General features: G+C 38.7%; 102 protein-coding genes, 1 tRNA gene and 1 pseudogene (2 of these 104 cut by a window edge). 57 read left to right on the top strand and 47 right to left on the bottom strand.

The window, feature by feature from the left end:
• The 6 genes and pseudogenes from ACZ5QH_RS16995 to ACZ5QH_RS16970 form a co-directional block, all read left to right on the top strand.
• Positions 1–28, top strand: the 3' portion of a protein-coding gene (locus ACZ5QH_RS16995) for a TonB-dependent receptor (protein WP_303576349.1). Its footprint begins 2,585 nt before the window's first position; the window shows 28 of its 2,613 coding nt (coding positions 2,586–2,613); its start codon lies beyond the left edge, outside the window; its stop codon occupies positions 26–28.
• A gap of 269 nt (positions 29–297) precedes the next feature.
• Positions 298–2,624: pseudogene (locus ACZ5QH_RS16990) on the top strand (TonB-dependent receptor).
• Between the two features lie 17 nt (positions 2,625–2,641).
• Positions 2,642–3,835: an LLM class flavin-dependent oxidoreductase gene (locus ACZ5QH_RS16985; protein WP_303576348.1), complete on the top strand. Its 1,194-nt coding sequence runs from the start codon at positions 2,642–2,644 to the stop codon at positions 3,833–3,835.
• Positions 3,836–4,160: 325 nt separating this feature from the next.
• Positions 4,161–4,649, top strand: a complete 489-nt coding sequence (locus tag ACZ5QH_RS16980; protein WP_239045148.1) for an SRPBCC family protein — start codon at positions 4,161–4,163, stop codon at positions 4,647–4,649.
• Between the two features lie 423 nt (positions 4,650–5,072).
• Complete coding sequence (locus tag ACZ5QH_RS16975) at positions 5,073–5,903, top strand: alpha/beta fold hydrolase (RefSeq protein ID WP_004717468.1); 831 nt, start codon at positions 5,073–5,075, stop codon at positions 5,901–5,903.
• A 209-nt stretch (positions 5,904–6,112) separates the two neighbouring features.
• A complete protein-coding gene (locus tag ACZ5QH_RS16970; protein ID WP_303576347.1) occupies positions 6,113–7,351 on the top strand; it encodes an NADH:flavin oxidoreductase/NADH oxidase family protein in 1,239 nt (412 codons plus the stop codon).
• 243 nt (positions 7,352–7,594) lie between these two features.
• Here ACZ5QH_RS16970 and ACZ5QH_RS16965 read toward each other — a convergent pair whose 3' ends face one another.
• The 4 genes from ACZ5QH_RS16965 to folE2 form a co-directional block, all read right to left on the bottom strand.
• Positions 7,595–8,008: a MerR family transcriptional regulator gene (locus tag ACZ5QH_RS16965; RefSeq protein ID WP_239045150.1), complete on the bottom strand. Its 414-nt coding sequence runs from the start codon at positions 8,006–8,008 to the stop codon at positions 7,595–7,597.
• A gap of 252 nt (positions 8,009–8,260) precedes the next feature.
• Positions 8,261–9,616: a dihydroorotase gene (locus tag ACZ5QH_RS16960; protein ID WP_034610714.1), complete on the bottom strand. Its 1,356-nt coding sequence runs from the start codon at positions 9,614–9,616 to the stop codon at positions 8,261–8,263.
• The gene (locus tag ACZ5QH_RS16955) at positions 9,606–10,166 is read right to left on the bottom strand and encodes a gamma carbonic anhydrase family protein (RefSeq protein WP_004717461.1); all 561 of its coding nucleotides are present in this window, start codon (positions 10,164–10,166) and stop codon (positions 9,606–9,608) included. Before ACZ5QH_RS16955 ends, ACZ5QH_RS16960 begins: the two co-directional genes overlap by 11 nt.
• 51 nt (positions 10,167–10,217) lie before the next feature.
• Entirely contained in the window at positions 10,218–11,120 is a 903-nt protein-coding gene (gene folE2 / locus ACZ5QH_RS16950) for a GTP cyclohydrolase FolE2 (protein WP_303576346.1), read from the bottom strand.
• A 110-nt stretch (positions 11,121–11,230) separates the two neighbouring features.
• Here folE2 and ACZ5QH_RS16945 point away from each other — a divergent pair, with 110 nt between their 5' ends.
• Both ACZ5QH_RS16945 and zigA read left to right on the top strand, forming a co-directional pair.
• The gene (locus tag ACZ5QH_RS16945) at positions 11,231–11,989 is read left to right on the top strand and encodes a D-Ala-D-Ala carboxypeptidase family metallohydrolase (protein WP_303576345.1); all 759 of its coding nucleotides are present in this window, start codon (positions 11,231–11,233) and stop codon (positions 11,987–11,989) included.
• A 305-nt stretch (positions 11,990–12,294) separates the two neighbouring features.
• Positions 12,295–13,521 carry a zinc metallochaperone GTPase ZigA gene (gene zigA / locus ACZ5QH_RS16940; protein ID WP_303576344.1) on the top strand — a complete coding sequence of 409 codons (1,227 nt, stop codon included), beginning with the start codon at positions 12,295–12,297 and terminating at the stop codon, positions 13,519–13,521.
• A gap of 97 nt (positions 13,522–13,618) precedes the next feature.
• Here the strand turns inward: zigA and ACZ5QH_RS16935 are convergent, their stop codons facing one another.
• The 3 genes from ACZ5QH_RS16935 to ACZ5QH_RS16925 all read right to left on the bottom strand — a co-directional run bounded on the left by ACZ5QH_RS16935 (position 13,619) and on the right by ACZ5QH_RS16925 (position 17,104).
• Positions 13,619–15,859, bottom strand: coding sequence for a TonB-dependent siderophore receptor (locus tag ACZ5QH_RS16935; protein WP_303576343.1), 2,241 nt, complete (start codon positions 15,857–15,859; stop codon positions 13,619–13,621).
• A gap of 281 nt (positions 15,860–16,140) precedes the next feature.
• Positions 16,141–16,329, bottom strand: coding sequence for a hypothetical protein (locus ACZ5QH_RS16930; RefSeq protein ID WP_004823360.1), 189 nt, complete (start codon positions 16,327–16,329; stop codon positions 16,141–16,143).
• Positions 16,330–16,525: 196 nt separating this feature from the next.
• Entirely contained in the window at positions 16,526–17,104 is a 579-nt protein-coding gene (locus ACZ5QH_RS16925; protein WP_303576342.1) for a DJ-1/PfpI family protein, read from the bottom strand.
• Between the two features lie 149 nt (positions 17,105–17,253).
• Here ACZ5QH_RS16925 and ACZ5QH_RS16920 point away from each other — a divergent pair, with 149 nt between their 5' ends.
• On the top strand, positions 17,254–17,727 hold the full coding sequence (locus tag ACZ5QH_RS16920) for a hypothetical protein (RefSeq protein WP_303576341.1): 474 nt from the start codon (positions 17,254–17,256) through the stop codon (positions 17,725–17,727).
• Positions 17,728–17,887: 160 nt separating this feature from the next.
• On the opposite strand, the gene ACZ5QH_RS16915 is transcribed toward ACZ5QH_RS16920, so the two are convergent.
• Together ACZ5QH_RS16915 and ACZ5QH_RS16910 are read right to left on the bottom strand one after the other, a co-directional pair.
• A complete protein-coding gene (locus tag ACZ5QH_RS16915) occupies positions 17,888–18,406 on the bottom strand; it encodes a chromate transporter (protein ID WP_303576340.1) in 519 nt (172 codons plus the stop codon).
• Between the two features lie 6 nt (positions 18,407–18,412).
• The gene (locus tag ACZ5QH_RS16910; protein WP_004717445.1) at positions 18,413–18,994 is read right to left on the bottom strand and encodes a chromate transporter; all 582 of its coding nucleotides are present in this window, start codon (positions 18,992–18,994) and stop codon (positions 18,413–18,415) included.
• 164 nt (positions 18,995–19,158) lie between these two features.
• Here ACZ5QH_RS16910 and ACZ5QH_RS16905 point away from each other — a divergent pair, with 164 nt between their 5' ends.
• From ACZ5QH_RS16905 to ACZ5QH_RS16895, 3 genes are all read left to right on the top strand, one after another.
• Positions 19,159–20,043: a LysR family transcriptional regulator gene (locus ACZ5QH_RS16905; protein WP_004717443.1), complete on the top strand. Its 885-nt coding sequence runs from the start codon at positions 19,159–19,161 to the stop codon at positions 20,041–20,043.
• A 211-nt stretch (positions 20,044–20,254) separates the two neighbouring features.
• The gene (locus ACZ5QH_RS16900; protein ID WP_034610740.1) at positions 20,255–22,327 is read left to right on the top strand and encodes a M13 family metallopeptidase; all 2,073 of its coding nucleotides are present in this window, start codon (positions 20,255–20,257) and stop codon (positions 22,325–22,327) included.
• Between the two features lie 264 nt (positions 22,328–22,591).
• A complete protein-coding gene (locus ACZ5QH_RS16895) occupies positions 22,592–23,623 on the top strand; it encodes a hypothetical protein (protein ID WP_303576339.1) in 1,032 nt (343 codons plus the stop codon).
• Between the two features lie 54 nt (positions 23,624–23,677).
• Here ACZ5QH_RS16895 and ACZ5QH_RS16890 read toward each other — a convergent pair whose 3' ends face one another.
• The gene (locus ACZ5QH_RS16890) at positions 23,678–24,664 is read right to left on the bottom strand and encodes a putative solute-binding protein (protein ID WP_303576425.1); all 987 of its coding nucleotides are present in this window, start codon (positions 24,662–24,664) and stop codon (positions 23,678–23,680) included.
• A gap of 375 nt (positions 24,665–25,039) precedes the next feature.
• On the opposite strand from ACZ5QH_RS16890, the gene ACZ5QH_RS16885 reads away from it, so the two are divergent.
• The 5 genes from ACZ5QH_RS16885 (at position 25,040) to ACZ5QH_RS16865 (ending at position 28,359) form a co-directional block, all read left to right on the top strand.
• Entirely contained in the window at positions 25,040–25,561 is a 522-nt protein-coding gene (locus tag ACZ5QH_RS16885) for a hypothetical protein (RefSeq protein WP_303576338.1), read from the top strand.
• Positions 25,562–25,851: 290 nt separating this feature from the next.
• A complete protein-coding gene (locus ACZ5QH_RS16880) occupies positions 25,852–26,346 on the top strand; it encodes a DinB family protein (protein ID WP_303576337.1) in 495 nt (164 codons plus the stop codon).
• Positions 26,347–26,498: 152 nt separating this feature from the next.
• The gene (locus ACZ5QH_RS16875; protein WP_303576336.1) at positions 26,499–27,245 is read left to right on the top strand and encodes a hypothetical protein; all 747 of its coding nucleotides are present in this window, start codon (positions 26,499–26,501) and stop codon (positions 27,243–27,245) included.
• Between the two features lie 458 nt (positions 27,246–27,703).
• Positions 27,704–27,955 (top strand): DUF6364 family protein, encoded by a 252-nt coding sequence (locus ACZ5QH_RS16870; RefSeq protein WP_034610758.1) that lies wholly within the window; start codon positions 27,704–27,706, stop codon positions 27,953–27,955.
• The gene (locus ACZ5QH_RS16865; RefSeq protein ID WP_303576335.1) at positions 27,952–28,359 is read left to right on the top strand and encodes a PIN domain-containing protein; all 408 of its coding nucleotides are present in this window, start codon (positions 27,952–27,954) and stop codon (positions 28,357–28,359) included. The genes ACZ5QH_RS16870 and ACZ5QH_RS16865 overlap by 4 nt, the downstream gene beginning before the upstream one ends.
• Before the next feature lie 184 nt (positions 28,360–28,543).
• Here ACZ5QH_RS16865 and ACZ5QH_RS16860 read toward each other — a convergent pair whose 3' ends face one another.
• From ACZ5QH_RS16860 to gatC, 4 genes are all read right to left on the bottom strand, one after another.
• A complete protein-coding gene (locus ACZ5QH_RS16860) occupies positions 28,544–29,014 on the bottom strand; it encodes a hypothetical protein (RefSeq protein WP_303576334.1) in 471 nt (156 codons plus the stop codon).
• Between the two features lie 374 nt (positions 29,015–29,388).
• Positions 29,389–30,870 (bottom strand): Asp-tRNA(Asn)/Glu-tRNA(Gln) amidotransferase subunit GatB, encoded by a 1,482-nt coding sequence (gatB, locus tag ACZ5QH_RS16855; RefSeq protein WP_303576333.1) that lies wholly within the window; start codon positions 30,868–30,870, stop codon positions 29,389–29,391.
• A complete protein-coding gene (gene gatA / locus ACZ5QH_RS16850) occupies positions 30,870–32,348 on the bottom strand; it encodes an Asp-tRNA(Asn)/Glu-tRNA(Gln) amidotransferase subunit GatA (RefSeq protein WP_303576332.1) in 1,479 nt (492 codons plus the stop codon). Before gatA ends, gatB begins: the two co-directional genes overlap by 1 nt.
• Before the next feature lie 52 nt (positions 32,349–32,400).
• On the bottom strand, positions 32,401–32,715 hold the full coding sequence (gene gatC / locus ACZ5QH_RS16845) for an Asp-tRNA(Asn)/Glu-tRNA(Gln) amidotransferase subunit GatC (RefSeq protein WP_004717422.1): 315 nt from the start codon (positions 32,713–32,715) through the stop codon (positions 32,401–32,403).
• 134 nt (positions 32,716–32,849) lie between these two features.
• Here gatC and ACZ5QH_RS16840 point away from each other — a divergent pair, with 134 nt between their 5' ends.
• From ACZ5QH_RS16840 to ACZ5QH_RS16815, 6 genes are all read left to right on the top strand, one after another.
• A complete protein-coding gene (locus ACZ5QH_RS16840) occupies positions 32,850–33,890 on the top strand; it encodes a rod shape-determining protein (protein ID WP_004717418.1) in 1,041 nt (346 codons plus the stop codon).
• Positions 33,891–33,921: 31 nt separating this feature from the next.
• Entirely contained in the window at positions 33,922–34,779 is an 858-nt protein-coding gene (gene mreC / locus ACZ5QH_RS16835; protein ID WP_004717416.1) for a rod shape-determining protein MreC, read from the top strand.
• On the top strand, positions 34,766–35,263 hold the full coding sequence (mreD, locus tag ACZ5QH_RS16830) for a rod shape-determining protein MreD (RefSeq protein WP_004717415.1): 498 nt from the start codon (positions 34,766–34,768) through the stop codon (positions 35,261–35,263). The genes mreC and mreD overlap by 14 nt, the downstream gene beginning before the upstream one ends.
• Positions 35,251–35,817, top strand: coding sequence for a Maf family nucleotide pyrophosphatase (locus ACZ5QH_RS16825; RefSeq protein ID WP_303576331.1), 567 nt, complete (start codon positions 35,251–35,253; stop codon positions 35,815–35,817). The genes mreD and ACZ5QH_RS16825 overlap by 13 nt, the downstream gene beginning before the upstream one ends.
• 51 nt (positions 35,818–35,868) lie before the next feature.
• A complete protein-coding gene (rng, locus tag ACZ5QH_RS16820; RefSeq protein ID WP_004717413.1) occupies positions 35,869–37,323 on the top strand; it encodes a ribonuclease G in 1,455 nt (484 codons plus the stop codon).
• A 132-nt stretch (positions 37,324–37,455) separates the two neighbouring features.
• Entirely contained in the window at positions 37,456–37,629 is a 174-nt protein-coding gene (locus tag ACZ5QH_RS16815; RefSeq protein WP_004717412.1) for a PA1571 family protein, read from the top strand.
• Between the two features lie 80 nt (positions 37,630–37,709).
• On the opposite strand, the gene ACZ5QH_RS16810 is transcribed toward ACZ5QH_RS16815, so the two are convergent.
• Both ACZ5QH_RS16810 and ACZ5QH_RS16805 read right to left on the bottom strand, forming a co-directional pair.
• Complete coding sequence (locus ACZ5QH_RS16810; protein WP_209827326.1) at positions 37,710–39,167, bottom strand: WS/DGAT/MGAT family O-acyltransferase; 1,458 nt, start codon at positions 39,165–39,167, stop codon at positions 37,710–37,712.
• Positions 39,168–39,572: 405 nt separating this feature from the next.
• A complete protein-coding gene (locus tag ACZ5QH_RS16805; RefSeq protein WP_004717410.1) occupies positions 39,573–40,307 on the bottom strand; it encodes a phosphoadenylyl-sulfate reductase in 735 nt (244 codons plus the stop codon).
• Positions 40,308–40,628: 321 nt separating this feature from the next.
• Here ACZ5QH_RS16805 and thrH point away from each other — a divergent pair, with 321 nt between their 5' ends.
• Positions 40,629–41,246, top strand: coding sequence for a bifunctional phosphoserine phosphatase/homoserine phosphotransferase ThrH (gene thrH / locus ACZ5QH_RS16800; RefSeq protein WP_004717409.1), 618 nt, complete (start codon positions 40,629–40,631; stop codon positions 41,244–41,246).
• A gap of 63 nt (positions 41,247–41,309) precedes the next feature.
• Here thrH and ACZ5QH_RS16795 read toward each other — a convergent pair whose 3' ends face one another.
• Positions 41,310–42,515 carry an MFS transporter gene (locus tag ACZ5QH_RS16795; protein ID WP_303576330.1) on the bottom strand — a complete coding sequence of 402 codons (1,206 nt, stop codon included), beginning with the start codon at positions 42,513–42,515 and terminating at the stop codon, positions 41,310–41,312.
• A 152-nt stretch (positions 42,516–42,667) separates the two neighbouring features.
• On the opposite strand from ACZ5QH_RS16795, the gene ACZ5QH_RS16790 reads away from it, so the two are divergent.
• Positions 42,668–43,261 (top strand): TetR/AcrR family transcriptional regulator, encoded by a 594-nt coding sequence (locus tag ACZ5QH_RS16790; protein WP_151957618.1) that lies wholly within the window; start codon positions 42,668–42,670, stop codon positions 43,259–43,261.
• A gap of 37 nt (positions 43,262–43,298) precedes the next feature.
• On the opposite strand, the gene ACZ5QH_RS16785 is transcribed toward ACZ5QH_RS16790, so the two are convergent.
• A complete protein-coding gene (locus tag ACZ5QH_RS16785; RefSeq protein WP_419761918.1) occupies positions 43,299–43,913 on the bottom strand; it encodes an arylesterase in 615 nt (204 codons plus the stop codon).
• Between the two features lie 45 nt (positions 43,914–43,958).
• Between ACZ5QH_RS16785 and ACZ5QH_RS16780 the strand changes: the two genes are divergently transcribed.
• Positions 43,959–44,708, top strand: coding sequence for an ABC transporter ATP-binding protein (locus tag ACZ5QH_RS16780; RefSeq protein WP_303576326.1), 750 nt, complete (start codon positions 43,959–43,961; stop codon positions 44,706–44,708).
• Complete coding sequence (locus ACZ5QH_RS16775; RefSeq protein ID WP_303576325.1) at positions 44,708–47,302, top strand: ABC transporter permease; 2,595 nt, start codon at positions 44,708–44,710, stop codon at positions 47,300–47,302. Before ACZ5QH_RS16780 ends, ACZ5QH_RS16775 begins: the two co-directional genes overlap by 1 nt.
• A 178-nt stretch (positions 47,303–47,480) precedes the next feature.
• On the opposite strand, the gene ACZ5QH_RS16770 is transcribed toward ACZ5QH_RS16775, so the two are convergent.
• Positions 47,481–48,290: a rhomboid family intramembrane serine protease gene (locus ACZ5QH_RS16770; protein ID WP_303576324.1), complete on the bottom strand. Its 810-nt coding sequence runs from the start codon at positions 48,288–48,290 to the stop codon at positions 47,481–47,483.
• A gap of 73 nt (positions 48,291–48,363) precedes the next feature.
• Between ACZ5QH_RS16770 and mtgA the strand changes: the two genes are divergently transcribed.
• Both mtgA and ppk1 read left to right on the top strand, forming a co-directional pair.
• A complete protein-coding gene (mtgA, locus tag ACZ5QH_RS16765; RefSeq protein ID WP_004717400.1) occupies positions 48,364–49,038 on the top strand; it encodes a monofunctional biosynthetic peptidoglycan transglycosylase in 675 nt (224 codons plus the stop codon).
• Positions 49,039–49,169: 131 nt separating this feature from the next.
• Positions 49,170–51,254 (top strand): polyphosphate kinase 1, encoded by a 2,085-nt coding sequence (gene ppk1, locus ACZ5QH_RS16760; protein WP_004823258.1) that lies wholly within the window; start codon positions 49,170–49,172, stop codon positions 51,252–51,254.
• A gap of 159 nt (positions 51,255–51,413) precedes the next feature.
• On the opposite strand, the gene ACZ5QH_RS16755 is transcribed toward ppk1, so the two are convergent.
• From ACZ5QH_RS16755 to rubA, 5 genes are all read right to left on the bottom strand, one after another.
• The gene (locus tag ACZ5QH_RS16755; RefSeq protein ID WP_303576322.1) at positions 51,414–52,628 is read right to left on the bottom strand and encodes a TCR/Tet family MFS transporter; all 1,215 of its coding nucleotides are present in this window, start codon (positions 52,626–52,628) and stop codon (positions 51,414–51,416) included.
• Positions 52,629–52,976: 348 nt separating this feature from the next.
• Positions 52,977–53,882, bottom strand: coding sequence for a LysR family transcriptional regulator OxyR (gene oxyR, locus ACZ5QH_RS16750; RefSeq protein WP_004717396.1), 906 nt, complete (start codon positions 53,880–53,882; stop codon positions 52,977–52,979).
• Between the two features lie 13 nt (positions 53,883–53,895).
• Positions 53,896–54,834 (bottom strand): esterase EstB, encoded by a 939-nt coding sequence (gene estB, locus ACZ5QH_RS16745; protein ID WP_004823254.1) that lies wholly within the window; start codon positions 54,832–54,834, stop codon positions 53,896–53,898.
• Between the two features lie 58 nt (positions 54,835–54,892).
• Positions 54,893–56,083 (bottom strand): NAD(P)/FAD-dependent oxidoreductase, encoded by a 1,191-nt coding sequence (locus ACZ5QH_RS16740; RefSeq protein WP_303576320.1) that lies wholly within the window; start codon positions 56,081–56,083, stop codon positions 54,893–54,895.
• A gap of 105 nt (positions 56,084–56,188) precedes the next feature.
• Positions 56,189–56,353, bottom strand: coding sequence for a rubredoxin RubA (gene rubA, locus ACZ5QH_RS16735; protein WP_004678010.1), 165 nt, complete (start codon positions 56,351–56,353; stop codon positions 56,189–56,191).
• A 496-nt stretch (positions 56,354–56,849) separates the two neighbouring features.
• Here rubA and ACZ5QH_RS16730 point away from each other — a divergent pair, with 496 nt between their 5' ends.
• Positions 56,850–57,395: an adenine phosphoribosyltransferase gene (locus ACZ5QH_RS16730; protein ID WP_303576314.1), complete on the top strand. Its 546-nt coding sequence runs from the start codon at positions 56,850–56,852 to the stop codon at positions 57,393–57,395.
• Positions 57,396–57,541: 146 nt separating this feature from the next.
• On the opposite strand, the gene ACZ5QH_RS16725 is transcribed toward ACZ5QH_RS16730, so the two are convergent.
• Complete coding sequence (locus tag ACZ5QH_RS16725) at positions 57,542–58,045, bottom strand: YqiA/YcfP family alpha/beta fold hydrolase (RefSeq protein ID WP_004717385.1); 504 nt, start codon at positions 58,043–58,045, stop codon at positions 57,542–57,544.
• Between the two features lie 321 nt (positions 58,046–58,366).
• Between ACZ5QH_RS16725 and ACZ5QH_RS16720 the strand changes: the two genes are divergently transcribed.
• Positions 58,367–58,810 carry an SRPBCC family protein gene (locus ACZ5QH_RS16720; protein WP_151802007.1) on the top strand — a complete coding sequence of 148 codons (444 nt, stop codon included), beginning with the start codon at positions 58,367–58,369 and terminating at the stop codon, positions 58,808–58,810.
• Between the two features lie 24 nt (positions 58,811–58,834).
• Here the strand turns inward: ACZ5QH_RS16720 and ACZ5QH_RS16715 are convergent, their stop codons facing one another.
• Positions 58,835–59,551, bottom strand: a complete 717-nt coding sequence (locus ACZ5QH_RS16715) for a hypothetical protein (protein ID WP_303576313.1) — start codon at positions 59,549–59,551, stop codon at positions 58,835–58,837.
• A 103-nt stretch (positions 59,552–59,654) separates the two neighbouring features.
• Between ACZ5QH_RS16715 and lysS the strand changes: the two genes are divergently transcribed.
• A complete protein-coding gene (gene lysS / locus ACZ5QH_RS16710) occupies positions 59,655–61,181 on the top strand; it encodes a lysine--tRNA ligase (protein ID WP_303576312.1) in 1,527 nt (508 codons plus the stop codon).
• Between the two features lie 77 nt (positions 61,182–61,258).
• On the opposite strand, the gene trpS is transcribed toward lysS, so the two are convergent.
• On the bottom strand, positions 61,259–62,272 hold the full coding sequence (gene trpS, locus ACZ5QH_RS16705; RefSeq protein WP_004717376.1) for a tryptophan--tRNA ligase: 1,014 nt from the start codon (positions 62,270–62,272) through the stop codon (positions 61,259–61,261).
• 196 nt (positions 62,273–62,468) lie between these two features.
• Between trpS and ACZ5QH_RS16700 the strand changes: the two genes are divergently transcribed.
• The 3 genes from ACZ5QH_RS16700 to ACZ5QH_RS16690 all read left to right on the top strand — a co-directional run bounded on the left by ACZ5QH_RS16700 (position 62,469) and on the right by ACZ5QH_RS16690 (position 66,067).
• On the top strand, positions 62,469–63,395 hold the full coding sequence (locus ACZ5QH_RS16700) for a DUF808 domain-containing protein (RefSeq protein ID WP_034610816.1): 927 nt from the start codon (positions 62,469–62,471) through the stop codon (positions 63,393–63,395).
• A 52-nt stretch (positions 63,396–63,447) separates the two neighbouring features.
• Complete coding sequence (ypfJ, locus tag ACZ5QH_RS16695) at positions 63,448–64,338, top strand: KPN_02809 family neutral zinc metallopeptidase (protein WP_303576310.1); 891 nt, start codon at positions 63,448–63,450, stop codon at positions 64,336–64,338.
• A gap of 229 nt (positions 64,339–64,567) precedes the next feature.
• A complete protein-coding gene (locus ACZ5QH_RS16690; RefSeq protein WP_151956205.1) occupies positions 64,568–66,067 on the top strand; it encodes a cation:proton antiporter in 1,500 nt (499 codons plus the stop codon).
• Positions 66,068–66,190: 123 nt separating this feature from the next.
• On the opposite strand, the gene ACZ5QH_RS16685 is transcribed toward ACZ5QH_RS16690, so the two are convergent.
• Positions 66,191–67,165 carry an alpha/beta fold hydrolase gene (locus ACZ5QH_RS16685; protein WP_056518092.1) on the bottom strand — a complete coding sequence of 325 codons (975 nt, stop codon included), beginning with the start codon at positions 67,163–67,165 and terminating at the stop codon, positions 66,191–66,193.
• Positions 67,166–67,331: 166 nt separating this feature from the next.
• On the opposite strand from ACZ5QH_RS16685, the gene ACZ5QH_RS16680 reads away from it, so the two are divergent.
• Positions 67,332–67,646, top strand: coding sequence for an MGMT family protein (locus tag ACZ5QH_RS16680; protein WP_096734820.1), 315 nt, complete (start codon positions 67,332–67,334; stop codon positions 67,644–67,646).
• A 48-nt stretch (positions 67,647–67,694) separates the two neighbouring features.
• On the opposite strand, the gene ACZ5QH_RS16675 is transcribed toward ACZ5QH_RS16680, so the two are convergent.
• Positions 67,695–68,132: a universal stress protein gene (locus ACZ5QH_RS16675; protein WP_303576309.1), complete on the bottom strand. Its 438-nt coding sequence runs from the start codon at positions 68,130–68,132 to the stop codon at positions 67,695–67,697.
• Between the two features lie 423 nt (positions 68,133–68,555).
• On the opposite strand from ACZ5QH_RS16675, the gene ACZ5QH_RS16670 reads away from it, so the two are divergent.
• The 3 genes from ACZ5QH_RS16670 to hppD all read left to right on the top strand — a co-directional run bounded on the left by ACZ5QH_RS16670 (position 68,556) and on the right by hppD (position 71,426).
• Positions 68,556–69,341, top strand: a complete 786-nt coding sequence (locus tag ACZ5QH_RS16670) for an enoyl-CoA hydratase-related protein (RefSeq protein WP_303576308.1) — start codon at positions 68,556–68,558, stop codon at positions 69,339–69,341.
• A 155-nt stretch (positions 69,342–69,496) separates the two neighbouring features.
• Positions 69,497–70,048, top strand: coding sequence for a hypothetical protein (locus ACZ5QH_RS16665; protein WP_303576307.1), 552 nt, complete (start codon positions 69,497–69,499; stop codon positions 70,046–70,048).
• A gap of 322 nt (positions 70,049–70,370) precedes the next feature.
• Positions 70,371–71,426, top strand: coding sequence for a 4-hydroxyphenylpyruvate dioxygenase (hppD, locus tag ACZ5QH_RS16660; RefSeq protein ID WP_004717360.1), 1,056 nt, complete (start codon positions 70,371–70,373; stop codon positions 71,424–71,426).
• Between the two features lie 69 nt (positions 71,427–71,495).
• Here the strand turns inward: hppD and ACZ5QH_RS16655 are convergent, their stop codons facing one another.
• The 4 genes from ACZ5QH_RS16655 to fahA form a co-directional block, all read right to left on the bottom strand.
• On the bottom strand, positions 71,496–72,275 hold the full coding sequence (locus ACZ5QH_RS16655; RefSeq protein ID WP_004823239.1) for an IclR family transcriptional regulator: 780 nt from the start codon (positions 72,273–72,275) through the stop codon (positions 71,496–71,498).
• 492 nt (positions 72,276–72,767) lie between these two features.
• Positions 72,768–73,316, bottom strand: coding sequence for a VOC family protein (locus ACZ5QH_RS16650; protein ID WP_004823238.1), 549 nt, complete (start codon positions 73,314–73,316; stop codon positions 72,768–72,770).
• An 18-nt stretch (positions 73,317–73,334) separates the two neighbouring features.
• Positions 73,335–73,967, bottom strand: coding sequence for a maleylacetoacetate isomerase (gene maiA, locus ACZ5QH_RS16645; RefSeq protein ID WP_303576306.1), 633 nt, complete (start codon positions 73,965–73,967; stop codon positions 73,335–73,337).
• Entirely contained in the window at positions 73,954–75,261 is a 1,308-nt protein-coding gene (gene fahA, locus ACZ5QH_RS16640; protein ID WP_303576305.1) for a fumarylacetoacetase, read from the bottom strand. Before fahA ends, maiA begins: the two co-directional genes overlap by 14 nt.
• 353 nt (positions 75,262–75,614) lie before the next feature.
• On the opposite strand from fahA, the gene ACZ5QH_RS16635 reads away from it, so the two are divergent.
• Positions 75,615–77,003, top strand: coding sequence for an amino acid permease (locus tag ACZ5QH_RS16635; RefSeq protein WP_004823234.1), 1,389 nt, complete (start codon positions 75,615–75,617; stop codon positions 77,001–77,003).
• Between the two features lie 85 nt (positions 77,004–77,088).
• Here ACZ5QH_RS16635 and ACZ5QH_RS16630 read toward each other — a convergent pair whose 3' ends face one another.
• The 5 genes from ACZ5QH_RS16630 to carA form a co-directional block, all read right to left on the bottom strand.
• Positions 77,089–77,712, bottom strand: a complete 624-nt coding sequence (locus tag ACZ5QH_RS16630; protein WP_303576304.1) for a CatB-related O-acetyltransferase — start codon at positions 77,710–77,712, stop codon at positions 77,089–77,091.
• 145 nt (positions 77,713–77,857) lie between these two features.
• Entirely contained in the window at positions 77,858–78,742 is an 885-nt protein-coding gene (locus tag ACZ5QH_RS16625) for a class I SAM-dependent methyltransferase (protein ID WP_303576303.1), read from the bottom strand.
• 450 nt (positions 78,743–79,192) lie between these two features.
• Positions 79,193–79,669 (bottom strand): transcription elongation factor GreA, encoded by a 477-nt coding sequence (gene greA / locus ACZ5QH_RS16620; RefSeq protein ID WP_004717337.1) that lies wholly within the window; start codon positions 79,667–79,669, stop codon positions 79,193–79,195.
• 92 nt (positions 79,670–79,761) lie between these two features.
• Positions 79,762–82,995 carry a carbamoyl-phosphate synthase large subunit gene (gene carB, locus ACZ5QH_RS16615; RefSeq protein ID WP_004823231.1) on the bottom strand — a complete coding sequence of 1,078 codons (3,234 nt, stop codon included), beginning with the start codon at positions 82,993–82,995 and terminating at the stop codon, positions 79,762–79,764.
• A gap of 14 nt (positions 82,996–83,009) precedes the next feature.
• Complete coding sequence (carA, locus tag ACZ5QH_RS16610) at positions 83,010–84,149, bottom strand: glutamine-hydrolyzing carbamoyl-phosphate synthase small subunit (protein WP_004823230.1); 1,140 nt, start codon at positions 84,147–84,149, stop codon at positions 83,010–83,012.
• Between the two features lie 319 nt (positions 84,150–84,468).
• Between carA and ACZ5QH_RS16605 the strand changes: the two genes are divergently transcribed.
• A complete protein-coding gene (locus ACZ5QH_RS16605; RefSeq protein WP_004823229.1) occupies positions 84,469–84,933 on the top strand; it encodes a hypothetical protein in 465 nt (154 codons plus the stop codon).
• A 114-nt stretch (positions 84,934–85,047) separates the two neighbouring features.
• On the opposite strand, the gene ACZ5QH_RS16600 is transcribed toward ACZ5QH_RS16605, so the two are convergent.
• Positions 85,048–85,587 (bottom strand): DOMON-like domain-containing protein, encoded by a 540-nt coding sequence (locus ACZ5QH_RS16600; protein ID WP_004717328.1) that lies wholly within the window; start codon positions 85,585–85,587, stop codon positions 85,048–85,050.
• 11 nt (positions 85,588–85,598) lie between these two features.
• A complete protein-coding gene (gene yhbY, locus ACZ5QH_RS16595; protein WP_004717326.1) occupies positions 85,599–85,922 on the bottom strand; it encodes a ribosome assembly RNA-binding protein YhbY in 324 nt (107 codons plus the stop codon).
• A gap of 199 nt (positions 85,923–86,121) precedes the next feature.
• On the opposite strand from yhbY, the gene rlmE reads away from it, so the two are divergent.
• The 5 genes from rlmE (at position 86,122) to ACZ5QH_RS16570 (ending at position 90,597) form a co-directional block, all read left to right on the top strand.
• A complete protein-coding gene (gene rlmE, locus ACZ5QH_RS16590) occupies positions 86,122–86,772 on the top strand; it encodes a 23S rRNA (uridine(2552)-2'-O)-methyltransferase RlmE (RefSeq protein WP_004717323.1) in 651 nt (216 codons plus the stop codon).
• A 179-nt stretch (positions 86,773–86,951) separates the two neighbouring features.
• Complete coding sequence (gene ftsH / locus ACZ5QH_RS16585) at positions 86,952–88,841, top strand: ATP-dependent zinc metalloprotease FtsH (protein ID WP_004823226.1); 1,890 nt, start codon at positions 86,952–86,954, stop codon at positions 88,839–88,841.
• A 131-nt stretch (positions 88,842–88,972) separates the two neighbouring features.
• Complete coding sequence (gene folP / locus ACZ5QH_RS16580) at positions 88,973–89,827, top strand: dihydropteroate synthase (RefSeq protein ID WP_004823224.1); 855 nt, start codon at positions 88,973–88,975, stop codon at positions 89,825–89,827.
• A 158-nt stretch (positions 89,828–89,985) separates the two neighbouring features.
• Complete coding sequence (locus tag ACZ5QH_RS16575) at positions 89,986–90,300, top strand: DUF5713 family protein (RefSeq protein WP_303576302.1); 315 nt, start codon at positions 89,986–89,988, stop codon at positions 90,298–90,300.
• Positions 90,301–90,520: 220 nt separating this feature from the next.
• Positions 90,521–90,597: transfer RNA gene (locus ACZ5QH_RS16570), tRNA-Met, on the top strand.
• Positions 90,598–91,037: 440 nt separating this feature from the next.
• On the opposite strand, the gene ACZ5QH_RS16565 is transcribed toward ACZ5QH_RS16570, so the two are convergent.
• The 3 genes from ACZ5QH_RS16565 to ACZ5QH_RS16555 all read right to left on the bottom strand — a co-directional run bounded on the left by ACZ5QH_RS16565 (position 91,038) and on the right by ACZ5QH_RS16555 (position 94,608).
• Positions 91,038–92,081 carry a hypothetical protein gene (locus ACZ5QH_RS16565; RefSeq protein ID WP_303576301.1) on the bottom strand — a complete coding sequence of 348 codons (1,044 nt, stop codon included), beginning with the start codon at positions 92,079–92,081 and terminating at the stop codon, positions 91,038–91,040.
• 5 nt (positions 92,082–92,086) lie between these two features.
• Entirely contained in the window at positions 92,087–93,712 is a 1,626-nt protein-coding gene (locus ACZ5QH_RS16560; protein ID WP_303576300.1) for an NAD+ synthase, read from the bottom strand.
• 386 nt (positions 93,713–94,098) lie between these two features.
• Positions 94,099–94,608: a hypothetical protein gene (locus ACZ5QH_RS16555; RefSeq protein WP_303576298.1), complete on the bottom strand. Its 510-nt coding sequence runs from the start codon at positions 94,606–94,608 to the stop codon at positions 94,099–94,101.
• 459 nt (positions 94,609–95,067) lie between these two features.
• Between ACZ5QH_RS16555 and ACZ5QH_RS16550 the strand changes: the two genes are divergently transcribed.
• The 4 genes from ACZ5QH_RS16550 to ACZ5QH_RS16535 all read left to right on the top strand — a co-directional run bounded on the left by ACZ5QH_RS16550 (position 95,068) and on the right by ACZ5QH_RS16535 (position 100,047).
• Positions 95,068–96,024: a metal-dependent hydrolase gene (locus ACZ5QH_RS16550; protein WP_034612484.1), complete on the top strand. Its 957-nt coding sequence runs from the start codon at positions 95,068–95,070 to the stop codon at positions 96,022–96,024.
• A 375-nt stretch (positions 96,025–96,399) separates the two neighbouring features.
• On the top strand, positions 96,400–97,353 hold the full coding sequence (locus tag ACZ5QH_RS16545) for a metal-dependent hydrolase (protein ID WP_034612487.1): 954 nt from the start codon (positions 96,400–96,402) through the stop codon (positions 97,351–97,353).
• A gap of 28 nt (positions 97,354–97,381) precedes the next feature.
• A complete protein-coding gene (locus tag ACZ5QH_RS16540; RefSeq protein WP_303576297.1) occupies positions 97,382–98,227 on the top strand; it encodes an SDR family NAD(P)-dependent oxidoreductase in 846 nt (281 codons plus the stop codon).
• Positions 98,228–98,520: 293 nt separating this feature from the next.
• Positions 98,521–100,047 carry a flavin-containing monooxygenase gene (locus tag ACZ5QH_RS16535; protein ID WP_303576424.1) on the top strand — a complete coding sequence of 509 codons (1,527 nt, stop codon included), beginning with the start codon at positions 98,521–98,523 and terminating at the stop codon, positions 100,045–100,047.
• Positions 100,048–100,090: 43 nt separating this feature from the next.
• Here the strand turns inward: ACZ5QH_RS16535 and ACZ5QH_RS16530 are convergent, their stop codons facing one another.
• A complete protein-coding gene (locus tag ACZ5QH_RS16530; RefSeq protein WP_303576296.1) occupies positions 100,091–100,774 on the bottom strand; it encodes a DUF2306 domain-containing protein in 684 nt (227 codons plus the stop codon).
• A gap of 206 nt (positions 100,775–100,980) precedes the next feature.
• On the opposite strand from ACZ5QH_RS16530, the gene ACZ5QH_RS16525 reads away from it, so the two are divergent.
• Positions 100,981–101,649, top strand: a complete 669-nt coding sequence (locus tag ACZ5QH_RS16525; protein ID WP_034612492.1) for a YARHG domain-containing protein — start codon at positions 100,981–100,983, stop codon at positions 101,647–101,649.
• 125 nt (positions 101,650–101,774) lie between these two features.
• Here the strand turns inward: ACZ5QH_RS16525 and ACZ5QH_RS16520 are convergent, their stop codons facing one another.
• From ACZ5QH_RS16520 to gltA, 3 genes are all read right to left on the bottom strand, one after another.
• Positions 101,775–103,577 carry an aminopeptidase P family protein gene (locus ACZ5QH_RS16520; RefSeq protein WP_303576295.1) on the bottom strand — a complete coding sequence of 601 codons (1,803 nt, stop codon included), beginning with the start codon at positions 103,575–103,577 and terminating at the stop codon, positions 101,775–101,777.
• A complete protein-coding gene (locus tag ACZ5QH_RS16515; RefSeq protein WP_303576294.1) occupies positions 103,574–105,136 on the bottom strand; it encodes a peptide MFS transporter in 1,563 nt (520 codons plus the stop codon). The genes ACZ5QH_RS16520 and ACZ5QH_RS16515 overlap by 4 nt, the downstream gene beginning before the upstream one ends.
• Positions 105,137–105,412: 276 nt before the next feature.
• Positions 105,413–106,687 (bottom strand): citrate synthase, encoded by a 1,275-nt coding sequence (gene gltA / locus ACZ5QH_RS16510; protein WP_004717293.1) that lies wholly within the window; start codon positions 106,685–106,687, stop codon positions 105,413–105,415.
• A 1,070-nt stretch (positions 106,688–107,757) separates the two neighbouring features.
• Here gltA and sdhC point away from each other — a divergent pair.
• The 6 genes from sdhC to odhB form a co-directional block, all read left to right on the top strand.
• Complete coding sequence (sdhC, locus tag ACZ5QH_RS16505; RefSeq protein ID WP_126606943.1) at positions 107,758–108,156, top strand: succinate dehydrogenase, cytochrome b556 subunit; 399 nt, start codon at positions 107,758–107,760, stop codon at positions 108,154–108,156.
• Entirely contained in the window at positions 108,156–108,521 is a 366-nt protein-coding gene (sdhD, locus tag ACZ5QH_RS16500) for a succinate dehydrogenase, hydrophobic membrane anchor protein (RefSeq protein ID WP_004717289.1), read from the top strand. Before sdhC ends, sdhD begins: the two co-directional genes overlap by 1 nt.
• 12 nt (positions 108,522–108,533) lie before the next feature.
• Positions 108,534–110,432, top strand: a complete 1,899-nt coding sequence (locus ACZ5QH_RS16495; protein WP_004717286.1) for an FAD-dependent oxidoreductase — start codon at positions 108,534–108,536, stop codon at positions 110,430–110,432.
• 14 nt (positions 110,433–110,446) lie between these two features.
• Positions 110,447–111,157 (top strand): succinate dehydrogenase iron-sulfur subunit, encoded by a 711-nt coding sequence (locus tag ACZ5QH_RS16490; RefSeq protein ID WP_004717284.1) that lies wholly within the window; start codon positions 110,447–110,449, stop codon positions 111,155–111,157.
• A gap of 611 nt (positions 111,158–111,768) precedes the next feature.
• On the top strand, positions 111,769–114,606 hold the full coding sequence (locus ACZ5QH_RS16485; protein WP_004717282.1) for a 2-oxoglutarate dehydrogenase E1 component: 2,838 nt from the start codon (positions 111,769–111,771) through the stop codon (positions 114,604–114,606).
• On the top strand, positions 114,606–115,343 hold the 5' portion of the coding sequence (gene odhB / locus ACZ5QH_RS16480) for a 2-oxoglutarate dehydrogenase complex dihydrolipoyllysine-residue succinyltransferase (protein ID WP_004717280.1). It continues 477 nt past the right edge of the window; 738 of the gene's 1,215 nt are visible here — the first part of the coding sequence; the start codon lies at positions 114,606–114,608; its stop codon lies off the right edge, out of view. Before ACZ5QH_RS16485 ends, odhB begins: the two co-directional genes overlap by 1 nt.

The following is a 115,343-nucleotide window of genomic DNA, read 5'->3' as shown; positions in this document are numbered from 1 at the left end:
ACAAGGGCAATTTAGCTATAAATTCTAAATTAAACAGATTTTTATTTTCTTTTGATTTAACCAATAGCCATACTTTTGTATGGCTTTTTATAAATTTATTCTTAGTAGATATCATTAAAAATAAAAAACAGCAAAATGTTGAAATAACAACAATACGACAATTAAAAATGTCTATCTATCAGCAAAAATAAATAATTTTTTTATGATTTTTTATATAACACTTTGAAAATATTTAAATAAATGGAATGGCACAAAAGTTGCCAATAACAAGAATAGATTTATTTAAATGGAGTCAGCATGTTTAAGGTTACAAAAATTAGGCAGAGTATTTTAACTGCTATGTGGGGCGTAACGGCGAGTGTTTCAACACTGGCTATTGCAAATGAAGAGATCGAGACTACACCAGCACAACAAGCACAGGTTGAAAAAGCCAAAGATGTCAAAAAATTAAGTGATGTGATCGTCACTGCACAATATCGGGCGCAAAATATTCAAAAAGTTCCCACTGCAATTACTGCTGTTTCGGGTAAGGACTTGGCTGCGAAAGGTTCTACTTTTATTGGGGATGTTTTAACCTATACGCCAAATGCTGCAGCTGAAAACCCAGATGGGGATAGTCGTCCACGTTGGTATATTCGTGGTCTAGGTACGGGAGATGTGGCTGCATCGACAGTATTTCCTGTTGGCGTGTATGCAGATGGGGTTTATTTAAATGCGCCAGTTGCAGGTGCAGGTGACTTGTTTGATTTAGAGCGTATAGAAGTTTTACGTGGTCCACAAGGTACGCTCTATGGGAAAAACACCACTGCGGGTGCAGTCAATTATATTTCTAAAAAGCCTAATTTTTCAGATAAACCCAATGGATATGCAACCATTGGTTTAGGGGATCATAACCTACGACATTTGAAGGTGCTGCAAACGGCAAAATTTCGGAAAATGTTGCGGTGCGCGGGGCTTTTTACTCTGAAGACCGTGACGGATATGCAAAGAATATTGCCAACGGTGAAGATTATGGCAACGTGGATAAAAAATCTTTTCGTTTCCAAGTGCTAGGCAAAATCAATGATGAATGGGATGCCTTGGTCAATCTACACAGCCAAACTTATAATGGTTTAGGCAGTAATGGTTCCTTAAGTGTGGGTAAATACTGGGGTATTTATGAAAGACCTAAAGGACGAGACACCAATTTAGATTTAGATGAAAACAATAAGATTCAGCATGATGGTGCGTCATTAACCTTAACTGGAGATTTGGGGAGCGGATATAGCTTTACTTCGATTACTGCCTTTGATAAGACCACACAAAAGTCGATTTCAGATGGTGATTACACCCCTTATGATGTCGCACGAAGCTATAGTGATAATGAATGGCGTCAATATAGCCAAGAGTTCCGTATCGCTTCTGATGCTGAAAAACGCTTAAGCTGGATTGCAGGATTTCATTATTTTAATGAGGATTTAGATTCCACTGGAGTCAGTGCACGTGTCAATAAAACATTGCCAAATGGCGCTGCTTCTCAAACTGCATCTACGCCAGCATTTAGAGATATAACCTATAACCAAGCCACTCAAAGCTTTGCACTTTTTGGTAACAGTACCTATAAATTTACAGATAAATTTAAAGTGACAGGTGGTTTACGTTGGACCAGTGAAGAAAAAGATATTGATCTCAATCTGACTCAGATCACAACGGGAGACTATACAAAAGGCAGTTGGTGGAAAAAAGATGGTTATAGCAATGCTGTTTATAACCCAACCCCAAATGCAAATGGGTCAACAAGTCGCAATAAAACTTGGAATGAGTTGACCTATGACATCACCCCAGAATATGAAATTAATCCTAATTTAAATACTTATTTCAGATTTGCACGCGGTTTCCGCTCAGGTGGATTTAACACTGGTTTATCCAGCAGTTTAACCCAACTTGCCGACGTGAATCCTGAATACTTAAATAGTTATGAACTTGGTTTAAAATCTACGTTATTGGACGGAGATTTAATCGCAAATGCCAATATTTTTTATTATGACTATAAAGATATTCAAACCAATTTACTGGTTGCAACAGAGGGACAAGGTGGTGGGGTGACCTCGGTTCTCGCCAATGGACCAAAAGCTGAAGTTAAAGGCGCTGAATTAGAATTAGATTATTCAGTGACTGAAAATCTACGTTTACGTTTTGCTGGTGCTTATCTTGACAGCGAATATACCGATTTCGTCGATAAAAACCCGGTAACCAATGTAGTTAATGCAGATAATACAGGCAACAGTCTAGTCCGTTCGCCAAAATACACCGTCGGTCTGGGTGGAGAATATACCTTTAATCTCAATGATGGTGCTCGTGTTGTTGTAGGTACAGATGCCAGCTATCGTGACCGTGAATTTTTCCTTGTAAACCGTCAAGACTATTCGGTAGATCCAATCTTAAGCCAAAAAGCATATACCTTATGGAATGCCAATGTTGGCTACCATAGCGCAAATAACAAATACCAAGTCAATGCTTACGTTAAAAACCTATTGAATGAAGAATATCAAGTACATGGCCGTCCAAATGGGCCCGCTGGACAATATGTTTTAACTTATGGAAACCCACGTCAAGTTGGTGTTTCTCTAACTGCTAAATTCTAAGTTATACGGAGAACATCATGGGAATTGAATTTTTTACCCGTCTACCACTGCATGGTGAAGCAGAGTACTTAGCAGGTGATCCACGCAATCGTGGTGATTGGTCACGTGTCGCAGGTGTAGAAAATACTGGTGCAACATCAAATTACCAAGTTGGTGATGACTTTACCTATATCGACTATCTTAGCCAAGTGGCTCGCGCGGCTGAAATCAATGGTTTTGCAGGCGCGCTGATGGTGAATGCACCTACAGGTGAAGAACCGTGGACAGTGTGTTCCTTATTGGCAAGAGAAACCAAACGCTTAAACTTTGTGACTGCATTCCAGCCTTATCATTTTAGTCCTTATAATGCAGTACAAAGTGCAGCAACGTATCAGCGTGCCACAGGGAATCGGTTGGTTTGGAATATTATCAACGGCGGCTCTGAGGTTATTCAGCGCCAAGTTGGGGATGTTACTCCGCACGATGACCGTTATATCCGTGCGACTGAATTTTTAGATGTGGTGAAAGGCTATTGGTATAATGAATCATTCCATTACCAGGGCAAATATTATTCTGCTGAAGGTGGTGGTTTAAAATATCCTCTGAATAAAGCTGAATTACCGATTATTTGTACGGCAGGATCGTCTGAGGCTGCCCGTGAGTTTGGTGCGAAGCATGCTGATTATTATTTAATGCGTGCTGAAAAACCCAGTGAAATTACTGAATTGATTGCAGATGTGCGCAAACGTGCTGCGAGATATGGGCGGGATAATATTAAATTCGGCTTATCCATTGATACGATTGCACGCCGTAGTGAACAAGAAGCGTTGGCAGAGGCACAACGTTATTTGGATGAAGCTGCTGAAAAACAACGCTTACATGCGTCTGCTGCACATGCAGGTTTGAGATCGGCACGTGTATTGAGTTTTGAAAAAGAATATAGTGAAAAAGCAGGCAGTAAAAACGTCGATGATTTCTTTATTCATCCCAATGTTTGGTCAGGCTTTGGCTATATTGGTATTCCACCAGGTGTTGCTTTAGTGGGAAGTTATTCGCAGATTATCGAGCGGATTCAAGAATATAACAGTATTGGAATTGATCTGTTTTTCTTGGCGGGCTATCCACATTTAGAAGAAGCTTATCGCCTTGGCGAACATGTTTTACCTTATTTTAAAAAACAGCGTCAGGCATTACAGCGTATTCCTGAAGAGGCAAAATATCGTATCGCCTAACTTCCATTGCAACAGGTTAAAGCCAAGATTTTAAACCAGTCTTGGCTTTTTTATACCAATAAAAAATACAAAGCGTGGCAGTGTAAACTTGATTTTCATACTCTTCTTTCTATGCAATGATCAAAGTTTGATTCCTGATAAAGCTTAACCATATTTAAAAATCATTCCGAAGCTTAATTTCGTAAGAGCTATACTGATTATAAGTAAATAAGTGAATAATAATGCTTACTTGCATTTTTTACACAGTTTCGTATATTTGATAGTTGTGCTTCATTTTATCAACAACAATAACCTGACAAACAAACATGACCATTGAGCAGGAAAAATGAAAGTAATTAATATCCATAAAAGAGAAATTCAGCAATCAAAGGCTGAAATTGCTAAGTTATTCAGGACTTTGTCAACAGATAATGATTTAATGTTAGCAACAGACAAATGGCCAGCCATGAAGTTGGACAATGGATTAAGTGTGGGTTCAAAAGGTGGGCATGGACCAATCAGATATTCTGTGACAGATTATCAGCCCGAAAAATCAATCACTTTTCAGTTTGACTTAACCGGTTTTAATGGTTTTCACAGATTTAGCATTAATGAATTAGACCCCAACAAAACAGAAATTTCACATATTATTGATATGAAAACAACAGGTTTAGCGACTTTAAAATGGGCCTTAGCAATTCGTTGGTTGCACGATGCCTATATTGAAGACGCATTTGATAAAGTTGAGAATCATTTTACAGCTGACAAGAAAAATAGTGAGTGGAGTTTATGGGTTAAATTATTGCGAAAAATATTGAAACCTAAAAAGAAATAAAAACCAACTTCATATTGTCTAAGCCCCTTGCAACAGGTTAAAGCCAAGATTTTTAAACCAGTCTTGGCTTTTTTATATTCATTTTTATACTGATAAAAAATAGTGTGGGTTGTCGTTGAAGCTTTGAACAGAAAACCTGTAATGGTTTAAATCATGTAACGACATAAAGCCTCAACAATCCTATATAAAAAAATAAAGCTGTTTTCTTTCAATAATAAATCCTGATATTTGTGTATTTTTATTTTTTATAGATTTACATTTCTGCTATCAGAAAATCACCAAAAGCATTGACCTTAAAGTTAACTTTAACCTTAGTATAGAATGACGGTCCATACGAATCGTATCAAACATTGTAATTTACTGACATAAATGAGAACAGCAATAAGTTATTCAAAGTGTAAATCATACACAGGAGAAATTAACATGGCATATGTTACGACAAAAGATGGTGTTGATATTTTTTATAAAGATTGGGGACCGAAAGATGCCCCAGTATTATTTTTTCATCATGGATGGCCATTAAGCTCGGATGACTGGGATTCTCAGTTATTGTTCTTTTTAAATGAAGGTTTTCGTGTGGTTGCACATGATCGTCGCGGACATGGACGTTCAAGTCAGGTCTGGGATGGTCATGATATGGACCACTATGCCGATGATGTTGCAGAAGTGGTCAAACACTTGGGCATTAAAAACGCAGTACATATTGGTCACTCCACTGGTGGTGGTGAGGTTGTTCACTACATTGCACGTCATGGTGAGGAAAATGTATCCAAGGCCGTATTGGTCAGTGCTGTACCTCCAATTATGCTGAAAACGGAAAAAAATCCGCAAGGCTTAGCCAAAGAAGTCTTTGATGATTTACAGAATCAGCTTTTTAAAAACCGTGCTCAGTTTTATCATGATCTACCTGCGGGACCGTTTTATGGTTTTAATCGACCAGATGCTCAACCTTCAGAGCCCGTCGTATTGAATTGGTGGCGACAGGGCATGATGGGTGGAGCAAAAGCGCATTATGATGGAATTGTTGCATTTTCACAGACTGACTTTACCGAAGATTTGAAAAAAATCTCAGTACCTGTTTTAGTCATGCATGGGGATGATGATCAAATTGTACCTTATGAAAACTCAGGGGTACTTTCTGCCAAACTGGTTCAAAATGGCCGATTAAAAACCTATAAAGGTTATTCACACGGTATGTTAACTGTCAATGCCGATGTAATTAATCCAGATTTATTGGCTTTTATTCGCGAGTGAACAGTTGTCGTTTGATCTAAAACAGAATATCAATAGAGGCCTTGCAGCCTCTTTTTTTATTAAAGTATCAGGTGGTTATTATCTTATTATGATGTAAGCCTTTGAATAAAATTAGTTCTTAAAATAATAAAAATTAAATGCGAAAAAAGGATTGACATTAAAGTGAGCTTTAATCTTAAAGTAAGTCCATACTCTATGAGGCTATAAAAATGAACGTCTTTGAAAAATTAGTTTTACCCAATGGTACTCAGATTCCAAATCGTATTGCAAAAGCTGCGATGGAAGAGAATATGGCAGATCTCAATCATGCACCATCAGAAGAGCTCATGCGTTTGTATCAGGCATGGGCAGATGGTGGTGTCGGTTTAATCATTACAGGTAATGTGATGGTGGATCGTCGTGCGATGACAGGACCGGGTGGTGTGGTCTTGGAAGATGAACAGCATTTAGCGCACTTCAAACGTTGGGCGCAAATCGCACGTTCTCAAGGCGCGCAAGCATGGTTGCAGATCAACCATCCAGGTCGCCAAATGCAGTCAAATTTAGGTCAGCCAACGTGGGCACCTTCTGCTGTGGCTTTAGATTTAGGTAAAATGTCAGATCGTTTTAATACTCCAATTGAAATGACTCAAGCCATGATTGACGAAGTGATTCAACGTTTTGCCAATACCGCACGTTTGGGTGAAAAGGCTGGATTTACTGGTGTAGAAATTCATGCAGCTCATGGCTATCTACTCAGTCAGTTCCTTTCACCTTTAAGCAACCAACGTCAAGATCAATGGGGCGGTTCATTGGAAAATCGTGCACGTATTTTGATTGAGATTGTCAAAGCAGTACGCGCAGTGGTGTCATCAACATTTACAGTTGCTGTTAAACTGAATTCGGCCGATTTTCAACGTGGTGGTTTTAGTGCTGAAGATGCGCAGCAAGTGGTTAAAATGTTAAATGATCTGTCAGTTGATTTGGTTGAATTGTCAGGTGGCAGTTATGAAGCACCTGCTATGCAAGGTCAAGCTAGAGATGGTCGGACTTTGGCGCGTGAAGCTTATTTCTTAGAGTTTGCTCAAGAGATTGGCAAGGTTGCCCATATGCCGATTATGGTGACTGGTGGTATTCGTCGCAAACCCGTTGCAGAACAAGTCATTGACAGTGGGATCGATATGGTGGGGATTGCAACAGCCTTAGCAATCGACCCTAACTTACCCAACGAATGGAAACAAGGTCAGAATATCGCACCTGAATTGAAACCAATTCACTGGGAAAATAAAACCTTAGCTTCACTTGCCAATATGGCAACAGTCAAATTCCAGTTACAGAAACTTAGTCGTGGGAAAACACCGAATCCTAAGGTTTCACCTTTATGGGCCTTGATAGTACAACAGACAGAAACGACATGTCGCACACGTCAGTATAAAAAACGTATGCGTGAGTATTCACATTCAGCTTAAGTACAGTGATTTGTTCAGATGTTGGATTAGATCTGACAGACTGTACTGCGGCTCGAAGATGCTTTACTTGATGCTTAGGGATGATCACCCATTAAAGTAATGATGAGAATACTGATCAATCTTTTTGCAGACTCCAAGGTTTGAATATTATAGATCACTTATCAATGACCTATGCACAATCATGAGCTTAAAGTGAGATTTAAGCTCAATCGCTTTTACGATTTAGCGATAAGCTAAAGATGTTTAAACTTTATCATTGGCATAATACAGATTCAGTAAACGGTTGGCGTTTTCTTCACAGGTGATTTCGTCAGGCTTACTATTGATTGCAGTGATCATGCTGCGTAGGTTTTGCTTACTGATCAACAACTTTTGTTCTAGATCTTCAATATCTTTGATTTTACTTTCAAGTCGCCCAATCAGAATATTATGATCCCACTTGCCTACATTTGAAGGCAGGAAAGCTTTGATTTCAGCCAATGAAAATCCAACTTGTTGCGCTTGCTGAATTAAAAATAATTGTTTGAGGTCATTGTCGCTATATTCACGATAACCATTAGATTTGCGTTTTGCCTTGGGAAGCAGTTTGATTTGTTCATAATAACGAATCGTTGGGGTACTTAAACCACTTTGTTTGGATAACTCGCTAATGTTCATTTTACTGGCTTCCGCTTGACATTAAAGTTAACTTTAGGCTTATAGTCGGGTAAAAGCAAGATGAAAAATAACGTTAAAGTTGAGGTCAATCAGGTTTAAACGAATATTGGGAGTCCTTTCGGTGGAAATTCTCCCATTGAATCAAAATCATTAAACATTTGTCGTGATGAATGATTTTTAAACTTAAAAAATATAAATTTAAATATCAAAAGTTTGCAATAAATTCATGCCATTTATTCGTTACTTGCTATGTTAACGATTAATTTCAAGTTGTTGTCCTTGACAATTTAAAAACAGCTGTTGTTGATGCCAAGCAAGTTGCCCCGAAACAATTGTGGTGCTGACCTCATAAGCAAATGTTTTATGCATAAATGGTGTCCAATTGCATTTCATATAGTTTTTTTGATCTTTCACTGCAATGTGTTGCTGATTTTCTCGAAGGATCACTAAATCAGCCCAGTAACCTTCTCGAATATAACCACGGTCTTTGATCCTAAATAGGTCTGCCACTTGATGTGCAGTTTTTTGAACCAATGTTTCAATACTCAGTTTACCTGCTGCAACCAGTTCCATCAGTGCAGGCAACGCATGTTGTACCAAAGGCAGGCCAGAAGGAGCATAAAAATATGACTGGTGTTTTTCATCCCAAGTATGTGGGGCGTGGTCAGTACCAATAATATCCAAGCGATTACTATTCGCAAGGGCATTAATCAAAGCATCTTTATCTTGCTGGGTTTTAATGGCGGGATTACATTTAATTAAGTGGCCCAAAGTAGCATAATCAGCATCATCAAAACTGAGATGATGGATACACACTTCTGCTGTGATATGTTTTAGATTTAAAGGCAGATTTTTAAACAAACACAGCTCTTTCGCGGTGGTGATATGTAAAACATGCAACTGTGTGGCATATTTCTCGGCCAAAGATACAGCCAATTTTGAGCTTTCAAAGCAGACATGTTTATTTCTAATCTGCGCATGAATTTCTGCTGGAATATTTTCCCCATATTTTTGAAAATAGAAATTTTCTTCGGCTTTAATAGCAGGGGTAAACTCGCAATGAGTCAATAAAACCGTTGGAACATTTGCAAATAAGCGTTCCAAAACTTTAGGATCATCGACGAGCATATCACCCGTAGAAGCGCCCATAAAAACTTTAACACCGCTGATTGATTTGGGATCAAGCTGTTCAATAATATCTAAATTATGCGCACTAACTCCAAAATGAAAAGCATAATTGGCCCGACTATGTTGTTTTGCAATCTGCTTTTTCTGGGTCAAAGCGTCTAGAGTTAAGGTGGCTGGATTGGTGTTTGGCATATCCATATAGCTGGTGATTCCACCAATCGTTGCTGCCATTGATTCCGAAGCAATATTGCCTTTATGCGCTGCGCCGGGATCTCGAAAATGAACTTGGTCATCAATCATGCCAGGAATTAACCACGAACCTTCAGCATCTATATTTTTCGCATGATAAGCCCCTGTAATATTAGGATGAATCTTTTCAATCCGTCCATGTCGAATCAGTACATCTGCATAATACTGCTTGCCTTCATTGACAATATTGGCATTACGAATAATAAGATTGGGCGAATTTTTAAAACTCATTGTGCAATGCCTTATAGCCTTGAACCAGTTTGATATTGGTACTGACAACGCTTTCTGAAAACTCACTGATTGAAATATCAATGGGTGGAAATTGCTTTAAATCGGTTTTGGGATTGATATAACTCATTGCAGGTACATAAAAATGATCGGGTAAATCACGACCATCAACCACTGCATTGTGACGAATCGCGCTGTGATGACCCACTGTGCAATTAAATAACACACTGTTAAAGCCAACAAAAACATGATGTCCAATTTCACAGGGACCATGAATAATAGAGCGATGCGCGATTGAAGAATTTTCACCAATGATCACTGCTGCCCCCGCTTTGGAATGAATCACCACTCCATCTTGAATATTGGAATTTGCACCAATGATGATGGGTTCCATATCACCCGCGTCATTGGTTTCATCTGCTCTGATCACTGCATAAGGCCCAATAAATACATTGGCATGGATAATGACTTTTCCGCAAATAATCGCTGTTTGGTCAACATAGGCTGATTGATCGATAACAGGGAGATCACCAGATGGGTTTTTTCTAAGCATGACTAGACCATTTTAAATAAGTTAAACAATGAGGGTGGTTAAGATAAGGCATTACCATTGCCAAGCGCCCTGAGCAACTGCGTCATGAGCATGTAAACTTTCTGCATGAATCACTTTAAAGTTAAAGCCTAGAATGCTGGGATGATGGATAAATGTGGCATACAAGCGTCTTAATGCATCTTCACAAAACATCAGGTTTTGACCATTCGCAACAGCAAAGGCTTGTTCATCAATACGCTTTACCGCTGTTTGTACAGGTGTCATCAAGGCTTGTTCAGCCTGATTAATAAATAAAATCAGTGGGATATACTGAATGTTTTGATCTAATTTGAAATTTAACTGAGCAAAACTTCTTTGGCTGTGAGGCGTTGCTGCAATTGCATCTGTGCTATTTAGCCAACTGAGGATTTCTTGTGGGTCTAACTGAATCTCTTGATTTTCCAATGCGGATGCAAATCTTTGTTGAATGATGTTTCTGGCAAGTGCTGCGGAACAAGGACAAGTAGATGAATAGGGAATTTCGACTTTTAATTCAGCATAAAAATCATCTTTTAAAAGCTGGCAGGACAACACAAAAGGATAGCTTTTCCAGCCAGACAATTGGCTGACTAAGGCAGGGCGCTCGATATAAAGCTCACTATGAATTTCGATTTTGGCATGTGCTGATAAATCTTTATGGCTGGCTAAGAAATCCAATAAAGCGTCTTTAATATCAAGTAGCGCTAAATTTTTGATCGTGCTCAATTTCAAAAGTCGGGTATACAAGCGAGACATATGAATACCTTTGGCAAACACATCATCCAAACTGACATAAGCATTCACTTGGCTTTGGCAAAGACTATTTTCGAGATAAAGCGGAAGCGCGATTTTTTCCATACCGACCCAATCGAGTGGGTAGTAATAGTTTCTTGTGAGTGAGGATTCAGCCGAAACATCTGGAAGAACAAGATTCATAGGGGGAATAGCTTAAGTTGAAATACATATTGTTATGTTATAACATAACAATATTAATCAACACTACTCATCTGAGTTAAATTTACGCTATGAGATCATTGCAAATTGAGATGAACAAAAAATATTTGATCGGATTCATACTCTGCCTTTCTGCATGTAGTCAAAACAACTCAAATACAATTCATGCTATGCGTACAGTTCAGCAAGCGTCACCACAAGTGCCATTAAAGGCAGACTTTCCTCAGCAGCAAGGTATTTTAAAACAAGAAAAAAATCTGCCGCCTGCTTATTTAAAATGGCTCAGTGAGCCAGCAAATGCTGAAAAAGTTCAGGCTTATCAGCACTTTTTAAAGCAACAAGGTATTTCTGCTTATATTCCTACTTTTGAATTTTTACAGACAGCCAGAGATTGGCAACAATGTGATGCATCTGAATTTGAAGTTCCGCCACAAGAGCTGTGGAGCAATATTGTGCCAACATTAAAAATTTTAAATCGTCTTGTGGATGAAAAAATTTTAACCCAGTTTAGCGTGACTTCTGTCTATCGAAATTTCAAGCTTAATCAGTGTGCAAAAGGCGCTGCTTCCTCCAAACATATTTTTAATGCCGCATTAGATTTTCGTATTGGTGATGAAAATCCGGACTTAAACCAACAGCTGATGATTCAAGAGCGCAAAGCAAAATTATGTCAATTTTGGCTGGATTCTGGTGAGGAACTTCACATGGGCTTAGGCGTCTATGCATCAGGACAGATTCATATTGATAGTGCAGGTTTTCGTACTTGGGGGGCAGACCATCGCTATAGCTCATCACCATGTATCAATAACGCTTTAATTGGCAACAATAAAAAAGTGAGTGAATCGCCATGAAGTCAAATTTCATCCGTGACATCAGACAACTTTTAATACGAGAAATTCAAGCGACACATATGTATCCGCTATTAAACAGGTTAAAACCTAATGCTTTTCAATCCTTAGCTTAGATTTATAGCAATTTAATAAACGCTGTAATCATCACCGAATGATTAAAGCCGAATCATCAAATTGCAGCGTTGAAAATGTATGTGCAAGCACAGCTAAAATTTAACTCTAAAGAAATCTGTTTGGAGTTATTCAGTCAGTATTTTCATGTCGATCTCGATATGAAAACACAAAAATATAAAGTGAGAATGCCAATGAATACTCTTTTAGCCACTCCGCAAAAACTTCCCGTCACCGTGCTTTCTGGATTCCTAGGGGCTGGAAAAACCACCTTACTCAATCATATCTTAAACAATCGTGAAGGCCGAAAAATTGCAGTGATTGTAAATGATATGTCGGAGGTCAATATTGATGCCGCTTTAGTTCGAGAGGGTGGTGCTGAGCTTTCAAGAACGGATGAAAAGTTAGTTGAAATGAGTAATGGTTGTATCTGCTGTACCTTAAGAGAAGACTTACTGGTTGAAGTACGCCGATTAGCACAGGATCAGCGCTTTGATCAATTGGTGATTGAATCTACAGGGATTTCTGAACCACTCCCTGTTGCAGAAACGTTTACCTTTGAAGATGAAAATGGGATTTCTCTCAATGAGTTTGCCCGCTTAGATACAATGGTGACCGTGGTCGATGCTTATAACTTTTTAAAAGATTATAGTTCGCTGGATAGCTTACAAGCGCGCGGTGAATCATTAGGTGAACAAGATGAGCGAAATGTTGTTGATCTACTGATTGATCAAATTGAGTTTTGTGACGTGATTGTATTGAATAAAACAGATTTGATTGATCAAGACGAGCAGGAAAAATTATTTGGCATTTTGCAGTCTTTAAACCCAAGAGCAAAAATTGAAGTTTCTGCGTTTGGCAAGGTGAATCTTGATCGGGTGTTAAATACCCAGCTGTTTGATTTTAACGAAGCGGCACAAGCTCCGGGTTGGTTAAAGGAATTAAGAGGTGAGCATACGCCTGAAACAGAGCAATATGGAATCAATAATTTTGTTTATCGAGCGCGCCGACCATTTCACCCAAAACGGTTTTTTGATTTTATCAACTCCGAATGGAAAGGCGTGATTCGTTCCAAAGGCTTTTTTTGGTTAGCCTCGAATCCTGAGTTTGCTGGATCTTGGTCTCAAGCAGGGGCGATGGCACGCCATGGCGTTGCTGGATATTGGTGGGCAGCAGTGCCAGATGAACATTGGCCTACAGATCAACAAAGTCGAGACGTAATTCAACAAAGCTGGGATGCTCAAACTGGTGATGCACGACAAGAAATCGTGTTGATTGGGATGCAGATGGATCAATCTGAACTTATTCGTCAATTTGATGCTTGTTTATTAAACGATGATGAAATGACGCTAGGCGCAGAAAAATGGCAAGAGTTTGAAAATCCTTTTAGTGGGTGGACTGATTCTATCATTAGCCATTAATTCATTATGATCCATTCAATTCAGCCAAAGCATTGCTGAGAATACTTGCAAGTATGAGCGCTTTTAATTATACGCTCATGCTTGGCTTTATATTTTATTAAAATTTAGCTCTTAAGGTGAAAGTCACATTACGTGGTTCTCCCCAATAAACACCATTATAGAAACCTACATTTAAATAGTATTTTTCATCAAATAAGTTATTGATATTCACACTTGCAGTCAGCTCATCACTTAACTTATAACTGGCAAAAGCATTGGCCAATACATAGGCCTTTTGTGTGACTACACCACCGTTATAGGCATTTGCAGGTGCTCCCCCCCATTTTTGTGAAATTTCACTTTGCCAATTCAATCCACCACCTAATGTTAGCTTTTCTGAACCTGTCCAAAGATTTTCTGGAAGAGTAATACTACTAAATAACTTTACTTGGTTTTGAGGAATATTGCTTAAAGCATTGGCGTTTGCAGAACTTACGCTATTTACATAGGTATAGCCGAAGCTAAGATTCCAATTTTCCTGTAACTTTCCAATGGCTTCTAACTCAATACCATTGACTTTAAGTCCTTTGCCCGATGACATATATGCAGTATCCATCTCATCTACTTTTGGAATAGTGCCATTTTTTACACCATCACGATATTCAACATCTTCTACCGCAAGGTCTTTGACACTTGACCAAAATAGAGCAGCACTGGTCAATAACTTACCATCCAATAGATCCGCTTTAATCCCTAGCTCAGTGGTGCTTCCCATTTCAGGATCTAGATAATCGCCGAAACGATCTCGTCTAGTGGACGGATTAAATACATTGGTATAACTGGTGTAGGCTGTATAAGTATCATTAATATCGTACAAAATCCCCGCATAAGGCACCAATTGATCAAAGTTACGTGGCTTTGTAGGAGAAACAGGGGCATTAGGATCCCACTTGTCAACTTTATAGTCATACGAGCTATAACGTGCGCCCAAAATTAACTTAAGTGGGTCAGCTAGATTTAAACGTAAAGTTGAATATACCCCGTAAAGCTCTGTGGTATTGGTACTTCCAGCTCCAGTTTTCTCATAGGTTGGTTTTGGAATATTACCTGTCCAATTACGATAATCAGGTATAGCTGCTGGATACTCGAGATTGCTTTTTACATTCAATGAGGTATTTTCACTTTTAAAACCACTATAACCAATAATTAAATCATGTTGGCGATTTAACAACTGAAATGGCCCTGTGGCATACAAATCAATATTGAGTTTTTTACTTTCAGCATAAGGGCTAACACTGGTCCATAGACTCAGCCCTTTTCCTGTGCTTGGGTCTGGAAAGCCACTACCACCATAAGCCACCATCCAACTATTATCCGAGGTGCTGTGGGCAATCGCTGCTTTAACCAGCCAGTCATTGGCAAAAGTATGTTCAATATCAGCAAAAACGGTTTTATCGGTATTAGCAATTGAACTCCAGTCCGCAGATAAACTAAAGTTTCGCGGAAAATTTGCTTTGCTTCCATCAGCATTGAAATATGGCACTGTACCCCACGTTGAGCCTTTAGGATCGTTGTCTTGATATTGAAATCCGACTGAGGCTGTTGTTGTTGGGGTTAAATCTGCACTGATAATCCCCATTGCGGCTGTGGACTTGAGCTTATAACGATCCTTATAGGATTCTTTATCGGTATACGCTGCCATGAATCGACTTCGAACACTGCCATCTTGAGTTAGTGGAATGGATACATCGGCTTCTACACGGGTATTGTCCCATGAGCCATAAGTTGAGCTGACATTGCCCTTAAACTCTTTTTCAGGACGCTTACGTACCATATTGATGGTTGCAGAAGGGCTGCCTGTTGAACCAGTTAAACCAGAAGCACCTTTGATCACTTCAACTCGGTCAAAGAAAAAACTATCAAAGCGGGGAGCATTGTCTCCTACAGGCATACCATCAATTTGCCTATTGGTAATTTGAAAACCACGGGAATAGTAGTTAGAACGTTCACTGTCATTTTTAGTCGCGGTAACGCCTGGTGTTGCGGCAAGAACATCATCCAAAATGGTCAGCCCGCGTTGTTCAATTTGTTCACGGGTGACGACGCTTACAGATTGTGGTGTTTCTTTTAAAGATAATTTTAATTTTGATGAGCTTCTTGAAGATTTTGCTTTAAAACTTCCGCTTCCCTCAGTTTTTTCATCCTGAGCATCTGCTTTAACTGTAATGGTTGGGAGTACTGAAGTATTCGCTTCATTACTTTTTTGCTCTTGTGCAAAAGCACTATGGGAAATAGCACTGCAAATAAGAATTGATTTTATTGCAATGTTTAATGCCGTTTGTTTACGTAGATTGTCCATAAGAATAGAAATTGGTAAATAAGAATCGTTATTATTATCAATAAGAATACAAAAAGATACAAATAGAACATAATTTTTAAACTTTTTATTGGTGATATAAATACAAGATATAGTTGGTTTTTTTATTTTAAATATATGATTTTTAATTATAATTTGTTAAGTGATGGTGTTGTGTTTAAGTGTAAATTTACACTAATAAATTGTAAAATAAGAAGTTTATATTTTATTTATCATTGTGATTAACTATTGACTGAACCTTATTCTGATCTCGAATTGAAAGCTTATATTTTTTTCCATTGTCGGTTTTCTTCTGAAAAATTAACCAGAAAAGAAATACCTGATTCATCACCAACAAGATATGAGGATGGGTTTACCATCAGTACCTTTAATAAAGTCCCAGTTTCAATAGTAATTGGTTCTAAATTATCTTTATTTAAGGTAACGGGTTGGAGTAATTCAATGATTTCCACTTTGATACTAACCTATTGTTTGAACATAAAATTCTATAAATAATTATTGCACAGCGCAAAACGCTTTGCTGAGATACAGCGTTAAAAAACGCAACATTGATGGGGCTTTATGTAGCCTAAACATTTTTAAAGTTTCACTGTTGTATAAGGCTAAGTTTTCTCTCAGCGGAAAACTTAGCTTAGACAGTTTTAAATTTTATAAAGTAATCGTTGCACCAAGCGCTTTAACAAATTGGGCTAACCAAGCAGGATGTGCTGGCCATGCTGGCGCTGTTACCAGATGTCCATCTGTAACTGCTTCAGTGACCGCAATATCTGCATATTGTCCACCTGCGAGTTTAACTTCTACGGCACATGCAGGATAAGCGGAACATAAGCGTCCTTTTAATACATCGGCTGCGGCAAGCAGTTGCGCACCATGGCAAACAGCGGCAATTGGTTTTTTAATCGCATCAAACTCGCGAACAATTTCGATTACTCGATCATTCATACGTAAATATTCAGGTGCACGGCCACCCGGAATCACTAAACCGACATAGTTTTCGCTGTTGACTTGGTTAAAGTCATAGTTAATTGCAAAGTTGTGACCACGCTTTTCACTATAGGTTTGCTCACCTTCAAAATCATGAATCGCTGTTGCGATTGTATCGCCAGCTTTTTTATCAGGGCAGACTGCATGAACACTATAGCCCAATCCAGTGAGGAACTGAAAAGGAACCATGGTTTCATAATCTTCAACATAATCACCCACTAACATTAGAATTTGTTTAGACATTTTTACACCTTTTGTTTAAATTTTATGATTTATTTCATGTAAAATAACATGCTCTAGTTGCAGTTTTAAGTTGAATTTATACGGCTTTAGTCTTAATTTAACAGACTTAACTGTAATAAAAATTGTATTCAGTGATGAATGAGAAAAATATGAAAAAGTATCTATTGGGTTTAGTGATTACGGCGGCTGCCATGAGCAGCCATGCTGCGGTAGAGGAAACAGTGTATAGAGGAATGGGCGAGGCATCTGTACAGTTTCCAAGCTTTAAAAAGATGCAAAAGCAGGGGCTAATCAATAAAAAACCGGATATTTCAAGAAATGACTATAATGATGTATATAAATTAAAAAAACCGCTTCAATTTATGGGACAAACGGTTGCACTGCTATCAGACGAATATATGACACAGTATGCTGGATGTTGTGTCAGTGAGGGTTGGGGAGCTGTTTTAGCTAAAAAGAGTGATATGAAACTCTTGACTCAATTTGCCAAAACCAACCAGTGCTCATTAAGCAAAGTAGAATCAGATGCCAGTAACTATTATGGTTTTAAACTGAAAGCATTACCAACAGCAGAATATTATGAGCTTTCTTGCCGAGAACGTGATTTAGAAAACCAGCAGTAAAATAGATAAATCAAACTATATAGAGCAGTCGCGATTTAAATCTCAGATTACATTATAAGTTTTCTCCCTCTTTGCTTTGTGTGATACATGGCTTAGAGGGAGGGAGATGTCTTGACTGAATTTTTATGAATGAACCTGTGTAGGTGGTCTTGATCAATATCTACAGAATTAAAGCACCTGTACCAGCACCAATCACCATTAACCAAACTGGATGAACGTTTTTAAACAAACTTAGGCAAATAGTGATGGAGACGATTGCAATCAGTAAAATATTTTGAGCAGAGGCTTGGGCAATAATCCAAGCACTGACTAAAACCAAACCGACTGTAATAGGTTTTAACGCCTTTTCAAATTTCGCCCGAAGTGGGTGACTTTTAAAATTATTCCAAAATTTAAGTGCATAAATGGTGATGATTGAAGACGGACCAAACTTTGCAAAAGACGTCACGATCAATCCCATAGGCCCTGCGACATGCCATCCCACCAAGGGAACAATCATCATGTTTGGACCTGGTGCAGCTTGTGCCATTGCAAACATAGAGCTGAATTGCTCAGCAGTCATCCATTGGTGAATCACAACCACCTGATGTCGCATTTCAGGTAAGATCGCATTCCCGCCACCAAAGGCCAATAAAGACAGTTGAGTAAACACTAAAGTCAATGCGATGAGAACATACATCTTATTTTACTCCTGAGTCACTTTAGTTTGATTAAATGCTAAAACTGCCATATTCACGGTAATTAAAATCAACAGCGTCAGTGCCAAGGGCAATTTAATCAACAGCATAAAAATAATGGTCAAGATAATGGTGAAATAGGTCAGCTTACTTTTCATAATTGGTTTTAACATCTTAAAACCTGTAGCAAACAGTAGACCCGCAGCAGCGGCAGCTAAACCTTGAATCATGTGTTGCACCATTGGGATATCTTGAAAACTGCTATATAACTGGTACAACGAGATAACAATAATGGTCGGAGCCAGCATAAGACCAAATACCGCACTAATCGCACCTTTTACTCCAGCAAAGTCATAACCAATCGCCACTGCCATATTTACAATATTTCCACCGGGTAAGATTTGGCAGACACCCAACAAGTCGGTAAATTTTTCAGATGTTAACCATTTCTGATCTTCTACAATTAAACGATGTGCGAGAGGGAGTACCCCACCAAATCCCATGAGGCCAAGTTTCATAAAGCCTAAAAATAATGCTTTGCAATTGGGTGTGGTCATGGATTGTTCCATTGGGATTGCTTCAGTATTCATTTAGACCTCTTCAATTTGCTGTGATCTACTTGGCTTGAATGTGATTATCTGCTTGTTGAGTCATAAAGAAAAATGCTATTTTTGCTGTTATTCATACCTAAAAAGTATGCTTTAAACGTGAATTAGCACGATAAAAATGAAAAGATCGATATTGAGGCGAAAAGATGATTGATATTCATAAGCTTAATGCGTTTGTGGCTGTGGTTGAGGAAAGTAATATTTCTCGGGCAGCGGTACGTCTGAATATGCAGCAACCGCCTTTAACACGAATTATCAAAAACTTAGAAGATGAATTAGACACAGATTTATTGAAGCGTTTACCGCGTGGCGTAGAAGCAACTGAAGCGGGTAAGGCCTTATACCAAGAGGCACTTACCATACTTGCGCATGCACAAGCTATTCCCAAACGTGTGCAAAATATTTCTAAAGGTTTGGAAGGGCAAATCAATATTGGTTTTACCAACTCAGTCGGCTTACATTCCTTTTTGCCTGCTTTACTGCGTAATTTTCGTGAAGTATTTTCAGCGGTGTCTATTCATTTGGAAGAAGATGGCAGTAGCTCATTGATTGATTCGATTATCAATGAAAAGAACGATATCGTTTTTTTGCGTAAGCCTGCGCCGATTGGTTTGGGACTCACCAGTTTGCATGTACTTGATGAGCCTTTAATTGTGGCACTGCCCAATAATCACCCCTTAGCTGAACATCCAGATGCCATCCAATTACTTGATTTAGAGCCTTATGATTTTGTACTGTATCGCCGTTTAGCAGGACAAGACTTGTTTGATAATATTTTGGCCAGCTGTTATCAGGCTGGATTTAGTCCAAAGATTGTTCAAGAAGCCCCACGTTTAACGTCGAGTTTAAATTTGATTGCAGCAGGGATTGGTTTGTCGATTGTTCCAGAGGCCATTCGAGATTTTTGGAACAAGCAAATTATTTACAAAGCGCTTAAAGCGGATACGCCGTGTATTGCACCAATTTATGCAGTCTATAAGCAGGATGCAGAAAATATCCGTTTAAAACATATTTTAAATTTGCTCGTTTAATTTATAGGTTGACTTGCTAAAGCTCCAACTAAATAAGTGGATTTATATATTTTGAATGTTTGAGCTATTTTGGAATAATTTATGCTTTGAAACTCTATCTTTAAAACAAAATCAGTGAATCATTGCATTTTTGCTACACATAAAGTCTGAGCTCAAGATTACTATTATTGTTTTAAATTCAAACCTTAGAAATAGAATTGAGGATATCGCTTTGAAACTTGGATTTGTAAAAAGTGTTTTAGCATCTGCAATCATGTTGTCATCTGCACCAGTATGGGCTGAAACAACAGGGCAAATCACTCAAACCACTTCAGCTATTGTGAAAGATCAAAAAAAATCGGGGATTGATCATCAATATTTTGATCAAAATGTAAAAGGAAATGATGATTTTTATCAACATGTAAATGGAGGATGGCTGAAAAATACCGAAATTCCTGCGGATAAATCACGTTGGGGAACTTTTGATATTTTGCATGAAGAATCATTAAAACAATTGCATGATATTGTCGATGAGCTTTCAAAACAGCAATTGGTGGAAGGAAGTTCAGAGCAAAAAGTGGCAAGTCTATATGCCAATTTTATGGATGAAAAAAGTATTGAAGCATTGGGTATTCAGCCGATTCAAGCGGAAATTACCAATGTTGATGCATTGAAAAGTAAAAAAGATATTGCGCAATTGGCCGCACATTTTTCACGTATTGGTGTAACCAGCCCTTTTGATGTGGGTATTGACCAAGACATGAAAAACTCAACTGAAATGGTGGCAATGCTTGGGCAAAGTGGTTTAGGGTTACCTGATCGTGATTATTATTTAAAAAATGATGCCAAATTTAAGAAAATCCGTTCGCAATATTTAAAGTATATTGAAAAAACTTTAAGCCTAGCTGGAGACAAGCAAGCCGCCCAGCATGCGCAAGGGATTTTAAAATTAGAAACGCAAATCGCCAAGATACAATGGAGTAATGTTCAAAACCGTGATGTAACAAAGCTCTATAATATTTATAAAACACAAGACTTAGCCAAACTTAGTCCAAAAATTGATTGGCAAACTTATCTAGAAAAACAAGAATTGTCCGATAAGATTAAAACCATACAAGTCATTCAACCAAGTTACTTCAAAGGGTTAAGCCCAATTGTTGACAATACCTCACTAGAGGTTTGGAAAGCTTATTTTAAATTTCATTTAGTCAGTGATTTTTCATCATTGCTTAGTCAAGCTTTTGTCGATAACAGCTTTGATTTTTATAGCAAACAGCTCAGAGAAATCAAGGAACAGAAACCACGTTGGAAGCGCGGTGTGCAATTGGTTGAGGGAACTTTAGGTGAAAGTTTGGGCCAGATTTATGTGAAAAAGTATTTTTCTGCTGAGAAAAAACAACGCATGGAAGTCTTGGTGCAAAACTTAATGAAAGCTTACTCACAAAGCATAGACAAACTGGATTGGATGAGCCCAACCACGAAAGTTCAGGCGCAGAAAAAGTTAGCAAGTTTTGCGGTGAAAATTGGTTATCCAAACAAATGGCGTGATTATTCTGCTTTAGAAATCAAAAATAATGACTTGATTGGAAATGTGATCCGTTCACGTGAATTTGAACATCAATATGCCTTGAATAAATTGGGCAAGCCTGTTGATCGTGATGAATGGGGCATGACACCGCAAACCATCAATGCGTATTACAACGCTTCATTAAATGAAATTGTCTTTCCAGCAGCAATTTTACAACCTCCATTCTTTGATATGGATGCCGATGATGCAGTGAACTATGGTGCGATTGGGGCAATTATCGGACATGAGATCAGTCATGGCTTTGATGACCAAGGCAGTCAGTTTGATGAATTGGGCAATATGAAAAATTGGTGGACGGCAGAAGACCATCGAAAATTTAAAGAAAAAACCAATACCTTGGTTGCTCAATATAACGCTTATGAGCCAATCAAAGGTTATCATGTCAATGGTGAGTTAACCTTAGGCGAAAATATTGCTGATAACTCTGGGTTGGCGATTGCTTATAAAGCTTATCAACTGTCTTTAAATGGCAAGGCTGCGCCAGTGTTGGATAATTTAACAGGTGAACAACGCTTTTATATTGGTTGGGCACAAGCATGGCGTTCTAAAATTACTGATGCAATGCAAGTTGAATTCTTAAAAAGAGATCCGCATTCACCTGATAAAGTTCGTGGCAATGCTACCTTGCTAAATCAAGCACCATTTTATGATGCTTTTCATATTCAGCAGGGCGATAAAATGTATTTACCTGCCAATAAACGCGTGACCATTTGGTAATAATCTGACCTAAAAGCCTGCCAAGCCGTATCAACACTTGGCAGGCTTTTTATATTTTTTCACATGTCGTATAAAAATGGCAGTGGAATAGATGTCTAGATAGAGCTTTTTAAGTTTTAACTTAATTGATTATCTCTAATCATTTTTTATGTGATTCTCTTATCACTTTATTTCGATAAATAGTCAATAAATTCAATGTAATAAGTTTGTTGTTTTGGGCATTTTAAGATATTTTTATGCATAAATATAATTGAGAAATGTCCGGTGAATTTAAAAACATTCTTATTTTTGGGTGGGGGCGCTTTTGTATTGCAGGGTTGTACAACCATGAATACATCAACATCAGATGCTTTTAAACAATATGCTTCTGCTCAAGAACTCATTGATAAGCACAATATTAATGAAAATAATAGCCCATCTAAAGAATATGTTTATGATTGGGGATCAAAACAAAGCGATCAGCAGGTGCAGTCTTTAACACCGAAAAGTTACTTAAGCCGTTATTGTAGCGCCAAAGGTGGTCATTTTTCTCAAGTGCAAAAAAGCACAATGAGTTCTGTTAAGGATATTTGGGCAAAAAAATTATTAAATACTTATAGCAGTGTTAAACAGGGGATCGGTACATACCAATGTACTGAAAGTAATGGTCAGCAATGGTATGTATCCATCGAACCTTTATCTGAACGTAAACTCGATCAAACAGGAACCAGAGTTGTAAATTTACAAACCAAAGTTTTATCTTTGGATGAGCTTAATAAATTCTATAACAACAAAAGCAATATGGCGGTAGTTGTCCAAGAAAAGAAATCTAAAAATAGTCATTCAAAAAGCAGTGATGCAAAAAGCACTGATATAAAAACGAACAATTCAAAAAATGCTACTGTTAACAGCGTGGCAAAAACTGCCCCTGTTAAAGTTGTGGAAGAAAAAAAGCCAGTCGCCGCAGTTACAGAGGAAATGAAAGAAAAGCCTCAGCCTGAAAAAACAATAACGACACCGCAGTCACAACAGATGCAATTATATATTTCAGCGCGCAAAGAATTAGGACGTGGACAAAATCAGATCAATGCCTGTAACAATGCTGAACGTGCTTATAATTATGGGCGTTTGCATGGAACAAGTGGAATTAATGTCTATGCTGAATCAGGTGTATTGGTAGCAAGATGTTTAACCAATGTGCCAAGTTATAGTCAGCGTTTTTCTAATCCGCAAGATCGAGCCAAACGAATTTTGCAGAATTTGGCGGGTAATCAAAATCATGCAGTTGCCAAACATATGCTCAAGCAGATTAAGTAATGAAATAAGGTGTTTCACCTCAACGAAGTGAAACACCCGAATAAATGAAAAGCGTTATTCATCATTCAATGAACATTCAAAACTACTCGGATTCTCTTTACAACGAACTTTTTTGAGGAAATTCATCATTTGTGGATCATAAATACCTGATTTAGTCAGTGCAATACGAGATTCACGCATCATTTTGATATAGTTCAGTTGTTCATTGGCAGGGATATTCATCCAATATTTTGCAGGAATTTCTTTTTCATATTTGGCTACGATGCTAAATGTTCTACCCAATTGGCTTGCGACCCAAGTTCGAGATTTTTGTCCAAAGCCTTGAGGGAATTTGTCTTTTCGAATAATAAAATTGGCCGAAATTTGAGTCAGTGGGAATTTTACGATGCCGCCTTTTTCTCCTAAGCCCTTATAAAGCTCAAAAGGTTTAAATGCAACAACAGGTGCAGGAAGGATATCAATTTCATGATTGTTAAATTTAGCGCCTGCACTGGTGACATCAACAGAAACAGCTTGTGCACCCACTTGTTGAACCAATTTTGGTTGCGCTTCGTCATAACGGAACACCCCAATTTTTTTACCAGCAGCTTTGGCTAATGTATTGATATCTTTATCATTTACAAATAGATATGCTGGGCCAATTGTACCTAATCCTGCAATTTCATAAGGGCCATTGATCATCTTTTCCGCTGCTCGGGGTAAAGATAATAATTTATAGGCTGAAATGGCTGTTTTCATATCCGTTAATGCGCCGATCGCGTCTAAGGAGCCAATATATTTATTAAATTGGCGACCACGTAAACCACTGATAATGGCACCATCACATTTACCCACTTTTAAGTCTTCTGCGGCGAGCCTTTCGTCAGTAACGGCTCTTAAATCTATATCAGCACCCCAATTTTTTGCTTCAAGTGCATAATCTTTAGCTAGGGCATATGCATCACCTGCTTTACCAACCGGATCAAAAACACATACAACTTGCTTTGCTAAAGCAGGCATCGAAAGTGCGAATAAAGTAGTTATTGTGAGAGCTTGAACCATTTTCATATATATTTCCCTATAAACAGTTATGGCATATCTTATTAAAACCTATGTGCTATTGATGAACTAATGACCAACAGGATTGTTTTTTATGTCAGAAAATCCAACAAATGTAGGTTTTTGAATATAAATTATTGATTGAGATTCGAGTCATGAGATTAGATCTTTAATCAGTTTAAGTTAGATGATGGATTAAGAAAGTATTTTATTTTTGAAATTTGAGATGCTTTCTATTTCTAAATACAACATAAATATTGAATCCAGTTTAGCACAGCAAATAAGATTATTTTTAGTATAGGTTGTTTACAGAGTCATAACAGGCGAATAGGTAGTGCTTGTGATACAAAGGATTTAATTTCGAATTGGACTTTGTTTATGTCACGCCAAATTTTCTCATCAATGCATTCTAAATTTTACCATATGGGTCGTTCTGTGTTTATGGCGACGGCATTAATGGGAACAGCACAATTTGCTGTCGCAGGGCCAACCGTTGATCAACTTAGCGATTGTTTGGTAAAAGCAACTACAGCAACAGATAAAACTACAGTATTGCAGTGGACCTTTGCTGCACTATCTACACACCCCGATCTAAAAGCATTGAGTAATGTCAGTGATGCGCAAAGAACACAACTCGATCAAAAGTTTGCTCAGGTTTTACAACGGGTGATTGTAGAGCAGTGTGCCGCACAGACCAAAGCAGTGATTGCAGCTGAAGGTGTGCAAGCAGTAGGTGACAGTTTCCAAGAGTTAGGTCGTACGACAGGTGAAGATATTATTAAAAACCCTGAAGTGAAAAAACAGTTACAGGGTGTATTGCGATATGTCGACTTAAATAAATTGGTGATGACTTTTTTAACCCCTGATATTTGGAATAAGTTGGGTGTGATTCGTCCATAAATCACTTTACCTTTACGGAGCAAGACTTCTTCTCTGTTTAAAGGAGTGGGAATCTTCATGACTCAATTGAAGTCATTATAGAAATCTCAAAGCAGCTCCTCTTACTATTGAAAGGGTTTGGGGAGTGGAATGAATGCATCAAGAAAGCTTGTTTAAAGTTAGATTATTAAAATTAGATTGAGTTTTGGTCTGTAAAAAATTGGTGATTGAGGGTATTTAAAAGATCGGGTTTTTTCAGTGATTGCATGTTATCTTGATGATTTGATTCAAAGAAAGCTTAGGTCAATTTAATGAATTTTGAAAAACTCTTTTTATATAAACAATGGTCAGATCAGCGCTTATTTAAAGCCATAGATCAAATTGATCAAGTGCAATATTTAGAAGATTATAATTTTGCCAAGCAACAATTCAATCACATGATCATTGTCGAAGAGTTATTTAGATCTCGGCTAGAAAACAAAAAAACGGTGCACAGCCAAACCAATACAGAATTTTTACCCGCCTTAGATGAACTTAAACATCGAATTGCTGAATCACATTTATGGTTTATTGAATTTGTACAAAATATTCAATCGGAGCAACTTGCAGAAATTATTCATTTTCAATTTATAGATAAAAAAACGGGTAGCCTATCAATAGAAGAGATCCTCTTTCATATCATCAATCATGGAACATACCACAGAGGCAATATTGCGCATGCTTTACATCATGCTCAGGTGGTTCATCCTGCCGATACATATACGGTCTTTATTCATCAGTATGAACCTGAACGGAGAGTGGGATAAATCGTTATGATGATATATGTAAGATGTTGAATTAAAAACTTTAAGTGAATAGATAAATAAACATGGACAAGAAAGCAGTCAAAATTTTACTTAAAACCATTAAAAGCTCGCAGGATCAAAATTTAGAGCGCTGGTTTTATTGGGATACATATATGCAATTCATTACTGAAGATGAGTTTGAATATGCAAAAAGCCATTCCGTTATGTTTGAACAAGAAAAAATAAATCACAATGAAATCTGTCGAAGAATAAAAACAGCAGTTAATCAAATTGAAAAGCAATCTGTGGTGGATGCATTTATTTACAGTCTAAGTACAAGACGATTGGAGTATCGATCTTTTTTATCAAGTTACTGTATTGGTAAAAGTTTGATTGAACATGACTTTGTTTCCAGTCCAGAACCAAACTCAAATATATGTGCAGTTTGTGGGCTATATACGTATGAGTTTGAAAGACTCATTGAGTTTAATACACTCAATTTCTTTAAATACAAACATGGAAGCTGTACAGATAATTTGATTTCTGTTTTATTTGATTTGGAACAATTTCTTAAATTTCCTGTCGTTGAACCAAGCGATGAAGATTACAACATTCTCAATGAACTCAAAACGATAATAGAGACAGCTCAACCCAATGACAGAATAGCTCAACTTAAAAAGAGTATTTCTAAAGTACTCAAGTCCAATGACGATGAGCGTTTGGGGCTTTTAGAAATTTTTGGAGTGATTGGTATTTTGCATGATGACAAGCATTTTGGCTATGCCGATAAATATGTGACTTATCCAGAAAGGGAGCACCGACCAATTAGAAATGATGATGTGAACTATCCAACACGATGGTGGCAAGGCCAGTTTGGCGTTGATGGTGAGAAATGGGATTATTGGTTTAATAATAAATGATCAGTAGCGCTCCTCATCTCGTAAAAGGAGGGAGAACATTCATTATTGGATGAATAGCATGATTAAGATCATATGAAGCTCTTTCTCCATTCGGGAGAGGGTTGGGGGTGAGGGAAACTTCTCGCAAAAAATGACATTGAAAAGAAATAATCTATTTGGATATCTGGGAGAGATTTTAAAAACTCAGGGTATATATTTTATGAACTATAAGATTGCTCTTGAATAGTATCATCTTGCCGACACATATACAGTCTTTATTCATCCGTATGAACCTGAGCGTAGAGCGCTTTGATAGTTTATAATTTGATAATTTATAAATAGCAGATGATTTTTTTTTCTAATATTAGAAATAAGTTAGGTATGCGAAATCAATCCTTGTCTAATTTGGTTAAAATTTAATTGTTAAAAATTAACCAATACGTATAATTAATTAAATGATACGTATGAGGTGAAATCTTATGCAAGCGAAATTGACCTTATCTATAAATAAAAAAGTGATTGAACGGGCGAAACTTTATGCTCAGGAACATGAGCAGAGTGTTTCGAGTTTGGTTGAAGCTTATTTAGATCGTATTTCAGCACACACTGAAATTTCGAGTGATGTTCAAGCGCCTATTACTGGAAGTTTGACTGGGATGTTTGCCATTCAAGACCAAGGGCAAGATTATAAGGCATTGCTTTCTGAAGCTCGTATGGAAAAACATAAATGAGCGAGCGAATATTTATTGATTCTGATGTAATTTTGGATGTGGCTTTAGCGCGTCAGCCTTTTGTTGAGGCAAGTCAAACTGTTGTAGCGCTGTGTGAGAAAGGGCATTTTACAGGGTGTATTTCTTCGAACAGTGTTGCCAATATTTATTATATTTTGTGTAAGTTGGGCTGTGATGAGAAAGCGCGTCTTTTCATTCAACAACTTTTAAAATTCTTGGTGATTATCCCTGTTGATCATGTTGGGATTTCTCAAGCGCTGGTGTCTAAGTTTTCTGATTTTGAAGATGCAATTCAATATTTTTCTGCGTTGAGTTTTGGTTGTAGCAAAATCGTGACGAGAAATATTCAGGATTATAAATTTGCTGAAATAAGTGTTGTTTTACCAAGTGCTTTTATCGGCTGAGGGTATTTTGTCAGATAAAAAAATGAGAAAAATAATAGATTTAAATGTATGCCAAATTTTAAAAACTCTACATATAAATTCTTTAAACAAAGAAAACCCGCTCTAAAACGGATTTTCCTTTTTAAACTCAATCAACATGATCAATCAATATTCTTTTAATGCTTTGGCTTAAAGCAAGGTTGGTTTAGTTTAATGAGCAGGCTTTACCCTGATACTCATAGCGATTTAGCTCATAACTTTTACCATCCCAACGATACACCGCAAAACATAAACCTGGACCTCCATTTTCAATATCAGGCCAACCATCTTTGCCTGTGCTTTTTAGAAAGGTCGGTATACCCGCGTTTTCAAAAATAGTTTTCCATTTCCCATTTTTTTGTTGTGCAATAAGGTGGTATCCCACACCTGTATCGCCATAACACATACTGCTGTAGTCTGAAATAACAGCATCATTTAGACCATCTTTATTTAAATCCCGATATACAGTAATTTCACCTGTTTCGCATTTTCCTTCCCAACCATGTTTGGTTTTTGCAAAACCTGCTGCTTTAAAAATCAAGCTGGCTTCTTTTGAGGGAACATTAACTTTCGTTTCTGCAAAAGTTGTAGTTGTGAAAAGGACAAGTGTTGAGAGAGTTAGGATAAATATTTTCATTTTGACCTTGAATTTTGAGCACTAGATTAATGTTTTTAAAGTAATAACAGCAAAGATTTCTTTTGAAAGTGTAACTGTTTCTGGAAAATAAAAAAGTAATAGTGAAGATAATTTGACTCTTTGACTCTTTGACTCTTTGACTCGTTATGCTTCTTATTTCGTAAAAAGTATGAGATTAATAATATGATTAAAATCAGATGACGCTCCCTCTCCCTCCGGGAGAGGGCTGGGGTGAGGGTGCTTTTCCATATAAAAAATTTTGAAATAAAACAATAGATTTGAATATATGCCAAATTTTTAAAAGCTAAACATACCAATGCCCTAAACAAAGAAAACCCGCTCTAAAGCGGGTTTTCTTTTAAAATTAAATCAGCTTAACCAATCAATTTCTTCATCAATTCATTGACTTGAGCAGGGTTGGCTTTACCACGAGAGGCCTTCATTACTTGACCGACTAGACCGTTGAATGCTTTCTCTTTACCAGACTTATACTCTTCAACTATCTTCTCATTGGCAGCAAGTACTTCTTTGATAATAGCTTCAATTGCACCTGTATCAGTTTCCTGTTTCAAGCCTTTTTCAGCAATAATGGCATCGGCAGTTTTGCCTTCTTCCCACATAAAGCCAAACACTTGCTTAGCAATCTTACCGCTAATGGTATTGTCAACAATACGTGCGATCATCCCGCCAAGTTGTTCTGCTGAAACAGGAGAGTCTTGAAGTTCAAGGCTGGCTTTATTTAAAGCACCAGAAAATTCACCCATCACCCAGTTTGCAGCAACTTTACCTTGAGCCGCACCACCAGAAGCCGTAACAACCGCTTCATAGAAGTCAGCCAATTCACGAGATAGAGTCAGTACATGTGCATCATATTCAGTCACAGCAAAGTCTGCGATAAAACGCGCACGACGCGCTTTAGGTAACTCAGGAAGTGCAGCACGAGCAGCTTCAATTTGCTCATTTGCAATGATCACTGGAAGCAAGTCAGGGTCAGGGAAGTAACGGTAATCGTTGGCTTCTTCCTTAGAACGCATTGAACGTGTTTCCATTTTGTTTGGATCGAACAAACGGGTTTCTTGATCAATACGACCGCCATCTTCCAAGATGTCCATTTGACGTTGAATTTCAACATTGATGGCTTGTTCGATAAAACGGAATGAGTTGAGGTTTTTTAACTCACAACGGGTACCAAATGGTTGCCCCGGACGACGTAACGATACGTTACAGTCAGCACGGAATGAACCTTCAGCCATGTTACCGTCAGAAATCCCTAACCAGCGTACCAAAGTGTGAATCGATTTGATATAAGCAACAGCTTCTTCAACCGAACGCATATCAGGTTCAGACACGATTTCAAGTAAAGGTGTGCCAGCACGGTTTAAGTCGATGCCAGACATACCTTCGAATTGATCATGAATCGATTTACCTGCATCTTCTTCTAAATGCGCACGAGTCACGCCTATACGCTTCACTGTGCCATCTTCAAGCTGGATATCGATATGACCTAGCCCAACGATAGGATTGTCCATCTGGCTGATCTGGTAGCCTTTTGGCGAGTCTGGGTAAAAGTAGTTCTTACGCGCAAATACAGAGGCTTGGTCGATATAGGCATCAATCCCCAAACCAAAACGAATTGCAAGATCAACCACTTCTTGGTTTAGCACAGGAAGTACACCCGGCATTGCTAAATCAACAAGGCTGGCTTGCGTATTCGGGTCTTGACCAAATTCAGTTGATGAACCTGAAAAGATTTTAGACTGAGTTGCAAGCTGTGTGTGAATCTCAATACCAATAACGACTTCCCAACCGTCAATCAGCTTTGACACGGATGGTGCTAACTTTTGAGCTTCAGTCATTATGCATTCTCCTCAGCAATAGCCGCACGTTTAGTATGCCAATCTGTATTTTGTTGATATTGATGCACAATTGAAAGCAATTGTGATTCTGACCAATAGTTACCAATTAACTGTAAACCTACTGGGAGATTATTCGTATCAAAACCAACAGGTGCGTTAATGGCTGGTAAGCCCGCCAAGTTCACCGCAAGTGTATAGATATCGCCTAAATACATTTCGGTTGGACTCAAGTTCGCACCGATTTTGTATGCTGTCGTTGGTGCAGATGGTGCTGCAATCACATCGACATTCTCAAAAGCTTTTAAGAAATCTTGTTGGATTAAACGACGAACTTTTTGTGCTTTCACGTAGTAAGCATCGTAATAACCAGCAGAAAGCGCATAAGTTCCAATCAAGATACGACGTTGCACTTCTGCACCAAACGCTTCTGAACGAGAGCGTTTATAGAGATCTAAAATATCCGTTGGGTTTTCACAACGGTAGCCATAGCGAACACCGTCATAACGTGACAAGTTAGAAGACGCTTCCGCAGGAGCGATCAAATAATAAGTTGGTACATAGGCTTCAGTCATGTTGAGGTCAATCTCAATCAATATCGCACCCATGTCTTGTAATTTTTTCAAAGATTCTTCAACACGTGCCTTAACTTCTGCATCGAGACCTTGAACATTGAAGTATTGTTTTGGAATACCAATACGTAAACCTTTCACTGCTGTTGCATTTAAGTTTGCAACATAGTCATCTACTTCTTTGTTGATTGAGGTTGAATCTTTGAGATCATGTCCAGCAATGGTGTTCATCAAAAAAGCACAGTCTTCAGCAGAACGTGCCATTGGTCCACCTTGATCCAGTGATGATGCAAACGCAATCATCCCGAAACGAGAGACACGCCCATAGGTCGGTTTAAGACCGGTTAAGCCACAGAAAGAAGCAGGCTGGCGAATTGAACCACCTGTGTCGGTACCTGTTGCAAGCGGGGCAAGATCAGCTGCAACAACAGCCGCAGAACCACCAGAAGAGCCACCAGGAACATGTTCTAAGTTCCATGGGTTTTTAGTCGCGCCGTAGAATGAACTTTCAGAGGTTGAACCCATTGCGAATTCATCCATGTTCACTTTACCTAAAGTCACTAGGCCAGCTGCTTTGGCTTTCGCCACCACAGTTGCATCATAAGGTGAAATGAAGTTGTCCAGCATTTTTGAACCCGCAGTGGTTTTAATCCCTTGGGTACAGAAAATATCTTTATGCGCCAGTGGAACACCAGTCAATACGCCAGCAGTTCCAGATTTTAGTAAGTTGTCAGCAGCATCAGCTTGAGCCAATGCTTGTTCGGGAGTGACCGTTACATACGATTTGACACGATCATCAATTTTCGCAATACGGTCCAAATAATGCTGAGTCAATTCACGAGATGAAAATTGGGCAGATTTTAAGCCTTCTGTCATTTCACGAATCGATAAACGGTGTAAATCAGTCATGAGTACAATTCTTTACGATTAATTTTTTAAAATAAGTTCATTTGATCAAATATTATTCAATCACTCTCGGAACGAGGTACAAACCATCCTGAGTTGCAGGAGCAATGGCTTGATATTCTTCACGATGGTTCGCTTCAGTCACGACATCTGGACGAAGTGGTTGCGGATTATCAAATGGGCTCTTAAGTGGCTCAACACCATCGGTATTGATCGCTTTTAAGGTCTCCATCATCCCTAAGATTTTATTTAAACTTTGAGCATATTCAGCAGATTGCGTATCATTCAGCGACAATCGAGCAAGATTGGCGATTTGCGATACAGTTTGTGCATTTAATTCTGCAGAATGCTGAACATCTGAACTTGACATGATGTCTCACCTAATCAGTTTTAAAAAAATTCAAAATATCGTGCGTTATAATAAGCGATTGACTTGTTCAAATCATCACATTTAGTTAAAGTTGCCATCTTGCGTCCATATAAAGTTTAAACTGAGAACGACCCGTGATTCTAAAACGACTAATTGGCTTGTTTTCGCCAGATCTCGCCATTGATTTAGGTACTGCAAATACACTTATTTATGCACCAGGAAGGGGCATTATATTAAACGAACCGACAGTTGTGGCGATTCGTCACAGTGGTTCGCAGAAAATTGTTGCAGCTGTGGGTTTAGATGCTAAGCAAATGCTTGGTCGTACCCCAGCCAATATTTCTGCAATCCGTCCGATGAAAGATGGTGTTATTGCAGATTTCGAAGTTACTGAAACCATGTTAAATCAATTTATTGGTAAAGTGCATGAAAAACGTTTATTTCCACCTGCACCTCGTGTAGTGGTATGCGTACCATGTAAATCAACATTGGTAGAACGCCGTGCGATTCGTGAAGCTGTGTTTAACGCAGGTGCACGTGATGTACGTTTGATTGAAGAGCCTATGGCTGCTGCGATTGGGGCGGGTATGCCTGTTGAGCAAGCATGTGGTTCTATGGTCGTAGATGTGGGTGGTGGTACAACTGAAATTGCCATCATTTCCTTACAAGGTTGTGTGTACGCAGATTCTTTACGTATTGGCGGTGATGTTTTTGATGAACAAATTATTAACTATGTACGTAAAGCACATGGTTGTGTAATTGGTGAAACAACAGCTGAAACTATCAAAAAAGAAGTGGGTATGGCTGTTGCTGACGGCACAACTTTAGAAATTGAAGTTCGTGGTCGTAACCTTGCTGAAGGTGTACCGCGTGCTATTACGGTAACTTCAGATGAAATTACCCAAGCGATTTCTGATCCATTACAAAGTATTGTTTCTGCTGTGAAATCAGCACTTGAGCAAACTCCACCTGAGTTATCTTCTGATATCGCAGAGCGTGGTATTGTGTTGACAGGTGGTGGTGCATTACTGCGTAACCTAGATAAGTTGCTTGCCCAAGAAACAGGTTTACCTGTTGTTGTAGCAGAAGATCCTTTAACTTGTGTAACGCGTGGTGGCGGTAAAGTCTTAGAATTCTTTGACAATCCAAACCATGATATGCTTTTTGTAGGCTAAACTATACTCGATTAAGTTTAAGGATGAGGCGGTGCAACCGAATCTCTTTTCAAGACAACCGCCATCTTTTCGCTCGTTCATCATTGCGGTCATCACTTGTTTGGTAGTGCTGTTTTTTAACTGGCGCATGCCACAAGTGATTCAACCTGCAAGAGATGTCTTGTATGCGGCATATAATCCAATTTATGCCTTAGCAAGCTATCCTGTATTGTCGAAAGAATGGCTAAATCAACAAACTAAATCTGAGGCTCAGTTACGTCGTGAAAATACCGCGATGCAAGCTGAATTGCTTCAGGCTCAAGTACGTCTGCAAAAACTTTCTGAACTTTCTGCTGAAAATACCCGTCTACGTGGTTTACTCGATACGCCATTGATTATCGATGGGCGTATGGAAATTGCAGAAGTGATTGGAACCGATGCTGACCCATTGCGCCATATCATTATCATTAACCGTGGTGAAGCCAATCATTTAAAAGTCGGGCAAACCGTTTTAGATGATAAAGGTATCATGGGGCAAATCATCAACGTCTATCCACATAGTAGCCGTGTTATGTTGCTTTCCGATAAAGAGCATTCTTTATCTGTACGTTTAGAAAGCTCAGGTATGCGTGCCATCGTGACGGGTACTGGTGATTTAGGACATTTGAAAATGGAATATGTTCCAACAAGTGCCAATATCAAAGTGGGTGATAAAGTTTATAGTTCAGGTTTGGGGCAACATTTCCCAGCAGGCTATTTGGTCGGTTCTGTATCTAAAGTTATGCGTCATAACACGGGTGAGTTTGCGCAAATTGATGTGGTTCCCGCTGCACAATTAGCAGGTGGTCATCATGTTGTGGTACTTTTCTCTGATTCTTTAGCGATGGAGCAGCCAAATGTTGATCGCTAAGAAATTACCTTCTGAAAAGCAACGTAAAGATCCATTATGGATTATTGTTGTCTCAATTATTATTGGTTCAATTTTAGTGGTTTATCCGATGTCCTATGCATTAGCAGGATGGCGGCCACTGTATATGTTTTTAATCATGCTATTTTGGGTGCTGTGTCAGCCTACATGGTGTGGAATTTGGTTTGCATTTACCATGGGGCTCTTTACTGACTTATTGTTAGATGCACCTTTGGGGATGAATGCATTGAGCTATGTGTTGATTGCATTTTTAACTCGCTATTTTATTCGAGAAAGACGTGTACTGACATTTAGTAATCTTTGGATTATTAGTATGTTTGCAATCCTCGCGCATTTGGTCTTTACCTTTATGGCACAAGTGATGGCAGGTACGCATTTTTCGATTACCCGTCATTGGCAAACATTGGTTTCGAGTATTTTTTGCTGGCCAGTTCTTTATTATTTATTAAGAAGATGGCGCATTTAATTCTGGCCTCAGGCTCACCAAGGCGTAAAGAGCTGCTTTTACAAGTGGGCTTGGATTTTGGCATCCACAGCCCAGATATTGATGAATCTGTCTTGGAACATGAACAGATTGAGCAGTATGTACAACGTTTGGCTGAAAGCAAAGCCAAAGTGGTATTGGCGTTGCATCCGCAAAGCACTGTTATTGCAGCAGATACAAGCTTGGTTTTTGCCAATCAAATTATTGGGAAACCAACATCTAAGCAGCATGCTTTTGAAATATGGACATTATTGTCAGGTCAAAAACATGAAGTGTTGACAGGTGTTTGTGTTGCAAATGCACATCAATTATTGAGTGTCGTGGTTCGCACGCAAGTTGAGTTCCAACAATTCAGTCTGAATGATATGGAAGAATATTGGGCTACAGGTGAACCTTTGGGGAAAGCTGGCGCATATGCAATTCAAGGCATTGCGGCAAAGTATGTGACAGGTATAAAGGGTAGTTATAGCAATGTGGTTGGGCTACCGTTGCATGAAACGATACAGTTACTTGATCGTATAGATCAGCGCAGTTGAGGCACTAAATTAACTGCTGAAAAGAATTTTTATAATGTTTTGAGTTTAGTTATGTCTGACGAGTTATTGATTAACGTCACACCTATGGAATGTCGTGTGGCGCTAATTCAAAATGGTACGGTCAACGAACTGTTTGTTGAACGAACTGTTAAACGCGGGTTAGTCGGGAATATTTATAAAGGAAAAGTTGTCCGTGTACTTCCAGGGATGCAAGCAGCCTTTGTCGATATCGGGTTATCTCGTACTGCATTCTTACACATCAATGATATGATTTGGCCGCGTAATCAACCTACGCCAAATGTCTTTGAGTTATTACAACCTGGTCAAATTCTGACGGTTCAAGTGATGAAAGACATGTTGGGCACCAAAGGTGCGCGACTCAGTACCGATCTTTCTATCCCATCTCGTTATCTTGTCTTGATGCCATATGGCAGTCATATTGGTGTATCGCAACGGATTGAGTCTGAAGAAGAACGTGACCGTTTACGCTCGATGATTGAAAGAATTCAAAGCGAGCATAAGTTGCCGGGTTCAGTGATTGTACGTACAGCCGCTGAAGGAATTGAAGAGGCTTCAATTGCTCAAGATATGGCATATTTAGCCAAGCTTTGGGAATTTATTCAGAAAAAACAAAAAATTATTGCAGTTCCTTCGTTGATTTTTGAAGAGCTTCCTTTACCACAACGTGTTATTCGTGATTTAGCCAATGATGATACGGCAACGATTTATGTCGATTCACGAGAAATACATGCCAAGTTGCAAGAGTTCGTTTGTGAATTTGTACCGAGTATGGAAAGCCGCTTGCAGCATTATCCTGGTGAGCGTCCACTTTTTGATTTGTACAATGTCGAAGAAGATATCCAAAAAGCATTACAAACCCGTGTAGCTTTGAAGTCAGGTGGCTATCTGATGATCGACCAGACTGAAGCGATGACCACAATTGATGTCAATACAGGTTCGTATGTTGGTGGGCGTACGCTAGAAGACACTGTGTTTAAAACCAATATGGAAGCGACACAGGTGATCGCCCGCCAATTACGCTTACGTAATTTGGGTGGCATTATCATTATTGACTTCATTGATATGCAGGAAGCTGTACATCGTGAAGAGGTCATGAACCAGTTTGATAAAATGCTGGAACGTGACCATGCAAAAACCAAGATTACCCAAGTCTCTGAACTTGGCTTAGTTGAAATGACACGTAAACGTACCCGTGAATCATTAGAGCATTTGTTGTGTGAATCATGTCCGACCTGTCAAGGGCGCGGATTTGTGAAAACAGCAGAGACAGTATGTTACGAAATTTTTCGAGAAATCTTAAGATATACCCGTGCTTATGAGTCTAAGAGTGGCTTTACTGTTATCGGTCATCCATCTGTGATTGATCGCCTATTAACTGCGGAAGCCCCAGCTGTCGCGGATTTAGAGCATTTTATTAATCGCGTGATTAAATTCCAAGTCGAAAATTTATACACGCAAGAGCAATACGATATCATTTTGAGTTGAAATTGTAACAGGATGTCGTTAAACAGTTGTTACATCTGAAATTTTACTTTTTCAACTGATTTCACAATACTAGATTACAAAGGTAGCCAAAGACTTTCTCCCTTTCACAGTCTTAGCAAGTGAGGTCATAAAATGAGTGTAAGTGAACAATTAATCAGTCGTAGTATCAAGCATGTGTTGGAAAGCCAGCCTAAAAATACATGTGTTATGTTAGATGACAATGGTCAAGAAGTGAAAATCACCAAAGACATGGTGGTTAATGTCTGTCATCAACTGTTAAATAAGTGTCGTAATGTTAAAGATTAAGGGGCATATATTAGCCCCTTAATTTTTGAATCAATTTATGTTTTTATCTCTCAAGCAACACTAAAATCAATTATAAAATCCTATACTAACTTTCGTGCTGCAACAGATTCCTTCGCTACATCTTGAGTATCCGTTTTTGCCTTGGCTTGAGCGTTTGGCTTTTTATCGGCGAGTTCTAGTGCATTTTTCTCTGCAATAATTTGCTCAAACTTTTGGATTTCATTTTCCAAATGCGTGAGAAGATTCTGCAATTTAGGTAGAGATTTACGGCAACCGGTTAAACCGACTTCTAATTTATCTAAATAACTGGTCATAGTGATATTTAGTGCCTGACCATCCAAAACAATAGAAACAGGGTAGAGAGCATCTAATTTAGCGCCATTCCAATACAAAGGTTCACGTGGTCCAGGTACATTGGAAATGATTACGTTAAACGCCTGACGTTTTGGCATAAGTCCTGATGCAATATTCACACCTGCTGCACCAAAAACGAAAGCACTATAATTTAAGATTTGATCAGAGCTCATACGTTTAAAACGATTTTTTGCATTTTGTACACTGCGTTTAATAATGTCTAAACGCTCTAAAGGACTTTCTTTATGTGTACCTAAATTTGCCAAAATCATGGTGATACGGTTACTCATATCTGAGTCATCATCACGTAATGAGGCTGGAACCATCGCAATCAGTGGTTTTTTCGGTAAAGCTTCTTGTGTGATTAAATAATCACGTAACGCGCCTGCACATACCGCAAGTACCACATCATTAATCGTAACACCAAGGGCTTTGGAAATATCTCTAAAACGATCAAGTTCAAAAGACTGAGCAGCGAAACGACGTGATGAACTTACCCGTTGGTTAAATAAACTGCTTGGTGCTTGGAAGCTTGAAACATAATCGGGGTTTTTCCCCATTTCTTTAAATACTGTTTGGAACAGCTCTTGAGTCACTTTAGGTGCTGCTTCAACTTGCCCTTTTAAAGCAGAGAATATTTTTTTAGCTTTATCCAGTTTAGTTTCTTTTAAACGTTTTGCCCGTTTACCTTCGACACACCAAGGCGGAATAATAGTTTTGGAGTCAGCATCTTTTGAAAATGATTTTTCCACCAGACGCATACCAGCCACACCATCAATCATGGCATGATGGATTTTAAAATACATGGCAAAGCGATTGCCTTCAATCCCTTCAATAATATGACAGGTCCAAAGCGGCTTAGCTCGGTCAATCAACGAACTGTGTTCTTGTGAAATATAAACCAATAATTCACGGATACGTCCCGGATGAGGTAATGCGATATGACGGAAATGATGGTCGATATCAAACTCTTCATCTTCATCCCAAAACATGCCGCTTAAGCGGTTGTTAAAGGGTGGAACAGGAATGGATTTTGAATTACGAATATCTGCAACAAGATCTTGAATGAAGGTAGAAGGCGCATGTTCTGGTATTTCAAATAAGAATAACCCACCAACATGCATGGGTTGTTGACGTTTTTCTAAATTTAAAAAAATAAAATCAATAGGGTGTAATGGGCGCATAGTCTTGGATTGCCTCACTGCAATTTCTACAACAACTCTTTTATGAGCTGGTGAATTGTTAGAATTATAGAACCGTGTAACTTGGGTCTGTTGATCATTCGTCCATGTTTACAACGATGTGATGTTGGAAAACATCAGGTACATCGTTACATTTTGTGTTGCCAACAATGCAGCGCTTTGTTGGCATTCTGGGTATAGCTAAAATTTCTCAGTTTGAGTGATGAAACCTGAAAATAGTCTCACTATTTTTTCATGCCTTTGCCTACTCAACTTTAGCCTATAACACAAGCTATAGATGAAATATCAACAAACCTTAGTATAAAACTTTTCTAAGCGTAAAATCCAAGCATTTCGATGAACGTTAAGTTAATAAAAATTCATGAGTTTTAATGAGTTTTCCTGATATTACTTTTTTAAATTGCCTGCGTGTAAGCCACATTCTTTATGTGTTGCTTCTTCCCACCACCATCGACCTTCGCGTTCATGTTGATTTGGCAATACTGGACGGGTACATGGTTCGCAGCCAATTGAGATAAAGCCTTTTTCATGTAATGGATTATAAGGAATCTCCATCATACGAATATAGTTCCATACATCCGCACTTGACCAATTGGCCAATGGGTTATATTTAATCAGTTGTTTGCCTTCACCAGAAAAACCGCTATCCGCTTGAATGACGGGAATTTCCGTACGTGTACCTGGACTTTGATCTTTGCGTTGTCCTGTAATCCAACCATCTAAAGTGGCTAATTTTTTACGTAGTGGCTGAACTTTTCGGATACCACAGCATTCTTTATGGTCATCTTGATAGAAGCTAAATAAACCTTTTTCATTGACCAACTGTTGAACGGCATCGGCTTCTGGAAAGCAAATCTCAATTTTAATCCCATAGTGCTTACGTACGGTTTCAAGAAATTGATAGGTTTCAGGGTGTAAACGCCCTGTATCTAAACTAAAAACACGAAATGGTTTACCTAAATTGTGTGCCATATCGATAAGAACAACATCTTCTGCGCCAGAAAATGAAATTGCAATTTCACCTTGCTGAGAAAGCGCAAGTTCTAAAATTTCAGAAGGTGATTTGTCGGCATACTCAGTCGCAAGTGCGTCCACAAGATCTATGGTTGGAATGGCGGTCATATCTGCTCCTGGCAGTTAGCTTGAAGCTACAATTTTCGTAAACATGTTCAAAAGATATTTGAATTTAAGCATTTTGGCAAAAATTAGCGCAATTCAACTTATGTGAATTGCTGCTTTTGACGATCCAGATATTTTAAAGTAAATGAAATATGCTACTTAGCAGATTAATTAAAATGCTTATGAATAAAACAGATTTGCAAATATTGACAAGTCTTATGCATAACCAAATGAAATGGGTTTGCTGTAAAAACTTTCAGCATTCTTTTTAAACTTTAGTGCTATGATAAGCCCAAAATTTTTAACTGACATTTGGGAGAACCCATGGAAATCGTATGTCTTGATCTTGAGGGTGTATTGGTACCAGAAATCTGGATCAATTTTGCTAAAAAAACAGGAATCAAAGAATTAGAAGCAACAACTCGTGATATTCCTGACTACGATGTGTTGATGACTCAACGTTTAAATATTCTTAAACAGCATGGTTTAGGCTTAAATGATATTCAAGCTGTGATTGCAGACATGGGGCCGTTTCCGGGTGCAAAAGAGTTTGTAGAATGGTTACGTACCCATTTTCAGTTGATTATTCTTTCAGATACATTTTATGAGTTTGCACATCCGTTGATGCAACAGTTAGGTTGGCCAACAATTTTCTGTCATAAATTAGAAACGGATGAAAATGGTATGATCACTGCGTATAAGTTGCGCCAACCTGATCAAAAACGTGAAGCTGTAAAAGCCTTACATGGTCTAAATTACCGTGTGATCGCAGCAGGTGATTCGTATAACGATACAACCATGTTGGGTGAAGCTGATCATGGTTTCTTATTTGACGCGCCTGAAAATGTGATTCGTGAATTTCCACAGTTCCCGCCAATTCATGGTTATGACGCACTGAAAGAAGCAATTCGTAAAGCATCTATTCGTGATATTCCAGCTTAATCTAAGATTTAAACCCAAAGGCGCTCAATGCGCCTTTTGTTTTGCTTTGATTTTTAACACGTTTTAATGAATGTTCTGTTTATTTTTAAACGCAAAAACAAACGCCAAGCTGGCTAACAAGATAATCATACAAATATAGACATCTGCAGTAAAAATTAAGCCCACTTTATTGACAAAGTATCCAGCAATAATCGCAGGTATACTAAAGGCCAAATAGCTTTCAACAAAAAATGCGGCCATTAAACCTGCACGTTGTTCAGGTAAAGCTAAGGGCATAACAGCACGAATTGCACCCATAAAACCTGTACCAAAGCCAATCCCAGTCACCACAGCACCAATAAACAATAAGATTGGTTGCACCAGATGAATGCCAAGCAAAATAACACTTGAGCCCGAGACAATCGTAATTGCAGCAGTGACTAAAATTTTAAATGTTGGCGCATTGCGCAGGGTTAAAATCCCAACAGCCCCTGAAACTGATAGGGTAATAAACATCATGCCATTCAACCATGCCGATTGCACATGGAAAGCTTGAGCCAGCAATGAAGGCATTAACGAGAGGAAGAACCCACTGACCATCCATAACGAGATATTAATTGGACTTACGATCAAGAGGGCTTTTCGGGTTTGTACTGGAACAGTCAGTTGCGGTTTTAATGATGCCAAAGCACCCACACGTTTAGTTGCGGTTTCAGGGCTAAAAATTGCGATAAATGTGGTAGATACAAACAGAAAAATGAGTATTTCAAAAATAAGTGTTAATGGAACAGTCGAAAACTCTAAAACAATGCAGGTCATTAGCATACCCGCAGCCATACCAAGCATTGGAGAAATACTATTAATTAAAGAACCCTGTGTTTTACTCAGATCAAGCAAAGCTGCTCCAAACGTAGATGCGGCTAAAGCCGTGGCAATACCTTGCAAACCTCGTGCGATAAACAGCATTTCGATATTGGATGCAAACAAGAAAAAGCCCATGGACAGAATTTCTAAAATCAAAGCCACAAAAATAACCGGCTTACGTCCAATATAATCAGACAATGATCCTGCCACCAATAAGGTTAATAGCAATGCAAACGCATAGGTGGCAAAGATAAGCGTTAATAAAACAGGAGAAAAATGGAAGTGTTGTTGATACAAGCGATATAACGGTGTTGGTGCGCTTGAGGCTGCCAAAAAGGCCATTAGGGTAAAAGTATGTGTGTACAGTGCAGCATTATGGCTTAATTTATAGGAAGTCACTTGACGATTAAAATTAGAGTTGCGCATAATCAACATGTACATAAAAGCTATTAATTAGCTTTTATACCGTATTTTGGATTAAACACAAAGGTTTAGCTAAGATGATTTTTGATTAAAGCTGTTCTTCAAGCATTAACCCATTGATAGATTTTCATTTATAGATTTGTAGTGATTTACTGATGACGAAAGTGATTACAGGTTTGCGTCCCGGTGGGCGCAGTGCACGAATACAAGCTGCAGTTCATAATGCGGTGCAAACATTACAGCAGAATGTTGCTGTGGCAGATTTGACGATTCCGATGATTGCTGAATATGCAGGGGTCACCCCCTCTACGATCTATCGACGTTGGGGAGATTTATCTCAACTGCTTGCAGATGTTGCCTTTAATATTTTACATCCAGACAGTGTACCTGCGGATCTTGGGAGTTTTAAGCAAGACTTATATGCATGGATGGAGCAATATTTTGAGGAATATGCCTCACCCGTTGGGCGTACAATCTTAAGCGATATTGTGGCGGAAAATGATTCGCCAACCTCTGGTAAATGTTATGACTTTTTGATTCAACAGTTAGATATTATTCAGCAACGTGCCCAACAAAGGAATGAAACAAGCATCGACAATCAACTGATTATTGAAATTGTGATTGCACCCATGTTGCATCGGATTCTATTTACCGAACAAGAATCCAGTTTGGACTATATTCACCACTTATTGGCGCGCTTGTTTAATTTTGCGGATGTCTTAAAAAACACGACATCCGATTTTGAGTAGTAAACAGGTACACAATCATTTCGGCTTTGAGAAAAACTTAAAGCGCGCCTCGAATCAACGGATAGACATTATCGAGTAGAATTTTCTGTGCAGTTGCATTGGGATGGATCAAGTCTTTTTGCATCAAACTTTTATTGCCTGCAATTCCATTCATAAAAAACGGATGCATTTTAACTTTGTATTGTTGGCTTAGGATTTGATAATTTTTCTCAAAAGCTTGGCTATAAGCTGCACCATAATTCGGTGGAATTTTCATTCCTAATAAAATGACCGTGGCTTGGCTTTTTTGGCTTTGTTGAATTAATTGCGCAAGATTTTTTTGAATCATTTGTGGCGGTTGACCGCGTAGACCATCATTGCCACCCAACTCAATTACCACGATATCAGGTTTATGGCTTTGTAATAGTTTTGGAAAACGCGCCAACGCGCCACTGGTGGTTTCACCACTTACACTGGCATTCACCACATTATGTTGTTTGGGAAATTGTTGGTTTAAGCGTTGCTGTAGCAAGAAAACCCAGCCTTGTTGTGGGTTGATACCATAACCCGCACTTAAGCTATCACCTAAAATCATGATCGTTTTTGCAAAACTACTAACGGGCAACAGACAGATTATGCTAAAAAATAAACAATGAATTAGGTTTTTCATCATTTTCAAATTTAACAATTTTTTGATTTGCATATAAGGTACTTTATGATGTCTAAGGTTCAGGATGATTCAACTTCTCCCATCATGCCACAAGTGATAATTTCTGCACAGCAACTTACACAAAAGATAGAATTACCTCATCAAACGCTTACAATTTTTGAAAATCTAAATCTTAATATTTATACAGGTGAACAGGTCGCGATTACTGGACGTTCTGGTTCAGGAAAATCAACTTTATTGGGCATCCTTGCTACTCTCGATCAAGCCAGTGCAGGTCAACTCAGTGTTTGTGGTGAATCAATTGAGCATTTAAATGAAGAACAACGTGCGTTGATTCGACTTCAATATATTGGTTTTGTATTTCAATCTTTCCAGTTGCTCCCACATCTTTCTGCCTTAGAAAATGTGATGTTACCATTACGCTTACAGAAGAATTTTAACTATGCACACGCAGAACAAAAATCCTTAAGTTTATTGGCCAAAGTCGGTTTAGAACGACAAAGCCAGCAAACCCCGAAAGTATTGTCTGGTGGGGAGCAACAACGGGTTGCCATTGCACGAGCTTTAATTTCTGACCCCAAAATTATTTTTGCCGACGAACCTACAGGCAATTTAGATGAACATACCGCATTTGAAATTGAACAACTCTTGTTTGATTTAAATAAAGAGCTCGGTACAACTTTAGTGCTTGTCACTCACGATTCGCAATTGGCCGCACAATGCCAACGTCATTATGAATTAAAAGATGGTCAATTGATTGAACATGTGCAGACTCCTCAATCGAATGAGGTGGTGTAATGTTGACCTTGTTTAAACCCTTATTTAGGCAAAGTTTTGCCAGTTCAGGCATATATCTGCTGATTATTGCATTAAGTTTAGCCATTAGTGCGACCACCGCATTAAAGTTTAGTAATGATCAAGTCAAACAGGCAGTGACCTTACAAGCTGCCAAAATGCAAGCTGCAGATTTACAACTTAGTGATACAGATCCGATTGACCAACAATGGATCAAACAGGCTGATGATTTAAAATTAAAACAGTCCCATGTCACCATTTTTGGTTCAATGGCCTCTACGCAGGATCAGTTTGTTATGGTCAATGTGAAAGCCATTGACACAGCATTTCCCTTACGTGGTGAATTAAGGATTGCGCCAAAACAAGCCTTACAAAGTGGTGGGGTTTGGTTAAGCAAACGCGCACAAGAATTATTAAAATTAAACCTAGGCGATAGCGTTCAAATTGCCAATGGTCAGTTTAAAGTTACTGGTATCATTGAACATGATTCAAATCAAGAATTAGGCTTTTCTGCCTTTTCGCCAACCGTGATTATCTCTCAAGCAGATGTTGCAAAAACGGGTGCAATTCAAGTTGGAAGTCGAATTGAATATCGTTTGTTGATGGCAGGGGATGCGGAGTCGATTGCAACATATCAGCAATTTTTTAAGACTTTTAAAGCGCAAGAAAAGCAAAATGTGAATCCAAAGATTGCACAAAATTCGGATGCAGATTCAGCTTTAAGTGCATCAAGTGCCAATACATTGACTGAAAATCAGCCAGCAACACACTCACAAACAGATCAATCCATACAAGATCAACAAAATGCGGATAATGAATTAGATGCACAAAGTAATTTAAGACTACGTAATGCAGATGAGGGCAATTCACGCTTACTTAAACCGATTGAAAACCTCGATACTTTCTTACAATTGGCCAATATTCTGACGATTCTTTTATGTGGTTTAGCCATCGCTTTAACCAGTCAGCGTTATGTACAGCAGAACCAAGATCATATTGCGCTGATGCGTTGCATGGGTGCAACGAAACGGCAGATTTTTCAAACTTATCTTGGGTTACTGAGCGTTGTTATTTTAATCGCCATTGTCATTGGCAGTATTTTAGGACTGATTTTAGGTTATTCATTATTGCAATTGATGTTGCAGATGATTCCTAACCTAGAGTTGCAATTTTCAATGTTGCAGATGTTGGTTGGTCCTTTACCTATAGCAATCTTTACCAGTGCAATTGTATTGATTGGATTTATTTTACCGAGCTTGTGGCAACTGTTAAATACACCGCCTATTCGGGTGATACGCCAACAAGAAAAGTCGGCACGTTCAATGTTGTGGATGATGGCTACAGGTTTAGTCAGCCTGATTATTTTTAGTTTGGTCTTGACCGAAAATCTGATACTTACTGCATTGGTAATGGGTGCAGTCATTGTGTTAACAGCTTTGTTATATGCAGTGGTTTGGATGATTTTAAAGACTTTAAAATCAATGAAAAATAGGCTCTCAGCCTATATCCGAACCCCTTCGCAAACCGCATTGCAAATTACCGCTTTGGCATTGGGTTTAAGTCTGATCACGGTACTTGCTGTATTGAGAACTGATTTATTAGAGCGTTGGCAGCAACAATTGCCTGAAGGAACGCCTAACCAGTTTATTTATGGTCTACCACCATTTGAACTGGATGCTTTTAAACAACAATTGGCACAGCAACACTGGAAAAGCACACCGTTATATCCCAATGTAAAAGGGCGCTTATTGGCAAAAAATGGTCAAGCTTTTCCTGCCCAATTGGTAAAAACCAATAATTCTTTACGTCGTGAGTTAAATCTCACCCAAGCAGATCATTATCCACAAGACAATATCATTGTTGCTGGAAATGCTCAATTGACTCAAGTTGGGCAGGTGTCTGTAGAGGCCAAACTGGCTGAAGAATTGGGCATCAAAATTGGCGATCGTTTAACCTTTAGTTTGCCTGAGGGAAATTTGGACGCGCAAGTTGTGAATTTGCGTACAGTGGAATGGCAAAGCTTTAGTCCAAACTTTTTCTTTATTTTTACTCCAAAGACGTTGGATGAAAACGCAGGCAGCTACTTAGGGAGTTTTTATGTGCCGCCGAGTGAAAAAATCAAGATGGTTAATCTGATTCAGCAATTTTCCAATACGGTCTTTATTGATGTCTCTTTAATTTTTGATGAAATTAAAAACTTAGTTTCTGTGTTGGTTAAAATCATTACAGTTTTGGCAGTATTGGTGAGTTTATCTGGCTTTTTGGTGCTGATTGCTTGTATCAATTTGCTGATGGATGAACGTAAAAAAGAAGTGGCATTACTACGCTCTTTTGGTAGTTCAAAGCGCCAGTTAAAAAATATGATGAGTTTTGAAATTGGCTTTATTGGATTATTGGCAGGAATCGTTTCCTGTTTCTTTGCAGAGGTAATTAGTGCTGTTGCCAGTTATCGTATGGAAATGGTAGTGCAATTACATTGGGAAATTTGGTTGATTTTACCAATTTCGATGGCAGTGTTGTGTGCATTGATAGGGCGTTACCGATTGAGCTATTTATCTGAAATTCCACCATTGCAAAGTTTAAGGGAATTGAATTAAACCGCTTTGTTTAAGTGATTTTATCTGGCTGTTTAATTTCAGTTGAGTCTTTAAAAGACTGGTCAGCGAAGACAGTAAATTAAAAAATGGCGGCCTATAGGTCGCCATTTTTTTATGCTTTTTGAATTGGTTGTACTTTGCAATGTTTTATTTCGACATGGACAAGCTATTTTAGGGATTAAAAGTTTAATTGCTCACGCATTTGTACAATGGCTTGTTGCCAAAGTGGGCTAAGTGGTCCAACGAGATGCTGGCAATAGAGATAAACCGCATAGGTTGCTGCAATCCCCAAAAGCACAATGATAATATTGGCAGCTTTACCCATTTTGGCACGTTGTGTTGCATACCAAGCCAAAGCCATGACCGCACCCATTAACATCCCACCGATATGGGCAGCATTGTTAATTCCAGAAGCTAAAAAGCCAAAAGCTAAGTTGATCGCAAGTACCGTTAAAAGTGATCTTTTATCTAAAATGAATCTTTGATTCGGAGTAGGTGGAAACAGCGACAGGAGTGTCAGTGCACCACCAAGTCCCATCACAGCACCCGATGCACCTGCAGATACATGCGGAAAGAGTTTTTGATCAAAATTTTGCAGCAGTTCGTAGCTATTTCGAATATCCAAATAACCACTTAATAAACTTCCCATGAGTCCAGCAAGGATATAAAGTCCAAGGAAATAAAACTTTCCTAAAGTTTTTTCAGCAACATCACCAAAAATATACAGTGCCCACATGTTCATCATTAGATGCAGTATACCGAAGTGAAAAAACATACTACTGAATAAGCGATATGGTTCCTCTAAGAAGGTTAAAGGTGCATAATCAGCACCCCAATGCAACGCGTCCAACGTTGTCGGGTCAGTAATATTGACACCTGATAAGACTTGGATGGCAAATAAACCGACATTGATGACAATCAGCAATAAGGTTATTTTACCAATAGAATTGGGTTGGCTATAAGTTGAAAGATCTTGATATTTAGACATGCTATTGCTTAGCTTTTTATAGATAGATTCAGCTTAACATGAAACGTCAGAATTTTCGGAGTAAGCGGCTGACATGAAAGCTTTTATTGTTCGTGCTTTGTTAATTGTGGTCAGTATTTTGATCATGATTCAGCTATGGATTTTCTCAAGTTTAATTTATTGGCGTACTCATGATGTAGAAACCACCATGTTTATGCGTTGGACATATTTGTCTGATTTTGAGCCGATTCAACATCAATGGCGTGACTATGACAAGATCAGTGATAACTTTAAACATGCAATTGTCGCGGCCGAAGATGCCAAATTTCTCGATCATCATGGTTTCGACTGGGATGGTATTGAAAATGCACTACAACGTAATCTTAAAAAAGACAAAGTAGTCGCCGGTGGTTCAACGATCTCTCAACAATTGGCTAAAAATTTATTCTTCTATAATCGTCGCTCATTTATTCGCAAAGGTCAGGAAGCGATTGCCACTACCATGATGGAGCGGATGTGGACGAAACAGCGCATTTTAGAAGTCTATATGAACTCTGTTGAATTTGGAGATCATATCTATGGTGTTGAAGCAGCATCACAACATTACTTTTCTAAGAGCGCGGCAAGTTTAAGTCGTGAGCAGGCCGCATTTTTAGCAGTGATTTTAACCAATCCGAAGTATTATCAAAAAAATCGTGATGATTCTAAGCTTCAATACCGTAAGCGTTTGGTTTTGAAGTATATGCGTTATACCCGTATTCCAGATTGACGCTAAATAAATGAATTTAAAAAAGCACAAATTGATGTGCTTTTTTTATGAAGCGATGCTTTTTTTATGAAATTGTCACAAATTTGAAGCATACTAGAATTAAGACATTTTTTTTGATGCAGGTTTATTGCATGAATACCGCAGTGACGACAACAACGCCTACAGAATATTCTTATAATGAACGATATATAAATCGTGAGCTTTCAATTTTAGATTTCCATTTACGTGTTTTAGAGCAAGCCGTTGATCCTTTACATCCCTTGCTTGAACGTATGAATTTCTTATTGATCTTTTCTCGTAATATGGATGAATTTTTTGAAATCCGTGTTGCAGGAATGATGGAGCAATTAACTTTAGGGAATGAAAGTCGTTCACCAGATGGTTTGACGCCAAAACAAGTTTTAGACCAAATCTCTAAAACTGCACATGAAGCGATTGAGCGTCAGTACCGTATCCTCAATGAGGAAATTTTTCCTAAGTTACGTGAAGAAGACATTTGCTTTTTACGTCGTGGCGAGTTAACGCCTGCACAATCTGTGTGGATTAAAAAATATTTCCAAGAACAAGTTGCACCAGTGCTTACTCCGATTAGCCTTGATCCGGCACATCCATTCCCACGATTGGTCAATAAAAGCTTAAACTTTATTGTGACTCTAGAAGGGAAAGACGCATTTGGTCGACAAATTGATTTAGCAGTTGTACCAGCGCCACGTTCGCTTCCGCGTGTGGTGCGTTTACCTGATGAGCTTACAGGCGGCAAAGAACATTTTGTGATGTTGTCTGCGATTATTCATGAGCATGTATCGGATTTGTTCCCAGGGATGACAGCTACAGGTTGTTATCAGTTCCGTGTTACACGTAATGCAGATTTGGCACTGAATGAAGATGTAGAAGACTTAGCCAAAGCGTTGAAAGGTGAATTGAGTTCACGTCGTTTTGGTCGTGCAGTACGTTTAGAAGTGACAGAAAACTGTCCAAAACATATTTATGAATATTTGCTTGAAGAATTTGATCTAGAACAAGAACAACTTTATAAAGTGGATGGGCCGGTAAATCTGGCACGTCTTGTGTCAAATTTTAAACGTCCACATATGCGTTATGACTCGCATGTGCCGGCGATTCCAAAAGTATTGAAAAAGTCTGAAAATATTTTTTCAGCAATGCAAAAACAAGACATTCTTTTACATCATCCATTTGAATCATTTGCACCAGTTATTAACTTGTTGCGTGAAGCTGCACGTGATCCCCAAGTGTTAGCCATCAAACAAACCTTATATCGTAGTGGTGCTGACTCTGAAATTGTTCAGGTACTTGCAGAAGCGGCACGTAATGGTAAAGAAGTCACCGCTGTGATTGAGTTACGGGCGCGTTTTGATGAAGAATCGAATATCGCCGTTGCCAATGTATTACAAGAAGCAGGCGCTGTTGTAGTTTATGGCATCGTGGGCTATAAAACCCATGCCAAAATGATCTTGGTGGTACGCCGTGAGAATAATAAGTTAGTACGTTATGTGCATTTGGGTACGGGTAATTACCATGCAACGAATGCACGTATCTATACCGATTATGGACTGCTCACTACAGATAAAGAGCTTTGCGAAGATGTACATCGTATTTTCCAAGAATTGACCGGTATGGGCAAAATGGCGAAGTTAAAAAAACTGTTACATGCGCCGTTTACGCTACATGCTCAGTTAATTGCTTTTATTGATGATGAAATTGCCAATGCCAAAGCGGGTAAACCTGCGCAAATTATTGTTAAGGTTAACGCGTTAACTGAAGTTCAATTGATCAATAAATTATATGAAGCTTCGCAAGCAGGGGTGCAAATTGATCTGATTATTCGTTCAATTTGCTGTTTACGTCCTGGGTTGCCAAACCTGTCTGAAAATATTCGAGTACGTTCAATTGTCGGGCGTTTCTTAGAACATACCCGTGTTTATTATTTCGGAAATAATGGCAATCCACGTATTTACTGTTCAAGTGCAGACTGGATGGATCGTAATTTATTTAATCGTGTAGAAGTGTGTTTTCCGATCGAAGATCCAGCATTAAAAAAACGCATTTACCAGCAAGGTTTAGTCAACTACTTAAAAGACAATATCCGCGCTTGGCTGTTGCAAGGCGATGGTACTTGGACTCGTGTGCAACCTAAAGAAGGCGAGGCAATTTACAATGCACAACAAACTTTGCTTGAGCACTTTGTAAATGGTTAAGCCAAGATAATTTGATTGTCTTAAGCCCGATTAAAATTAATCGGGCTTTTTTGTATCAATCAATCGGATTTTAATGAAATTGAATGACTTGGTTGCTATAGATTTAAGTTTTTTAAATCAGAAACTAACGCTTCTAAAAAGCATTGACGTTCTTAAATACTAGGATGATTTAAGCTGTTGTGGTTTTAAACTCGATAAAACAGCAGGTAATGCAATTAAATAAATCATCGCGACAACCAACCATATAGCGCCAGTCCATCGTGTTTGGAAATGAAAGTAAAGTGTAGAAAACAACAATGGGGCAATAATCGAGGCCAGACTTATGGTTGATGCGATAACACCTTGAAACTGTCCTTGCTGTGCAGCTGGGATTTTTTGTGAAACAATAGCTTGTAGTGCAGGAGTGCCGATACTTCCTAGGGCAAAGATCGGCATGATTGCAAAAATGATCCAAGCGTGTTGGGTAAAAGCCATGATGATTAATGCCATACATATACATGCCAGACCGATCAGCACGGTATTTCTTTCACCAAAATATCGGACGGCATGTTGCGGTATAAATGACTGAACCAGTACTTGGCATAAACCAAAAGTGCCTAAAGAAAGACCAACCCAAAATGTATTCCATTTAAAGGTATCGTGTCCCCAAAGTGCCCAGCAGACACCATAAGCTTCACCGCAGGCGCTAAACAGAAAAAATATCAGCAAAATCGGTAATATACCTTTTTGAGCAAGGATAAAACCAAAACTTTTCAAGGGATTTATTTTTAAACTCGAACGTTGCGAAATAGAAGCTTGAGGGGGGACTAGGAGTGGATTGTTGCTTCGGGATTCAGGGAGTAGCCCGAATGCGATAAGCAAGTTAACGGTTGTTAAAATTGCCGCAACGAAAAAAGGTAGCCGTAACCAATACCCGCCCAATAATCCACCGAGTATAGGACCGATAATAAATCCAATACCAAACATGGCACTCATTAAACCGAAGTATTTTGCTCGATTTTCTTCTGACGTGGTATCAACGATATAGGCTGAAGCCACGGGCATATTGGCACTACTTATTCCAGCAATGATCCGTCCAATGAACAGCAAGATAAGAGAGGGTGAGCAAGCAAGAAACAAATAGTTGATTGCAGAACCCGCAAGGGAAATCAGCAGAACAGGTCTTCGACCGATACGGTCACTCAAAGCACCTAAGATCGGGGAGAAAATAAATTGCATAAGCGCATACAGGCTTAGGAAAACCCCCATTAACAAGGCAACATTATGCTGATGGCTCAGGTCTTTCAGTAGTGAGGGAAGCAGAGGGAATACGATGCCAATGCCAATTGCATCTAAGACAATCGTTGAAAAAATAATATATAAAGGTCGGTTCATACGCGTCCTATCGAAAATTCAGGCACAGAAAACTGTGGAAACCTGTTAACGATGCTTGAAAGATTCAAGCCCTGTGGAACGCTGACCAATGCGAAGAATTGGATATGTGTCGACGAGATGGATGCATGCTTTTAAAAAACAAGCTGAGGATAGGTCGATTTTTCGCGATTTTTATCGTAACAATACATACAAAAATAAGCGATTATTTTTGCACTGGTCAAATATTATCATGCTTGATCCAGTAAAAACAAGATCGTTTTAATTTTGCTTATGCTGATGTGATCTATAGGCTTTTTAGATATTCAATAAAAAAGGAGTCAATCATGACTCCTTTTTAGTATTGGAAAATTAACGTAAATTTGGCGTGATTTTTTGAAGAATTTGTACCAACACATCAAATTCACTTTGTAGTGGTGTACTTTTACGTGTAACTAAAGCCAAAGTGCGTGATGGTGCATTCTCAATAGGTTTAACCACAATCTGATCATTGTTTTTCAGCATATGTGCATGAATTGCAATCTCAGGAAGCAGTGTATAGCCTAAGTTTGAACTGACCATTTCCACTAAAGTTGGCAATGAGCTTGCTTTTAAACGGTGATCATTTTTACGCTCACCGATTGGGCAAACACTTAAGGTATGATCACGTAGGCAATGACCTTCTTCAAGGAGCATAAGATGAGAAAGATCTAAATCATCTAAGCTTCTTGCATTCATCGCATTTTGATCTGCTTTATTGCAGACTAAGAATAAATCTTCTTTCGCAATTTCAGCAACTTTCAAACCACGTGTGTCGAATGGTAAAGCCAGCATGATCACATCTAGATTGCCATGCTCAAGTTTTTCAACAATTTTTTCACTTTGTGCTTCATGCAGATGCAACTGAATTTTTGGAAGTTGTTTATGCACTTCTTCCAAAAGCTGCGACAAAATGAAAGGGGCGATGGTTGGAATAATCCCTAAATGCAAATCACCAGTTAACGGTTCACTCATTTCTCGACTTAACCGCATCAAGTCCTGAGCATCGGCGAGTAGAACACGGGCTCGGGCAACAACTTGCTCACCTAGAGGAGTTAAACGTACGTTTTGGCGATCACGTTCTACGAGTACGCCACCCAATAAACGTTCTAACTCCATGATTCCACCAGATAAAGTAGATTGAGTTACAAACGAACGGCGCGCTGCTTCAGTGAAGTGCAGCGTCTCAGACAATGTCACTAAATATGACAACTGTCTTAGGGATGGTAATGCAGCCATAGTGTCCTAATGCTTATGATTTAAAATGATGTGCAAATAACCCGCTAAGTTGAGGAACAAAATGCGGTGGGATATCATGCCCCATTCCCTCAATTAATTCAAATTTAGCGCCTGAAATTGCTTTAGCAACAGCCTTACCATGACTTGGAGGTAGTAACCGATCTTTAGAGCCATGTAACACTAAAGTTGGCTTTTTGATCTGCTTATCCAATTTAAGTAAGGAACCTGTACATAATATTGCTAAAAACTGTTGAAGTACACCCGCTGGATGATAACTACGACGATATAATTTACGTGCAGTTTGAATTGCTTCAACTTGGTTGATATAACCAGGTGAACCAATCATATGAAAAACCTTCAAGGAATGATTCACAATTCCTTCTTCATCACGTGATTCAGGTTTACCAATGAGACTAAAGAGTTGTTTTGGAAATGGTGGAGGTAGCAAAGGTTGATTATTACTGGTAAAGAGTAAGCCGACTTTATCAATTTTCTCAGGATATTTTGCAGCTAAAATTTGAGAAATCATACCACCCATTGAAGCACCCAAAATATGTGGTTTTTCAATACCTAAACGATCAATCAATAATGCAACATCATCCGCCATATCAAATAAGTTATAAGGCGCGCCGTCATTCGGTAAGCCCAAAGCAAAGCGACCCATCAGCTTATAAGAGTTTAAACGTGGACCTTGGTGGCGAATTTTTGAAGATAAGCCAATATCACGATTATCAAAGCGGATCACATGAAAGCCTTGATCAATCAGTGATTTACAAAAAAAATCAGGCCAAAATAACATTTGCGCACCCAAACCCATAATCAACAGAATGGTCGGGTGTTGTGGATTTCCACCAGTTTCAACATGAAGCTGAATACCATTACCTAAATCGACTTTGGTTTCATTCATGAACGATGCATAAGGTGAAACTTGAAATTGAAGTGCGCTATTCATTGTTATTTTCCTAAGCAAGGATATTCTTTGATTAAAAAATATCCTTACTATTAAAACCTTAAACGGATGCAGGAATCAAGTCTGGAACCAGTTTTGTTAATGTTAAACGCTGTTTTCCAGCAGTTGCACCTAACAATACAAAACCACGTAAGGTACCTTCAGCATCTGTTGCTTTAGATAACATTCCATCTTCAAACTCTTCATTCTCCCATGTAACATCTACATCAATTGGAGCAGGAAGTACAGTCAAAGGTGCAGCTGGGGTTTTCACTGCGACTGGCATTGCAGGGTAGTGCACAGTGGTGGTTTGTCCACTCAAGGTTTTGGCCAATGCACGCGCTTGTTGCATGATTGGCATGACAAATGGCAAAAGTGTTCCATTCACTTCGGCACAGTCACCGATGGCAAAAATATCTGCTTGACTGGTTTCGAGCAAGGTATTGGTAATCACACCACGACTGGTGTTGATTTCTGTAGCTTTAGCCAAGGCAATATTAGGTTGTAAGCCAATCGCAGAAAGCACAACATCCGCGAGCAAGGACTGACCACTGGCCAATGAAACGATATAACCACGCTCAGATTTAGAAACTTTTTCTACAGTGGTGCCCAAGGCAAATTTAATTCCTGATTGTTCAAGATTGTCTTTAAACGCTTGTGCAACATGATTAGGCAGTAAACGCCCTAACGGCTGTGGTGCTAAGTCGATCACCGTAACCTGATGCCCAGTATTTTGTAAGTCATTGGCAAATTCACAACCAATTAAGCCTGCACCTAAAATCACCACACGCTTGTTGCCACATTCACCCGTGCTGCAATTGTCTAAAGTTTCACGGAATGCACGATAGTCAATCAGTGAGTTAACCACATGAATATCATCACTTCCGTCACCAGCAATCGCTAATCGAATCGGATTTGCGCCCACGGCGAGAATAAGTTTTGAGTAGCCTTGAGTTGAAGATTGTTCATCTTTTTCAAGGGTTAATTCATGTTTCTCTGCATCAATACTTTTAACCCATGTTTCTTTTTCAATCCGCATGTTCAGTTGGCTACTCATCTTTTCAGCATCGCCTAAACCAATTTGTTCAGGTGCTTTTTTCCCAACCAATGCATTAGATAGGGTAGGTTTTGCATAATTCACCGCATCATCTGCGCAAATCATCACCAATTCCTGTTCGGTGTTTAACTTACGAAATTCTCTTGCAAGGGTATAACCCGCCATGCCAGAACCTATGATGATGATCGGTTGCATATCTTTCTCCATACCTGTTTCAAATTTAGAGGTGAATTGAATAATTTTGTATTGTTGAAAATAAATGTAAAAAAGACCATGTAAACATGGTCTTTACGCAATATCTTAGATTTCTACCATTTCAAAGTCTGCTTTAGAAACACCGCAGTCTGGGCATGTCCAGTCATCAGGAATGTCTTCCCACTTGGTACCTGCTGCGATGCCATCTTGTGGCCAACCTTCTGCTTCGTCATAAATCCAACCACAAACGATGCATTGATATTTCTTCATCTGATTCTCCGATATCTGACAGATGCATTGTTTTTTCTGTCAGTAAAATTCCTTCTGCTGCTTGACTCAAATAATATGCAAATAAAATGTGTACATATTCCTCTAAATTCTTACGCAGTTCTGTATCTAAAGTAAAGTAAATATCGGAGTTTATCTAACTAATCTTAAAGCTGAATGGCAGCTCAGGACAAAAGCGATGTTTATTATGCCAACTTTGTCAGACAATTTTAATTACAATCCTGTCATAACAAGGGATGAACGCTGATATAAAAGTTTAAAAATATTTGAATTTAGACAAAGGTCTAGATGAATATTTTAGCCAAAAATATTAAGCTAAAATTAGCCTATTCTATAGCCATCATTTTGTGTGAAAATGGACTTAATAAATTCAACAACTTAGCGTGGTCTTAATATTGAATAGATAGCGAGCTGCTGTCAATTTTGGCTAATAAACGTTAAAATTCACGTATTATTTATCTTTTTTAAATCTCCCCCCATGATGAACATGTCTACTGCTTTGTGGTCAAGTATTCGTACTGTCCAAAACTTCCCAAAATCAGGTATTTGTTTTTATGATTTAACCCCATTGTTTATGAACAATCTTGTGGAGTTAACCGATGCCTTGATTGCAAGTATTCCTGTAGAGCAATTGGATGCCGTGGATAGTTTTGTTGCAGTTGAAGCACGAGGTTTCGTTTTAGCCAGCTTATTGGCACAACGTACGGGCAAAGGCTTATTATTGGTTCGTAAAGCAGGTAAGTTGCCACCTCCAGTAGTTGGTGTGGGCTATAGCTTAGAATATGGTTTAGATCGCTTGGAAATGTCAGCGGATATCGCAGCACAAAAAGTGATTATTGTAGATGATGTATTGGCTACAGGTGGTACTTTAAAAGCTGTCAATCAATTGATGCATAAATGCCAACATACGGTATTGGGTGCAAGTATTTTTCTTGATCTGCCTGATTTACATCAAGATCTTGGTTTAAAGATTTGGTCAGTGCTCGATGAGCATTCCAAGCCAGTTGAAAAAGCGGTTGCTTAAAGGCAATAACAGGTTAAGTTTTCGGGCTACCTGCTTGTGATTAAATACTTAAATCATTTGTTTGTCTGTCTTGTCGTGAAAAAAGCCTTGTAAATACAAGGCTTTTTTAGTTAGAGAGCGGCGAACTGTATTTTGAAGATTTTATTTCAAGCAATAAAGGTTTGTTCCATATATTCAATTAAATGATTTAGGTTTTCAGGTTGGACTAAACGATGGTGTCCACCTTCAACAGCTTCAATCTGCATATATGACTCTAATTGCTCAAGCACTTTATACATATCTAAAACCTCATCACCCAGTTCCAGATAAGCAATTTGTGGAATGTCATGGTCTAAATCATGTTCATCAATCGCTGCATAGTCTTCACGGAAATCTGGATTTAAGCTCGGATTGGCAAGGATTGCAGGAATTCGATGTTGCTGTGACATTTTTAATGCCCAATAGCCCCCTAAACTATGACCTACCAGTAAATCGGGTTTAATCTTTTCGATAATATCGTGATAAAAACACTCAACCGTTTTGTAGTTAAGATTACGATAATCCACGTTAATACAATATTTTTTTTCAGCATTGATGGCATGGAATTTTGTCGATTCTTTAGATGAATCTAGTCCATGTAAAAATAAGATTTTAGAATGAATACTCTTCATTGTTATCGTTTTCATATGGTCTTTCTTTATTGAGCAAAGGTAGAAATTGAACAAAGCTAGAAAAAGTTATCAATGGATTTAAAATTTTCCATTTAACTATTTTTATATTCAAATATTCTACTTAGCTGCACTTTTTTAAAAACTTAGATTTTGGTCTAAGAGTGTTGTGTAACAGATCAATATGCTTGTTATTTATTGTTTAACATATTGAATGTTTAGGTTTAAATTTTTTAGGTGATGGATTTTTATTAACAAAAATTAATCATTCTGGGTTTTTATTGTACTAAGCTATAGATTGGATCAATAAAATAAGAGAAAGAAATGATGACTTTAAGCTATGACATTGTCATTCAAGCGAATGCACAAACAGTATGGAATATCCTGTGGGATACGCATACTTATTCCAAATGGACCCAACCGTTTTCGGAAACTTCGCGAATGCAGTCTGACTGGAAAATTGGCGGGGAAACCTTATTTCAGGATGCCAGTGGTAATGGTATGGTCGCCACCATTGTAGAGTTGGAGCAGTTTAAAAAAGTGGTATTTAAACATTTGGGTGTTTTGAAAAATGGTGTTTTAGATTCAACAAGTGAAGATGTTCAAAGTTGGAGTGGCTCTTTAGAAAAATATTTCTTAAATGAACAGGGTGCAACAACCACATTATCTGCTGAAATAGAAACCTCTGAGGAATATAAGGACATGATGGATCGTGCTTTCCAGCAAGGGTTTGCCATAGTCAAATCATTGGCTGAACAAAACCATTAAGAAACTTAGCACTTTCATTATTGTTTAATGGCATTGAATAATCAGGGGTTGTTCAATAGAAAATGATTTTGCCACACCATTTTCATTACGTGGTTGGAAGCGAATTTTTTCTAGTAAAGGTTGCAGTATCGACTTCATTTGTTCGTGAATTAAAGGGGTGTAACGGATATTTAGGATTTGCCCTTGTGTATCTACCAAAAATTTTGCTGAGAGCGAGATATTACCTTGTTGATCAAATTTAATTTTATTCTGAGGTGGTGTCTTACTTTGATCACAAAAGGGTTCTAAAGCGCTTTGTACTTGTGAAAAGTTGGGTTTTATGGCGTATTGGACGCGGGCTGGAAATTTAATAAACAGAATGTATTTCCCATAATAATATTTTATTTTTGCGATGTTTTGTTCATCAACATTGAGGGTTTTATTTTTAAAATCATTACTGACTTGTGGTAATTGATCCAGAGTAAGTTTTTTTGCCAGTTCTAAAGCCCTTAAATTGAGTGCTTTTTGAGTGGGGTGAGGATTCATTAATTTGACTTGGCTTTGCAGACTGGTTCGATTTGGAACGATTTCTAATTGCCAAATATAATCTTGATTATTGAGATTGGTGCTTTCAATTTTTATAGGAAGATCTTTTTGAGTATTGCTCATAACAACGATTTGCTCGGCATCAACCACAGTTGAAAACCACAAAACATTGAAAAGAATGATACTTTGGGCGAATCCTTGCCAGTATTTATTCATGATTTTTAATTTTTACATGGTTCGTAGAGTTATATTCATACGCATTATGTTGTAAATCTGCTATGCTATGCAACTTCCGTTTTTTAATATAATCGAGGCAGAGATGACGCAACATAACGCTCAATCGACTTCTGAACAACACATTTCCGAAAACGATTTAATTGCACAGCGTCATGCCAAGTTAAAGCAAATTCAAGATCACGCCAAGGAAACCGGTGTTAGCCCATGGCCAAACACATTTAAGCGTGAACATTATGCGCAAGATCTACAAGAACAATTTGCAGATCAATCTAAAGAACAAATTGAAGCAGGCGAGCAAGTTCACGTATCTGTAGCGGGTCGTGTGATGCTGAACCGTGGTTCATTCATCGTGATTCAAGACATGACCGGCCGTATTCAATTGTATGTGCCACGTAAAGAGCTTGCACCTGAAGTTCTAGAAACTGTGAAAAGTCTAGATCTTGGCGATATTATTGCTGTTCAAGGTTATATCGGTCGTTCTGGCAAAGGTGATTTATATGTTCATATTGAACATTTTGAATTGTTGACGAAATCGCTTCGTCCACTTCCAGACAAGTTCCATGGTTTGAATGACACAGAAGTAAAATACCGTAAACGTTATTTAGACTTAATTGTGAATGAAGAAACACGTAAAACTTTTGAAATTCGTGCAAAAGTTGTGTCAGGTATTCGCAACTATCTCATCAATGAACGTTTTATGGAAGTTGAAACTCCGATGATGCATGTGATTCCAGGTGGTGCGTCAGCGCGTCCATTTGAAACACACCATAATGCATTAGATATGCCATTATTCTTGCGTATTGCACCTGAGCTTTACTTAAAACGTTTGGTTGTTGGTGGTTTTGAGCGTGTATTTGAAATTAACCGTAACTTCCGTAACGAAGGTGTTTCAACGCGTCATAACCCAGAATTCACCATGATTGAATTCTATCAAGCTTATGCTGATTACAAAGATCTCATGGCTTTGACAGAGGGTATGCTTGAAAAATTAGCAATCGACATCTTGGGTTCAACAGATGTTCCTTATGGTGAAGAAGTGTATAGCTTCAAAGGTCCATTTAAGAAAATCTCGATGTTTGATGCGATTCTTGAGTATAATCCAAATTTCACTGCTGAAAATGTTTCGGATCGTGAATTCTTGGCAACATTTATTCGTGAAGAGTTAAAAGAGCAAGTTAAGCCAGGTTTTGGTTTAGGTCGACTACAAACCATCGTATTTGAAGAAACTGTTGAAACTCAATTACGTCAGCCGACATTCATTACTGAATATCCTGCGGAAACTTCGCCGTTAGCACGCCGAAATGATGATAATCCACATATCACTGACCGTTTCGAATTCTTTATCGGTGGTCGTGAGTTGGCAAATGGTTTCTCGGAATTAAATGATCCAATTGACCAAGCTGAACGCTTCCAAGCGCAAGTTGCTGAAAAAGATGCGGGCGATGATGAAGCAATGCATTTCGATGCTGACTTTATTGAAGCATTAGAATACGGTTTACCTCCTACAGCAGGTGAAGGTATTGGTATCGATCGTTTGGTGATGTTATTTGCCAATGCAGCAAGTATCCGCGATGTGATCTTATTCCCACATATGCGTCATAAAAATTAATTTATGATGTTATAAAAGATGTTGTAAAAAAAGCCACTGAATTCAGTGGCTTTTTTTGCTTAGACAATCAGCACATTTTAGAAATGAAATACGCCTAAACCATTTTTGATTTCATCTAAAGTATCTTGAGTGATGATACGGCATTTTTCCGTACCAGTTTTTAAGATATCCATGATGTAATCTGGATCTTTGGCAAGTTCCATACGACGTTCACGGATTGGTGTAATCAACTCTTTTAACACACCTTCAAGACGTTTTTTCACAGTACCATCGCCTAAACCACCACGACGATAATGCGCTTTAAGTTCTTCAACTTCTTCTTTATTTGGATCAAAAGCATCTAAATAAGTAAAGACAATATTTCCTTCAACCTGACCTGGATCTTCAATACGCAGATGGTTTGGATCGGTATACATTGCATTGACTGCTTTTTTGATGTCTTTATCTGTTGCATCTAACACGATGGTATTGCCCAATGATTTCGACATTTTGGCTTTACCATCAAAGCCAGGTAAACGGCTCATATTGGATAAAAGCGCTTTACACTCAGGTAAAACTTCTTGTCCAATTTGACGGTTTAAACGACGAACAATTTCATTGGTCTGTTCGATCATTGGAATTTGGTCTTCACCAACTGGCACGACAGTGGCTTTAAATGCAGTAATATCGGCAGCTTGTGCAACAGGGTAGCAAAGAAAACCTGCTGGAATATCACGCTCAAAACCCCGTAATTGAATTTCAGCTTTGATGGTTGGGTTACGTTCTAAACGAGAAACCGTCACAAAGTTTAAATACAACATGGTGAGTTCATTCAACGCGGGTAAGCAAGATTGAACACAGATTGTGGTTTTTGTTGGGTCAATGCCGACTGCTAAATAGTCTGTTGCTACTTCAAGAATATTACGACGAACTTTTTCAAAGTTATCCGCATTATCTGTTAAAGCTTGAGCATCTGCGAGAAGGAGGTGTTGATGATGAGAATCTTGTAAGCCTACTCGTGAGCGCAAAGAACCTACAAAATGTCCCAAATGTAGTTGTCCAGTAGGACGGTCGCCTGTCAAAATCACAGGACGATTATCTTGATTCGTCATTATCGCTTCCAAAGTCTTTGTATAGACAGTCGTGTTTTATGAATGGGCACTATTGTACGAGATAATTTATTTTAATGTCAGCGAAAAATGGTGTAGAACCAATTTTTATCAATAAATGTGAAAATCTACAAAATTTTATATAGAAAAATGAATTTTCACTTTAAAATGACAGGATAACTAAAATTTTGGATAAAAAATGGCAAGTAGTCTATTAATATTATTAGATGATATCGCAGCGGTGCTCGATGATGTTGCAGTCATGAGTAAAATGGCGGCTAAAAAAACTGCGGGTGTTTTAGGTGATGATTTAGCACTGAATGCACAACAAGTGAGTGGTGTAAGAGCAGAGCGTGAGCTTCCTGTGGTATGGGGTGTCGCGAAAGGCTCCTTTATCAATAAATTAATTTTAGTGCCTTTGGCTTTGCTGATCAGTGTGGTTGCACCGTGGTTGATTAATCCATTGTTAATGATTGGTGGTTTGTTTCTTTGCTATGAAGGCGTTGAAAAAGTTCTACATAGTTTACAGCATAAAAAAGCCAAAACAGGTGAGGCTGCACAAGAAGAATTACAACAAATCGAAACTGATTTAGCCACATTTGAAAAGGATAAAATTAAAGGTGCGATACGCACAGACTTTATTCTTTCTGCTGAAATAGTGGTGATTTCTTTAGGCACTGTTGCGACGGCAGCATTTGGTACCAAAGTGATGGTGCTATCTGTCATTGCAATTTTAATGACGGTCGGTGTTTATGGCTTTGTCGCCATGATTGTAAAGATTGATGATTTAGGTTTGTATTTAACCCAACAAGCATCAAATGTTAAACAAAGCATTGGCCGTGGTTTATTGGTATTTGCACCAAAGTTAATGAAAACCTTAACGATTGTCGGAACCATCGCAATGTTCCTTGTCGGTGGGGGGATCATCACCCATGCTGTATCAACTTTGCATCATTGGTCAGAAGAAGCCGTTGATCATATTCAACATATTCCAACTGTTGGTAGTGTTATTGGTGCATTAACACCAACGTTAATCAATTTACTGATTGGTATCGTCGCAGGTTTAGCCGTGGTATTGGTTGTTGGACTTATTCAAAAAGTTCGTGGTCAATCCACAACAGCCTAAATGCAAAGCACATCCTAAACGATAGCCAATTTAAAATAAAAAGGACCGATCTATGCGTTGGAAAGGACGTAGAGAAAGTGATAATGTCGAAGATCGCCGTGGCGGTGGGGGCGTAAAAGCAGGTGGAATTAGTATCCTGGGCTTAATCGTCGCTTTTGTTGCATGGAAATTCTTTGGTGTTGACCCACAGCAAGCCTATCAAGCGACCAAACAGGTGACTTCGGCTGGAGCAAGTCAAAATTCTGCACCCACCAATTTAACCTCTGAACAGCAGGAAACGGCATCTTTTGTTAAAACCGTTTTGGCAGATACCGAAGATACTTGGAAACCGATTTTCCAACAACAAGGTGTACAGTACGTTTCACCTAAACTGGTAATGTTTAGTGGTGCGATACAATCAGGCTGTGGTACGGCTCAATCTGCAATGGGGCCATTTTATTGCCCAGCAGATCAAAAAGTGTATATCGATACCCAATTCTTTAAAGATATGCGCCAACAGATGGGCATCTCTGGGGAAAAAAATCAATCTGAGCTTTCAGCTAAAGATGAAGCGGGTGATTTTGCACAAGCCTATGTAATTGCGCATGAAGTTGGGCACCATGTACAAAACTTATTGGGAATATCGTCTCAGGTTCAACAAGCACGCCAGCGTGCCAGTGAAACTCAGGGCAATCAACTTTCAGTACGTTTAGAATTACAAGCGGATTGTTTGGCTGGGGTTTGGGCCAATCGTACACAACAACGCACGCAGTTTTTAGAACAGGGTGATATTGAAGAGGCGATGGATGCTGCTGAAAAAATTGGTGATGACTACTTGCAGAAAAAAGCACGTGGTTATGCGGTACCAGACAGCTTTACGCATGGCACCAGTCAGCAACGTATGCAATGGTTTAACATCGGTATGAACTCTGGTGATATCAATGCGTGTGATACCTTTAAATAGACAGCTATAGATTGTTGGGTTAAAGAAGAGAACATCATGTTCTCTTTTTTTTCTCAATCAATTTTTTTAAAGCGCTTTTTATGTTAAAAAATATAACCAGTAATCATCATATTTCAGTTTTTTTTGTACAATTATCTAGATTGTTAAATGGTCTCTTATTTTATATTTTATAAAAAAATGATTGAGTGTTTGATGTGCATTTAAATTAAAAATCTAAAACAGGTTTCGGATGGGTAACTATTTCTTTCTTCAGGTCTTTACAGTCATTTTTGCGCTTTCTATCGCGACTACAATTTTTAATAAGCGAATATTAGGTTTCCCTCAAGCCATTGGTGTTCCCATTGTTTCAGCAATTTTTGTCTTTATTTTGCAATGGGGTGCCAGCTTACTCAATGGCAATCAATTTATCTCGATTAATATTCATAATATTGAAGAAGCTGTACGGCATGTCGATTTTTATGATTTTTTAGTCAATGGTGTCATTTGCTTCATTCTGACCTCTTCAGCACTTAAATTTAAGGTTTCAGATTTAAAAGTTTATTGGAAGCCGATCAGTATCTTGGCAACAATTGCCTTACTGCTCTGTGCTGTATTTTTTGCAGGATTGGTGTTTGGTTTCCAATTCTTGATTGGCAATCCCGTTCCAATTTTAGTTCTGTTGTTACTGGGTTCTGCCTTAGGTGCGACAGACCCGATTGGGATCAAAGGCGTGCTTAGTTCAGTACGTGCACCGCATCATCTGATTGTTAAGTTGGAAGGTGAGTCCTTATTTAATGACGCAATGTGTATCGCAGTCTTCATGACTTTATTAAATGTTCTTGAAGGAGAGCATTTTAGTTTAATGGCAACGCTACAAACTTTCTTATATGAGATTGTGGTTGCAGTGATTATTGGCTGGGCTTTTGGTCTGGGAATCTTGCGTTTATTACGTGGTAAACACGAGATGGAGTCTTTGATTCTTACCACTGCATTATTGGCATGTGGTTCTTATCTGGTTGCATTATTTGCCCATGCATCCGCTCCGATTGCCTGTGTGATTGGCGGTTTAATTGTCGGTAATAAATGGAAAGAAATTTTACAGGATCGTGAAATTCGTGAGGTCAATCATTTTTGGCATACGGTAGAAGGGATTATTAATTCTTTTCTCTTTACCTTGATTGGTCTAGAAATCTTTATTTTAGATTTAAGCACAAGTTTGATTCTTGGAGGTATTTTTGCTTTCTTTGCCTTGCATCTCTCTCGTTTTGCTGCAAATTTCTTAGCTTTTGCATTTTTCCCATCATTCCGCAAAAAAAGCTATAACGGTAGTCTGGCTATTCTTTCTTGGGGAGGGGTTCGTGGAGGGATTTCACTTGCACTGATTCTTGCTGTGGCAAACGTCCCTGAGTTACGTGACTACAGTAGTATTCTAATTGGTTATACCTTTATCAGTGTATTACTTTCAGGTGTCGTCTGTGGTTTGGGTTTACCTGCAGTCATGAATGCCTTTTATTACAATCCAAATGAAGAAACCCAAGGTTTCAAAGGTTGGTATCAGCGCATGTGCAATAAAATGAACCGTAAAGGCATCAAATATATTGTGGGTGAAGATAATGAAGGGCATGAAACCATCACCATTTATAACCCAGAAGCGTTGGTTGACAAGAAAGCTGCAGATGGTGTGGCCTCTGTACATCATCCTGAAAAAGCGCAGGAAATGAAGCGATTGGAAAATCCTGGTAACTTCTAAATGCAGCGCATTCAGCCAAATGAATAATTAAGGTATAAAATTAAGATGCTAAAACTTCAATATTCTTAAACGGTTGTCGCAATAAAAAAGCCAGTAACAATACTGGCTTTTTTATTGGAGTTGTTATTTTGCGTTTTTGCCTAAGAAATCGAGGTAAGGTTTAATCAAAAGTTGCTCTTGTTCTAAAATCGGTAAATGTCCGACTCCTTTTAGAATGATTGGCTCTTGTGCATTTTTCAATAAGCCTTTGAGTTCAGCCGCAGCTTCAACATTGATAATTTGGTCTTTATCTCCCCATGCAATCAATACCGGCTGGTCAATCGAACGTGCTGCAATGGCAAAAGAATCTGGGGTAAATAATTTAGACATCACAATCAGTTGCTCAACCAATTTGGTGGTGTTTGCCGATTGGCTGATCATCAATTTCTCTTGAGCATCTTTTAATTCTTTAGGAATGAAAGGCGGTAGACTGGTGGCAATTTTCATTAAACGATCAAAATCGCCAGGTTTGCTGACAATCATATTACGTAAAGTTGTCGGATCTTTTAAATAAGGAGTATTGGCAGATTTAAATACACCTGCACTATCAATTAAAAATAAAGATTTGGTATCAACAGGGTATTGTGCTGCGTAAAGTAAGGAAATCGAACCACCCATTGAGTGACCAGCGACATTTAAGCCATTGTCTACTTTAATGGCTTCAGCAAAACGGCGTAACTTTTCAGTGAGATTGGGCAATGAATAATCAAAATCGTTAGGGACTTTACTGTCACCTTGACCAGGAAGATCAGGAATAATCACATGGTAATAAGGCGTTAAGTAACGTGCCACACGATTCCAGTTGTCACGACTTCCAGCTAGGCCATGAACGAGCATAATGGTAGGTTTGCCAGCTGGTCCGCCTTCACTATAGGCCCAATCAATATCACCGACTTTTACACGTTTGGTTTCCATGCCCGCCCATGCACGTTCTTGCTGAAGCACACTTTGAATGTCAATCGCTGGAGCAGCATAGCTTGTGGTCGATAAGCCTACTGTTACCACAGAACCCATTGCCAATGCCGTCGATAAAATCAGTTTGTTGAAGATTCCTTTCATCTTTGAATACTCTTGTTGTTGTATTTGAGGTACGATTTAAGATTAGATTATGTACAGTCAAATTACATTTGCCTAAAATGTTGAAAGCCTATTTTCAAAGTCAATTTAACGCTGTTTGCCAAGATGATTATGAAGATTATTTTTTATTACTTGATTGATCTAAAAAATGTCAAATCATGAACTCGCTCAGATGATTTTAAATGTCATCATACAAATTCCCCAAGGTAAAGTTGCCAGTTATGGTCAAGTTGCCAAATATGCAGGCTTACCCAAACATGCACGGTTGGTTGGGCGTGTATTAGGACAGTTACCTGAAGATCATGATATCCCTTGGTATCGCGTGGTTAATTCACAAGGGCGAATCAGCTTAAAAAAGCTGGATGAAAAGGGAATGTGTATTCAGACTGCAAAGTTATTGGCTGAGGATGTTGTGGTTATTGATGGCAAAATAAATCTAAAAAAATATCAATGGGCACCTTAGTTCCTCACTATAAAGATAGTGAGGAATCTTTAAAACAAATGGTGAAAATTATTTAATTACTAAAACAGGGATTTGTAATTCAGTTAATAAGCTTTGCGCTACGCTACCCATAATGATTTTTTTCAGTCCGGTACGACCATGTGAACTGAGGATGACCAAATCAATTTTTAAATCTTGCACAGCTTGATTTAAGGTATGTGCAATATTTTCACCTTCGAGTAAACGTGCTTCAACGTGCACACCTTCTGCAGCAAATTGATCTTTTGCCACATTGATATTGGATTGAATAAATTCACGAGCACGCTCAATCAGCATATTGCTTTGACCATGCGCCAAATATTCTGATGCAATATAAGGGTCTAAAGTCATCACCTGTACAACTGTGATTTTACTGTTAAATGCTTTGGCAAATTCAACCGCATGTTTCACAACAGATAATGAAGTTTCTGAACCATCAACAGGAACGAGGATATTTTGATAAGCCATGTCTATTTTCCTTATTTTACCGAAAAGCTGAGTTGAATATTTATTACAATTCTAAGTCTATAGAGTCATCATAACGTGAATATGAGATGAATAAAACTGAGTAAATGTGTAGGGATAATTCATATAAATATCATAAATTTAATTAAAAGCATTGGCATCAAGTTACATCGTTTTTTTGCTTGCAAATGCAGCTGAATAAAAAGATAAATCAATCAATAAAATAAAGATCGAGAGCAATCAAGCATGATCAAAAACAAGCTTTAAATTGTTTAAACAAAAGCCATACACAATTGAGAAAATATAGAGGCTGAATGAAACAATTGGCAAATGGTAAATCCAGTTCTTCCTTTAAAATGTTTTAAATATACATACTGAAAATAATAGGACATTACAATTTAAACCATGGATTAAAAGGAAAAGACAATGGAATATCAAACAATTATAGTCGAAGAAAAAAATGCAGTTGGATATTTGAGCTTAAATCAGCCTGAACAATTCAATAGCTTTACACCGCAAATGTGCCTTGAAATTGTAGAGGTCTTAACACAATGGAAAGATGATACCGAAATCCGCATTATTGTGATTGCTGCGATTGGAAAAGCATTTTGCGCAGGTCAGGCGATAAACCCAGATTTATTTGATGGCGGTGCTATAGACTTGGGTTTGGTCTTGGAAAAATACTTTAATCCCTTATTAGCGCTCATCAATACACTACCAAAAGTGATTATCTGTGCTGTAAATGGCGTTGCAGCTGGTGCGGGAGCGAGCCTGGTCTTGTTATGTGATATCGTGATTGCGGCAAAGTCTGCAAGCTTTTCACAAATTTTTAGCAAAATTGGCTTAATTCCAGGCTGTGGTGCAACTTGGTTATTGCCGCGTATGATCGGCTTTGCCAAAGCCAAAGCGTTGATGCTGACTGCCGAAAAAATCAGTGCAGATGAAGCGGAACGATTGGGAATGATTTATAAAGTGGTAGAAGATGATCAGTTACAGATAGAGGTTGTTACTTTAGCCGAGTATTTGGCAACCCAAGCCAGCCTGAGTTTTGCCTTGATTAAACAAGCGATGCGGGTCAGCATGCAAAATGATTTTACCAGCCAAGTTAAAGTTGAGCAGGATTTGCAAAGACAGGCAGGGCAGTCAGCAGATTTTTTAGAAGGTGTTCGCGCTTTTTTAATGAAAGATAAGCCAAATTTTAAAGGACGATAAATAACGATGTTTATCCATAAGATGCAATCGATCAAGACATTAAAATGGATGATGTACGCTGGACTCTTGTTTTTCTCACAGCAGGCAATTGCGGATCAAATCAAAGCAATTCCATGGGTTAAAATGAATACTGAAACAGCTCAAGTCACGCACATTTGCCAAGCATTAAAAATAAGCTGTACTACAATGCAGAAGTCTGGAAAAAGAAAACCATTAAAGATAATCACTTATATTTAATAGACAAAACACCTCAATTAATTGAATTCGTAAAAGAAAATAATCAGTATGTCATGCTGAATTCTTGGAATTTCAAGCATTATCAACACCATAGTAAAAGTCCTATGGATGAAGTGTTAAGTAGTGATGGTATTCGTATTTATCCAGCATTTTATCCTTTAAATCGTCAAAAGTTCGCCATTGCTGTGGTAAAGCGCTGGAGCGTGAGTTATTCAGGCGGTGGGAGATTGGAAGAGATTGCAGACTTTGTCATGTTAGAGCCGAATGGTGTATATAAACTGGCTCTGGCTGATACACCTTTTCATTCTTATGAGCGGATTCGAGCGTGTTTTTCTCAAGAGGAATATGAAAACTCAACAGATTGCCATGACGAAAGTAGTTCAAATTTATCCATTGAGTTTAAGAACATTGGGAAAACGTATTATCAATGGATATTGAATTATAACGATTTAAGTTGGGAAGCGTTTTAACCTGAAACATCAAAGCTAGTAGAAAAGTCTCATAATAATGTAATGCTATTTGCGCGAAAATAGTGTGCTCGATGTTATTAGAATAAAAAATAAAATTACACATAACATAATTTGATTATGTATTGCATAAATTAAAGCTTTCTTGTAGGATAAATTTAGAGTTAAGCGTCAGTGTAAATGCAGCTCAAGGTTAGCGCTTTACATGGACTAAATTATGGAAAGGAAGAGTTCAAATCAGGATGTTTTATCGATTGACCTAAATACCTGTGATCTTTTCTCGGCATTAAAAAACGGATGAATTTATTCAAATAAGGGAAACTAGATGGATATTTTAGATAACCCATTAGAACTATGTGGCTTTGCTTTTATTGAGTTTGTTTCGACGGAAAATGGATTAGATCAAATCTTTGAAGCAATTGGTTTTGCTAAAGTCGCAAAGCATAAATCAAAAAAAGTTTATTTATGGCGTCAGGGTAATATCAATATTATCTTGAATTATCAACCTGAATCTTATGCATCATTCTTTTTTAAAGAACATGGCCCATCAGCATGTGCAATGGGGTTTAGAACGCGTGATGCAGCCAAAGCTTTTAAAAATGCAATTGAACTTGGCGCAGAGCCAATGTATTCGCAAGCAGGACCAATGGAATTAAATATCCCAGCGATTAAAGGAATAGGCGGTATGCCAATTTTCTTGGTTGATCGTGATATTTATGAAAATGATTTTGTATTCTTTGATGACGAAAATCGAAATCCGCGTGGAGCTGGTTTAAATGAAATTGATCATTTAACCCATAATGTCTATAAAGGGCGCATGGATTATTGGGCTAATTTCTATGAAAAAATCTTTAACTTCCAAGAAATTCGCTATTTCGATATCAAAGGTGAATATACAGGTTTAACTTCTAAGGCGCTGACGGCACCTGATGGGATGATTCGTATTCCTTTGAATGAAGACTCAGACAAAGGCAATGGGCAAATCGCCGAGTTTTTGGCTGACTTTAATGGTGAAGGCATTCAACATATTGCTTTTATTACCGATGACTTAATTTCAACATGGGATAAGCTAAAAGGTTTAGGGCTGAAATTTATGACGGCACCTCCTGAAACTTATTATGAAATGTTAAAAGATCGTTTACCTGATCATGGTGAACCGACAGAAGAGCTGCAAAAGCGCGGTATTCTGTTAGATGGCAATACCAAAGACGGTCAGAAAAAACTGTTATTACAGATTTTCTCTGAAAATATGCTTGGACCTGTATTCTTTGAATTTATCCAACGTAAAGACGATGATGGTTTTGGTGAGGGTAACTTTAAGGCATTGTTTGAATCAATTGAACGTGACCAAATCCGCCGTGGTGTATTAGAAGCCAAATAACAAAATCGTACTCAATAGAAAAAAGCCAAGAATTAAATTCTTGGCTTTTTGCGATCTTTCACTAAAAAATTAGCGTGTTTGTATGTATTGATTCATCGCAGCAACTTCACGTTTAAATAGTTCAAGTTTTTCACTACCCGCGTTGACTGGTAAAAACATTTCACTGTCTAATGCAACAATACAAAATTCCATTGCAAGATGCGCATTGAAAATAGGTAAACCCACAGCATTGATACCAACAAGTAAGTCACCTTGGGCAATTGCCATACCTTGCTGTAAAGTATTTTCTTTTAAAACAAGAAATTCGTCCCAGTTGGTGGGTTTGACCTGACTATGGTTCAGTGTTGCTTTTTCCCATTCGGCGTGCATCAATGGTTTGATTAGTGCTTCGGGTAAATAGGAAGCAAAAACCCGCCCAGCAGCTGAATTGACTAAAGGCATGATCGAACCGACCTTGGTCACAATTGAAATCGGATGATTTGATTCAATCGACTGTACAACTAATGGGCCTTTAGGTGACCATTTGCTGATTTGAATCCCGCAACCAATTTTACTTTGTAGTTCATAAATAAGGTGCTGAACAAGCTGTAAAACATCGGTGTGTTGGATACAGTTTAAACCTAAACGCCAAGCTTGATCACCAAGCGCATACTGACCATCTTCAAGTTGTTTTGCATAATTCATCCGAATCAAACTGACAAGATAACGGTGTACCTTGGCTGGATGCATATCAAGTTTACTCGACAGCTCTTTTAAAATAATCGGCTTATTATGTTCCAAAAGGGCATTGAGAACGGCTAAGCCCACCTCAAGTGATTGAACCCCACCAGACAACTTTTCTTCAATCATTGAATAACCCTTAATCTGCATACGATCTAGCAGTGTTGATGTGCTGTCGATATTTGATTTACATATTTAACACATAGTGCCTGAGCATTGTACAAAATAGAACTTATCTTTTTAAATGAAATCTCAACAGAGTCTCAGTGAATGTTATCAGCATACAATTGTTTTTGTAGTGCTGCATATGATTTATTAAACAACAGTACATCATCAAAAGGTCTAGACCATTAAAGTTGAGCCGATAAAAATCGGTATTGGAGTCACAACGCTTCAATACCGATGAGTTCTAGCATTGTCCCACAGCAATATTTTAAATACTGATTGCTGTTGTTAGTTGAAGGTTACATAAGTTCCAGCAAAACGAGCATTGTGTGCCATTAAAGCTGCTTAATATCGTGTTCAACTAGATCTAGGATGCCAAATCACGAATCATTCGATTAATAAACTGAGTAAGTACTCAGTTGGCTTTGGCACCCAGACATACTCAATTGAGCATGGTTATGCGCCCAACTCGTCTTCATGCAAAAAATGAGTATGCTGAGGCGCACGTTTGGTACGGCTCCACTCTTCCAGCATTTCTAATTTCATTTCTTCGGTAATTCGTGCAATTTTTGCATCTGCATGCACATCGTTATAGGTCAGTTCTAAACGATGACCATTGGGGTCAAAGAAATAAATCGAGTGGAAAATGCCATGGTTGGTGACACCAAGAACTTTAACACCCTGTGTTTCAAGATGTTCTTTTGCGATCAATAACGTATCGAGGTCTTCAACTTCAAATGCGATATGTTGAACCCATTGAGGGGTATTTTCGTCACGCCCCATATCGGGTTGAGTGGGCAGTTCAAAAAATGCCAATACATTGCCTTGTCCAGCATCTAAGAATAAATGCATATACGGATCAAAGGCTTTAGTCGAAGGCACATGGTCTTCAGCAAAGGCCAAAATAAAATCCATATTGAGCATTTTTTTATACCATTCCACGGTTTCTTTGGCATCTTTACAACGATAAGCCACATGGTGAATTTTTTTAATCGCAAAGCTCATGATAAAACTCCTTTATCTTTATTCCCAATCTGGTTGTTGTTCTGGGGCTGCATTGAAGAAGGCAGGAAGGGTTAAACAGTGTTGACTAATTGACTCAATCTTTGCAAAAGCGCTTAAATCAATTTTAAAGCGTTTGGCGTTATAGACTTGAGGAATCAAACAACAGTCTGCAAATGTCGGTTGTGTACCAAAACAGAATTGCCCATTTGAATCTTGTAGTTGGGCTTCTAAGCTGTTAAAGCCCGCTATGATCCAGTGTTGGTACCAGTGTTTTTTTTGTTCGTCACTGAGACTGAGATCATGTTGTAAATACTTTAAGACTCTTAAATTATTTAACGGATGAATATCGCATGCGATTGCTTGCGCAAAAGCACGCACTTTACTACGTGTGATGATATTGTCAGGCAACAATGAAATTGCTGGATAACGTTCTTCCAGATATTCCAAAATACTGAGTGACTGTAAAAAGCTTTGATCCTCATCCACTAAAGTTGGAACACATTGGCTTGGATTAACGGTTTGGTAACACTCTAGCAGTTGCTCATTCTTGACCAAATGCACGGGCTGTATTTCATAACTCAGTTGTTTGAGGTTCAGTGCAATCCGAACCCGATAAGCCGCAGAGCTACGAAAATAACTATACAGTTTCATAGCTCAAGTCTTCTGTTTGATGAAAGCTAAACTGGCGTGCTGGTAAAATGCTATTGGCAACCTCACCAAAGCCCACCCTGATCCCTGCTTTTTCACAGTAGCCTTTCATCACAACACGGTCACCATCTTGCAAGAAACCACGTTTTTCGCCATTCGAGAGGGTTAGCGGTTTGGTGGTATTCCATGTCAGTTCAAGCAAACTACCATAAGCATCTTCTGTAGGACCTGAAATTGTGCCTGAACCCATCAAGTCACCGACTTGGACATTGCAACCTGCAATCGTGTGGTGGGTGAGTTGCTGTGCCATTGACCAATACATATATTTAAAGTTGGTTTGGCAAATTACATCAGCTTGTGCTGATTGAGGGCTTTGAACTTCAATACTGAGGTGAATATCATAGCTGTTGGCAATGTTTTCTTCTAAATAGCAAAGTGGTTTAGGCTGTTGTTCTGGACCTTTGACTTTAAACGGTTCCAGTGCTTGCATGGTCACTACCCAAGGTGAAATTGCACTTGCAAAAGTCTTGGCGTTAAACGGGCCTAATGGTACGTATTCCCATTGTTGAATATCACGTGCCGACCAGTCATTGAGCAAAACCATACCAAAAATATACTCCCAAGCATCTGCAATCGCGATAGGCTCACCCAATTCAGTCGCTTTACCAACGATAAAGGCAGTTTCTAATTCAAAATCGAGTTTACGTGTTGCAGAGAAAACAGGGCGTTCTTGATCTGGTAATTTGATTTGGCCAGAAGGGCGAACAATGTCTTTGCCACTGACAATCACAGAGCTGGCACGACCATTATATCCCACAGGAAGTTCGCTCCAGTTTGGAAGCAATGCATTCTTAGGATCTCTAAACATGGTTCCGACATTGGTGGCATGTTCTTTGGACGAGTAGAAATCTGTATAGCCAGAGACTTGAATAGGTAAGTGCAAAGTGACTGTATTTTGCTTAAACAATGCGTTTTGGCGTAAAACCACATCATCACGAAGTGTTGGATTTTCAGCAGAGAGTAGACTTTGTAATGTCGTACGAACCTTTTGCCAGTTGTGTTTACCCGTTTCTATAAATTTATTCAGTGTCGCTTGATTAAAACAATCTTGATGTCCATTGATCGCTAATAGTCCATGTGCCTCTAAGTGGGCAAGGTCTATGACCCAATCTCCAATGGCAACACCCACTCGTTTTATGCCTTGGGGTGTTTCACTAAAAATACCGTAGGGCAAATTATGTATAGTGAAATCTGATTGTGAGTCAATTTCAAGAAAACAAGTTAAATGTGAGCTCATGATTTGCTTTCCTTGTCTTTAATTTTGTTAGGGGTGATCAAAATCTTTGATATTTTTTTTTAAGCATTTGAAAAACAAATAAATATAAAGTTATTTAGATGCCTTGTTCAAATGACTCAAGCAAGTTGTCAGTGTCTTATGATTTCTATCATACTGAAAATATTTGATTACGCAATACATAATTTAATTACATAATTCATAATAATTGTTATTTGTTGAATTTTCTGCTTATATGCGCGGTTATGAGAAAAGTAAATCAATTATTTTTCGATTAGATATAGGCATTTTTGATTAACTTATGATATACGTAATTTTGAATACAAAAATTACGAGACAAGGATGAGAATAATCATATGTCAAAACATGAGCAAGGAAACCTGAAACATGGTTTAAGCAATCGGCACATCCAGCTTATCGCGCTAGGTGGTGCTATTGGTACAGGATTGTTTCTGGGTATTTCGCAATCGATTAAGCTTGCAGGTCCTTCAGTCATACTCGGTTATGCGATTGCTGGATTTATTGCGTTTTTAATGATGCGACAGTTAGGTGAAATGGTGGTTCAAGAACCCGTCAGTGGTTCATTTAGTCACTTTGCCTACAAATACTGGGGCTCATTTGCAGGTTTTATGTCTGGCTGGAATTATTGGGTACTCAATGTTTTGGTATGTATGGCAGAGCTGAGCGCAATTGGTCTTTATATTCAATATTGGTGGCCTGAAATCCCAACTTGGATTTCAGCATTGGTGTTTTTTGTTTTAATCAATGGTATCAACTTATTGCATGTAAAATTTTTTGGTGAAATGGAGTTTTGGTTCTCTATCGTCAAAATTTTGGCAATCCTAGCCATGATCGGCTTTGGTTCCTATCTACTTGCAACAGGTACAGCAGGGCCACAGGCAAGCATTAGTAACCTTTGGGCATTGGGCGGGTTTTTCCCATTTGGTGTGGAAGGTTTAGTCATGGCAATGGCTGTGATTATTTTTGCCTTTGGTGGGATTGAGCTATTTGGTATTACTGCAGCAGAAGCGCGTGATCCTGATAAAACTCTGCCTAAAGCAGTCAATCAAATTATTTATCGTATTTTGATTTTTTATATTGCAACACTGTTTATCTTATTTGCACTTTTTCCATGGAACCAAATGGCAGAAGGCGGTAGCCCATTTGTAATGGTATTTGCTTCACTGGATAGTCATGGTGTTGCGACCTTACTGAATTTTGTCATTCTTACCGCAGCTGTTTCGGTGTATAACGGGACCAGTTATTGTAGTAGTCGAATGTTACTTGGTTTAGCACAACAGGGTAATGCACCGAAGTTCCTTAAGCATATTAATAAGCGTGGTATTCCAACCAATGCGGTTTATGTTTCAGCTTTTGTTACGGTTTTATGTGTACTACTCAATTATGCATTTCCAGAAAAAGCATTTGGTTTATTGATGATGCTGGTGGTTGCTGCAATTGTGATTAACTGGGTGGTTATTTCATGGACGCATTTAAAGTTCCGTAAGGCCATGCAAACACAAGGGCAGACCACCAAGTTTCCAAGTATTGCTTATCCATTCAGTAATTATCTTTGCATTATCTTTATGTTGGGTATTCTGGTGGTAATGTCATTCACCGAGAATATGCGTATTGCGGTAATGATGATTCCAGCATGGATTCTTTGTTTGATGCTTGCTTATTATCTGAAACAACGAAAGTTAAAAAATGCACAGCAAAATGTTGTGTTAAATTCTGATGTATAGCAAAAGATTTTAATCTTTGCAAAAGGGCTAAATTGATATTTAGCCCTTTTGCTTTCTGTGTGATTATTAACCTATACCGAGGAAATTATTCTGCTGCTTTTAAAAACTCAATCAATTGATTGATATCATCGCCTTGTAATTGTTCACGAATTTTTAAAATCTGCTTTTCATCTAAATCATACAATTTAACTGACTGTAATTTTTCAATCTGATCCTGAGAAAACCGATATTTAATGAGTTTTGCCGGTACACCACCGACAATTGCATACGCTGGCACGTCTTGAGTGACGACTGCACCTGTAGCAATGATGGCACCTTCACCTAGCGTTACCCCTTGCATAATCATGGCACGACTGCCAATCCAACAACCATCGCCAATCACCGTATCCCCAGCGGGTAAAAAGCTACGGGTATCAAAAGGAAATGTAGAAATCCAGTCAGGGCGATGTAATTGATTTCCACCCATCATGATCACACATTCCGCCCCAAAACAAACAAAGTTACCAATATATAACTGGTCAATTGGTTTCTCTACAGTTGATGGCTTATCATGCAAATAACGCACCACGCAACGTTCAAACCCCTGATCCCAATATGCCGAATAATAAGAATAATTTCCTTTAATATGAATATTGGGATTTTTCACAGTCTTAGAAACAAACTCAAATTCGCACCAGTGTTTTACGGGGGAGTGAATAGCGTCAGTCATGGGAGTACAAAAGCTTAAGTGCAAAGGCTAGAGCGTGCATTGTAACCTTAGATTGAACTTAGATCTTGATCAGCAATTAAAAAATATTCAGTGTATTGGGTTTAAACATCAATTCTTCAGCTATTCCTTGGCTGGTATTCAAGTATTAACCTATTTTTAAATGGATCAAATGCGTGGCATGGGTATGACGAATATGATCAGCACGATGGTTAAAGTAACGATGGGTAATGTCTTTACCTGATAAATCTTCAACCACCTGATAACCCATCCTTTCAACCGCATGATGCAATGCTTGCGAAGCAAACGCACCAATCAAAGGCTCTTTTAAGAAACGGGTAAACTGTGACACTGCGAAGCTACCCAAACGCTCAATACCTTGTAAGTCTTTATAATCAATCGAATAATCCATCACGACTTGGCTATTTTTGCCAGTAAAGGATGCAATGTTGTGTAAGGTTGCTAGGGTTGCTTGTGGGGTTAAATAATGGGTTGTGCCCAGCCATGAAAAAAATGCAGCTTGGGTATTTTGAAATCCACTACGCGCCAAAGCATCAGACAGTTTTTCTTTTTCAAAATCAATCCCTACAAATTCCACATTGCTTGGGAGCTCAGCTGTATTACTGAGCTTTTTTAATTTTTCTAATTTGGTTCTTTGTGTATCAGGATGATCAATTTCAAATATTTTGAGTTGAGGGTATTGCTGGGCCAAGCGTAATACAAAAGAGTCTAGACCAGCGCCAACCAATACATACTGTTGAATATGATCATGTTCAATCGCTTGCTTTAAAAGATCTTCTGTATAGCGAGAACGTCCAACCACTTGTCCAGTTAATTTACCAAAAGTTTGATTCATCAAATTGGAATTTAACGCTTTACGTAGAAGGGCGTTATTTAAAAGTAAGCGCCATTGTGAATTGGTCATTTCAAATGCATAAGGGTCAGAGAATACTGGATCGTTGGCATTTAAATGGTGATTGGCCCTAATTGCTGCTGCCGCTTCAGCAGTTTTACTTGCTCGTCCTGCTTTCATCCTCGTCCTCAATGAATTTTAATTTTTCCTCAATGTAATGCATAGAAAATATTTAACAATGGCAATTTACTTTGAACAGTTGGTGATAATTGCTAGTTTTCTTGGTGTCTATATGGCTGAGGCATCTTATTTAGCTTGGCGCAAGATCTGAGCGATGTATGGATGATGCTTGATGTTGATTAAATGGATATGCGATCAGTGTTATTTTCTAGGTGAATGCAGGGTTATTCTGATCTGACTGTCTTTAAATTTTTTTATCTATAGTCACCCTTCACTTGTATTAATAATGAGGTGGTTTGACTATATATCTTGAGTTTTTGACATAAAATATTTTGAGTCTGTTTGTCTTAGTCAATGATTGATGACCGAATATACAAGTGATTCGTTTTTGTTATTCATTTTATATATTTAGCCCAATAAAAAGGGCTGAATCATCAGCCCTAGTATGTGTTAAATATATTCAACACTTACCACTTCATATTCCACTTCACCCTGTGGTGTGGTGATTTTGGCTTCGTCGCCTTCATTCTTACCAAGAAGACCACGCGCAATAGGTGAGTTCACTGAGATCTTATTGATCTTAAAGTCAGCTTCATCATCACCTACAATTTTATAGGTTTTCTTTTCTTCAGTATCCAAATTCTCAATGGTTACTGTCACACCAAAAACCACACGACCTGTTTGTTCGAGTCCTTTAACATCAATGACTTGGCAAGCACCAAGTTTACCTTCGATGTCTTGAATACGACCTTCACAAAAACCTTGTTGCTCGCGCGCTGCATGGTATTCTGCGTTTTCTTTTAAATCCCCATGTTCACGTGCTTCTGCAATTGCAGCAATAATACGTGGACGATCAACAGATTTTAGCTGTTGCAATTCTTTCTCTAAGGCGACCTTGCCTTCAGGAGTCATAGGATAACGTTGCATTGTTGTCCCTCAGTTCAGTATTTTAAAAATACAGGTTTATAAAATGAAAAAAGCCCGCCACCGATAAGATGGCGGGACTTATCGGAAACGAATTAACCTAGTGTTTGCAAATCTTGCAAGCGATATACATCCATTGGCAATTTAATTGCTAAAGCTTGGCATACAGCATCAGCACCATTCAAGGTTGTTGTGTAATACACTTTACCTTGAAGCGCAGAGCGACGGATTGAGAATGAATCCTGCTGAGCTTGTTTACCTTCTGTAGTATTGATAATGAGGTGAATCTCGCCATTTTTCAAGCGGTCGACAATATTTGGGCGACCTTCTGTTACTTTATTCACACGTTCACATTCAATACCAGCGTCTTTAATGACATCATAAGTACCGCCAGTTGCGATAATTTTGAAGCCTAAATCAACCAATTGTTTCGCAATACCCGCGGCACGAGGTTTATCTGAATGACGTACTGAAATAAATACGTGCTTCACTTCACCTTCAGTTGGTTTACCCGGTAAGCGATCATTAGAGCCTAACACAGCTTTATAGAAAGCTTCACCAAAAGTTGTACCAACACCCATCACTTCACCAGTAGATTTCATTTCTGGTCCAAGGATCGGGTCTACACCTGGGAATTTGTTGAACGGGAATACTGCTTCTTTCACAGCAAAATGCGTTGGGATAATTTCTTTTGTGAATCCTTGAGATTCTAAAGATTGACCCGCCATACAACGTGCTGCAACTTTTGCTAATGATTCGCCGATACATTTAGAAACGAACGGTACTGTACGAGACGCACGTGGATTCACTTCAAGAATATAAACGTCATTGCCTTTAACAGCAAACTGTACGTTCATCAAGCCAATCACACCAAGCTCTTTCGCCATAGCAACGGTTTGACGACGCATTTCATCCTGAATCTCTGTAGAAAGAGAGTAAGGCGGAATTGAACATGCTGAGTCACCTGAGTGAATACCCGCTTGTTCGATATGCTGCATAATACCGCCGATCACCACATCTTTGCCGTCAGATACACAGTCAACATCGACTTCTGTTGCATCATCAAGGAAATGGTCAAGCAGTACAGGTGCTTCGTTAGACGCTTGTACAGCATCACGCAAGTAACGTTTAAGTTCGTCGTCGTTGTATACGATTTCCATCGCACGACCACCAAGAACATAAGATGGACGTACAACCAACGGATAACCCACTTTAGATGCTTCAGCCATACCTTCTTCAGCAGATTTAACAATGCTGTTGCTTGGTTGACGAAGATTCAAACGTTGAATCATCTGTTGGAAACGTTCACGATCTTCTGCACGGTCAATCGCATCTGGAGACGTACCGATAATTGGTGCGCCTGCTTCTTCTAAAGCACGAGCCAATTTCAAAGGTGTTTGACCGCCGTACTGTACGATAATCCCTTTGGGTTTTTCTGTACGTACGATTTCTAAAACGTCTTCTAAAGTGATCGGTTCAAAGTACAAACGATCAGATGTGTCATAGTCAGTTGAAACCGTTTCAGGGTTACAGTTAACCATAATGGTTTCATAACCATCTTCACGCATTGCAAGGGCAGCGTGAACACAGCAATAATCGAACTCGATCCCTTGACCAATACGGTTAGGACCACCACCGATCACCATGATCTTGTCACGGTTAGATGGATTCGCCTCACATTCGTCATCATAAGTTGAGTACATGTAAGCAGTATCTGACTCGAACTCAGCTGCACAGGTATCTACACGTTTGTAAACAGGGTATACACCCAAGTTCCAACGGTGCTTACGGAATTGCTTCTGCGAAATACCCATCAAGTCTGCAATACGTAAATCAGATAAGCCTTTACGTTTAAATGCACGGATATTGTCAGCGTTCAAATCACCAAAACCTAAAGTTTTGATTTGCTCTTCAGACTGAATGATGTCTTGGATTTGAATCAAGAACCAACGATCAATATTGGTTGCAGCAAATACTTCATCTAATGTGAAGCCATGACGGAATGCGTCAGCAACATACCAAATACGCTCAGGACCTGGCACTTTAAGCTCTACCAAGATTTTATCTTTCGCGCCTTCAGTACCCACCGCAATTTTCTCATCGAAACCACAAGCACCGACTTCAAGACCACGAAGTGCCTTTTGTACAGATTCTTGGAAGTTACGACCAATTGCCATGACTTCACCCACAGATTTCATCTGTGTTGTGAGAGTTGCATCAGCTTGTGGGAATTTCTCGAAGTTAAAGCGAGGAATCTTGGTTACAACATAGTCGATTGCAGGTTCAAACGATGCAGGTGTTGTTCCACCAGTGATGTCATTTTTCAATTCATCAAGGGTATAGCCCACTGCAAGTTTTGCTGCAATTTTGGCAATAGGGAAACCTGTTGCTTTAGACGCAAGCGCAGAAGAACGAGATACACGAGGGTTCATCTCGATCACAACCATACGGCCATCTTTCGGGTTGATACCGAACTGAACGTTTGATCCGCCTGTCTCTACACCAATTTCACGTAGCACTGCTAAAGAAGCATTACGCAGTAATTGGAACTCTTTATCTGTCAGAGTTTGTGCAGGTGCAACAGTAATGGAGTCACCTGTATGCACACCCATTGGATCGAAGTTTTCAATGGTACATACAATGATACAGTTGTCGTTTTTATCACGAACAACTTCCATTTCATATTCTTTCCAGCCAATTAATGATTCATCAATCAATAATTGTTTGGTTGGAGAAAGATCGAAACCGCGTTCACAGATTTCAATGAATTCTTCTTTGTTATAGGCGATACCACCACCTGAACCACCCATTGTAAATGATGGGCGGATAATCACAGGGAAGCCGAAACGGGCTTGAATTTCAAGCGCATGTTCCATGCTTTCTGCAACATCAGCACGTGGGCATTCCAAACCAATTTTGCGCATTGCGATATCGAAAAGTTTGCGATCTTCCGCTTTTTCGATGGCTTCTTTGGTCGCACCAATCAATTCAACATTGTATTTTTCTAAAATACCGTTGGCATCAAGTGCCAATGCACAGTTTAATGCCGTTTGACCACCCATTGTTGGAAGAACCGCATCTGGGCGTTCTTTCTCAATGATTTGTGCAACAGTTTGCCACGTAATCGGTTCGATATACGTTGCATCTGCCATAGTCGGGTCAGTCATAATGGTGGCTGGGTTAGAGTTCACCAAAATAACACGGTAGCCTTCTTCACGAAGGGCTTTACATGCTTGCGCACCTGAGTAATCGAACTCACATGCTTGCCCGATGACAATCGGACCCGCACCAATAATTAAGATGCTTTTAATGTCTGTACGTTTAGCCATGATCGCTTCCTTAATTACTTCTTAGATGCTTCAATAAGTTCGATGAAATGATCGAACAATGGGGCACAGTCATGTGGACCAGGGCTTGCTTCAGGGTGACCTTGGAAGCTAAACGCAGGTTTATCTGTACGATGAATACCTTGTAAGGTTTGATCGAACAAAGATTTATGCGTAGCTTTGAGGTTTGCAGGTAAAGTTTCTGCATCTACTGCGAAGCCATGGTTTTGAGAAGTAATCATCACTGTACCATTTTCAAGGTTCTGTACAGGATGGTTTGCACCGTGGTGACCATGTGGCATTTTCACAGTTCTAGCGCCAGAAGCTAAAGCTAGAATTTGATGACCCAAACAAATACCGAAAACAGGTAGGTTTGTAGTTTCAACAATGGTTTTTACTGCCGCAATTGCATAATCACATGCTGCTGGATCGCCAGGTCCATTTGACAAAAATACGCCATCTGGATTTAACGCCAATACTTTTTCAGCAGGTGTTTGTGCAGGAACAACAGTTAATTTACATCCGCGGTCTGCAAGCATACGTAAGATGTTGGTTTTGACACCATAATCGTATGCAACAACATGAAATTTTGCTTCTGGTTGAGAAAAGCCTTGGCCCAATGTCCATGAGCCTTCGGTCCATTCAAAACCTTCTGGGTCACAACATTCTTTCGCAAGGTCTAAACCATCTAGACCACCAAAGGCACGTGCTTTTGCAATAGCTTCTTCTTCAGTAATATTATCGCCGGCAAGAATGCATCCGTTTTGTGCGCCTTTGTCACGTAAAATACGTGTCAATTTACGAGTATCAATATCTGCAATGGCAACGACATTATGTTGTTGTAAATATTCGCCAAGAGACTGAGTAGCTCGGAAATTGCTGTGTAATAACGGTAGGTCACGAATGATTAAACCATTCGCCCAAACTTTATGAATTCGACCTGATTCAGCGTCTTCTTCATTACAACCAGTATTACCGATATGAGGATAAGTTAAAGTTACAAGTTGCTGTGCATAACTAGGGTCGGTCAAAATTTCTTGATAACCAGTCATGGCAGTGTTAAAAACGACTTCACCAGTCGTACTTCCCGTAGCGCCGATCGATGTACCTTTAAAAACAGTACCGTCAGCAAGGGCTAAAATGGCGGGGGTGCTCAAACCATAGCTCCTGAACTAAAACCACAAAAATAGGGCTGTAAAAAAGCGAGTAGACGAAAAAAAAGGAAGGCTTACTAAATCCTACCCTCCTCTTGTCTGCTCGCTTGTAACTTAACAGCGCATTATACGCATGAGCCTCTCGAAAGTCTATTTTATTTCGAGGGATAATCTAAGATAAATACCTTGCTATTTAGCATTAATTCTGCTTTTAAAGTGAATTGTTTGAAATTGTAAGTATTTAAATATTGTCAGACAAATCAAAATCTAAAATTTATCCTTTCAATGTATCTTATTGACTCACATTCCAGGGGGAATCAATATGACTATATCTAAAGAAACTGTTACAAATAAAGTAACAAAAGAGACTGCGGCTTTGAAAGAAGTTGTGACTGAAACTACAGAAAATTTAGAGAAGTTAGGTAAAGAAGCACAGCAAAAAGTTGCTGAAGCGGTTACCGAAACTAAAACTAAACTTGAAGCAGAATCAGAGCAATTAACTGAGCAAGTTCAAGATCAAGTACAAAACTTTAAACAAGATTTGGTACAACGTCTTGATGTGATCAAATCACAATTTTCAACTTCACAAAAAGATTTGGTTGAATTGGCTGATTTCTTAAAAGCAGAATTAAGCATTTTAGTGAAAGAGTTAACTGAAGTTGGTAAAGAAATTCGTGAAGATGTTTCACAAATTTCGAGCAAACATAAAGTACAGTTAACTGAAACTTTAAAGCGTTCAAAAGATCATACTTTAGAAGTTTGGAATAAAGTAACTACAAAACAATAAGATATGTAAAGCTTATGTTTTGAGGAAGGCCATTTTTAAAGAGAAATGGCAATAAAAAAGTGAGGCTAGTTGCCTCACTTTTTTATTTTCAAGCACAGTTTACATAAGCGTATTTTAAAATGTATGTAACCAATCACGTTTATTGTGAAAGTCGGCTTGTTGGCCACTGTGTTGCATGGCAAAGAAATGTTGACCTTGCGTGGTATTTAAAACAGCGCTTAAACCCAAAAATAAGTCTGACCATTTTAATTTATTGGCAAGCATGAACTCGCTAAGATCTATGCTGACATTTAATCCATAATGCGTGCGCTTTAACTGGTTTAATTCAATGTCATAAGCAGCGACTGGTGGCATATTTTCAGGATAACGATATTCTTCAAATTGGTAAGCTTGCCAAGCTTGAGAAGGGGATAGATTAATTTCACGATAATAATCTTCACCTTGCACACCAATAAAAATCTCAAAACAGGTATTTTCCCAAAGGAAATCCTGACGTGGATTTGCTGTAACCAGTTCAGGATAAATTATGAATTGATTGGGATCTCTTAACCAATAACCGACATTGAGTGTATATGGGCTAATTTGTTCAATCGCACCAACTAGGGAGATACTTTGAAAACGACGATCAAATGCATTCAGTTCGAAACTTGCCATGAAAATAAATCTTAATTTGAAAGATGAGCGTGGCGAACTAAATTAGACAATTTTGGATTTTGTTTCGCAGCTTTTTTATAAAGCAATGCAATTTTACCAATTGTTTGAACAACTTCCGCACCAGTGACATTGGCAATTTCAGTAATCGTTGCAGCACGTGCTTCGCGGTCTTCACCTGTAACCTTGACTTTAATTAACTCGTGATCATTTAAAGCACGGTTTAATTCTTCAACGACACTTTCAGTCAAGCCTTTATCGCCAAGCATTACAACAGGGTTTAACGCATGTCCGATTTGACGTAAACGTTTACGTTCTTGGATAGATAGAGCCGCCATATAAAGATAACCTAATTTTAGAAACGACTTAGTATAACAAAAGCCATATCACTACGCTGTAAATTCTGTAGAAATAATCGATGAAGCTTATTCAAAAAAACATATCAATATCTGTCGATTTAAATCAATATGAATACTGCAATGAGAATTTTTTTCACGTACAATCAGAAGTTAGTTATCGGTTTAGATCAAGAGAGTTATGGCTACACGCATTACCAACCAGAAGTTATCCAAAAGTAGTCGTGCGTGGATGAGAGAGCATTTAGATGACCCTTTTGTGAAAAAAGCACAAAAAGAAGGTTACCGCGCTCGTGCTGCATATAAACTTCTTGAAATTCAAGAAAAACACAAAATGATTAAACCAGGGATGACCGTGGTTGACTTGGGTGCTGCGCCAGGAAGTTGGTCGCAAATCGCAGGTAAACTGGTCGGTGATAAAGGTTTAGTGATTGCTTCAGATATTTTAGAAATGGATGCTTTACCTGATGTTACTTTCTTACAAGGTGACTTTAGAGAAGAAGAAGTTTTCGAAAAATTGTTAAATATTTTAAATGGACGCACTGTAGACGTTGTAATTTCAGATATGGCCCCCAATACATCAGGTAATAGGGCTGTAGATCAACCTCGCCAGATTTACTTGTGTGAACTTGCATTAGATTTTGCCAACAAGGTTCTTGGACCAAAAGGGCAGTTTTTAGTTAAAGTTTTCCAAGGAACTGGTTTTGATGAGTTCCGAAAGCAAGTCGTGGATAGTTTTGATGTGTTAAAAACAGCAAAACCAGCTGCTTCACGTGCACGTTCAAAAGAAGTTTTTTTAATTGGACAGGGCCGTAAAAAAGTTTCGCAATAGCTGGTGTTTTTGAGGTATGTTCATTCTTCGTAATGAATTGCCAACAAATGCTTGCCAAGTTGTTAAAAATTGTGCATTTTGTACCTTTTTAACCTTTATTGCGAAATTCATTACTCGCTTTTTGTTACGATCAAGCAAGATTGAGCCTGATCAAAATAGTTATATATGGGAATAAAGCTTTGAGCGATTACTTCAAAAATGCCGTATTGTGGCTGGTCATACTGGGTGTGCTGATCTTAATCTTCAGCAATCTCAGTGACCGCAGTAAGCCTTCTGCGATGAATTATTCAGAATTCGTCACAGCGGTGAATGCTGGTCAAATTAGTAAAGTCACAATTGATGGTGAAAGAATAAGCGGCGAAAAAAAGAACGGTTCGAACTTTGAAAGTATTCGCCCAGCAGTTCAAGATCCTGAATTGATGCCTACACTCATCAAAAATAACGTTGTTGTTGAAGGTACTGCACCTCAACGTCAAGGTTTATTGATGCAACTTCTCATCGCAAGCTTTCCTGTGCTTTTAATTATTTTATTGTTCATGTTCTTTATGCGTAACATGGGTGGTGGTGCAGGCGGTAAAAATGGTCCAATGAGTTTTGGTAAATCTAAAGCAAAAATGCTTTCAGAAGACCAAATCAAAGTGACCTTTACCGATGTTGCTGGTTGTGATGAAGCAAAACAAGAAGTTGTGGAAATCGTTGATTTCTTGAAAGACCCTGCAAAATTCAAACGCTTAGGTGCAACAATTCCTAAAGGCGTATTGATGGTTGGTCCTCCAGGTACAGGTAAAACTTTACTTGCGAAAGCGATTGCTGGTGAAGCCAAAGTTCCATTCTTTAGTATTTCAGGTTCTGACTTCGTTGAAATGTTCGTTGGTGTGGGTGCATCTCGTGTGCGTGACATGTTCGAACAGGCGAAACGTCATGCACCATGTATCATCTTTATTGATGAGATTGATGCAGTTGGTCGTCATCGTGGTTCAGGTACAGGTGGTGGTCATGATGAACGTGAACAAACACTCAACCAAATGCTTGTTGAAATGGATGGTTTCGAAGGGAATGAAGGGATTATCGTCATTGCTGCAACAAACCGTGCGGATGTACTAGATAAAGCATTACTTCGTCCGGGGCGTTTCGACCGTCAAGTGATGGTGGGTCTGCCAGATATTAAAGGTCGTGAACAGATCTTGGCAGTGCATTTGAAGAAACTTCCTTCGGTAACAGGTGTTGATCTTAAAGTATTGGCACGTGGTACACCTGGTTTCTCTGGTGCGCAATTGGCGAATCTTGTCAATGAAGCTGCATTGTTTGCTGCTCGTCGTAACAAGAACACCGTCGATATGCATGACTTTGAAGATGCAAAAGATAAGATCTACATGGGCCCTGAACGTAAGTCGATGGTGATCCGTGAAGAAGAACGTCGCGCGACTGCTTATCATGAAGCAGGTCATGCCATTGTTGCAGAAATTCTTCCAGGGACTGACCCTGTGCATAAAGTAACAATTATGCCACGTGGTTGGGCTTTGGGTGTAACTTGGCAGTTGCCAGAACATGATCAAACCAGCCATTACAAGTCTAAGATGTTGAATGAACTTTCAATCTTATTCGGTGGTCGTATTGCAGAAGAAGTTTTCATTGATCAAATGTCAACGGGTGCTTCTAACGACTTTGAACGTGCAACCAAAATGGCACGCGCAATGGTGACCAAGTACGGTATGTCAGACAAAATGGGCGTGATGGTCTATGAAGATGAAAACCAAAATGGTTTCTTCGGAAATGTCGGTAGCCGTACGATTTCTGAAGCAACACAACAACAGGTTGATCAAGAAGTACGTCGTATCCTAGATGAACAGTATCGTGTTGCGCGTGATATCCTTGAAAACAACAAAGATATTGCACATGCAATGGTAAAAGCTTTGATGGAATGGGAAACGATTGATCGTGATCAAATCCGTGACATCATGGAAGGTCGTGATCCTCAGCCACCTAAGGTTTATGTGGCTGAAAATCCAGTGCTTGATGTAACCCCTACAGACGGTCCATCAACACCACCGCCATTGCCAGCGACCTGATCAGTCAGTGAATAAACAAGAGCCTCAATCGAGGCTCTTTTTTTATACGAAAAAATTCACAGATGAAAAAAAATCACTGTGCTATTGATTTGAATTGTTAAACTAGCCTGAATTGAATACGGAGAATTGACATGCAACTGATGCCACTACCCAAGCAAATTTTGCAATGTGGGCGTTTGAGTCTGGATTTATCGCAAGCACATGTCATGGGTATCTTGAATGTCACTCCAGATTCATTTAGCGATGGTGGGAAGCATGATCAAAAAGATCAAGCTGTTGCTTATGCCAAGCAAATGATGGCTGATGGTGCGACAGTGATTGATGTTGGCGGTGAATCTACACGCCCGGGTGCATCTGTAGTCGAGATTGCCGAAGAAATACGTCGTGTTGTTCCTGTGGTTGCTGAATTAGCCAAATTGGATGTCATTATTTCAATAGATACCTCACAGCCCGAAGTCATTCGTGAGGCGGTTAAAGCAGGTGCACATATTTGGAATGATGTCCGTGCCTTAACTCGTCCACATGCCTTAGAGACTGCTGCAGAGCTTAATATTCCTGTGATTATTATGCATATGCGAGGCGAGCCAACTACAATGAATCATCTTGACCAGTATGAAGATGTTACTCAAGAGGTAATTGCTGAATTACAGCAACGCGTAGATGATGCACTACAGGCAGGAATTCACCCTAAAAATATTATGATAGATCCTGGTTTTGGTTTTGCTAAAAATGCGCAACAAAATTTAAAGCTTCTCAATGAGTTTTATCAACTGAACAACATGGGTTATCCAATTTTATCAGCCTTATCTCGTAAGCGCTTCATTGGTGAAGCTTTAGATGGTGCAGATGCCAATCATCGTGCTGTAGGTAGTGTTGCTGCACACTTGCTCAGTATTCAACAAGGCGCGTGTATGGTGCGTGCACATGATGTAAAAGCAATGTCGGATGCAATTAAAGTATGGCAAGCCATGCGCTCTGCAATTTAATGATGAATGATCAATAGTCCCTGATATTGTTTGATCTTTTTTAAAATTTAGATCATCTACATCTGAAAAATTAATCAGTTAAATTGCCCGATCAATTTGGTGAATTGTATGGTTTGTGTTATATAAGCGCGTGAATTGCTGTTTTATTTTAGGTTGCAATGTTTAACGATCTACTTCTCCCAATGTTCGATGATGAATATTATCCAGATATTCTAGTTGCTGAGGTTAAGCAACTTATTGAAAATTTTGCTAAAAAAGTGGCAAAAACCAGCTTTAGTGATGCAGAAATTTATTCTATGGCAAAACTGACTGTGACTGAAATTAATGAAATGAAGCCACAGTTTGAGGATCTTGATTCTTCTTTGGATTGTACTGCAGCTGATTATATTGCTGAAGCAATGATGATGGTGGTACAAGACCAAGGGTATCTCGATATTGAAATGGAAGAGCTTGTTGCAAATAGAGAGTGGTAAGCCACTCTCTTTTTTTTGCTATCGATTTTTAGAGATAAATAGGGGAGAGAGCTTAATTCCTTACTTATTTATGCTGCTTATTAAGCTGATTTTTTCGATAAAAACATAAATATGTATTAAATTTAAACATTTAAATATCAATTGCTTAAAGTATGAGCATTGGTGTGTTCGAATGCTTGACGTAGGGTAGATAACTTTAGATAATGCGCACACAGTTTATGGCTATGTAGCTCAGTTGGTTAGAGCACCGCACTCATAATGCGGGGGTCACAGGTTCAAGTCCCGTCATAGCCACCATTTTTATAGACCATGCTCACTGCATGGTCTCTTTTTTTGTGCATCATCAAAAGATCACTAGATACAGATAAAAATTATTATCACGGCATGAATATTTAGAATACTGAAAAAATCCAGTGGAATGTTTATTTGGGTCTGTTGACAATTCGTCTACGTTTGCGACTACGTGTGTTTTTTAGGCGATACTAGGCGCGAAATACGAAATTTAGTTATTCTAAATGAGTAGTTCGTAACAACGTAGCGGCAAAAAACACGCTAGTCCTCCGCTGCGCCTTGCGCTGCAAACAAAGCAGTGCTTTGTTCTTGCTCAGGGTTGTGGCTAAAATTATCTCAGCCTTCGTTATGAAACTCGAAAATAGTCTCGCTATTCTCTTCGTTTCATGCCTTGCCTGCTCAATTTTAACCTACAACGCAAGCCATTTATGAAATGTCAACAGACCCTAAGCTTTTTCTGCTAAATAATTTTCTATAAATCTTTGTGTTTGCGAGTCAAGGTAGAATGGCGCAATCAAGGATTGAATGATCTCATCCAATAAGCCATGCTGATCTAAAGCACCTAGTGTATGTGGAACAAAGCGATCTGCTTCGATAAATAAATCGTTTTGATCTAAGCCAACAGAGTGTAGTAATTCTTGTAAGCTATATTCGCCAAAGTATTCATAAAATGCTTCGACAACATTTAAAATAATCTGTTGCATATATTCTGTTTGACGTAATTCTTTCCAAGTTTCATAAACAAGAATAAAGAATTCTTCAAAATCAATCGATTGAACTTGAGAGAAAGCCTCTTTTAATGAGCGTTGCTTAACTTCATTCCAAACATGTGTAGCGATATCTGCTAGGTCTTCATTAGGCAGTAGAATGATATTGCTGAGTTGGCTACGGATAGCAGTTGCGAGTTGCTGTTCTAATTTAAGCTCAATATTATGTTGCTGATCTTGAATAAAGCTAATGACTTTCGCGCCAATACGGTTATGTTTAACGGTGTATTGACGCAGCTGGTTGAGCCAAGGCGTGTTGCTTTCTAAAATCTGGTTGGCAAGCTGTAGGCTAACCTGTTGAATCTGCGGGTTGTGCTGTAAGTTTTCTTGAATATAGTCTCTTAATTGTTCTAATTCTAAGATTTTAAACATCCACAGTTCAAAAGACTCATCTGAGAGTAGATCATTGAAAATGGTTTGACTATGAATGGCATATTGATGAATTTTTTGAGCGACGACACCGATAAATTCAAGAATATCTGCGCCTAAATTCAATTCAAAAGCATATTTTTGCACCACAGACTGCAGTTGCTCAAGTTGAATCACATTTTTTAAAAGGATTTTGTCTGCATTTTGATAGGTTTGGGAAATAAAATTTTGAATAAATTGCGGATTTTTTTGATCTAAGAGTTGTTTTTTAATAAAGCGAACTTGCTCAAGCAAGAGTGCTTGAGCAAGTTCCTGAGCAAAGCTCGAAGGTGGAGGTGAATTATTCACATTCACGAGGCTTATACACCTGCTTTCCAGCCATTTACAATCGGATAACGGCGTTCACGGCTAAATGCGCGTGAGCTGATACGTGGTCCAATTGAACCTTGACGACGCTTGTATTCGTTGCGGTCGACAAGCTGAATGACTTTTTCCACGATTGCACGTTCAAAACCTTTGGCAATGATGTCTTCTTGGCTTTGTTCTTCCTCAATATATGCGTATAGAATGGCATCAAGTACATCATAAGCAGGTAAAGAGTCTTGGTCTTTTTGATCAGGACGAAGTTCTGCTGATGGTGGACGAGAAATAACACGTTCAGGAATCACCGGCGTTTCAGAAATACTGTTACGGTACTTAGCCAATTCAAAAACAATGGTTTTATAAACATCTTTGAGTACAGCAAAACCACCTACCATATCGCCATACAGTGTGCAGTAACCTACAGAAAGCTCAGACTTATTGCCTGTTGCAAGCACAAGGTTACCAAACTTATTGGATAAGCCCATAAGTAATGTACCACGTGCACGCGCTTGAAGGTTTTCTTCAGTTGTATCCGCAGGTGAGTTACCAAAGAATGGGAACAAGGTCTGCATAAAGCTATTTACGATAGGATGAATTTCGGCAATACCAAAAGTAACACCCATACGTTTTGCTTGTTCTGTGGCGTCTTCCACACTAATTTGTGATGTGTAGGTATAAGGCATCATCACGGCTTGAACTTTATCTGCGCCAATCGCATCAACTGCAATTGCCAAGGTTAAAGCTGAGTCGATACCGCCTGATAGGCCTAAAATCACACCAGGGAAACCAGAGCGTTGTACATAGTCGCGTGTTGCTAAAACCAACGCTTGATAGATCTCAGCCATAGTGTTTAATGCTGGTGCAGTTTCAACCACTTGATAGGCTTTGTTTTCTATTTGGTAGTTAGCAAAGTAGAGATCTTCTTTAAAGCTTGGTGCTTGTAATGCAACTTCACCTGAATGGTTAATGACAAAACTGGTCCCATCAAAAATGAGATCATCTTGACCGCCCACTTGGTTGATATAAACCACATTGAGGTGGAGCTGTTTTGCTAACTCTTTTAATGTTTCAATACGATGTTGCGGTTTGCCGACTTCATAAGGAGAAGCATTCAAGACCAAAACACTTTCCACATTGAGTTGAGCAAGCTGTTGAACTGTATTTAAAGACCATACATCTTCGCAAATCAGTACCCCGAACTTATGACCTAAGTACTCAAATACAAGATGTTGATGTCCTTCATTAAAATAACGCTTTTCATCAAAAACGCTGTAATTAGGAAGATTTTGTTTGTTGTAAACCCCTAAAACTTGTCCATCTTTCATCACTGCGGCAGCATTGTAGCGTTGACCATCGTCAGTAAGATTGGCAAAACCAAATACCATCACGATGTCTTTAACAGTAGACAGTTTCTCGAAAGCTTGTGCAGTACGCTTTGCTAGGCTTGGGCGTAAAAGCAAATCTTCGGCAGGGTAACCGATTATAGAAAGTTCAGGGAAAACAACAATTTCAGCATTCTGTTTTTTTGCATCATTGGCTTGTTCAATCATTTTTTGAACGTTCGACTCAATATCACCAATGAATGGAGAGAATTGCGCGAGAGCAATTTTAAAACTTTTCATTTAAACCAAATCCTATTCCAATAGGGTAATTTATATACAAATTGTTGATTTTTAAAATGTAGTTATTCAACATATGTATATAGATATCACAGAAATTGCCAAAGGGCGAAACTATAAAATCATTAAAAATCATCAAAAATCTTTATTTTCTTGCAAGGCAAAAATTTCAGACATTGAGTATTTTAACTAAAAAAACGTCAGAAGCTAGTGATTCATTAAGTTTATTCAGTACACCATCAATGACCTCATGAATTTAGTGTATTTTTTTTATAGAAACTAGTGATTTTTCATTATTTTTTGGATTTTATATTGGAAAAAATCAGCTTTAAATATTTTTTGTGAAATGTATCACTTAATTTGTTTAAATTAGCATCAAAATAAAGCGCTTAAATTGAAGCATCGACTGAATTTTTATCCAGAATAATATTTTCAATTCGATTTAAATAAATATCTTTGGCGATATCGCCTTGTTGCTCAATATTGTAATCAAAATAAGCTTTTCCTTGAATGAGAGTGTAGCGATAAGGGTTATATTTACCAAAACTTAGGTAAAGTGCGGACTGTAAAATCGCCCCCTTAAGTAATACATTCTCATGACGCTGATATTGATAAACATGGGCCATTTCATGAATAAAAACAGCTTGATAACCCAAGCTCATACAGGAAAAGTCTTCACAATAGTCTGCATCTTTTAAGTGAATATAACCATTGGGCGCCATCAAAATCCCAACAGGCTGCCATGGTAAATAAGGATGATTCATCACCTTGACTTGGCTGTAGTCAATTAAATCTCCAAATACACTTTGGCTAATACGAATTTCGCCATCTGTCAATTTACGATATTTGAATTGATCCAATTGAAGAAGCTGTACAAAGCGCCAAATGAAATTGAACATTGTTTTATTTTGTGCTGTGTAAAAAGTACATCATGAAGTTTAGCACTGATTCAGTTTGACCCAAAGATTAACTGTGGCCCAGATACATCACGATAAAAAAGCTGTCTATTGTATATATATGCTGACATGAAACTTTTCTTGTTGCCTGATTTCAGTTATGTAGCACATCCGTAGTTAGGGTTCGGTACACCCAAAAATTAAATCATGATTTAAGTAAGCCAAAGCTAATGACTTGTCCGCAAAGGTCATTATTTATCAGTAGAGGCAAGCTCAGCCCTTATTTGTCAGACACTTTATTGAATAGTCATAAATTGCCAATGGATTGACCTGAAATGTCAGTGGTATTTGAATCCAGATGACTTACTTTTCCAACATAAATAGGATTTTTTACTTGAAATGTGAATTTGAACTGGTTTTCAGTCAAATCCTTGATCCCTAAATAAACAATAGGTGCTTCATATGTTACTTGCTAAGCCTGTCAAAAAAGTGTTTGCAAAAGCTTTTCCAAGTCGATTGCCTAATTTAAAAGATCAGATTGCGAATATCCCGATTCGTCACTTCAATTTTAAATTTAGTCCAGATGAGTTGGATGTTAAATTTTTTATGCAAAAAGAGTGGGCGACTGCTTATTTTGCCGCACTGTCAATTTTTTTAACCTATGGTGAAGAGCTGGTGATCGAAACCGCACGACATCATCGTGATCAAATACAAGACCCAGTTTTAAAACAGCGTCTAACCAGTTTGATTGGACAAGAGGCAATTCACTCCAAAGTCCATGAAGAATACAATGAAACCATGATTCCAAATAATTTACCTGTGCAGTTGTATCGGTTTTTAGCAGAACAGGTTTTTAATCATACTTTTTTAAAATTCCCACAGCCTTTAAAGCTTTCAATGATGGCTGGGATTGAGCATTTCACAGCGGTCTTTGCTCAATATGCCATGACGCATCAGGACATCTTTAATCATTCTCTTGATGAAAAAACACGTGCTTTATGGTTATGGCATATGCTGGAAGAGTCTGAGCATAAAGATATTGCTTATGATACTTATCAAGTGCTTTCTGCAAATTATCCATTACGAATTTCAGGATTCTTTATTGCGTTGATTACTTTGGGTCTAGGCGTGGGTGCTGGCGCATTGATGTTGCCATTTTTACGACGTCCAATGAATAGCTTTAGTCTAAGTTTTTGGAAAGAAGCAAAGGGCAGTTGGGATTTATTATTTAGTCGAGACAATGGTGTTTTTGGTAGCAGTTTAGGCCATATTTTTGATTATTTGCGTCCAGACTTTCATCCTAATGATCATGATACAACTGAGCTTTTAGAATATTTCAAAAAAGAATTACTTGATCCTGAAACAGGCACACTCACCCCTTATTTTGTTAAAGCGTTTACCCCAGCTTTACGGATGTAATTTTATTCAATCTTAGCATTCAAATTTTCTATTCAATATAAAAACGATGTTGTAGATCGATACTGAACTTTTCCATCAATTTTTGAAGGAAAAGTTTTTTTTAAAGCTGTGATTTTAACCAAGCACTTTATAAAAATTGTTTTTAAGGGACATTCTTTATCAGTGGAGGCAACTCTTAAAAGTGATTGTCTGACAATTATCTAAGGTTGTCATAATTTGCAAACCGAATGAATGCATGTGCCAATGGTAATTGACAAAGCATGTCGTAATTTTTAGCCATCAAAGTAGAGTTTTTACTCAAAAGGCGATCTGTAGCTCATCAGCGTAAAGACGATGAAATGGATTGCCATATTAAATGAATAAAGAGTACCAGCTATGTTTGCTAAGCCAATTAAGAAAGCCGTTGCTAAAGTTTTTGCTGCGGCGCCATTCAGTCTGGAAAATCAAACGCCGATTATTCCAATTCGACATATGAAGTTTGATTTTGACCCAGAGCAAGTAGATCATCGATTTTATATGGATGCAGAATTGGCAAGTGCATATTTTGCGTCACTGTCGATTTTCTTAACTCGTGGTGAAGATCTTGTGATTGATACTGCTCGTTATCATCGTGATTTCATTACCGATCCATTATTAAAGCAACGTGTCACCTCATTGATTGGTCAAGAGGCGATTCATTCAAAAATGCATGAAGAGTTAAACGACGCTTATTTAATCCGTGATTTGCCAGTAAAGCTGTTTCGTACTTGGGCTGGCTGGGCATTTGAATATGGGTTTGAGCGTCTTCCACAACCGATGAAATTGTCGTTGATGGCTGGTATCGAACATTTTACTGCGGTACTTGCAGAATATATGATGAATCATGAAGAAGTGTTCTTCCGTTCGCAAGATGAAAAACAACGGGCAATCTGGATGTGGCATATGCTTGAAGAATCAGAGCATAAGGATATTGCTTTCGATGTGTTTCAAGAATTATCCAATAACTATTTATTACGTATTGCTGGATTCTTTCCCGCATTGATCACGATTTTGGTGCTGATTTCAGCTGCATCATTTTTAGTGCCTTTCTATCGAAATCCTAAGAACCTGATTAGCTTACGTTATTGGAAGGAGATTCCATATAATTTTCGCCTGATCTTTGGCTTAAAAGATGGTGTTTACGGCAGTAGCTTTAAACATATTTTTGATTATCTGCGTCCCGATTTTCATCCAAATGATCATGATACATCTGAATTTTTGGACTATTACAAAGAGAAACTGCTGAATCCAAAGACAGGTCTTCTTACGCCATATTTGACGAAAGAATTTTATCCTGCATTGCGTTCATAAAAACCTAAAAGAGATGGATTTAAAGTTTATGGGTATTTTTTCTAAAAAAGTTAAGCCGAGCCAAAATGCTTATGCGGTCGTGACTGGCGCAGGCAGTGGCATTGGACGTAGTTTTGCAATGGAACTTGCAAAACGCGGAGGAACAATTGTTTGTGCTGACATAAATCTGGATGCAGCCAAAGAAACAGTCAGTTTGATTGAATCACAAACTTCAGCTAAAGCATTTGCTGTGCAATGTGATGTGGGGGTGAAAGAGCAAGTAAAAGCACTTTCAGAACAAGCCGAAAAATTAATGAATCATCCTGTAAGCCTGATCATTAATAATGCGGGTGTAGGGCTGGGCGGTAAGTTTGATGAAGTGTCACTGGAAGATTGGCAATGGTGTATGCATGTCAACCTCTGGGGGGTTATTCATGGTTGTCATTATTTTGTTCCTCAGTTTAAGCAACAAGGTTATGGGGCAATTATCAATGTTGCTTCAGCTGCGGGCTATACAGCAGCTCCCGAAATGACTGCTTATAACGTAACAAAATCCAGTGTGCTGGCATTGTCAGAAACCCTTTCAGCAGAGCTTCGCGGTGACAACATTCGAGTGAATGTGCTGTGTCCAACATTAGTGCCTACAAATATTATGAAAAATGGTCGTTTGCCTGGTCATTATGCGGGTTTAGCAGATGATTTACTGATGAATCATGCATTTACCACCAGTGATCAGGTGGTGATGAAAACCTTAAATAACTTGGATGCAGGCAAGCTGTACACCATTCCTCAGCCAGATGCAAAACTGTTTTGGATATTAAAACGTGCATCACCCACCTTATATGCAAAAGCGCTGGGTATTGGATATCCATTATTTAACAAATACATCAAATAAGCTGCGAGTAAATCAAGATGACAACAGAAACAACTTTAGCTACGCTGCCTAAAGAGAAAAGCGTAGAGCAAAACTCAACCCAAACTACAGTTGAAGACATTAAACAGGTGACTCAATCGAATACAGCACAAGACAAATCGCTTGAAGCAAAACAGCTTAAAGAAAAAGTGCCTGTAGAGAAGCAAGTTGAGGCAAAGACTGTTACAAAGCCAGCGAAAGCAAATCACCCTAAAGCTGAAGTCCAAACTCCAGCTAAAGCTAAAAATAAGGCTGAGGTAAAAGTTGAAACACAAATAAGCGCTCAATCTAAAAAGCTTGAACAATCGGTTGAAGAAAAAGCGCCAAAGACTCAGCACAAAGAAGCTGTGCACATCTATGACACCATTGTGGTTGGTGCGGGTATTTCAGGGATTGCTGCTGCCTATAAAATGAATCAAGCAGGCTATAACGATTATGTGGTCCTTGAAAAAGCCAGTCGTGTGGGAGGAACATGGCGCGACAATAATTATCCGGGCTGCGGTTGTGATGTACCCTCAGCACTTTATTCATTTTCTTTCTCACCAAGCCATAAGTGGAGTCATTTATTTGCCAAGCAACCAGAAATTCTAAGCTATTTAGAAGAAGTGGTGGAAAAATATGACCTTGGTGAGAAAATTGAATTTAATAATGAATTGATCAGTGCCAAATGGGATGAAGCACAACATATGTGGCATTTAGAAACATCAAAAGGTCAATATCAAGCCAAGACGGTGATCTTTACGACAGGACCGATTACTGAACCTGCTTTGCCGAAATTAAAGGGAATTGAAAGTTTTAAAGGTGAAATGTTCCATTCAGCACGTTGGAATCATGATTATGATTTAACAGGTAAGCGTGTTGCAGTGATTGGTACAGGGGCTTCTGCAATTCAGTTTATCCCGCAAGTACAACCTTTAGCGAAACAGCTGATCGTATTCCAGCGTACAGCGCCATGGGTACTACCTAAGGCGGATATGGAGTTAAACGAAACGGCTAAGGGGATCATTTCTCGTTTCCCAATCATTCAACAAACTTGGCGTAATAGCATTGCACAGATTTTAAATGGGATTAACTTTGGATTGCGTAATCCTAAAGTATTGGAACCCGTGAATTTCCTAAGTAAGCAATTACTCAAACTACAAATTAAAGATGAAACCTTGCGTAAAGCAGTAACACCGAACTTTACCATTGGATGTAAGCGCTTATTGTTTGCAAACAATTATTATCCAGCACTACAACAAGATAATGTGAATCTGATTGCACATGGTTTGGTTGAAATTGATGGAAATACAGTGGTTGCAGCAAATGGTGAACGTCATGAAGTGGATGTGATTATTTGGGGAACAGGCTTTGAAGTTTCACATCCTCCGATTGGTAAAAGGGTTTATGATAGCAATGGTCAAGTCCTTGCCGAGCGTTGGAAAAATAGTTCACCTGAAGCATATTTGGGCGCCAGTATTGAACATGTGCCGAATGCGTTCTTGGTCCTCGGTCCAAACATTCTGGTCTATGATTCATTTATTGGTATCGCAGAAGCACAAGTCGGCTATATTGTTGATGGCTTGCTAAAAATGGGTGAGCAAAAATTCACTCGCTTTGAAATCAAAGCGGATGTGCTTGCCCAGCATAACAAACGTCTGCAAAAACATTTAAAAACCACTGTATTTAATGCGGGTGGGTGTAAGTCTTATTATCTGGATGAAAATGGTCGTAACTTTGCAGCATGGCCATGGTCATTGCAACAATTACGTAATCAATTAAAACAACTAGATTTAAACCATTATAGCGTGATTAAAAAATAAGCTTATCATTCAATTGCTTAACACTTTTTGTGAGAGCCCTAAATTAATTTAGGGCTTTTATTTTTTGTCCTGTGCGACGATGTAATCCAAAAATAATGATTTCAGCTAGGATTAAATTGACCACCCAACCTAACCAAGATTCTAGCTGATAGATGTGAATTGGGGTTAACCAATCAAAATATGGTTGTAACTGATAAAGCACGATTTTCCATGTCCTTAAGCTCAGCGCTGAAAGGCTCAGTACAAAACTACGGATCATCCAGTCACGATGTAAAATCCAGCACTTTTTCAATAAAAAGTACAAAGCGGATAGGGTGGTGATCGCCCAGAGTGAACTTAATAAGACAAAGCTGATTTGTGTGGATAACCCTCCAGCCGCTGAAAAAGCTAAAATTAAGCCACTGGGTAAAGACAGCCCCAAAATGGTGATGATGTAGAGCCAACCACTCCAGCGATGAATTCGGGGATAACGCGTGCGAAAGACACGGAAAAACTGTGTAAATCCAGCGATGAGTACAAAACTACTGCTGATCACATGGATTTTAAAAGCCGCCTGCCAAGGTTGAGTATTGACTACATCTTGCTTTAACAAGAGAAAATGCTGATCAGTTTGCCATGGGAAATATTGCAAACATATTGCGACCATGAGATAGCATAAATAAGCATAGATCACGAGTGAAATTAGACTCAAGCTTGAATATGCCAAGGCGGTTTTTGTTGTGTTCATCACTGCTTATAATGGAATGGTGATTGAGAAATTATAGTGGAAGATAGGTTGAAACAGCATATTTATGTTTGAGGATGGCATAGATTTTAAAATAAACCACAGAGAATCCTGATTTATTTATCTTAAAGTAGATCACAAAGCAAACAATTTAATCTAAAATCAATGTGAAAATGCATCCAATATCTTCATAACAAATAGGTATAACAATGAATAAAAGTTTAATCGCACTCGTCGGATTAGGAATGATTGGTTTCCAGAATAGCTATGCACTGGATATTCAACAGTTGCAAAAATCTTGGTCTGGAAAATATGATGAGCAGAAAATTGCTGTTTTCATCCAATCTATCGATCGTAATCAGGTCAAAGGCTATAGTGTTCTTGGTAAAAATAAACAAAATTTTTCAGGAAAAGTACAGACGACTTCACAAGGTTATAAAATTACCGCTACAGAAAGTGGTGCTAAAGCAAGTAGTGGTGTGTTTACGTTTACTGTAAAACAGAATCAGCCGAATGTGTTGGAGTCTAGTTGGGAATCTACAACGGCTAAGGTTAAACCAAAATATTTTGATTTAAAGCCGCAACAGTGTCGCTATCAAAAAGATGTCGGTGATTATCCAGTTGCATCACAACGTTTATTAAAAGATGAGGATCTACAAATTCCTCCTGAAGAGCTGGACTGGATGCGTAATGAAATTTATGCGCGTCATGGTTATTCATTTGCCAATAAAGAGATTGCCTCTCAATTTGCTAACGATAATTGGTATATGCCATGCAGTACCAATGTTGAAAATCAATTAACTCAGATTGAAAAGACCAATATCCAACGTATTAAAAAAATTCGCCCGTATATGGCGAAAATGGAATGGGGTCGTTGATCCATATTTTGATTATATCTGGTTTAAATGATAGCAAATGCATTTTAATTTGATTTATATCATTATTTTTGCTTTAAAAAGCTCAAAGTCAGGTGCTTTGAGCTTTTTAAATTTTACGGAAAATGTTAAATAGCTTGGGTGTTTTCATTTAGCCAGCTTAAAACATCACCTTCTAAGTGAGGTGCTAATCGCTCTCTGACTGTTTGATGGTACTGATTCAACCATGCTTTTTCATCATGACTGAGTAGGTCTAAAACGATACACGTCAGGTTAATCGGGCATAGTGTTAGTGTTTCGAATTCTAAAAATTGACCATAGGTCGTATCTTCAAAATGTTTAATTTTGTTGACGACAAGATTCTCAATTCGAATGCCGTACTTGCCTTGATGGTATAAGCCTGGTTCATTAGAGGTAATCATCCCTTCACGCATCTTGGTGGAGGGTGTGACTGGGGCATAATATGAAATCACTTGTGGGCCTTCATGAACATTCAATGCATAGCCTACACCGTGACCTGTACCATGACGATAATCCAAACCATATTTCCACAAGGTTTGACGTGTGATCGAATCTAAAAGAGGTGATGCAATACCTTCTGGGAAAACAGTTTGAGCAAGTGCAATATGACATTTTAATACAAGTGTGTAATCGCGCTTTTGTTCAACGCTTGCGGTGCCTATAGGAACAACACGGGTAATGTCTGTGGTTCCTTCATCATATTGTGCGCCTGAATCAATCAGCAGCAAACCATCACCACTAATCTCGCTAAAGCTTTCTTCTGTAGCGCGATAGTGGGGTAATGCACCGTTGGCATTAAAGCCTGCAATTGTCGAGAAGCTTAATCCAATAAAACCTGCTTGTTGTGCGCGAAAGCCTGAAATTTTTTCGTCGATGGTGAGTTCATTGATCGATTCTTTATCAGCCAATGCGTTATCTAGCCAATGAAAGAAATGACATAGGGCAACACCATCTTTGGTCATTGCACTGCGTATATGGGTAATTTCAATAGGCTGTTTTTGCGATTTAAATAAGGTGCTTGGATTAATGTCTTGGACTAAATGACTTTGCTGCTCAATGGCCTGTGCATATGAAATTGAGACTTTAGCAGGATCAATTAAAATATTTTGTTGTTTAAGTTCGAGCAAAAACTCGATGCTTGCGTTATAAGCTAAGATTTCAATGTTATCCAAAGCAAATCTTTGCTGCATTTCAGTTGAAAGTTTTGCATCATCAATAAAAAGCACAGTTCGAGAATGGTCAATATATAAGTGTGCTAAGAACACGGGATTATATTCAACATCACGCCCCCTACAATTCAAAATCCAAGCAATATCATCGAGTGCAGAAATAAAATGCCCTGTTGCTTTTTTCTGAATAAGTTTGTGACGGATCGCAGTTATTTTTTCTAAGCGTGTTTGCGCATTTAAAGCATCTGCCATTTGCCAAATGGGTTGTAAGGGCAGTGCTGGGCGTTCAGTCCAAATTTCATCAATTAAATCTAAGTCTGTTTGGATTTCAAATTGCTGGGATTGAGCAACTTGACTTAGCGCATCAAACTGTAAGGCGGAAATGGTGTGTCCATTGACTGAAATTTTTGCATCTTTGGCTAAATGTTGTGAAAGCCAAGCCAAATGTGTTGATGATTCATCAGGTGTCTGCTTTTGTAAAACGTAACCTGTATTTTCCAGTTGCTGTTCAGCTTGTACCCAATATCGACCATCTACCCATAAACCTGCGAAGTCTTGAGTAACTACAATTGTGCCGACTGAACCTGTAAAGCCTGTTAGCCATTGACGTATTTTCCAATAATCAGGTAGATATTCTGACATATGTGGATCTGCACTCATGGCGATAAAAGCATCCTGCTGATATTTCTTCATAATTGTACGAAGGTTTTCTAATTTGTTGGCAGGTGACAAACTGTTCATACTTTTTCCAATTGCATATCAATAGATTTTTGAGAGGGGGTCGATGTTTGATTGAGTAATTTACGAATCGGTTTTCTCATTAACCATAGAACGAGTGCGCCAAGAAGTAAAGCGATGACACATCGCACAAATAGCAAGGGTAATTGGTCAACTTCATGGATAGAAACATGACCACCGATTAAACCTGCCATCAAGTTTCCTAAAGCAGATGCTGTAAACCAAAGCCCCATCACTTGTCCACGAATGATGGTTGGAGCAAGTTTCGTCATCGTTGAAAGACCAACAGGGCTTAAGCATAATTCACCTAGTGTTAAAAGCAGGAGGCTTGATGCGATCCACAATGCAGAAACAGTTCCACCATTTTGGGTGATCAAGTAACTGGCAATGCTCATCACGAGGAAACCACCCGCAGCGAGGAGTAAAGCAATAATGAATTTGGTGATATAGCTAGGGTCACGATTTTGTTTGCCTAATTTAACCCAAAGCCATGCGATGATCGGTGCGAAAATAATAATGAAAAGCGGGTTAATCGATTGAAACCAAACTGCGGGTATTTCAAAGCCAAAGAATTGGCGATCTGTAAAGTCTTGGGCGAAAAGATTGAAAGATGTTGGTTTTTGTTCAAATGCCGACCAAAAAAGTGCAGCGGTGATGAGTAAAATAAAACAGATAATGATTTGTTTTTTCTCAGTATTATTCAAACCAGCAAAGAGTAATAGATAGCTGAAATATAAGGCAATACAAATACAGATTGTGATCGTGAAATATGTGGCGATCTGAATTGGATTGATGTTAATTATGCCAAGAGAAACTAGACCGATAATCAAGCCAACAACGGCAATAAAACCTATGATCATTTGGGGTGCTTTAGGATTGTAATGTACAGGACGAGCCCAGTTATTTTCATTGCCTTGCACATGATTAAATTGTTTTAATTGAGGCACAGTTATTAACTTAAAAATCAGTAAGGCGATTAACATTCCAACGCCACCGATTCCCCAGTGCCAACCATGTTCTTTAACCAATAAACCAGTCAATAGTGGGGCAATCAACGAACCTAGATTAATTCCCATATAAAAAATGGAAAATCCTGCATCACGCCGTGAATCTTGAGCCTGATATAAAGTGCCAACAATGACGGAAATACAGGTTTTAAATAAACCAGAACCGATCACAATCAATACTAAACCAAAATAAAAAAAGAAATGTCCAAATAAAGCTGCCAATGCAATGGATAAATGTCCGAGTGCGATGATCAGTGAACCGTACCACACAGCGCGCTCCTGACCGAGATAATTGTCAGCAACCCATCCACCCAATACGGTCATTAAATACATACTGCCTGCAAATAAGCCGACAATTGCTGATGCTGTTGGGCGATCTAAACCGAGACCGCCATCAGCAACTAAAGCCGCCATATAGAGGATTAATAAAGGGCGAATACCATAATAGGAAAAACGTTCCCAAAGCTCGGTAAAAAATAAACCTTTTAATGGTTTAGGGTGACCAAAAAAAGCTTGATCTGGGTCGTGCACTTGTTTGGATAAATGTTGAGGCATCTTCAAGTCCTTTGAAAATGTATTAATAAAAAATTTTTAAACAATATATAAAATAAAGTTATTTGTTGGGTGTTTTTTAAAGTAGTGATTTGTAAGTTTTATAGTAAAAATATAAATTTCAGTTTTCTATGCTTATTATTGGTATTGTTATGTTTTGATTTTAAATGAATTTTAAAATAAATAGATTATACCAATTGGTATGAAAATTGGTATGAATATGTAATAAAAAAACCACCCCAAAGGGTGGTCTCTTGTTCGATCTGAACGCGTAACGAATTAACGTTTGATATCGCGTTGAGTTTCGCCAGTATAAAGCTGACGAGGACGACCGATTTTGTACGGGCCGCTGTGCATTTCTAACCAGTGGCTGATCCAACCAACTGTACGTGCAAGCGCAAAGATTACCGTAAACATTTCTGTTGGGATACCAATCGCTTTAAGGATGATACCTGAATAGAAGTCTACGTTCGGGTAAAGTTTACGTTCGATGAAGTACGGATCGCTTAATGCAATACGTTCAAGTTCCATTGCAAGCGCAAGTTGTGGATCATTGATACCAAGTGCACTTAACACTTCGTCACAAGTCTCTTTCATTACTTTTGCACGTGGATCGAAGTTTTTATAAACTCGGTGACCGAAGCCCATAAGTTTAACTTCTTTAGTTTTTACTTTTTCCATGAACGGTGCAACATTTTCTACTGAGCCGATTTCATCGAGCATCTTAAGAACAGCTTCGTTTGCACCACCATGCGCAGGTCCCCAAAGTGCAGCAATACCCGCAGCGATACATGCATATGGGTTAGCACCTGTAGAACCAGCTAAACGTACTGTAGACGTTGATGCATTTTGTTCATGGTCAGCATGAAGCGTAAAGATACGATCCATTGCTTTAGCAAGAATAGGGTTAACTTTGTAATCACGATCTGCTGGAGTAGCAAACATCATGTACAAGAAGTTTTCAGCATAGCTTAAATCGTTACGTGGATATACGAACGGTTGACCGATTGTATATTTGTAAGTCCAAGCAGCTAAAGTAGGAATTTTAGCAACTAAACGAACTGCAGTGATTTCACGGTGATCTACGTTTTCAACGTCAAAACCGTTGTGATAGAACGCAGATAACGCACCCACTACACCACACATAACCGCCATAGGATGAGCATCACGACGGAAACCATTGAAGAAACGGCTAACTTGATCGTGAACCATTGTGTGGTTGCGGACTTTGTTTTCGAAGTCTGTTTTTTGTTCAGCAGTTGGAAGCTCACCGCTTAACAATAAATAGCAAGTTTCTAAGTAAGAAGCTTGAGTTGCAAGTTGAGCAATCGGATAACCACGGTGTAAAAGAACGCCTTTATCACCATCAATGAAAGTGATTTTAGACTCGCAAGAAGCTGTCGCCATAAAACCAGGATCAAAAGTAAAGTGACCTGAAGCCAACACATCCTTAACGTCGATTACATCTGGGCCCAATGTGCCGCTGTAAATTGGTAATTCAATTTTTTTGCCATCAAGCTCTAGAACGGCTTTCTTGCCAGTTGCTGCAGACATTCAATAGATCTCCTGTCCTGGTGGATATTTTATCTAACTTGCTGAGTCATCTTGTAATGTACAAGTCAGACGGATCAAAAATTGCTATTTAGCTTAGTGAGTACTGAAATTTTGTCAATTATACTTATGGATGAAAAAACAATGTTTTCATCAGTAGTTAGTCTAACTTTAACCAGTAAGATTGATCATTAAATTTCAGAGTCGGTCAGTATAATAAGGTAAATTCTAAAGAAGGTGCAGAAAAATAATTGTGATTGCTAGACAGGAAATGGCATTTTTGACCAATATTTTGTGGCTTTTGTAAGTTGCGAAATGCATTGTTGCTGTTTTAAAACCATCTGAATTTCACGACTTACATAGCTTTTGCCATTATTTTTGTGTAAAAAACACCCAAATGAGTTGATGAAATATTTATTTTCATTTTAATGCTTAATTGATTAAAAAATAGTTTTTATTGAAGCTTTTAAAGGATAAAAAATAATCGAATCAGTATGAAAATAGGCATTTAGTTGCCTTAGGAATAATCAAATACCATAAAATCTTGCAGCTAAATTATGAATTATTCACAAACTAAGTCTTTCTTTCTTATTATAAAGCTTTCAGTCAAATCACTGAATTAAATGGCACCCATTTAAAATAGGAATAAAGGACTATTTTAAAATAACATGTTGGGTATCTACTAAAGCTTAACCAGCTGATGAAAAATAAAACAGGAGGGAGAAATCAACCACAGGACGATTTTGTCCGTAATGTTGTGCTTTAGTCTAAATTTATAAAAATAATATAAGTCGTAATTATGTGTAAAAGTAATATGTTTAAATGTCATAAAAAATAACGAGATAGCCTTGAAAAACAGAGGTGGGGGATCTGCTTTATTTTTCAAATGGGTGTAAATGATTCTTATTTGAGTGATTTTTAAAGAAAAAGCCAATTTCGATGGTTTGTATTTTGACAGTGCACGTTTTATAATTCAGTGTCGTTTAAAGTTCAGGCAATTAAATTTGTCTGACAATGCTAGCTTTCCTTCGAATTAATTCCAACAAACTCCGGATGGAGTTTTTACTTACAGGATGCCCGCTGTGAAAAGCAACAGACCTGTCAATTTGTCCATGGGTCAAGTTTTAGATGTAAACTTAAAATCCCCTGTGGCTATTGCATCAATTCTACACCGTCTATCAGGTGTCATCGTATTTTTACTCGTACCGGTACTTTTGTGGCTTTTAGACAAGTCTTTGTCTTCGCCTGAAGGCTTTGCTCAAGTTCAAGCAATCTTTGGTGGCTTCATTGTACGTTTTATCGTATGGGTATTTGTCGCTGGTTTATTATTCCATTTCATTATGGGTATTAAGCACTTACTTGCTGACCTAGGCTTTGCTGAAGAGTTGCAAAGCGGTCGCGTAGCAGCAACTATTGCATTAATCTTGGCTGCGATATCAGTTATCGCTTCATTTGTATGGATCGTTCTCTAATGAAAAGTGCTACAGGTTTAACGGGTTCAGGTTCTCGTGATTGGTATATCCAACGCGTAAGTGCTGTAGTTCTAGCTGTTTATACTGTTGTGGTATTAGGTTGGATTCTGTGCAATGGCGGATTTAACTATGAGCAATGGTTTGGCTTTATGATGACACTTCCGATGAAGATTTTATCTTTATTGGCAGTCTTATCTCTTGTTGCGCATGCTTGGATTGGTATGTGGCAAGTATTCACTGACTATGTGACTACTCGTCAGATGGGTCCTTCAGCTTCAGGTTTACGCATCGTGTTAACTTCAGCAGTGATTATTGCTGTTATTGCATATGCGATCTGGGCAATCCAGATTTTTTGGGCGAATTGATAGGAAAATGTCATGGGCGCTTTAACCCCTAAAGAAGATTATTCAAATATTCCAAGCCAGTTCTTCGATGCAGTCATCGTTGGTGGTGGTGGTTCAGGTATGCGTGCTTCATATCAACTTGCTCAAGCAGGTTTGAAAGTTGCAGTGCTAACTAAAGTATTCCCAACACGTTCTCACACTGTTGCGGCTCAAGGTGGTATTGGTGCATCGCTTGGTAACATGCAAGACGATAACTGGCACTATCATTTCTATGACACGGTAAAAGGTTCTGACTGGTTAGGTGACCAAGATGCAATCGAATTTATGTGTCGTGAGGCGCCTAAAGTTGTTTATGAGCTTGAACACTTAGGTATGCCATTTGACCGTAATGCTGACGGTACAATTTATCAACGTCCATTTGGTGGTCACTCTGCGAACTATGGTGAAAAACCAGTTCCGCGTGCTTGTGCTGCTGCCGACCGTACAGGTCATGCGCTTCTTCATACGCTTTATCAAAGTAACGTGAAAATGGGTACTCAATTCTTCGTTGAATGGATTGCATTAGACTTAATCCGTAACGAAGCAGGTGATGTACTCGGTGTAACAGCAATTGACCAAGAAACAGGCAAAATTGCTGTATTCCAAGCCAAAGCAACATTGTTTGCTACAGGTGGTGCTGGTCGTGTTTACCGTGCATCTACCAATGCTTATATCAATACTGGTGATGGTCTTGGTATGGCTGCTCGTGCGGGTATTCCATTACAAGATATGGAATTCTGGCAATTCCACCCAACAGGTGTTGCTGGTGCAGGCGTATTATTAACGGAAGGTTGTCGTGGTGAAGGTGCAATCCTTCGTAACAAAGATGGCGAACCGTTCATGGAACGTTATGCTCCAACTTTGAAAGATTTGGCTCCGCGTGACTTCGTATCACGTTCTATGGACCAAGAGATCAAAGAAGGCCGTGGTTGTGGTCCTAAAGGTGATTATATCCTACTTGATATGACTCACTTGGGTGCAGATACCATCATGAAGCGTTTACCATCTGTATTTGAGATTGGTAAGAAATTCGCAAACGTGGATATCACCAAAGAACCAATTCCAGTTGTACCAACAATCCATTATCAAATGGGTGGTATTCCGACCAATATTCATGGTCAAGTGGTTATTCCTGAAACAGCGAAAAATGCAGCAGATTTCTATGCAGGTTTTGATAAGGCTGCAAATGAATACACAACCAACGGTACAATGAATTATACAGTGCCTGTAAAAGGCTTCTATGCAATTGGTGAGTGTTCTTGCGTGTCTGTACATGGTGCAAACCGTTTAGGTACCAACTCATTACTTGACTTGGTTGTATTTGGTAAAGCTGCTGGTGAACACATCATCGATTACGTGACTAAACATCACGGTGATGAATACCAACCACTTCCAAATGATGTACTTGTGAACACGTTGAAACGTATCAATCATTTAGATGATTCTACTTCTGGTGAAAATGCACAAGAAGTTGCGGATGCGATTCGTGATATCGTTCAAGACCACGCGGGTGTATTCCGTACTCAAGCCTTGCTTGATGAGGGTGTTAAGCAGATTCTTGCGATTGAACCACGTGTACGTAACATTCATTTAAAAGACAAATCTAAAGTATTTAATACTGCACGTATTGAAGCTTTGGAAGTTGAAAACTTATACGAAGTAGCGAAAGCAACATTGATTTCTGCTGCTGCACGTAAAGAATGTCGTGGTGCACATACTGTTGTAGATTATGAATTGCCTGCTGATGATGAGCACTATTCATATGGTCGTCGTGACGATGAGTGGATGAAACATACTTTATGGTATTCAGCGGATAACCATCTTGAATACAAGCCAGTACGTTACAGCCCATTGTCTGTAGACCCAATTGAACCTAAACCACGTACATTCTAATCGGGAGAAATAAGATGAGTAGAGGTACCCGTACATTCGAAATCTACCGCTATGATCCTGATAAGGATAAAGCACCGTATATGCAGACTTTTAAACTAGAGTTGACGGATAAGCATCGTATGTTGCTTGACGCGCTTTTAGCATTAAAAGTTCAAGACGAATCATTAACATTCCGTCGTTCTTGCCGTGAAGGTATTTGCGGTTCAGATGGTGTGAATATTAATGGTAAAAATGGTCTTGCGTGTTTATGGAACTTGAACGATTTGCCTGAAAAAATCGTCATTCGTCCATTACCTGGTCTGCCAGTGGTTAAAGATTTAGTTGTGGACATGAATCAGTTCTACGATCAGTATGACAAAATTCATCCATTCTTAATCAATAATCAACCTGCACCACCAAAAGAGCGTTTACAATCTCCAGAAGAGCGTGAGCACTTAAATGGTTTGTATGAATGTATTCTTTGTGCATGTTGTTCAACATCATGCCCATCATTCTGGTGGAACCCGGATAAATTCTTGGGTCCTTCAGCATTGTTGAATGCATACCGTTTCATTATTGATTCTCGTGATACTGCGACACAAGATCGTTTATCACGTCTTGATGACCCATTCTCATTATTCCGTTGTAAAGGGATTATGAACTGTGTGTCTGTATGTCCGAAAGGCTTGAATCCAACAAAAGCGATCGGTCATATCCGTAGCATGTTGCTCGATCAAGCGGGTTAATACGATGTGAAAAAAGGGCGTACATCTTGGGATGTACGCTCTTTTTTTATTGGATTTTTAATGAGATGGTTGTTTTTTGTTCGAGTGAATGGGATCTAAGCTTTAAGCATTGAAAAAGTATCAACAGACCCGATATAAATGGATGGATAATAATAGATTATTTCTTGTATGTATTTCGCTAATTTATAGGTGGTATGTGTCAAAAAAATCAATTGAAGTGACAGATCATGTTACGATTTAACAAACCACTATATGTGAAAAACACACCATGTTTTTGGTACATTTTTTCTACATAAGTGTGATCCAGATCAGTTTATAAATAATTTTATAAGCAAAGATTAGAACCGCTTTAGAAAAAGCAAAAAAGCCTTTGTTTTTTCTAAGTCGATTTGCAAAAAATTGCTCAGCTTCGGTTGAGTATATAAGTGAGTGATGATGCCATTGAGGGCGTTATGATTCATTGTATGCATTAGTAAAAGCTAATGTTTATAACGCCCCTTGGTCATGAGTATCTGATGGGTGAATGTCAATTTACCGATTTGGCATTATCAATCATGGGAGTGCTTAAAAAGCACCCTCTAATGTTTTTGCAATAGGAAATGGGTCCACAAATGCAAGAAGTTGCTGACGCATTGCGTCTTGATACTGAACTTTCCGCTGATAGTGCAGCGTATATTGAAGAGCTTTACGAACAGTACCTTTCTTCTCCAACCTCAGTAGGTGAGGATTGGCGTCAATATTTCGATAAATTCCCTAAAGGTGACCAACCACACGGAAACATTCGTGAGCAATTCTTATTATTAGGTCGTAATTCAAGTCGTGTTCAGCCTGTTGTGCAAAGTGAAGTAAGTACTGAGCATGAACGTCGTCAAATCGGTGTTTTGCAACTGATTGCAGCATACCGTAACCGTGGTCATCAAAAAGCGAAGCTTGATCCACTAGGTTTGGCTAAACGTGAAGATGTGCCAGATTTAGATCTTGCTGCACATGGTTTAACCAAGTCTGACCTAGATACAGTTTTCAATGCTGGAAATTTGGCGATTGGTAAAACTGAAGCAACTTTAGGTGAGATGGTTAGCGCAATGGAGGCAACATACTGTGCTTCTATTGGTGCTGAATATATGCACATTGTTGACACCAAAGAAAAACGCTGGATTCAACAACGTCTTGAAGGTGCACGCGGTCAGTTCGGTTTCTCGGCAGATCAAAAGAAACACGTACTTGAACGTTTAACTGCTGCTGAAGGCTTAGAAAAATTCCTCGGTAATAAGTATGTTGGTGCGAAGCGTTTTGGTGTAGAGGGTGGTGAATCTTTCATTCCAATGGTAAACGAACTTATTCAACGTGCAGGTTCTGTAGGTTGTAAAGAAGTCGTAATTGGGATGCCACACCGTGGTCGTTTAAACTTACTTGTGAACATCATGGGTAAAAACCCAGCTGATTTGTTTGGTGAGTTTGAAGGTAAAACTTTAGCTAAAAAAGGTTCAGGTGACGTTAAGTATCACCAAGGTTTCTCATCAAATGTGATGACACCTGGTGGTGAAGTTCACTTGGCTTTGGCATTTAACCCATCGCATTTAGAAATTGTTGGTCCTGTGGTTGAAGGTTCAGTTCGTGCACGCCAAGTACGTCGTAAAGACATTGGTGGTGATGACGTATTGCCTGTAATCGTACATGGTGATGCTGCATTTGCTGGTCAAGGTGTCAACCAAGAAACCTTCCAAATGTCACAAACGCGTGGTTATACAGTAGGTGGTACGGTTCATATCGTAGTCAACAACCAAGTTGGTTTTACTACATCTGATCCACGTGATGCACGTTCTACAGAATACTGTACTGACATTGCAAAAATGATTCAGGCGCCAATTTTCCATGTCAATGGTGATGACCCAGAATCTGTATTGTTTGTTGCGCAATTGGCACATGATTTCCGTCATACATTCCGTAAAGATGTTGTGATTGACATGTTCTGTTATCGTCGTCGTGGTCATAACGAAGCAGATGAGCCAGCAGCAACACAACCAATGATGTATCAAGTGATCAATAAAAAAGCGACTACACGTACGCTTTATGCGGATCAATTGGTACAAGAAAAAGTATTAGATCGTTCTGATGCAGATGCTTTAGTTGAAAAATATCGTGAAGATCTTGAAGCAGGTAACCATGTTGCCAATGCTTTAGTGCTTGAACCAAATGATAAAATGTTTGTGGACTGGAAACCGTATCTAGGCCATGAATATACAGATGTTTGGGATACGACTTTCCCAATCGAACGCTTAAAAGAAATTGGTACAAAAATGCGCGAATTACCGGAAGGTTTCGTGATGCAACGCCAAGTATCTAAAGTGATCGATGAACGTTTGAAAATGCAAACTGGTGAAATGCCATTAAACTGGGGTGCAGCAGAAACTTTAGCTTATGCTTCTATCCTTGATGATGGTTTCTTGGTGCGTTTGACTGGTGAAGATGTTGGTCGTGGTACATTCTCACACCGTCATGCCAAGCTACATAACCAAGTTGATGGTTCGGTTTATATTCCACTGTGTCATATCAAAGAAAACCAGCCACGTACTGCAATTTATGACTCATTATTGTCAGAAATGGCTGTGCTTGCATTTGAATATGGTTATGCAACAACATTGCCAAAAAGCTTGGTAATCTGGGAAGCTCAGTTCGGTGACTTTGCAAACTGTGCCCAAGTGGTTATTGATCAGTTCATCTCATCTGGTGAAACCAAATGGGAACGTGTGTGTGGTTTAACATTACTTCTTCCACATGGTTATGAAGGTCAAGGTCCAGAGCATTCATCTGCACGTCTTGAGCGTTTCTTACAGTTATGTGCTGAAGAAAACATGCAAGTGATTACACCAACGACACCTGCACAGATTTTCCATGCAATGCGTCGTCAGGCAATTCGCCCGATTCGTAAGCCAATGATCGTGACTTCACCGAAGTCATTACTTCGTCATAAACTTGCAACTTCAACTTTGGAAGAGCTTGCAACTGGTACATTCCAGACTGTGATTGATGAAGTGGATCAAATCAACAAACAAGATGTAACACGTGTTGTACTTTGTGGTGGTAAAGTTTATTACGACTTACTTGAAAAACGTCGTGAAGAAAACTTGAACATTGCGGTGGTACGTGTTGAACAATTGTACCCATACCCAGAAAAACGTCTTGCTGAAGTGCTTGCGACATATCCAAACATAAAAGAACTTGTTTGGTGTCAAGAAGAACCGAAGAACCAAGGCGCATGGTTATTCATTGCTCCTCGTTTATACGAAGGTGTAATGAAGTCTGCTCTACAAGTTCAAATTAGCTATGCAGGACGTGAAGCTTCAGCTGCACCTGCATGTGGCTCACCATATTTGCATGCAAAACAACAAGCTCAGCTCGTGAATGACGCACTTGCGATCGTAGCTGAACAATCAGGAGAATCTAAATAATGGCAACCGAAATTAAAGCACCGGTGTTCCCAGAGTCAGTTGCTGACGGAACAATTGCAACTTGGCACAAACAACCAGGTGAAGCGGTATCACGTGATGAAGTCATCTGTGATATTGAAACGGATAAAGTTGTTTTAGAAGTTGTTGCTCCTGCTGATGGTACTATCTCTGCAATCATCAAAAATGAAGGCGACACAGTTCTTTCTTCTGAAGTTATTGCGACATTTGAAGAAGGTGCTGTTTCTGGCGCTACTCAAACTCAAGCAGTTCAATCTGAAGAGAAAGTAGAACAAGCTGCGGCACAAACTCAAGCGGGTAATGCACCTGTTGTTGAGCGTGCTCAAGTACAAGATCAAGCACCTGCAGTGCGTAAAGCTTTAACTGAAACAGGTATTGCTGCTGCGGATGTAGATGGTACTGGTCGTGGTGGTCGTATCACCAAAGAAGATGTTGCAAATCATCAAACTAAACCAGCTGCTGCAGCTGTAACACCATTAAGCGTTGCAGTGGGTGAGCGTATCGAGAAACGTGTTCCAATGACACGTTTACGTAAGCGTGTTGCTGAACGTCTTCTTGCTGCTACACAACAAACTGCGATGTTGACTACGTTTAACGAAGTTAACATGAAACCTGTGATGGAAATGCGTAAGCAATATAAAGATGCTTTCGAAAAACGTCATGGTGCACGTTTAGGCTTTATGTCATTCTTCGTTAAAGCTGTAACTGAAGCACTTAAA

This window comes from Acinetobacter sp. Ac8 (assembly GCF_055392545.1).
Note: the sequence above shows the minus strand (reverse complement) of the source record. Positions and strands in the feature narration are given on the sequence as shown.

Bases quoted from the DNA above. Each gene is read 5' to 3' on its own strand.
- ACZ5QH_RS16985 (WP_303576348.1), top strand. From the start codon at position 2,642: ATGGGAATTGAATTTTTTACCCGTCTACCACTGCATGGTGAAGCAGAG.
- ACZ5QH_RS16980 (WP_239045148.1), top strand. From the start codon at position 4,161: ATGAAAGTAATTAATATCCATAAAAGAGAAATTCAGCAATCAAAGGCT.
- ACZ5QH_RS16975 (WP_004717468.1), top strand. From the start codon at position 5,073: ATGGCATATGTTACGACAAAAGATGGTGTTGATATTTTTTATAAAGAT.
- ACZ5QH_RS16970 (WP_303576347.1), top strand. From the start codon at position 6,113: ATGAACGTCTTTGAAAAATTAGTTTTACCCAATGGTACTCAGATTCCA.
- ACZ5QH_RS16965 (WP_239045150.1), bottom strand. From the start codon at position 8,008: ATGAACATTAGCGAGTTATCCAAACAAAGTGGTTTAAGTACCCCAACG.
- ACZ5QH_RS16960 (WP_034610714.1), bottom strand. From the start codon at position 9,616: ATGAGTTTTAAAAATTCGCCCAATCTTATTATTCGTAATGCCAATATT.
- ACZ5QH_RS16955 (WP_004717461.1), bottom strand. From the start codon at position 10,166: ATGCTTAGAAAAAACCCATCTGGTGATCTCCCTGTTATCGATCAATCA.
- folE2 (WP_303576346.1), bottom strand. From the start codon at position 11,120: ATGAATCTTGTTCTTCCAGATGTTTCGGCTGAATCCTCACTCACAAGA.
- ACZ5QH_RS16945 (WP_303576345.1), top strand. From the start codon at position 11,231: ATGAACAAAAAATATTTGATCGGATTCATACTCTGCCTTTCTGCATGT.
- zigA (WP_303576344.1), top strand. From the start codon at position 12,295: ATGAATACTCTTTTAGCCACTCCGCAAAAACTTCCCGTCACCGTGCTT.
- ACZ5QH_RS16935 (WP_303576343.1), bottom strand. From the start codon at position 15,859: ATGGACAATCTACGTAAACAAACGGCATTAAACATTGCAATAAAATCA.
- ACZ5QH_RS16925 (WP_303576342.1), bottom strand. From the start codon at position 17,104: ATGTCTAAACAAATTCTAATGTTAGTGGGTGATTATGTTGAAGATTAT.
- ACZ5QH_RS16920 (WP_303576341.1), top strand. From the start codon at position 17,254: ATGAAAAAGTATCTATTGGGTTTAGTGATTACGGCGGCTGCCATGAGC.
- ACZ5QH_RS16915 (WP_303576340.1), bottom strand. From the start codon at position 18,406: ATGTATGTTCTCATCGCATTGACTTTAGTGTTTACTCAACTGTCTTTA.
- ACZ5QH_RS16910 (WP_004717445.1), bottom strand. From the start codon at position 18,994: ATGAATACTGAAGCAATCCCAATGGAACAATCCATGACCACACCCAAT.
- ACZ5QH_RS16905 (WP_004717443.1), top strand. From the start codon at position 19,159: ATGATTGATATTCATAAGCTTAATGCGTTTGTGGCTGTGGTTGAGGAA.
- ACZ5QH_RS16890 (WP_303576425.1), bottom strand. From the start codon at position 24,664: ATGGTTCAAGCTCTCACAATAACTACTTTATTCGCACTTTCGATGCCT.
- ACZ5QH_RS16885 (WP_303576338.1), top strand. From the start codon at position 25,040: ATGTCACGCCAAATTTTCTCATCAATGCATTCTAAATTTTACCATATG.
- ACZ5QH_RS16880 (WP_303576337.1), top strand. From the start codon at position 25,852: ATGAATTTTGAAAAACTCTTTTTATATAAACAATGGTCAGATCAGCGC.
- ACZ5QH_RS16875 (WP_303576336.1), top strand. From the start codon at position 26,499: ATGCAATTCATTACTGAAGATGAGTTTGAATATGCAAAAAGCCATTCC.
- ACZ5QH_RS16870 (WP_034610758.1), top strand. From the start codon at position 27,704: ATGCAAGCGAAATTGACCTTATCTATAAATAAAAAAGTGATTGAACGG.
- ACZ5QH_RS16865 (WP_303576335.1), top strand. From the start codon at position 27,952: ATGAGCGAGCGAATATTTATTGATTCTGATGTAATTTTGGATGTGGCT.
- ACZ5QH_RS16860 (WP_303576334.1), bottom strand. From the start codon at position 29,014: ATGAAAATATTTATCCTAACTCTCTCAACACTTGTCCTTTTCACAACT.
- gatB (WP_303576333.1), bottom strand. From the start codon at position 30,870: ATGACTGAAGCTCAAAAGTTAGCACCATCCGTGTCAAAGCTGATTGAC.
- gatA (WP_303576332.1), bottom strand. From the start codon at position 32,348: ATGACTGATTTACACCGTTTATCGATTCGTGAAATGACAGAAGGCTTA.
- gatC (WP_004717422.1), bottom strand. From the start codon at position 32,715: ATGTCAAGTTCAGATGTTCAGCATTCTGCAGAATTAAATGCACAAACT.
- mreD (WP_004717415.1), top strand. From the start codon at position 34,766: ATGTTGATCGCTAAGAAATTACCTTCTGAAAAGCAACGTAAAGATCCA.
- ACZ5QH_RS16825 (WP_303576331.1), top strand. From the start codon at position 35,251: ATGGCGCATTTAATTCTGGCCTCAGGCTCACCAAGGCGTAAAGAGCTG.
- rng (WP_004717413.1), top strand. From the start codon at position 35,869: ATGTCTGACGAGTTATTGATTAACGTCACACCTATGGAATGTCGTGTG.
- ACZ5QH_RS16815 (WP_004717412.1), top strand. From the start codon at position 37,456: ATGAGTGTAAGTGAACAATTAATCAGTCGTAGTATCAAGCATGTGTTG.
- ACZ5QH_RS16810 (WP_209827326.1), bottom strand. From the start codon at position 39,167: ATGCGCCCATTACACCCTATTGATTTTATTTTTTTAAATTTAGAAAAA.
- ACZ5QH_RS16805 (WP_004717410.1), bottom strand. From the start codon at position 40,307: ATGACCGCCATTCCAACCATAGATCTTGTGGACGCACTTGCGACTGAG.
- thrH (WP_004717409.1), top strand. From the start codon at position 40,629: ATGGAAATCGTATGTCTTGATCTTGAGGGTGTATTGGTACCAGAAATC.
- ACZ5QH_RS16795 (WP_303576330.1), bottom strand. From the start codon at position 42,515: ATGCGCAACTCTAATTTTAATCGTCAAGTGACTTCCTATAAATTAAGC.
- ACZ5QH_RS16790 (WP_151957618.1), top strand. From the start codon at position 42,668: ATGACGAAAGTGATTACAGGTTTGCGTCCCGGTGGGCGCAGTGCACGA.
- ACZ5QH_RS16785 (WP_419761918.1), bottom strand. From the start codon at position 43,913: ATGATGAAAAACCTAATTCATTGTTTATTTTTTAGCATAATCTGTCTG.
- ACZ5QH_RS16780 (WP_303576326.1), top strand. From the start codon at position 43,959: ATGTCTAAGGTTCAGGATGATTCAACTTCTCCCATCATGCCACAAGTG.
- ACZ5QH_RS16775 (WP_303576325.1), top strand. From the start codon at position 44,708: ATGTTGACCTTGTTTAAACCCTTATTTAGGCAAAGTTTTGCCAGTTCA.
- ACZ5QH_RS16770 (WP_303576324.1), bottom strand. From the start codon at position 48,290: ATGTCTAAATATCAAGATCTTTCAACTTATAGCCAACCCAATTCTATT.
- mtgA (WP_004717400.1), top strand. From the start codon at position 48,364: ATGAAAGCTTTTATTGTTCGTGCTTTGTTAATTGTGGTCAGTATTTTG.
- ppk1 (WP_004823258.1), top strand. From the start codon at position 49,170: ATGAATACCGCAGTGACGACAACAACGCCTACAGAATATTCTTATAAT.
- ACZ5QH_RS16755 (WP_303576322.1), bottom strand. From the start codon at position 52,628: ATGAACCGACCTTTATATATTATTTTTTCAACGATTGTCTTAGATGCA.
- oxyR (WP_004717396.1), bottom strand. From the start codon at position 53,882: ATGGCTGCATTACCATCCCTAAGACAGTTGTCATATTTAGTGACATTG.
- estB (WP_004823254.1), bottom strand. From the start codon at position 54,834: ATGAATAGCGCACTTCAATTTCAAGTTTCACCTTATGCATCGTTCATG.
- ACZ5QH_RS16740 (WP_303576320.1), bottom strand. From the start codon at position 56,083: ATGCAACCGATCATCATCATAGGTTCTGGCATGGCGGGTTATACCCTT.
- rubA (WP_004678010.1), bottom strand. From the start codon at position 56,353: ATGAAGAAATATCAATGCATCGTTTGTGGTTGGATTTATGACGAAGCA.
- ACZ5QH_RS16730 (WP_303576314.1), top strand. From the start codon at position 56,850: ATGATGAACATGTCTACTGCTTTGTGGTCAAGTATTCGTACTGTCCAA.
- ACZ5QH_RS16725 (WP_004717385.1), bottom strand. From the start codon at position 58,045: ATGAAGAGTATTCATTCTAAAATCTTATTTTTACATGGACTAGATTCA.
- ACZ5QH_RS16720 (WP_151802007.1), top strand. From the start codon at position 58,367: ATGATGACTTTAAGCTATGACATTGTCATTCAAGCGAATGCACAAACA.
- ACZ5QH_RS16715 (WP_303576313.1), bottom strand. From the start codon at position 59,551: ATGAATAAATACTGGCAAGGATTCGCCCAAAGTATCATTCTTTTCAAT.
- lysS (WP_303576312.1), top strand. From the start codon at position 59,655: ATGACGCAACATAACGCTCAATCGACTTCTGAACAACACATTTCCGAA.
- trpS (WP_004717376.1), bottom strand. From the start codon at position 62,272: ATGACGAATCAAGATAATCGTCCTGTGATTTTGACAGGCGACCGTCCT.
- ACZ5QH_RS16700 (WP_034610816.1), top strand. From the start codon at position 62,469: ATGGCAAGTAGTCTATTAATATTATTAGATGATATCGCAGCGGTGCTC.
- ypfJ (WP_303576310.1), top strand. From the start codon at position 63,448: ATGCGTTGGAAAGGACGTAGAGAAAGTGATAATGTCGAAGATCGCCGT.
- ACZ5QH_RS16690 (WP_151956205.1), top strand. From the start codon at position 64,568: ATGGGTAACTATTTCTTTCTTCAGGTCTTTACAGTCATTTTTGCGCTT.
- ACZ5QH_RS16685 (WP_056518092.1), bottom strand. From the start codon at position 67,165: ATGAAAGGAATCTTCAACAAACTGATTTTATCGACGGCATTGGCAATG.
- ACZ5QH_RS16680 (WP_096734820.1), top strand. From the start codon at position 67,332: ATGTCAAATCATGAACTCGCTCAGATGATTTTAAATGTCATCATACAA.
- ACZ5QH_RS16675 (WP_303576309.1), bottom strand. From the start codon at position 68,132: ATGGCTTATCAAAATATCCTCGTTCCTGTTGATGGTTCAGAAACTTCA.
- ACZ5QH_RS16670 (WP_303576308.1), top strand. From the start codon at position 68,556: ATGGAATATCAAACAATTATAGTCGAAGAAAAAAATGCAGTTGGATAT.
- hppD (WP_004717360.1), top strand. From the start codon at position 70,371: ATGGATATTTTAGATAACCCATTAGAACTATGTGGCTTTGCTTTTATT.
- ACZ5QH_RS16655 (WP_004823239.1), bottom strand. From the start codon at position 72,275: ATGATTGAAGAAAAGTTGTCTGGTGGGGTTCAATCACTTGAGGTGGGC.
- ACZ5QH_RS16650 (WP_004823238.1), bottom strand. From the start codon at position 73,316: ATGAGCTTTGCGATTAAAAAAATTCACCATGTGGCTTATCGTTGTAAA.
- maiA (WP_303576306.1), bottom strand. From the start codon at position 73,967: ATGAAACTGTATAGTTATTTTCGTAGCTCTGCGGCTTATCGGGTTCGG.
- fahA (WP_303576305.1), bottom strand. From the start codon at position 75,261: ATGAGCTCACATTTAACTTGTTTTCTTGAAATTGACTCACAATCAGAT.
- ACZ5QH_RS16635 (WP_004823234.1), top strand. From the start codon at position 75,615: ATGTCAAAACATGAGCAAGGAAACCTGAAACATGGTTTAAGCAATCGG.
- ACZ5QH_RS16630 (WP_303576304.1), bottom strand. From the start codon at position 77,712: ATGACTGACGCTATTCACTCCCCCGTAAAACACTGGTGCGAATTTGAG.
- ACZ5QH_RS16625 (WP_303576303.1), bottom strand. From the start codon at position 78,742: ATGAAAGCAGGACGAGCAAGTAAAACTGCTGAAGCGGCAGCAGCAATT.
- greA (WP_004717337.1), bottom strand. From the start codon at position 79,669: ATGCAACGTTATCCTATGACTCCTGAAGGCAAGGTCGCCTTAGAGAAA.
- carB (WP_004823231.1), bottom strand. From the start codon at position 82,995: ATGGCTAAACGTACAGACATTAAAAGCATCTTAATTATTGGTGCGGGT.
- ACZ5QH_RS16605 (WP_004823229.1), top strand. From the start codon at position 84,469: ATGACTATATCTAAAGAAACTGTTACAAATAAAGTAACAAAAGAGACT.
- ACZ5QH_RS16600 (WP_004717328.1), bottom strand. From the start codon at position 85,587: ATGGCAAGTTTCGAACTGAATGCATTTGATCGTCGTTTTCAAAGTATC.
- yhbY (WP_004717326.1), bottom strand. From the start codon at position 85,922: ATGGCGGCTCTATCTATCCAAGAACGTAAACGTTTACGTCAAATCGGA.
- rlmE (WP_004717323.1), top strand. From the start codon at position 86,122: ATGGCTACACGCATTACCAACCAGAAGTTATCCAAAAGTAGTCGTGCG.
- folP (WP_004823224.1), top strand. From the start codon at position 88,973: ATGCAACTGATGCCACTACCCAAGCAAATTTTGCAATGTGGGCGTTTG.
- ACZ5QH_RS16575 (WP_303576302.1), top strand. From the start codon at position 89,986: ATGTTTAACGATCTACTTCTCCCAATGTTCGATGATGAATATTATCCA.
- ACZ5QH_RS16560 (WP_303576300.1), bottom strand. From the start codon at position 93,712: ATGAAAAGTTTTAAAATTGCTCTCGCGCAATTCTCTCCATTCATTGGT.
- ACZ5QH_RS16555 (WP_303576298.1), bottom strand. From the start codon at position 94,608: ATGTTCAATTTCATTTGGCGCTTTGTACAGCTTCTTCAATTGGATCAA.
- ACZ5QH_RS16550 (WP_034612484.1), top strand. From the start codon at position 95,068: ATGTTACTTGCTAAGCCTGTCAAAAAAGTGTTTGCAAAAGCTTTTCCA.
- ACZ5QH_RS16545 (WP_034612487.1), top strand. From the start codon at position 96,400: ATGTTTGCTAAGCCAATTAAGAAAGCCGTTGCTAAAGTTTTTGCTGCG.
- ACZ5QH_RS16540 (WP_303576297.1), top strand. From the start codon at position 97,382: ATGGGTATTTTTTCTAAAAAAGTTAAGCCGAGCCAAAATGCTTATGCG.
- ACZ5QH_RS16530 (WP_303576296.1), bottom strand. From the start codon at position 100,774: ATGAACACAACAAAAACCGCCTTGGCATATTCAAGCTTGAGTCTAATT.
- ACZ5QH_RS16525 (WP_034612492.1), top strand. From the start codon at position 100,981: ATGAATAAAAGTTTAATCGCACTCGTCGGATTAGGAATGATTGGTTTC.
- ACZ5QH_RS16520 (WP_303576295.1), bottom strand. From the start codon at position 103,577: ATGAACAGTTTGTCACCTGCCAACAAATTAGAAAACCTTCGTACAATT.
- ACZ5QH_RS16515 (WP_303576294.1), bottom strand. From the start codon at position 105,136: ATGCCTCAACATTTATCCAAACAAGTGCACGACCCAGATCAAGCTTTT.
- gltA (WP_004717293.1), bottom strand. From the start codon at position 106,687: ATGTCTGCAGCAACTGGCAAGAAAGCCGTTCTAGAGCTTGATGGCAAA.
- sdhC (WP_126606943.1), top strand. From the start codon at position 107,758: ATGCCCGCTGTGAAAAGCAACAGACCTGTCAATTTGTCCATGGGTCAA.
- sdhD (WP_004717289.1), top strand. From the start codon at position 108,156: ATGAAAAGTGCTACAGGTTTAACGGGTTCAGGTTCTCGTGATTGGTAT.
- ACZ5QH_RS16495 (WP_004717286.1), top strand. From the start codon at position 108,534: ATGGGCGCTTTAACCCCTAAAGAAGATTATTCAAATATTCCAAGCCAG.
- ACZ5QH_RS16490 (WP_004717284.1), top strand. From the start codon at position 110,447: ATGAGTAGAGGTACCCGTACATTCGAAATCTACCGCTATGATCCTGAT.
- ACZ5QH_RS16485 (WP_004717282.1), top strand. From the start codon at position 111,769: ATGCAAGAAGTTGCTGACGCATTGCGTCTTGATACTGAACTTTCCGCT.